This window comes from Dawidia soli (assembly GCF_018598185.1).
GTDB lineage: Bacteria > Bacteroidota > Bacteroidia > Cytophagales > Cyclobacteriaceae > Ohtaekwangia > Ohtaekwangia soli.
Genome location: NZ_JAHESC010000017.1, coordinates 57,672 through 139,258 on the forward strand (window position 1 = coordinate 57,672; position 81,587 = coordinate 139,258).

An 81,587-nucleotide genomic window follows, 5' to 3' on the forward strand; every position below is an offset into this window, starting at 1 on the left:
AGCAACAGGGTGGGTACACCGTTACCTTGCACGCCTTTGACGCCGACGGGTGCGAGGGCACCGCCAAAACAGTCATCAACGCCGGCAGTGAAGGCGGCCTGACGGTTACGCCTTCGGCCACCCGGGTGTGTATCGGCCAGGAGGTGACGTTCGATGCCCAAGTCACCACGCCGGCCCTCACCTGGGACTGGCAACTGGGCAACGGCGCCATTTCCGACAAGCAAGACCCCGGCCCGGTGGTCTATACCAAAGCGGATACCTATACCGTGCGCCTCGAAGCACAGCTGGTGGGAAAGGCCTGTAGCTCCGTGGTGACACGAACGATCGAAGTGATCGATGACCCGGTTCCGAATTTTACGACCTCCGCCGACTGTAATTATAACGTCACCTTTCAGAATACGTCTACCCATGCCACCCGTGTGGAGTGGTTCGTGAATGGCGTGCAGTACTCCACCGCTTCTTCGTTTGCATACACCTTTGCAGGACCGGGAAATTACAACGTGAAGCTGGTGGCCTACAACAGCCTCAACTGCAGCAAGGAACTGAGTCTGTTCGTGCCGGTGGCCTCCAAACCACAAGCCCTCTTCGAGCCGAACAAAACGCAGTCGTGTACCGAGCCCTCCCTGGCCGGCTGCGCACCCTTTACCGTAAACTTTGTAAACAAATCCGTCGCCTCGTCATCCTTTACCTCACAGTGGGATTTTGGAGACAATACGACCTCTGCCAGCAAGGACCCGACACACACGTATGAAAAAGGATCTTTTGCCGTAAAACTCACGATCCGTACTGCCGGGGGGTGCACCAGCTCGATGAGCGCCGCGGTGAACGTGTCGGATGTCACGCCCGAGGCATCGTTCAGTGTTAACAAGACGAACGTCTGTGCGAAAGAGGCGGTGAGCTTTACCGGCACGGCTAAGAATGCCACCTACGTATGCTGGGATTTTGGTGACGGCGGCACCGCCAACGGCGCGAGTGTGAGCCACGCCTACGAGAAACCCGGTACCTATACCGTTACGATGATCGCAAAGAATGCCGGCTGTACAGATACCGAAACCAAAGTAGACCTGATCACCGTCGGCAGCCCGCTGGTGGAATTCAAGATCAAAAAGACCTGCTCGGACCCTTACCGCATCACGATCGAGGACACGTCTGCCGACTGTGACGAGAAGACGTGGGATTTTGGCGACGGAACCATCGTAACAGGCAACCAGACAACGTACCGGTATACCGCCACCGGCCCCTATACCGTCAAGCTTACCGGCACGAACAACACATCACACTGTACGGTAGAAGTACCCGCAACGGTGGTCATCCGCGATGTCGAAGCCGATTTCAAGATCGACAATCCCAAGCCCTGCAAAGGGGCGCCCGTACAATTTGAGAGTACATCCAAAGACGCCCTGGGCCTGAACTGGAACTTTGGCAATGGCTCATACGGCGTAGGAGCAAAAGCCACGACGAAATTCGACCAGCCCGGAGATTTCAATGTAACGCTGACTGCCTCCGACGCCGACGGCTGCCTGTCGTTCAAAACGCTACCGGTAAGCGTACTCAACCTGCAAGGCAATTTTAACTTTGTTGCCAGCGGCGTGTCGTGCGACGCGCTGGCCGTGCAGTTCTACGATGCCTCGGTTGCCAATCCAAAAGTTGACTCCTGGGAATGGGACTTTGGCGACGGCAACACGTCAACGGAGACCAACCCGGCGAATACCTATAGCCAGCTCGGCCGCTACCCCGTTACCCTCACGCTGACCAACGCAGAGGGACGATGCTCGTTTATCCGCTACGATGCCATCGTCTTTACAAATCCCATCCCGGACTTTACGACATCTACCGGCACGTTTGGCTTTTGCAAAGACGACGATATTCAGCTCGTCAACCTGTCGCAGTTTTCCACGACGCAACAGTGGGATTTTTCCACCGGCACAACGTCCACCGCCGCGCACCCCGTTATTTCCTATTCCGACACAGCCCGCTACGTAGTGACACTGAAAGTCAAAGACAGCTATGGTTGTGAAAAGTCGGTCAGCAAATCGATCGAGATCACTAAACCGGTGGCCGACTTTCTGGCGACCGATATCTATGCGGATTGTCCGCAGCTCACCACAACGTTTGCCGACAAATCGAAGCGCAATATCAAAGTATGGGAATGGGACTTTGGCAACGGAGACATCCAACGCCACGAAAACCTCAAACAGTTCGACACCCTGTATTACACCTACCGGCGGCCCGGCACGTTTGATGTTACCCTGTACGCCACAGACGTGAACGGTTGTCGCGATACCGTCAGCTACAAAGAGCTGGTGCACGTGGGGGGGCCCGATGCTACGTTTACAGATGATAACTTCGGCCTGGCCTGCAAAAACGACTCCATCGGTTTTATCGCCACACCGCTGAACGACGCCGTGAAAACCTACCGCTGGGACTTCGGCGACGGCAACGTGGCCGACTACGAAACACCTGTGACCGGCCACCAGTACACCAGCACGGGGGCACGAAATGTTTCCCTGACCGTGTTCGATGAAAAGGGTTGCGCCGTGGTGTCCGAAAGCGTCGTAACGGTCACGGTAAGCGACTCTTCGCTCATCGAATTTGATTATGGTCCCCGCTGTATTTTTGAAGGCGAGAGCTTCACCCTGCAGGCAGGGTCTGAAGAGCAGGGCCTGACCTGGTCGTGGGAAGTAGGCGATACGCCCGCGGGCACAGACGCCCAGGTGACCGTGGCGACCGAAACCCACGGCAACTACCTGGTAAAGCTGCATGGGCTGAACACGGCAGGCTGTACCTCTACCGTTATGGCCGAGGTACCCGTGCGGGCCAGGCTCACGATGATCCCCAACATCTTTACTCCCAACGGCGACGGCATAAACGAAACGTTTGAGCTGCAAGGCCTGGAGCGCAGCGCCTGGGACCTGCACGTGTACAACCGCTGGGGCGGAACCGTGTACAAAAAGAAAAACTACCAGAACAATTGGACGGGTGGCGGCCTCGCCAGCGGCGTCTATTACTATACGGTGACCAACGCTTTCTGTCCTGACAGAAATTACAAAGGCATCGTTACCATATCCAAGTAGTAGTGTCTACCCTGTATAGGGTAGGTATTTTTCCAGACCGTCCCTTCCAAAAGGTGTTTATTGCCATTGCTGTCACATATAGGGTGCGTGCCTTGCTATCGATAATGAGTCTAAATTAGCTTTGCGGCTCATTCGTACGATCATCTATTCTATGCACCCTTTTTCCTCCAACCTTTTTAAGATCTGCCTGTTTGCTTTTGTACTCGGGTCCTTCGGAGCCCTGGCCCAGGGCAAAGTCACAGGCGTAGTCAGAAACCCTGCCGGCGAGGCACTGCCGGGCGCTTTCGTTGTCGCGCAAGGCGCGAACGGCGGTACCGCCACAAACGCGGACGGCCGCTACGAGCTTAGCCTCCCCGCGGGAGACCACACCATCACCTGTACCATGGTGGGCTATGCGCCGCAGGCGCAGACCGTCTCCCTGGCCGATGGCAGCATCCGCACCCTGGACTTTCAACTGGCCGAAAGCGACGCCGTCTTGCAACAAGTCGAGATCATCGGCCGTAAAGAACAGTCCTACAAGAACACACAGACCTTTATCGGTTCCAAGACCGAGCTGGCCGCCAAGGACCTGCCCCAATCCGCTGCCTTTGTTACGAAAGAGCTGATTGCCGACCAGGGCCTGATGCGGGTAGGCGAAACCGTCAAGAACATGAGCGGTGTGAACCAGTTCACGACCTATGACGACATCACCATCCGCGGCTATCGCATTAATGGCCAGAGCAACACACAGCTACTCAACGGACTGCGTACGGCATCAGGCTTCTGGAAGCAACCCCTGGCAAACTATCTCGAACGGGTAGAAGTATTGAAGGGCCCCTCCTCCGCGCTGTTTGGCAACGCCTCCCCCGGCGGCGTGCTGAACCGTGTGACCAAGAAGCCGCTCGACTATAAACGCAATGCCATCGATTTTTCCTTCGGTAGTTTCAATACTTTCCGTGCACTCGGTGACTTTACCGGCCCGATCAACGACGAAGGCAAGCTGCTGTACCGCCTCAACTTCGGCTACGAAGACGCCAGCTCTTTCCGCGACCTGCAGTTCGACAAGAACATCGTCATCGCGCCGTCGCTGTCGTTCCTCGCCTCAGAAAAGACCCGGCTCAACTTCGACGTGATCTATAACCAGTCCAACAGCCGCCTGGATCGCGGCCAGCCTACGGTGAAGGGCGACCTGTATTCCACGCCGACGTCGCTTGCGCTGAATTCCGCCAACGACTATCTCAACGAAGTAAACATGAACATTTCGGCCTCGCTGAACCACCAGTTCAACGAGCGGCTGGCCTTCACGCTGGCCTATATGAAAACGGCCTACAGCGAAGACCTGCTCGAGCACCGCAGCGCCAACGGCTATGCCGTAGACCGCGACAGCACCGAGATCACCGACAAGGTGGCCATGCAGGTATTCCAACGCAAGCGCAAGCGATACGTCGACAACGTGTCGGCGTTCCTGAATTACACGGCGCATACCGGCTCCGTGGAGCACAAGATCCTGGGTGGCTATGACTACGCCCGCGATGTACTGCCGCCCGGCGCGTCGCAGCTGACGGCCAGCGGCTACCGCAATGCCGCCAATACCGCCGCGTCGTCGTATAAACCGAAAGACTCCCTCAAGTATATGCTCGACAAGGTTACCCGCATTCCGGTGCCGAACGTAGCCAGCTTTGACCTGAACAACCCGATAGCGTCGCAGGGCATGAAGGACATGAGCAAGTATTTCTTTGCCGTCGCGGCGCAAGCGCCGACCTACTACGAGCTGCACGGCCTGTATGCGCAGGACCTGATCAAGATCGGCAAGCTGCAGGCATTGCTGGGCTTCCGGTACGAGCGCTACATCGACCGTGAAAACTATCGCACCGCCAAAGAGAAGAAAGTACGCCAGGAAGCGTTCCTGCCCCGTGTGGGCCTGGTGTACTCGGTCCTGCCGCAGGTCAACGTATACGGTACGTACGTAGAAGGCTACAACCCGCAGACCGCATCGTCTATCTCCAACCCCAATGCCGGCGGACCGTTCGACCCGCTGCAAAGCCGCATGGTGGAATTCGGGGCGAAGAGCGAGTGGTTCAATAAACAGCTCTCGGTGACGATGGCCGTGTACCGCATCGACCAGAAAGGCACACTCATCAATGCCAGCGATCCCGGCAATCCCGACCTGCTGCGCCAGGTGGGCGAAGACCGCTCCGAAGGTGTAGAGCTCGATGTACTCGGCCACATTCTGCCGCACTGGAGCGTGCTGGTGACCTACTCGCACAACGAGGCCCATATTACCGAAAGCCTCGACGAAGGAGACATCGGCCGCCAGATGCCGAACGCACCGCAGAACCAGGGCAGCTTCTGGACACGTTACTCCATTCCCCGTGGTCCGTGGACCGGCTTCGGTTTCGGCCTGGGCACCAACTATGTGGCCCGCCGCAATGTGAGCCTGAATGCTACGCAGACCCTGCCCGACTATTGGCTGACCGACGCCGCGCTGTATTATACCGTCAACAAAGTGCGCGTGCAGCTCAACGTCAACAACGTCCTGGACAAAACGTACTGGGTAGGCGGCTACGACTATGTGCGCCTCTTCCCGGGCAAACCGCGCAACTACCTGGTGACCTTAGGCTATACTTTCTGATATACCGATCATGATCAAACAAGCTCTTCTTTTCTTACATCGCTGGCTCGGCATCATCACCGGCATCGTCGTTGTCGTGGTCAGCATCACCGGCGCCATCTTTGTATTTGAAGAAGAGCTTTTCCAGGTTTTCCATCCTTCTCTCACCCACGTTGAACCCGGTAAAACCCTGGTCGATATCAACACGCTGCAGGCTTCGGCACAAGCTGCCATCGGCAAAGAAAAGCCCATCAGCCTGGTTTTTATCTACGGCGACCCTACGCGCGCCTACTGCTTCGTGGCCAGTAAGCGCCATGCCGACAGCAAGTCGTGGTGGGAAAAAGACGAGATCGCCTATTACAACCAGGTCTTTGTAGATCCCTATACCGGCCAGGTGCTCGGCGCGATCGACAAAAGCACCGAGTTCTTTTACCTCATGCGCCGCATCCACCAGAACCTGCTGCTGCGCCGTGACATCGGCAACATGGTGGTGGGCTGGTCCGTCGCCATCTTTGTTTTTATACTCATCACGGGCATTGTATTGTGGTGGCCGCAACGCGTGGCCCAGATCAAGCAGAGCATCACCGTCAAGTGGAATGCCAAGTGGAAGCGCGTCAACTACGACCTGCACAACGTGCTGGGCTTCTACAGTTTCATCTTCGCCCTGATCATCGCCCTGACCGGTCTTACCTGGTCGTTTGAGTGGTGGGAAGAGAGCGTGTTCAACGCGATGGGCTCGTCTAAAAAAAAGGACGTAGCCTATTTAAACGCGCGTGACACAACGTATACGGCCACTGCGGAAGGCATTACCCGCGCGTGGCACGATGTACGGCAACGCTACAACGCCGACAAACTGCAACGCATTACTTTCAACTTTCCCACTAAAAAGAACGCCCGCGTGGGCGGCCTGGTGCACTACCATGGCGACTCCTGGTGGAAAAATGCCGACTATGTTTTCTACAACGGCGCCACGGGTGACCTTTCGTTGCTTGTCGACCACGAGGCGAAAACGCTTGGCATGAAGTGGCGCAATTCCAACTACGACATTCACACCGGCAAGATCTATGGCTGGCCCACGCAAGTGCTGGCGGTTGTCGTATCGCTTATCTGTGCATCGCTGCCGATCACTGGTTTTATTATGTGGCTGCATCGGCGTAAGAAAGAGAAGAAGCGGGCGAAGAAAGCTGCGGCTGCGACCGGGGAGAAGAAAGAGCATACCGTTAAGCCTTATAAGCCGCGGCCGAGCGTTTCGCGGAAGGTGACGGTGGAATGAATAGGCCTCTGGCGCAAGTTTAGCGCCGAGCGATAGCGCAGGTGCGTAACTTGTGCCCACACGGTCGGCAGTTTGTAACTGCCGTACCAGCCCCAAAATTAATTTAGCAGTCCCTAGACCAGCAGGCTTGCCCGGAAGCATCGATTGACGTCATCTTGACCGCGCTTCATTTGACAAGTTCCACGGCAGTTACAAACTGCCTACTGTACCAGGCACAAGTTCCCGCACCCTGCGCTATCGCTCGGTGCTCAAACTTGCGCCAGATGGAGAGCAACAACTGGTTCGAGGTCCTAGCCTCCCCCTCCTTATTGTCGACCACCGAAGTAGTTCATACAAACTCTGGCGAGTCGAAGCGAAGATTTGTCCATCCTAAGATATGTTGGCGCCACAGGCGCCATATAAAGTATCTGATTCGAAGTCTCAAAATCCTCATCATCATACAATAGCATTTTATTAGAATAATATATACCCCATGCCCGTTGTATAACATCCCTTTTAAGGAAACATTGCCTTAACAAAAATTTCCACACGAATGAAATATTATCGATATTTGATTAAAGTAATATTAATCGTTATGATAAAAACAGATATGCGCAACTCAAAGAAACCCCACCTGGGTGAAAACGTCCGCCATCTTCGCGAAGCCTTCGGCTTGAAACAAGAGGCCTTAGCTGGCAGGCTCGGCGAGGGGTGGTCCCAGAAAAAGATTTCCGTACTCGAAAGCAGAGCCGACATTGATGACGACGATTTAAGGCAGCTCGCAGAGGGCCTTGGCGTCGGTATAGAACACATCAAGAACTATGACCATGAAAAGGTCAAGCAATACATCCAAAATAACTATTCGGGTGCAACTGCTTATGCAGGGCCAGTTGATACAATTGAAAACCAGGTAAATAATCCGGGTGTACAACCGGAAGTTATATCCCAGATAAAAAACCTGTATGATGATCTCCTCAAGTCAGAACGCGAAAAAATTGCCCTGTTGGAGAAGCTCCTTGAGGCATACAAAAAAGTGTAATTAGAATCCTCTCAGGTATAGTAAAGGCCACCGTCAGGTGGCTTTTTTATTCCCCGTTCAGACGGGGCACCCATGTGGGGCACAGCGATAAGAAAAAAGCCGCTCAATCGAGCGGCCTTCTCCTTTATACTTCCGTTATAACGGATTGAATTCCCTTAAAACTTATAATTGATCGTCAGACGATAGTTACGCAGCGGTTCCGTTTGCCAGTAGTAAAACACCTGGCCCGTCTGCCAGTAACGATAGGGTGCCCCGGCATACAGGTCGGTATCAAATAGGTTGTTGACGTTTAATGAAACCGACATTTTGGTGAATTGATACGAGATCGCGCCGTCAAACCGGGTATAATCCGGCATGGTGTTATCCAGGTCCTTCATATACTCACCATACCAGTTCGTACGTTTCGAGGCATGCTGCACACCGAAGGCAAGACCGAGACCACGCACGGGGCCGGTCGGGAACCGGTAGCTCAGCCACGCGTTGGCGATATTCTTATCGGTACCGGGTATTTGGCGATCAACCTCTGTGGCGATCGTCTCTTCGGTTATTTTACCGTCGGTATAGGCGTAGTTGGCCGTTATATCCAGGCCTTCGAAGATCTGGCCACGAATATCGAACTCAACGCCCCGCGTGCGGTTCTCTCCGAGCTGAATCGAGGAACCAGGATTTGCCGGGTCACCCACAAGCAGGTTGTTCTTCGTGATCTCGTACGCCGACAGCGTCGCCGTCCAGCGGCCACCCTGCCATTCGCGCTTCACGCCTACTTCTTTGTTGTTCGCCTCGATAGGGTCGAAAGGCTTACCGCCCACGGCGGCCCCTGCCTGCGGCAGGAACGCTTCGTCATACACAGCATACACACTGGTCAGGCTGTTAATGGAGTAGCTCACGCCGATCCGGGGTGTAACCTTATCCGCTTTAGAGGTACCCGAATACGGGTCGACATTCTCAGCCTCCGTATATCGGGCTGCCAGTGTCACACGAAGTTTTTCATCCAGAAAACGGAGCTCGTCCTGCACGTATAACGCGGAGTATTGGCTCGTAGCGCGCACCGATCGCTGACGGATGTCGAGGCTGCGGTCGTATACCGGATATGCTGAAGCCGGCACAATACCATACTGAGGGTTGTATACATCGAGTTTCCCGAAGGGCCCGCTTTGGTCGGCGCGATAGTCGTTGAAGACGTCTTTCGACCCCATGTCCACACCCGCCAGGATACGGTGCTTAACGGCGCCGGTCTGAACGTCGCCGTTCAAAAAGAACTGGCCTACCTTTACCGTTCCCAGTACGTCCCAAATGCCAACACTGCGGATCAGGCTGTCGCCGTCGAACTCGGTGGGCCAAAGGCTTTGACCTTCCTGGTTGAAACGCAGGTACGCCAGCTGGCTCGTAAACCTCCAGTTCTCATCCAGGCTGTGCGAGAACGTCAGCATAAAAGAATGATCTTTAACCACGGTAGGGCTCATGTTAGACTCCATCGTTGTGAAGTCACGCGATACACGCTTGTCGCCAACCTCAACCGGCGAGTAAGCATAGCTGGAACCCAATGGCGACATCTGCGCATATTGCAGATTATACTCGGCCGTCAGGGATGTTTTTGGATTGAACTGGAACTTAATCACCGGCGCTACCGATATGCGGTTGTTATATTCGAACTCGCGGTGCGTACCTTTCTCCTGCCCCATCAGGTTGAGGCGGTATAATACTTTACCATCTTTGCTCAGCTTCCCGTCGAAATCCAGCGTGCCGCGATAGGTACCGAAGCTGCCGATGGACATGCCCATCTCGCCTTTGGTAATGCCCGTAGGCTTTTTTGTTACGACGTTATAAAAACCGCTCGGCTCGCCCGCCGCCAGCATAAAACCTGCCGGACCCTTTACAAACTCGATGCGCTCGATCATACTCATGTCCTCGTTCATCGGGCCCCACGAGGTAGTAACGTCCATACCGTTGCGGAAAGATGCAATGCGCGACCCCCTCATCACGATACGGGCATAATTCTCCCAGTGGTCCGAACGGCCCGCCCCGCTCACGTTGCGGGTCACTCCTTCCTGCATATCAAAGATCGCCTGCTCGCGCAGCACCTGGCCCGTTACCACCTGGATGTTCTGCGGCGTTTCGATCAGCGGTGTCTTGAGGCGCAGCGAAACAGACGGATAATCCGTCACGTGCTGGCTGGGGTTTGCCGTCACGACGATCTCCTGCAGCTCCTTATTGTCTTCCGCCATGGCAATGGCCACAGAAGCCTGGCCACCGGCAACGTCCACCGACTGGCTGATCGTCTGCAGGCCCACGCTGCTGGCCACCACGGTATACGTACCGTCTTTTACACCCGTAATTTCAAAATTGCCGTCGGCATCCGTCAGCGCACCTTTGCTTGTACCTTTCAGGTAGACACTGACAAACGGCACGGGCTGTCCGTCACTCGATTTCACAGTACCGGTCACTTTCCCGGTCTGCGCATAAAGCGTACCTGCCGTAAGCAGCAGGAATAAAAAAACATAGCGTATTCGATTCATGGTGTGTAGAATTGATCTATAATTCAGCGTTTGAGTTTCACATGCCAACCACGCGCGGTTGTACGAAAGGGCGCGCAAATATGAAGAGAAGTGTTTTTTCCGACGCAAAACTATTTGGAATTATTCTAAATATACCCTGCACCGGGTAGCACACCACCCCCTACCGGGTATCAGCAGATCACCGGGGCTGATCACCACAAACGTTTTCATAAATGACAACATCGGGCAGGCCACGCCCGGGGCGAGTCTATGTATTACCCGTATCAAAGCCCAGGCATCGCTATCCTTCCCTTATTCCCGACATACAGCATCCCTGGGAGCAGTGCGTTGCCGGCATGCTTTACATACGGCTTTGGTACGGGATAAGCAGGGAGTTGATACGGGTGAAACCCCTTCGCCATAGGACATTATGGGAACTTATGGGAAAAGATGGGACATTATAGGACATTATGTACCATTATGATCCATTTGGGACACCCGGCCATATCCATTCTCAATCTTTTGCCGTATCTAGTATCGATATGGCAAAGCAAACGGGTATTCTGAAATTCACAGGGAAACTAGCCAATATGGTATACTATTACCATCGGTACTTCGGCTATTTGGTCCGGAAGATCACCTCTGTGGATGCCGAGCGCATCCGCACCGACCCGGCCTTTGCACGCGTGCATAAGTACAATATAGAATTCGGCCTTTGCGCGCATGCGGTCAAGCTGCTGCGTGCAGCCTTCCATCCACTCTTCGCAACGCTGGCGGACACCCGCATGACCAGCCGGCTTACCAGCGCCATGCTCGCCGTGCTTCACGCCGACACACACCACTTCTTAGGCCGGCGTGTGTTGACCGGTGAAAATATGTCGCAACTCAAGGGCTTTGAATTCAACAACGACACCCGACTACACAGCGTGCTTACCGGCACGCACACTGCTACGATAGATCGTAAAACAAAAACCTGCACGGTATTGCTGCAAGCAGGCCACATGGGCCGGATCGTCAAAGCACCCAAAGGCGCCACACATTTCCATATAACCATGGGTATAGCCGGCGTCAATCTTCGTACCGGGCAGTACGTCGTGCATGCGCACCAAGGCCCGACGCTGGCCGTCAGCGCCAGCACGCATGACGCCATGACATTAGTCAATGTACTCCCCGAAGTAGAAGGCGGCACCGTACTGATCACGTTGAGCGTTGAATTCTTCCAGCACGTGAACGGCGCATTGTGCCCCTTGCACGACCGCCGGCAGCAGCCGCTGGCGATCGTGCTGGTGGCACCGGGTGTATGCCGCCCGGCGAAACGTTGCTGGCACTATAGGTCCGATCGCTCGCGGCGACCGATCGCTCGCAGGTTAAGCGTTCTTGGGCACAATGCTGGGAAAGTTGTTTCGGATCAGCCACCGGCCGCCGTCGCGCACCGCTACGATATACGAGGTAAACCGCAGCACCGCGCTCTCGAGATGAACCCTGGCAACGGCCAGGTTACCCAGCACCTCCAGCGACGCGAAGTCTACGGTACGGGGTGAGCCACCAAAACGCTTTGTTTCCACCAGGTGTTTATATTCTTCTTTCGAGAATGTAAAGATGCCTGGTTCGCCAAAGAAACCGTCCTGCACATTCTGATAATCGGTGTGTATTACTTTTTCGAGGAGGGCGGCATCGTTCGTGTCGCCACCTTCCAGAAAATCACGGACAGCGTTTTTTACAGCCTCGATTATTTGTTCTTGCGTATTCATAGAGATTAATTGTTTAGCAGTTGTGAAATAGATTGTTGATAGGTGGCTTGCCAGCCGTCGGTAAAGCTTCGTGTGGCAGTACCACCGACGGTCACGATGCGCACATCGTGAATGCCCATAAAAGCGAGGGTGTCGGTAAGGTAATATTCAAAGTTCTCGGTAGTGCGCAGGCCGGTGCGGCCGTCGCCCATGGCCATGATGATGTAGACTGTCTTGTTGTGCAGCAGCCCCTCGTACTGATAACCGTCCCGCCGAAACGTTTCGTTGGCACGTACTACCTGATCGAACCACGCCTTCAGGGTAGAAGGAATACCGAAGTTATACATCGGACAGGTGATGAGTATTTCAGATGCCTGTTTGAGCTCGTCACAGAGCAGGTTGCTGAGCGCGAGCACCTGCAACTCGCGCGCGCCGGTAAAGAACGCGTTGGCGACTTCGTCGGATAAATGCGGCAACGGTTCCTGGCCGATGTCGCGCGTCAGCACTTCGCCCTGCGGATGACGGTGTTTCCACTCGCCAACAAAGGCATCTCCGAGTGTACGGCTGAATGATCCCTGCCGGCGTATACTGGCATCGATGCGCAATAATGTCTTCATGTTTGTTGCAATGTTTGTGTAGAAGACAAACGCCTTTGCAAAAACGTGACAGGAAATATTACGCGATCGTACGAAGTTTTTCCGGCGCTACGATCGAGAAGATATTGCCGATGCGGCCGTCGGCCGTGATCTCCAGTACATGGCAGTTATACAACGCTCCGTCCTTATAAAAACAAATAGCCGGCTGATGGTTGATGGTGGTGAAACTATAGTCTGTATCGCGCAGGAACAAGGTGTACACCTGTTGGAGCTTCTGCGACGCTGCTGCTTTGCCTTGTACTACTGCCGCTATGACCTTTACGCTACGGCCGCCATCGGCCATCAGGCGGATGTCCTCCACCAGCAAACTCTCGAGGGTATCCAGATCTGCGTCTACGATCGATTGGATATATTTCTCCAACACGCCTTGTGCGGGCATATCCGCCCGGACAGAAGTCTGATCCAGCGCTTTACGGGCGCGGGCAAGCAGTTGCCGCGAGTTCTCGACCGTCGTGTCGAGCGCCTCCGCTATTTCGTCGTGACTGTAGCCGAAGGCTTCTTTTAAGATAAACACCGCCCGCTCTTTGGCATTGAGCTTTTCCATGAGCACCAGCAGTGAATAGCTTGCCGTCTGCTCCTTGATCAAATTCAGGTCGGGGCTTTCCGTAGCCATCGGCTCCGGCAGCCACATGCCATAACCTTTTTGTTTCTCGGCCCGGTTCTTAAAATTGATGGAGGCGTTAATGACCGTCTTGATGAGGTAGTTCACCTCGTGCCCGATATGACGCTTATCGAGCGTGATGTATTTTTCCATCGTACTCTGTACGAGGTCCTTAGCATCCTCATACGAGCCCACGATGTTGTAGGAATAGGTCAATAATTTGCGAAACGTCGCGTCCATGGCATTGCTTTGAGGGAAGACAAACATAGGGGCGGAAACGTGACAGCCCGGGGTATTGTTTCACGGCGCTTTTACCAATCCTGTTGTGTAGTATCTACGGGCACATATCGCCATTGTTTTAAAACCTTCATGGGAACCTCTGATACGGTCGGCCACATAAAGACGTGATAAGAATCTGTGGGGTCAACATTTGGATCGTTATCATAGACCGAATCCAACGCTTTGTAACAGATCAACACGCCGTAGTGACCGGATGGTAAATCGAAGGACCGCACATACTCTTCGGGAAAATCCCAGTCGCCGTAGATGCGCAGCTTGTCGTCGATTTCAATCATGCACCTGTTGACGTGGTCCCAGTCCTCCAATTTTATTGTCGGCTCTTCGTTCGTTATGTCGATAGAAAAGGGAACGGATATGTCTCCTTCCGTCCCGATAACGACCAGGTGCGGCCGCACGCAAAACTTCGCTTCCACTTCAACGTCATTCCATAATTTTCCTACTTGATGAAAATCCATGGACCGCGCGTTTCCCTGGAGGAAAATCTGCGAGTATATCGTTGTAAAGCGCGTCGTATCGTGTTGCGGCTGCAACGAGACGCTGTGCCGCACAGGATGATTGGGCTGAAATACCGGTTTCCAGGAGTTCAGTAAGGCGCCTGCGCCGACGAGCAGGACTATGATCCCGGCGGCTGTTATATAGATGTTGTTGTTTCTCACGAGGTCAAGCTACGTCCCCAAGCTACTAAAAAAGAGGCTTTCCGTAACCAGCGGAAAGCCTCCAAACCAAACTAACTCCCTATGAAAGAGTTAACTCCTTACTCGACATCCCACCACAGCGGTGTGTTGCCGGTATCAGGACCGCCCATCGTCGTGATGATACGATCTACTGCAAATTTGTTTGTCGTGTATTCGCTTTGTGCAAACGGCAGGCGTTTAATGAAGCCGGTAATTTTACCCCCGCTGTTATTAACGATGACAGGATAAAGTTTCGGATAGCCCGTACGTCTGAATTCGCTCCAAGCCTCCTGACCTTCCGGGAACATGGCAATCCATTTTTGTGTAATGATACGCTCAAGCTTGGCCTCTGCTGATGCACCGTCTTCCCATTTAATAGTAATAGTGCTCAGGTTCGGATCGCCAACCTTAATATCGTTCTGCTCTTCCGTGATAGCATCCGGATCTTTATACTCGGACGAGGTGCTCTCATCGTCAGCGAGGTACGAAGCCAACGCCGCTGCTACGCCGTACTGCTCGAACGAACGTCGAATACCTGTCTCATAATTCGTGCTGGCGGTCCCGGCTCCTGACCAACCTTTCAAAGCGGCCTCTGCTTTCAGGAACCAGGCTTCTGCCGCCACCATCAACTGAATCTTGTTGCCAAAGGTCACCAGCTTCGAGTAGTTCTCATACCGAGATTTTGCGTCGATATTGATACCCTGACGGATACCAACATACTGGCCTGCCACATCAGCATCGGTTGCCGGCAGCGCATAATAGGGCAAACGCGGGTCGTCGTAGCCGCTCATGATCGCGCCAAGCGGTGCACCCAGGCGAACGTCCCCCCAATCGTTGTTGATAACGTTCAGCGGATGCACAGCGGTCTCCGTGTCGACAAGGAAATTGTCATCATTGGTGTCCAATACTCCGCCACTGTTTGCCAAGGCTGCTTCGCCTTCAGTTTTGGCTTTATCAGGAGCTACTCCTGAAATGCGGATCGCCAGGCGCAAACGCAGCGTATTCGCAAACTTCAACCATTTAGCGTAGTTTCCGCCATACACCAGATCGGCTGATTTAAACGCTGCTGAGGGCTCCGTTCCAGAAAGATCCGTCAGAATTTCGATCGCCGTATTCAGGTCTTCGAAGAATGCGTTATAGGCGGCTTCCTGCGTATCGTAATCCACAGAGCCATCAGGATTAGGCTTCATATACTTGGTGTAGATAATCGGCCCGTAGATATCGCTTATCCGGTGCAACGCCTCTACTTTCAGAATCTTAGCCATGGCATGAGTGTCCCGTCTATCCACTTTGCCTCGGGTACTGTCTTCAGCAACCGTCAGTGGTTTCATGGCGTTGTCATAGCCAACGTTAAAGGCTGTCTCGTTCCAGCCGGCTACCAGTCCGTATGTCAGGTTGTTATTATTGCTTTGATACGGGTTAGGCGACATCATATAGCCAGCATACATGTCCGCATTCAGGTTCTGTTGTACCTGGTACTGCCACGACGGATTAAATACATAAATATTACGCTGTCCTGTCTTCAGGTTGTTCAGAATGAGGTCGTTCACATCCACGGTAGCATTTACTTCGCGGTCAGTAATGCCATTCGGGTTCGTATTGAGCTCCTCAAATTTATCGGTACAGCTGGTCAACGCGGCAGAGACCGCCAGTGTACCAACGATTTTATATAGAGAATTTTTCGTAATCATACTTTTCTGTTTTTTGATTCGCGTGTACGAGTGTTAGAATGTACATTTCAGGCCGAAACCGATGCTACGCGTAGAAGGAATACCAAACGCATCCACACCTTGCAGGCCATTACCCGAGCTCATCGACATTTCGGGGTCGAACGGGGCATCCTTTTGGAAGAAGAACAGGTTACGTCCGACCACCGACACGCGAATATCTTTTACAAACTTTGGTGTTACCGGTAGCCGATAGCTGAGGGAAAGTTCACGCAAGCGGAAGTTCGTTGCGCTGTACACATAGTATTCTGAAATACCCGAGCGACCACCAACCGTCTGGAAGAATGTTGCTGCATCGAGCGGTCCGTCATGGTCACCCACAACCTGCCCGTTGACATAGTCTACCGCAGGAATATCCACACCACCATTATTGCGTGCATCTGCGGTGGCCTGTGACACGCCGTGCTCATCCAGGAGCGCTTGTGTGAGGCTCATCACCTTACCACCTACTCTGCCGTCGATGAGTACGTTCAGCGTAAAGTTCTTGTAACCGACTGTGTTATTCCAGCCGATGGAATATTTCGGCATCGGATTACCCAAAAACTGGAAACCACCAGAGCCAGCGGGATCTACAACGGGTTTGCCCGTAGCCGGGTCAATAGCGATCTTGCCGTCAAACCGGAGGAACTTCTTACCGTAGATGTCACCAAAGCTACCACCTTCTGTCAGGAACAATCCATACGAATTATTGCCTGGCTCCGACAACGGATACATGCCATTACCCAGCGGAATACCGCTAACACTGTTCACGTTCTTGGTGTAGTTTAACGAAGTATTCCATTTCACATCACCGCCGCGCAATACTTCGTATCCAATGGCGAGCTCAATACCCTTGTTCTCAACACTTCCTACGTTCACGCCAAGCTTCGGTACACCAGCGCCACGTGTAGCCTGGATATTGAAAAACTGGTTCTTGTTCTCGATTTTATACAATGTCAGGTCGAACGTCAGGCGATCTTCCATGAACCGCACTTCCGTTCCTACTTCCACGGTATTCTGCTCTTCCGGCTCCAACTCTCCTGCCGGGCGAAATTCCGATTGAACCAACTTACCGGCATTGTAGGTAAGTGTTTCTGATGTAGCGTACGCGGGGAGGCCATTACCAATCTTGGCGTACGATCCACGAATCTTTGCAAAGCTGATGGCTTCAGGAAGCTTCGCCAGCTCGGTTAGAATGAAGTTCACGCCGCCGGAGTAATAGAAGAAACCCGAGCTTAGGTTAGACGTAAAAGCAAAGGAAGAAGACCAATCGTTACGGGCACTGAGGTCGACGTAGATCGCCTTATTATAGTCAAGCGACACGGAACCAAACAGGCCTTGCGTTTCCAGCTCGTGACCTTTGCGGTTAAGCGCGTTCATCCCGATGCCCGGGTTCACCGCACCAGTGGTAAACACGTTGGCGAAGGCGAGGTCTGCCCCCTTCGAATCGAGATTGTCTTGCACAAATTTTTCACGCCGGATAGAAGCACCCGCAGTGAAGGTCAATCCAATCTTTTCTGCCAGCGGACGATTGCCTGTCATGATAGCATCTGCATAACGTACCGTACTGTGGCCTTCCTGCAGCACATAGCGGCCGTTGGCATCTGCCAATGTAGCCTGTGTAGATGCGTGTGCTTTCTGCTCATATTCGTCAACAATGTCGCTGACGTTGCCACGCACCTGCAACTTCAGCCAATCAGTGAAGTCGTACGTTAGGCCCAAAGACACAAATACATTTTGACGAGTCTGATCATTTTGATCGCGATTCAAAATCCAGTAAGGATTTTGCTGGTAATCCAGACCGGGTTCTCCTTCGCTGATGTTCCACCAGTTTTGCAAATAAATCTGACGTGTAGGTGAGAAGTATTCAGATTGGTCTTTGTAATAATCGAAGTCCTGACCACGCGGGAACAGGTAGAGACCTGTAAGCGGGTTGAAGTACAGGCCACCCGTAACACGATTGTGATTCTTTTGATAGCCAAGAATCGCGTTACCGTCAATACTGAACTTATCGCTTACGTGTGCAGTCTGACGCAGATTGATCGTATGCTGATCGAACGTTGAGGTCGGCATAATGCCGTTGTTAGCGGTATTGGAATACGAAAGATACGTCTGCGATTTTTCGTTACCCGCTGTAACGGACACACTGTTGATCCACGTCGTACCCGTATTAAAAAACGACTTCACGTGATCTTTGCTGGCCCCTTTCGGCCCCCAGCTGTAGGCCGCTCCTTCGCCCGTTTGCAGGTATTCATACTGAAGGTCCGGACGGAATAGCGGGCTGTCAAATGTGATATTGGACGAGAAGTCCACTTTCGCGACACCATTCTTTCCTTTTTTGGTAGTGATCAGGATTACACCATTTTGACCAAGGCTACCATAGAGGGTAGATGCCGTGGCGCCTTTCAATACCGACATGCTTTCAATGTCTTCCGGGTTGATCATACTGAGAATGTCACCACCATCGCGCGTGCTCCAGATGTCACCTGTTTGATCCGCGTTTGTAGAAGAGATCGGCACACCGTCGATAACGAGAAGCGGTTGGTTATCGCGAGTCGACTTCTGACCGCGTAACAAAATACGGGCTGAGCCGCCAGGACCGGCCGAGCTCCGGTTAATTGTCAGGCCAGGAACCTTGCCGGCCAGCGAATTGACGAAGTTCACGTCTTTCGCCGTAGTCAGCTGACTACCTCCAACCTGCTGTGCAGAATAGGTCAGTGTTTTGGAATCTTTTTCAATACCGAGGGCGGTAACAACAACTTCTGACAACTGTGTGGCATCCTCTTGCAGCACTACGTTCACTGTTGTTTGGCTTTGCACAGAAACCTCCTGGGTCAGAAAACCGATAAACGAAACTACCAGAACACTGTTCGGAGATCCGGAGACATCGAGGGTGAAATTACCGCCTGTGTCCGTAGCGGTGCCGATACTGGTGCCCTTGATAAGTACGGAGGCGCCGGGAATCGGCGCACCATCCGTTGCCGAAGTGACCTTGCCGGTCACACTCTGAGCATACACCGGGACGCTGGCCAATAGCAACAACGCGACCAGTCCGAGTAGACTTTTCTTCATTTGGATTGGGTTTGGGTTGAAATATTATTCTATCTGAATCACCGCAAGCCGAATATTCTAGCGGTAAATCCACGATCGAAAGTAGATTATGAAAGAAATAAAAGCAAGAAAATTTTTAAAATGTGTACGCACACATTTACTTTGTGTGCGAGAACATTAAAACTCAGCGTTTTGGCAACGTTTTCTTATCAGTCACGAAAATTGTTTTTTTGAAGTATGGTCGAGAAAAACATCAGGATCAAGGACATCGCCCGCCTGGCGGGTGTATCGGTAGGAACCGTTGACCGTGTACTGCACAACCGCGGTCGTGTTTCGCCGGAAGCCCTTCAAAAAGTCACTGCCGTGATGGAGCAGATTGACTACAAGCCCAACCTGCTGGCACGCACGCTGGGCTCCAACAAAAACTATCGCATCGCCGCGATCCTGCCCGATCCCAACCAGGACCCCTACTGGGCACAGTCCAGCCTGGGCATCACCCAGGCCCAGCTGGAGTGGGCGCAATACGGCATCCAGGTAGAGTTGTTCCTGTTCGACCTGCTCGACCGCGACTCGTTCCAAAAGACCGCGCACCGCGTGCACCTCGCCAGGCCCGACGGCATCCTGATCGCCCCGACCTTCTACCACGAGGCGCTCCCGATCTTCGAGCTTTTCCGCGAAACCGATATTCCTTTCGTACTCTTCAACACCAACATTCCCGAGGCAAAGCCTCTCAGCTTCATTGGCCAGAACCTGCTCCAAAGCGGACGCGTCGGCGCCGAGCTGATGAACCTCGGCCAGCACGAAAAAGGCACGCTCGCCGTGCTGCACATCGACGAAGACATTCAGGACTCCGTCCACTTGCTGGAGAAGGAGCGCGGCTTCCGCGAATACTTTAAAGAAAAGAGCAAGATCGACTTCGACATTGTCGACTTTAACATGAACCCCAAAGACCCGTCATTCGAAGACCAGTTTAAAACACTGCTGGAAGACAAAAACCTGCGCGGCGTGTTTGTGAGCACTTCCAAAGGAACGGCCGTGGCGGCGTCCATCATCGAAAAGTATGGCCGCGAAGACATCCGCCTGGTGGGCTACGATATGCTGGAAGAGAACCTGCGCTATCTCAAATCGGGTGTTATCGACTTCCTCATCAACCAGAACCCGAAACGGCAGGCATCGCTGGGTATCAGCCACCTGGTCAACCACCTCATGTTTAAAAAGGGCACCCCCTCCACGGATCTCTTCCCGCTGGAAGTGATCACGCAGCAAAACGTCGAGTCCTACCTCGGCTCGGGCATACACTAGCCGCCCGGATACCGGTATTCCGGCCGATTATTCTATTTTTGCACCGCCATTGGCGATGCCCTGTATGAAATTTGACCTTCTTGCCACGGACCCCGGTTCGTCTGCCCGTGCCGGCTTGCTGCACACCGGTCACGGTGTGATTGAAACGCCCATTTTTATGCCCGTAGGCACGGCAGGCTCGGTCAAGGCCGTGCACCAGCGCGAGCTGGAGCAGGACATTCAGGCCCAGATCATTCTCGGCAACACCTACCACCTCTACCTGCGCCCCGGGCTGGGCGTATTGGAAAAGGCCGGCGGCCTGCACCGCTTCAACGGCTGGAGCAAACCCATCCTGACCGACAGCGGCGGCTACCAGGTATATTCGCTGGCCGCCAACCGCAAGATCACGCCCGAGGGCGCGACCTTCAAGTCGCACATCGACGGCTCCAAACACCACTTCACACCCGAAAACGTCATGGATATTCAGCGCTCGATCGGCGCCGACATCGTCATGGCCTTCGACGAGTGTACTCCCTACCCGTGCGACTATGCCTACGCCAAAAAATCACTGGACATCACCCACCAGTGGCTGAAGCGCTGCGTGGACCGCATGCAGTCGACGGAGCCGAAGTATGGCTATGGCCAGGCCCTGTTCCCGATCGTGCAGGGCAGCGTCTACAAAGACCTGCGCGAGCGCTCGGCCGAGTTCATTGCCGCGCAGAACCAACCCGGCAACGCCATCGGCGGCCTGTCGGTGGGCGAGCCGCATGAAGATATGTATGCCATGACCAGCCTGGTCTGCGCCATCCTGCCCGCCAGCAAGCCGCGGTACCTCATGGGCGTGGGCACGCCGGAAAATATCCTCGAGTGCATTGCGCTGGGAGTGGATATGTTCGACTGTGTCATGCCCACACGCAATGCACGCAATGGCATGCTTTTTACGGCCGATGGCATCATCAACATCAAGAATGAACGGTGGAAGGACGACCTCTCACCGATCGACGCGACGCTGGGCGGCTATGTCAGCAGCTTTTATTCAAAGGCCTACCTGCGCCACCTGATGATCAACAAAGAAATACTCGGCGCGCAAATTGCTACGATCCATAACCTCACCTTCTACCTGTGGCTGGTAAAAGAAGCCCGCAAAAAGATCCAGGAGGGCACCTTTGCCGCCTGGAAAAACGACATGGTGAAGCGGGTGCGCGAAAGACGCTAAGACTATGAAGCTACTGGACAAGTATATTCTGAAAAACTTCCTCAGCACGTTCTTCTTCGTGGTGCTGATCCTGCTGGCCATCATTACCGTGATCGACATGACCGATAAGATGGACAAGTTTGCCAAGGCCCAGCTGCAATCGGCGCAGATCGCCCAGTATTACCTGGACTTTGTACCGTGGATCGGCAGCCTGGTAGCGCCCATCACCATCTTCATCGCCACGGTATATATCTGCGCGCGCATGGCGGGGCACACCGAGATCATCGCCATGCTCAGCTCGGGCATGAGCTTCCGCCGCATCCTGGTGCCGTTCTTTATCGGCGCGGCCATCGTGGCGGCCCTCATGTTCATCCTCAACGGCTGGGTCATCCCCAACTCCAATAAGCGCCGTGTAGCCTTCGAAGTACAGTACCTGAAAAACAAATACTACTTCGACAAGCAGAACATACACATACAGGTGGCGACCAACACGTACCTGTACATGAAGAGCTATAACAACACCAACCAGACGGGCTATCAATTCAGCCTGGAAAAGTTCCAGGACAACAAGCTCATCGAAAAGCTCACCGCCAGCCGCATCGAATGGGACACGGCCAAGCTAAAATGGACGCTGCGCGACTGGCGCCTGAAGAAGGTAGAAAAGATCTTCCACACCGTCGGCGCAAAACCGGCCGGCGACACCACGCTGGTCACGACCGGCAACGAAATGGACACCACGCTGGTGATCCACCCGAAAGAGTTTGAAAGCGACTACCGCAAGTACGACGGCATGACGATGAACGAGCTTAGCGAGCACATCCACACGCTGCGTGCGCGCGGCTCCACCGGCATCGAGACGTACGAAGTAGAATTATATACCCGCTACACGGCTCCCTTTACGATCTTTATCCTGGTCTTTATGGGCGTGATCGTATCGTCGCGCAAAAGCCGCGGAGGCACGGGCGTGCAGATCGCGCTGGGCTTTGCGCTTTCTTTCGTCTTTATTTTATTCTTTACTCTTTTCAGAACGTATGCCGAAAACGGCTCGGAGTCGCTCACACCACAGATCTCCGTCTGGATTCCCAACATCATCTTCGGCGCAGTAGCGCTGTGGATGTATAAATACGTGCCTCGCTAAAATCATCATGGCTTCCCGCAACGACTACTACAAACTTCACTTTATTGTTTTTCTGTGGGGCTTCTCCGCCATACTTGGTAAGCTCGTCACCATCCCTGCCGTGGAAATGATCGTATGGCGCGCGCTCTTCGCCTTCCTGGGCATGGGTTTCGTCATCTTCACGACACGCAGCAGCTTTGTCGTCGGCACACGCGACTTAATCAGGCTGTTGCTGATCGGAGTCATCGTGGCCGTTCACTGGATCGCCTTCTTTGGCGCCGCCCGAGTCTCCAACGTATCGGTTAGCCTGATCGGCTTTGCCACCAACTCGCTCTGGGCCGCCATACTCGAACCATGGTTCAACCGCACACGCATCAAAAAGTTTGAGATTGCATTAGGCCTGGTGGTGATCTTCGGCCTGTATATCATTTTCTCATTCGACTTCCAATACAAGCTCGGCCTGCTCATGGGCATCGCCGCAGGCTTCACATCGGCCCTGTTCTCGATCTTCAACGCACGCGCCGTAAAACACCTGCACCCGTTCACCATCACGTTCTATGAAATGATCGGCGTCTTCCTGGCAGCACTTCTTTTCTTGCCGGTATACCAGCACTTCTGGGCAACAGACCACGTACTGCACCTCCTACCCAGCGGCGTCATGGACGTCATCTACATCGCACTCCTGGCCGGCGTCTGCTCCGTATATGCCTACACTGTCGCCGTAGAACTGATGAAACGCATCTCGGTTTTCGTCATCCAGCTCAGCCTCAACCTCGAGCCCGTCTACGGCATCGTCATGGCGACCATCATCTTCGGCTCCGCCGAAAAAATGGGCTGGAACTTTTACCTCGGCACCTGCATCATCATGCTGGCCGTCGGCGCGTACCCGGTTCTGAAGAAGCGCGTAGCCGCTGCCCGCGAACGCGCGGGAAAGGCAGCTTAGAGTAATGGAACAAAAACTCCGCCCCGTAAGGGCGTAACTCAATAGCCCAGGCTGTAGGCCTGGGTTTTATAGCGCACAAAGGTCCAGCCTTGTAAGGGCGTAACAATTCGAGCACGTCTCCCTGGCCCAAGCCCTCCGCCCTAAACCTATCTACGAATTTTTTCGTAAATAGTATTGTCTTTCTCCTTCCAGTACCGTAAGATTGTACTACGAAAACATTCGTATATGAGTGACAAGCCTCTGAAACCCACGGAAAAAGAACTCGAAATCCTTCAAATCCTGTGGGAAAACGATGTCGTGTCCGTCAAAGACGTGCACGAAAGCCTTGGCGGCGAAGCGACCAACGGCTACACCACCATTCTGAAGCTCATGCAGATCATGCACGAAAAGGGCCTTGTATCGCGGGAGCGCAGTGGCAAGCTTCATATGTACAAAGCCGTTTTGTCGCAGGAAAGCACCCGCCAGCAGATGGTGGACAAAATGATCGACACCGTCTTCCAGGGCTCTGCCGCACAGCTGGTGCTGAGCGCGCTCGGCAACAACCGCTCTTCGAAAGAGGAGCTGCTCGAGATCCGTAAGTACCTCGAAAAACTGGAAGGAGGTGCGTCATGAGTAGCCTGTTATCCACAGCCCTGGGCTGGACCCTCATTCATTCCCTCTGGCAGGCACTGCTGGTATACGGCACGGTGACGATCGTGCTGCGTATCATTCCGTCACGCCATTCATCGTTGCGGTATACCGTAACGTTGGGTAGCCTCGCCGTGGTGCTGGCGGCTGGTGTGGTAACATTCTGGTGGTATAGCCAGGCCCCGGCGCATCCTCTATATGCCGTGGCCGCAGACATGACCTATGCCCACGTCGCTCCCGATATCGCTGCGCCGGCCAGCATCTGGGAGCAGGCGCTCACGCACGTGGCAGCCCACATGAACCTGATCCTGGCGATCTGGTTTGCCGGTGCGCTGCTGTTCTCGCTGCGCATCGCCGGTGGGATATGGTATGTCACCACGCTGCGCCGCACGTCATCGCCGGTGGGCCCGGGTTGGCAACAACCGCTGGAGACGTTGGTGCAACGGCTCGACATCCACCGGGTAGTGACCCTGGCTACCTCCGTGCGTCTGCAGGCGCCGGTCGTGCTGGGGTATCTCAAGCCGGTCATTCTGGTACCGGCCGGCATGCTGGCAGGGCTTTCGACCGAGCAGGTGGAGACCATCCTGCTACACGAGCTCGCCCACATACGCCGGCACGACTACCTGGTTAACCTGGCACAAATGCTGGTCGAAGCGCTATACTTCTTTAACCCATGCATCTGGGCGCTCTCCGCGCAGGTGCGCACCGAACGTGAGCACTGCTGCGACGACGCCGTGGTGCACTACGGCGGCAACGCCCGGGCCTATGCCACGGCCCTGGTACAGTTGGAAGAAGTACGCTTGCGTCAGACCGGTGTGGCGTTGTCACTCGCCGAAAACAAACATCAACTTCTAACGCGTATCAAACGAATTATGGAAAGATCTGTCCAACAAAATCCCGGCCGCGAACGGCTGGTACCCGCGCTCCTGCTGGTCGTCGGACTCATATGTGCCTTCTGGATCACCTTCGGACAAAATACCGCCGAAGCGCAGCAGCAGAAAAAGGAGCAGGATACGAAACACGAAGCGACCGCCGGGCAAGAAGAGACCGCCGGGCAGTCACAATCGTTCTCTGTCACGGCCGACACGGTTTCGGTATACGACCGCAAAGGCAAACGCACGCATCACTATGAACGCCATACGACCATCACCGTAGGCGAAGACGGCCAGCCCCACGAGGTGACCACCGAGACCTACGACGGCGATGATGTTCCGCCCGGCATGCGCTATTTTTCGTATACCCACCCCGTGCCGGTAGCGCCCGTCGACATTGCCGTCTTCGGATCTGGAGTTCCACCCACGGCGTTCGAATTCGTTGAACCTATGGAGCTCGTGCCCCCGGTGTTCGATGTCGTTATACCGGACATTCCTTCCGTGGAGGCATTCATCCAGGAGTTCCCGCCCATCCCGGATATAATAATCGACTCCATACCGCCTATCCGCGACTATCGTACAGAAGCCGATATGCAGGCCATGCAGGAAGCCATCCTCGACAAGATGAAAGGGAAGTTCGGCGACTTCTACGGCGAACACCAGGTCGAGCTGGAAAAGCTTATGGCCGAGGTACAAGCGGAAATGGCCAACGCACAGGCCTCGCTGCGCGCGGCCGATGCCGAGCTACAGCGCGACATGCTCAAACGTACGCGCGAGTATGTATACCGCGATAAAGTCCGCCGGGATGCCGAGCACGGCAAACGCATGGCCGAGCTGCAACGCGACATGCAGAGTCACAGAGACGCCGTACGTAAGCACCAGGAAGCAGTAAGAATACAACAAGACATCGTGCGCGAAGAACATGCAAAAGTACAGGTCATGCACAAAGAGCTCGAACGTTACCATGCAGCACTGAGAGATCGCCTGGTCAAAGACGGGTATCTCAAAAACAAGGACGACATGTTCGAGCTACACGAGAGCGATACCGAAATGACCGTGAACGGCAAAAAGGTAAAAGAAAAAGACTTCACCGAATACCGCAAGCTGCGCAAGAAGTACGTAGAAGATAAATAACACACCACGGCCACTATAAAAAAAGCTCCGGCAGAGTACGTTTTCTGCCGGAGCTTTTTGGTTTTTATACTTCTCTTAATGATGCGTCAGGTCGATATTATAACCCACCTGTACCTGCACGCCCACGTTGTTTTCCTGTTTCGCTCCGTTGGCTTTGATCAACATGTGGTATAACATCCCTGCCTGCACGGATAAAGGCTTGGCTACCTGGTAGCCGACGCCGCCATAGAGCCGGTTCTGGTCCGGTTCATGAAAGGTCACACCTTCCCCCCAGCTTAAGAAGGCCTCGTCATACACACTCACAAACCAGGTTTTCGGATCGAGCGCCGCGTGATTCAACGGCACAACTGCTTGAAAGCGATACCGCAGGCGCTTTTGAAACATGTTATACCCGTTGTTGACGACATGGCCGTCGCCATTGTCCGTGTGGGTCTGCAGGAAGCGTTGCTCAAACCGCAGGCGGTGGCTTAGCTTCAAACGGCTTACGCTGTGCTTGTAGGTCACTTGCTCCCACACGCGATGCTCGTTGTTTTTAAATGCCGTAGGCTGCTCACCATACTTGTAATTCCAGGTATATACATACCCCACCGGTACGATAGAAAAATGTTTGTTCAGGGTAATCTCCGCGCCGGTACGAAACTGGTATTGCATCGGCTGAAAGAACTCCGCCTGCCGGAACTGCCCTTCCACGATCAGTGAGGTACGCGGGCTTACTTTCCAATTGGTCGTCACCGAAAACCATTCGATGGATTGGTTGACGATCTCGCGATCGGCCGGTTGTGCCAGGCTTACCAGCGAACTCAGGGTCAGTAGAACAATGCCGTAGCACCGTAAACGGAACGTTATCACCTCGCTAAACTTTTGTTATTTTTCACAAAGTAAGCGAGTATAAAATTACCCTAGTTTTAACATTTTAACATTGACTTAACATTACGGTAACATTGACTATCCCCTGAAATCGGACAGGAATCGAAGCTTTTCCTGGCTTTACAGGCTACTGAACCAGCACCGCCTGTCCGTTCCGAAGCTCTTCATAGGCCTCCGCCACCACCCGCTCGCCGGGTTTCAGCGCCCCAAACACCTCTACCAGCGAGTCGACCGCATGCCCTTTCTGCACCGGCAGCCACTCCGCAATGTTCTCCTTCAGGCGGATCACAAACACGCCCTCTGTCGATTGGAGCAGGGCCGTGCGGGGCACAAACAAGGTGGACTTATTGCGCGCCACCGGCAGCTTCACTTCCGCATACATGCCGGCCTTCAGCTCACCCCGGCGGTTATCCATATCAAACTCCGCCAGCATCGTACGGTTGCTTTCCTGCAGGCTGCCGGCGCTACGCGCAAACTGTGCCGTATACTCTTTACTCGGATCGGCCTGCACGGTAAAAGAAACCATGCCGGTCTTGGGAATGGCATTCGACAGATTCTCCGGCACCGCTACCGTCAGGCGCAGACGCGCATGGTCTTCCAGTACAAACAGCGGCTTGGTGTTCCCCTCCGGCCCGACCAACTCGCCGGGGCTGACATTGCGCTCGATGACAGTGCCATCAAAAGGCGCGGTGACGGTGAGGTAGCTTACGAGTTGTGATTGTGCCGCCAGCTGCGCACGTGCTGCCGCGAGATTGCTCGTGGCCGCCGTCGCGAGCGCACTGTCCGCGAGCATGCGGGCGTACGCCATGTCGAGTTCGTTGGCCGATACCGCGCCTTTCGTGCGACTGGTCGCTACAATACGTTGATATGTCAGGCCGCTGGCTTTCCGCTTCGCGCTCGCTTCGATCAGCGCGGCTTCGGCAGACGCCTCCTGCGCGCGGGCGTGATTGAGGGAGGCCACCAGTTCCGGTGCTTCCAGTACGGCCAGCGTCTGCCCCTTGCGGACGACCGTACCGCGGTCGGCTTGTACCGAACCGATATAGCCTTTTACACGTGGGAAAATGTGCGTTTTATTCCAGGGCTTCAGCTCGCCGGGCAATACCGTCTGCAGCGACGGCTGCAGACTCTGCACAGCCGCCGCGTGCACCACGGGAGTGCTACTGGCGGTGACGGCTTTTTTTTCTTCGTGGCCGCAGGCGGCCAGTAACGCCAGGCCCGCGGCCGGCAATAGGATATGGAGACGGAACAAGTTCATAGACAGATTATGATTTCGAAGTATAGAATTTACTGTTTTGGTCTTCCGGGTCGAGCGACACCGAATCAAACGAAGTACGGCGCTGCATGCGCGCAAACACCGCCGGCAGGATCAGCAGCGACGCCAGCGTCGAAGCGATCAGCCCGCCGATCACGGCCTGGCCGAGCGGCGCCACCTGGTCACCGCCTTCACCGAGGCCCGAGGCCATCGGCACCATGCCGGCGATCATCGCGATACTCGTCATGAGAATAGGGCGTATCCGGCTGCCGGCTGCGAGCAGGCCCGCCTGGCGCGCGTCTTTTACTTCCAGCCGCAGGTTCTCGGCGTTGGTGATCATCAGGATCGCGTTCGCCACCGACACTCCCACCGACATGATCATGCCCATATACGATTGCAGGTTGAGCGTCGCGCCAAACAGCAGCAGCATGAGCAGCGAGCCCGCCAATACCGCCGGCACCGACGAAAGTATCGCCAGGGAAAGTTTGAATGACTGGAAGTTCGCCGCCAGCAGCAGGAAGATGATCACGATCGCGACCACGAGCCCACCCTGTAAGCTGGTGAGCGTCTCGGCCAGCAGCTTCACCTGCCCTTTAAACTCGATGGCCATGCCCCGCGGCGCTTCTCCCGCGCGTGCCACCGCTTCCTCCACCGCCCGGCTGGCGCTGCCGAGGTCTTTCTGATGCAGGTTAGCCGTGATCGTCACCAGACGGTTCGGACCGGAGCGATCGTATTGCCCGGGACCACTTTCTTCCGAGAACGTGGCAACGTCGGTCAGCGTGGGGTGCAGGTTGCCGCTCTGCAGCGGTATATTAGCAATATCCTCTACGGTTGTCATTTTATACTCGGGCACCTGTACCTGCACCTGGTACGCCAGGCCTTTGTCATTGTCGAGCCAGAGGTTCTTATCGGTAAAACGGCTGGACGACGTGGCCGCCACAAGCGACCGCGCCACCTGCGTAGGTGTGACACCCAGCTGCCCGGCACGCTCGCGGTCCATGTCGATGCGCAGGATGGGGTAGTCCATCGGTTGTGCGATCTGCACATCGCGCAGGAACGGGATCTCTTGCATATTCGTCATCACCTTGCGGGCGAACTTCTCTGCCTCGCGAATGTCTTTTGCCGCAATGTTCACCTCGATGGGCGTAGCGGCCCCCTGGCTCATGATCTTATCCACCAGCTCGATCGGCTCGAATGAGAGTCGCAATCCCGGCACAGCCTTCGTGATGCCCGCGCGCAGGCGCTCTTTTAAGGCGTCGATACGCACGGGGTAGTCTTCGTGCAGCGACACCTGCAGCACCGCTTCGTGCGAACCGCTGTTAAACACAAAGATCTGCGAGGTGCCATAGCTGGAGGGCACATTCCCTACATACGCCGAGGAGATGGCAACGTGCTCCGCTCCTACTTCTTTCCGAATGACGTCCAGCACTTTCAGCGTGATCTCTTCTGTACGCTCTACACGCGTACCGTCGGTTGCCCGAAGCCGCAGCTGGAACTGATGGCTGTTTGCCTTCGGTAAAATATCGGTACCGATCGCCCAGAACGCTATACCGATCACCAGCACCGCCCCCAACAGGTATACCGTGGTCCACAACGCACCGCGGTCCATGATCTTCTCCAGCCAACCGGTATAGCGGATCTTAAAGCGGTCGAATGCAGTCTCACGGTGCGGATGCCGCGCTTCTTCTACAACGTCTTCCGTCTCGCGGTGATCGAGTGCCAGCGCCGGCACCTCGGGATAGTGCTTGTGATCTTTTAACAACCAGTTCGACAGCACCGGCACAAAGGTCTGTGACAACAAGAACGAAGCCGTCATCGCAAACCCCACCGCCAACGACAAGGGCAGGAACATCGACTTCGGCACACCGCTCATCACAAACGCCGGCGCAAACACCGCGAGGATCGAAAGCAGGATGAGCAGCTCGGGGAAAGCGATCTCTTTACACGCATCCCAGATCGCCTGTGCCTTGGGCTTATTCATTTCCAAATGCTGGTGTATATTCTCGATCGTTACGGTAGCCTGGTCGACAAGGATCCCTACCGCCAGCGCCAGCCCGCTCAACGTCATGATATTAATGGTCTGCCCGAACAGGTTCAATAAAATTACCGCACTGAGTACCGACACCGGTATGGTCACCACCACGATGATTACACTGCGCCAGTCGCGCAGGAACAACAACACCATCAACCCCGTCAGCAATGCACCCAACGCACCCTCCGTCACCAGGCTTTTCAGCGCATTGGTGACATACGTCGACTGGTCGAACTCGTACGAGATCGAGACATCTTCCGGCACGGCGTTCTGCAACGTCGGCAGGGCTGCACGAATGCTATTGACCACATCCAGCGTAGAAGCATCCGACTTCTTGACCACCGGTATATATACCGCGCGGCGCCCCTGCACCAGCGCATAACCCACCGTAATGTCGGCCGCATCTTCTACCGTGCCGATGTCACGCACAAATACCGTTGGCCCGGCGCCTACCCGCAGGGGTATATCCAGGAAGTCCGCCGGCTTTGCAACCAGCGAGTTGACCGGCGTCATCAGCGTACGGTTGCCGATGCGAATGTTCCCCGCGGGGGAAGGCTGGTTGTTGACCCCAATGGCACGAATGACTTCCTCCGGCGTGAGCTTGTAGCTTCGCAGGCGTTGCGGGTCCACCTTGATGACGATCGTACGTTGATTCCCGCCGAGCGGCGGCGGACTGGACACACCCTCGATCTTCGAGAACATGGGCCGTATGCGCGACGAGGCATAATCCTGTATTTCGTTCAGCGGCCGCACCGCGCTGGAAAACACCAGCTGCCCTACCGGCACCGAGCTGGCGTCAAAGCGAATGACCTGCGGGGGCACCGTGCCCTCGGGCATATAAGCCTTTGCGCGTGAAATGTTGTTGGCCACCTCGGCTGCCGCCTGCGCCATGTCCGTGCCCGGATAGAATTGCAGCTTGATCAGCGACATCCCCTGGATAGTCTTCACTTCCACGTCGCGAATACCCGACACATACAGGAAGTGGTCCTGGTAACGCGTGGTGATGAAGCCGTCCATCTGGTCGGGCGCCATGCCACCGTAGGGCTGTACGACGTAGATCGTCGGCAGGTCGAGGTCGGGAAAGATGTCTACCGGAATGCTGCGCATAGCCAGCACGGAAAAAAACAAGATGGCCAGGATCCCCACCATCACAGAGATCGGCTGCCGCAGCGCGGCGCGAATGAGTTGATACATACTGTAAAGCCTTTTATGGATTGATAGCGTTTAGAAATACCGGCAGGTTGCCTTGAGCCGCCGCCACCATGAGCAGCGACCGCCACGCGTTGCTGTAGGCAATGGCCACGTCGGCCTCGGCCCGGTTCAGCACCACCATGCTTTGCAGCAAGGTGGGCAGGTCCGTCAGGCCGCTGGCATACCGGGCGCTGGCCTGTTGATACGCCTGGCGCGCGGCCTCGAGCTGTACAGGCGCCGTACGCGCTTGCGCGCGCGCCACCGCATATTGCATTTCGGCCTCCTTTGCCTGACGCTGTACCCGCAGCGAGTGCTCGTTATATACTTCGTGGTCGCGTTCGGCGCGATAACGCTCGCTTTTGGCGCGATGGCGTACCTGGGCGTAGTCGCTCAGCGTCCAGCGCGTCGAGATCCCCACCAGGTAATTATACACCTGGTAGCGCGTGCCGCTGGAAAAATCGGTACGGTACAGCTCGTCGGTGTTCGATACGCCCGAGCCCCGCGCCCATGCAGCGCCGACCAGCGAGATCGACGGCAGGAAAGAACGCGCAATAGCTTTGCTGCGTGCCTGTGTCGTCTCCCAACGCAGGGCCTGCAGACGCAAGGACGGATGTTGCTGCCACGTACCGGCGGCCGTGTCGGCGGGGTGTGGCAAGGCTGTATAAAACCGCATGCTGTCGATGCCGATGGAATCACCTACGATACCGGTAAGCTCCAACAGCCGCAGCTGCCGCGCCTGCTCGTTGCGACGGCTTTCCAACAACAACAAATTCGCCTTGCTGTATTCGGCCTCGGCCAGTGCGCTGTCGACACCCGGCCGCAAACCCGCTTGTACGCCGGCCGACACTACCTGGCGAAAATTATCCGCGCGATCGCGGTTGGCCCGCTGAATATCCTCCAGCTTCTCTCCGATCAACAACAGCAGGTACGCATCGGCTACCTGCACGCGGTGCTGGAACAGCTCGTTCTCATACGCAGCCTGGCTCGCGGCCAGTGCCGTACGCGCCGAGCCCACGGCGGCAGACACTTTTCCAAAGTTGACAATGTTCCACTCCAGCAGCGCCGAGGTAAAGCTGCCAAACGTACCGTCATAAATGTTTTCTGCCCGGATGCCACCCGAGGGTGAAATAACGGTACCACCATTGGGGTAAAAGGAGCCGGCCACGCTGTTGTTGGTCGAGTATGTGTATTGGTGCTGCACCGACAACCGCGGTATGTAGTCGCTCGTACTGGTCTTCACATCCTGCCCGGCACTGCGCACGTCCGCCAGGCGGGCCTTTAAGGATGGGTAATTCTGAACGGCTTGCTCCAGCACGGCCGGCAGGTTCTGCTGCCCGTGCGCCGCGTATGTACCGGCCAGGAAGACCAGCATGAGTATGAGCCTGGAAGCTCGACAATCGATCCGCTTGTGTTTCATGGCCACAATAGTACGGGGGCGATTCTGGAAACATTTGGGAATCGGAAGTTTCCAAATTCCCATATTTTTCCAGAATTGACGCCGTATATTCGATCACGTTTTCCACTATAGCCTTTGAAAATACTCATCATCGAAGACGAGCGCGACCTGGCCGAAAGCATTGCGGCCCACCTGACAAAAGATGGCTTTGTCACCGAAACCGTATTCGATTTTGAATCCGCCGAAGAAAAGATCAACCTCTACACCTACGACTGCGTGATTGTCGACATCAACCTGCCCGACGGTGTAGGCTTTGACCTGGTAGAGATCCTGAAAAAAATAAAGGCCTCGTCGGGCATTATTATCATCTCCGCGCGCAACGCCCTGGAAGATAAGATCCGCAGCCTCGAAATCGGTTCCGATGATTACCTCACCAAACCCTTCCACCTGTCGGAGCTGACCGCCCGGGTGAAATCCATCTTACGCCGGCGTCACTTCGGGGGCAGCAACGAGATACGCTTCCACGAGATCCTGGTGAACTACACCTCCCGCACGGTCCTTGTCAACCAAACGGAAGTGCCGCTCTCCAAAAAAGAATACGACCTGCTGTTATACTTCATGTCCAACATAGACGTGGCCCTCACCAAGCCTGCCATGGCCGAGCACCTGTGGGGCGACAACATCGACCTGGCCGACTCGTTCGACATGCTGTATTCGCACATCAAGAACCTGCGCAAGAAGCTTACCGACAAAGGGTGTAAGGACTATATACAATCCATTTACGGCATCGGGTATAAATTCAGCGACAATTGAAACTCTTCGACAGCACCAACCTGTATTACATACTATTTTCCACCCTCACGTATATATTCGTCGGGGTGGCGTTTTATCTTGTTGTCGAGCACGTCATTTACCAGGAGGTGGAAGAGCGCCTGACGGTCGAACGCCGGGACTTCGAAAAATTCATAGAGACCCACGGCATGTGGGACGAAAGCTGCTACTTTGTCGAAAACAAAATCGAGCTCGACACCGCGGGAAACCTTCCGGCGAACTATGCCATCTTTAAAGATACCCTGCTCTACAACCGCTACGACAATGAGTATGTGCCCTTCCGCGAGCACAGCTTCATCAGCACCATCGGCCCGACGCAATATAAAGTCAGCATCCGCAAATCGCTGATCGAATCAAACAAACTGCTGAAGTCCATTACGGGTACGATGCTCATCGTGCTCAGCATCGGCCTGCTCCTGCTCTTCCTGTTCCAGCGGCGCATCGCCCGCACCATCTGGGAACCGTTCTATGCCACGCTGGCATCGGCAAAAGCCTTCGATCTGAACGAAGGGCGAGGCATGGCGCTGCGCGAAGAAAAGATCTTCGAGTTCAACGAGCTCAACTCCGTCCTGACTAAAATGACCGACAAGATCGCCCGCGACTATACAAGCCTGAAGGAATTTACAGAAAACGCCGCGCATGAGATCCAGACACCACTGGCGTTGATCAACAGCCGCGTCGAAGAGCTTATCCAGCAAAGCAACTTCTCCGACGAGCAGATGCGGTGGATCCAGAACATACACGAATCGTCCATACGCCTGTCACGGCTTCACCAGGCGCTGCTGCTGCTCTCGAAGATCGACAACGGCCAATTCTTCGAGCACACGGCCATCGACTTCCACGCACGCATAACAACCAAGCTCCAGGAACTGGAAGAATTCATCGCCCACAAATCCCTGACCGTGACGGTCACGCCTGGCGCATCATTCGAAGTAGAGATGAACCCCACCCTTGCCGACGTGCTCATCACCAACCTGCTCACCAACGCCATCCGTCACAATGTACCCGACGGCCGCATCGACATCACCCTCACGGCCACGACCCTGACCGTTGCCAACACCGGCGCGCCCCTTACCATAGACCCCGACCGCCTCTTCGAGCGCTTTAAAAAACAACGCCAAAGCTCCGCCTCCCTGGGTCTGGGCCTGGCCATCGTCAAAAAGATCTGCGACAATTACCCGTTGGATATCCACTATCAATATCATAATTCGTCTCACACCCTGGTACTCCGAAAAACAGCGCGCGCGTGAGCGAACACAACGCACATCGTTGACAGCGCAAGTCCGATTTGTCACGAGACTTTGGGTACGCAACCCTACTTGAGGCAGCAAAAAAAACCACCCGGCCCGGGTGGTTTTATATTCATATATCCAGTTCAACAAGCCGAAGCCTAGACCTTCTCCACTCCCAACCCCGGCTTCTCCGAACAATACATATAGCCGTCCTTTAAAATAAACCCACCCTTCACCACGTCGCGCGCCAGGTCGAGGCTTCCATCGAGGTCAATATACTTTGTATTCGGGCAGGCATACGCAGCATGCAACGCTGCCGTGATGCTCACAATACTTTCATCATTACATCCCCAGAACAGGTCGACACCTTCGTGCAGGGCGATGTCCGCGATCTTCAACGCCTGGCTCACACCGCCGCACTTCATCAGCTTGATATTAAAGATCGCCGCCGCCTTTGGGGGCTTGATAAGCTCCAACGCATCGGCCGGTGTGATCAGCGACTCATCCGCCGCGATCACATTCCGTACTTCCTTCGGCAGCCCCTTCATCTCGTTGATATCGTGCGCCGGCAATGGCTGCTCGATCAGCTCGATATTCAGATCATATGCCCGTCCATAAAACTCGATCGTCTGCGCCACGGTATAGCCCTGATTCGCATCAATCCGGATCACGATGCCTGGCCCAAACTTCTCGCGCAGCTTCATTACACGCTCCACATCTTCGTCCAGGTCCTTGCCCAACTTCACCTTCAACACTTTAAAGCCACGCTGGATATAGTCTTCTGCTTCCTTGAGCGTCTCCTCCACATTCTTGATGCCGATGGTGTTCGATGTCGGCAGCTTCTTGATCTTTTGCCCCAGGAACTTCACCAGCGGAATATCGAGGTGTTTTGTAAACGTATCGTACAGCGCGATGTCGAGTGCCGCCCGCGCGGACGGGTTGTCCGGGAACTTCTTCCAAATCTCGAAGGTCAACTGGTTGATCTCACGGATGTCGCGACCGATCAAAAACTCCAGGTTCTTTTCTTCCAACGCCTCCAGGCACTGGTCGAGGGTCTCGCCCACCACGTACTCGCTGGGGTTGCCCGCGCCGATGCCCGTCGTGCCGTTGTCGAGCGTGATCTCCACAAAGGCGTTCCGTACTTCGTCAACAGTTTTAAACGCGATGGTGTAAGGCTTTGTGTTGCCCAGGTCGACGCTCCATACGCGGATGTCTTTTATTTTGGTCATGTATGTTAATATAGGATAGTTAGGCTCTGTTAAATCACGGCGCTATACCTGCGCCACGCTGTTCTTGATCATCGTTTCAAATATAGGCACCAGGCTGTCGACACCGTCCTCCAACGGCAGCGCCACCGGTATATTCAGCTTACGGGTATACTGCTCGGCATACACGCGGGCTTCGGGCTCGGTCATCTTGGCCGTGTTGATCGTCAGCGCTACGGTCGGGGCACCGTACATTTTCAGAAGCGCGACCTCGTCGGCCGGGTCGGCAATATACGCCGGATAATACTCCATGTCCTTGTACTGCTTCCGGGCCGGGTTGTGTTGTAATACCACGCCGTTCGCCGCCGCCGACACGATCCACTCCGCGCCGGCCGGACCACTCGGGTTCCGCAGCGACGACTGCCCCTCGATAAAAATAATATCCGGTCTTTCTTCGTGGTAGCAAGTCACCACGGCATGCTCCATTTCACCCGAAATAAAATCGTTCAGCGTCGAGTCGAATACAAAGCCATGCTTCGCCCCTTGCATCCAACCGGTTTGCCCGGTATAGATCATCTCGGCCTTATAGCCGGCCTTGCGCATAGCCTCTACCAGGAACCGGGTGGTGGTGCGTTTGCCCAGCGCACAGTCCGTGCCCAGCACCGCGATCTTAGGGCATTTCACCTCCACGATCTTGCCGGTCCAGAAATGCAGGTCCTTAAACTTCTTGGGTTTGCGTACGTCGATGATCTCCAGCCCCTTGTCCTGCGCCAGCGCGGCCAGTTCAGGAATGTCGGAAACATACTCATGCAGCCCGTTCACCACGCCGTAACCATTCTCCAGCGCCTCACGCAACAACGCACGCAGCGTGTCGGGAATCACCCCACCTTTGGTGGCGACGCCCACAATGCAGTAGGTGGCCGCCACCGGCGACGTTTTCTTGAAGTCGGCCAACGTGGCATATACCGGTATGTTCCGCTTGCGACCGTCGAGCACCTCGCCGGCATCCGTACCCGGATGCTTTTGATCGATGACCCCTACGATATTAAAGCGGTCGGTGCCCCGGATCAATCCGTGCGCGGTTTTGGCGCTACCGGTATCCAGGAACCCCCCGGTCAGTACAATCGCATTATTTTTAACCATAAATGTGCTTTCTGAAGGGTGGGAAGTTCGTTCAATAATGCGATTTTTCAAAAGGACGGTTGTGCTTGTCATCCTCCGGATAGGTGAACCGAAAGGCTGAAAGATCGGGCTTCGCCCCCGGGCGCTCCCGCTCCTCGTGCTCATAGCGATACAGCACTTCCCCCAACCTTTTCAGAAAGGGGAAACCTAACGTCTCGTAGTCGTACTCGCCATCGTTGTAAATACCGTCGGTGTTCGTATTGATAACGGCACTCAGCATAAACTCCACGCCCGTGTCAAAGTTAACGATGTAAGCATTGTCGACCAGATAACCGTAGGCGTCGCCTTCCTTGTTGAAGATGCGGATCCCCGGCGGTATCGGTTCGCGCCCACGGCCAAACAGCAGCAGCTTACCGTATGCGTCGTAGTACGCCGTATCCGTTGCATAGGGAGGGTACCGCGTCTCTGCCGGCAGCTGCGACATATAGCGCAGCACCAAGGCGCGCTCCCGCTCGCCCACGCTGAAACGCTGCGCGGGTGGTACCGTTTCCGGGAAAAGGATCGCCCGCAGCATGACATGTTGCTCCGTCAGGGGAAAGAAATTCTTGTACGTGAACTCGAAGGGCTTCTGAATGAGCGAGTCGTTGCGCATAAAGCCCTTCCCGCGGAACACCCGCGGGGAGACTTCGATCAAGGGCTCATTCACCAGCATAGGCTGTCGATACAGCACGCGCCCATGCTGTTCAAACCGGACTGCTTCGGTGTGAGCATTCTCGTCCCGGCTCAACGGCCGCTCCAACCGATGCAAAATGCGCACCTGCTCATAGCCCAGTTGACGCAGGCGTTCGTTGATGGCCTTTTGTCCCACGAACTCGTACAACCGGTTATAAGCGTCGTTGTCGCTTACGACCAGGATCTTTTTCATGTAATGTTCCACCGACGGTAGTCCATTACGTGCCGTACTATCGCGCATCGCCGACTGCTGCCCGGCGTAGATACTATCGTGAAACATGGGGGTAAACAGGTCGAGGCTGTCGACGTTCAGGGCGCGCAGTTTCTCCAGCACCAGCATAACTGTCGGCAGTTTGACGGTAGATGCCGGATAGAAATAATGCGTGGAGTCGACATGGTAATAAAACGTGCGGAAGGTGGGGCGGTTCGCCGTGTCGCGGTCGATCATGGTATAAATGATCTGGATCTCCAGCGAGTCGGCATGCGCGAGCACGGCCGCCAGCGCGGGGTCGCGGGTCAGGAGCTTTTCCAGCAGGCCGGCGTCTTCCCGCATACGCTGGCGGCAAGCCGAAAAAACAACCAGCAGGGCAAGCACCGTAAACAGTTTTTTCATAGAAACGGGGGACTAGCCCCCTAAAATACCGTTTGCAGGCAACTTGGCTGGCCTGAAATTTGACTAAATTTGTTAAGCCTCCTGCAGCGGTACAAACGGCCGGTATACGCTTTATCCGGCGCCGGACTATGGGAGGATTGCCCAAATTCTCACTGGACGCTAAAACCAACATTGCCTTATGAAGCTCGTGATCTCTTTCTGCCTTGCCTGCCTGTGCGGCCTGGCCGCCACCGTTCCCGTCCAGGCGCAGTCCCTGGTCGGCAAATGGCAACTGGTCAAACAAACCAGCTGTCTGGACGATGACGACGACCTGAACGTAGACGACCTGGGCATGCAGGAAGTTGTCGACGACATGAAAAGCCGCGCCGGCGCCTCCGCCCAAATCTTGCAACTGAAAGACAATAACTCCGGCGAAGAGAACACCCGCATTATCAGCCGCAAAAAGACCTATAACTCGCGCTCCTTCCTCTACAAATACGATGGTACCGCCCTGCACTTCCTGGACAAAAAATCCCGCACCATCATCGAAAGCTTCACCGTCGAAAAACTTGAAGGCGATTCCCTTATCATTTCAAATTCCTCAAGAGCCTGCGAGACCAAAGTTTTTGTACGGATAAAACCGTAAATATCTGCCAGCATTCCAACCGTCGTGGTACATCATCAAATCGGCAATAAGTTGCCGATTCCATCCCTTTAGCCTACCAAATACAGTAAAAATCATATAAATAGGCATTATAATGCCGATTCGGAACTATAGTGCCGAAAAATCCGCATATTGTCACAAACGTAGGGTCCTTTAGTGAAAACGGCAGTTAATTACCAAATGTCATGGATATAGACGATGCAAAACTGAAAATCGGAGACGTTCTTCAAGATTCGATGTAAAGGCCGACGGTTCAAAATATCAACAGGAGGATTTTGCGCAGATCGCCCGGGTAACAGAAGAAACGCAAGGCAAAAATTATAAATACGAACTATCGTCCGAGGAAATTGGCACGCTGATTAAACGCCATATTCCGACGTACGCCATAGAGCTTGAAAAATTCTTCCGGGTGATACTATTCAATTATATTTTTTCAAACGGCGACGCATACGTAAAGAATTTCTCTGCCATACAAGCCGATGTCGGTAACTATGTGCTTACCCCGCGTATCACCTCTTGTGCACAAAAATACATTCACCCGGTGAATCAGACATGGCACTGCAACTTTTTAACGATCGCTTTACCGAAGCCTATAATGCAGTTGGATTTTACACCTATGACGACTTTCTGGAGTTTGGAAAAATAATAGGGATTAAAGAGACCCGGGTTATTAAAATCATGGGAGAATTTAATGACAAAGAAGAAAGTATCGACAAATTGGTTGATACCTCTTTTTTAAGAGATGATCTGAAGGAATTTTACAAGCATAGCTATAAGGACAGGCTAACACGTTTGAAAATGGTTTATTCGACACGTGGATGTTAATCGCTTGGATTTTGCAGAAGCTTGAAAATCAAACCTTTCCGTACAAATCAAAACCGTAAACACCATTTTTATTACAAGTTTCAGATTCTAGCGAGATCTAATTATCTTTAGGTTATGAGAACAACGGACATGAAGCGGGAGATTCACAAAATGATAGAGGAACAGAATGATCCGGGCTTTATCAAAGATGTGTACGACATGTTAGAGGCTCAAACTGCATGGAAGAAGTTAATGGATGAGTCGGCTGCCCGGGCTGAGAAAGATTTTGAAGCAGGAAGAGTGTACACACCTGATCAAGTTAGAGAACGTTATAAACAATATTTAAAAGACCGTTAGTGGAAATAAAATACACGTTAGAAGCTATTACACAAATCGATCTGCTGACTAATTTTCTACAACTTCAAGGAATTTCCGAGGCCAAAATTGGCGAAATATTGAACGCCATTTTTACTTCGATTGATTCCTTAAAGAAAATGGAAAACCGGGCCGAGCTGGAGCATCTTTTAGAACATCGATCGAGGGGATATAGGAGGCTCATCTGTCGTCAATATAAGATCGTTTATTACGTCCAAACGACTGCGTAGTTATTGCGGAAATTTTTGACACCCGCCAGGATCCTAACAAGATGAAGGGGTAACGCTGCTGGCCAGGATTTTTTTAGTTCCCGTTTCGCCCGTGCATCTCTGCAAATATCCCCTTATCTTTGCAAAATGGTTGAAACAGACTCCCGGCGCGACATTCGAAAACTCAAGGCAGAAGAGCTGAAGGAATTCTTCGTGCAGCACGGCGAAAAGGCGTTCCGTGCCCAGCAGGTCTATGACTGGCTGTGGAACAAGTCCGCCAAAAACTTCGACCAGATGACCAACCTGTCCGTGGGCCTGCGCGACATGCTCAAAGCGCATTTCGTGATCAACCACATCAAGGTAGACCACATGCAACGCAGCACCGACGGCACCATCAAAAACGCCGTCACCCTGCACGACGGCATGGTGGTAGAATCCGTGCTCATTCCCGCCGAAAAGCGCATCACTGCCTGTGTGTCTTCACAGGTAGGCTGCAGCCTGGCCTGTAAGTTCTGCGCCACCGCGCGCCTCAAACGCCAGCGCAACCTCAGCCCCGACGAGATCTACGACCAGGTGGTCGCCATCAAGGAACAATCGGAGCTGTTCTTTGGCCGCCCGCTGACCAACATTGTATTCATGGGCATGGGCGAGCCGCTGCTCAACTATGCCAACGTCATCTCCGCCATTGAAAAGATCACTTCGCAAAAAGGGCTCAACATGGCGTCGAAACGCATTACGGTCTCGACCGTGGGCGTGGCAAAGATGATCGTCAAAATGGCCGACGACGGTGTGAAGTTCAACCTGGCGGTATCCCTGCACGCCGCGCTGGACAAGACGCGCTCATCCATCATGCCCATCAACGACACCAACCCCCTGAGCGAGCTGGCCGAGGCACTGAAATACTGGTACCACAAAACCAAGCGGAAAGTGACGTATGAGTACGTGGTCTGGAAGGGTATAAACGATAGTGAAGAGCACGCCCGCGCGCTGCTCAAGTTCGCACAGATCATACCGTCGAAAGTAAACCTGATCGAATACAACCCCATCGACGACGGCGAATTCCAACAAGCCTCGGAAGAGTCCATTCGCATGTACATGGACCTGCTCGAACGTCACGGCATCACCACACGCGTACGCAAAAGCCGCGGCAAAGACATCGACGCTGCTTGCGGCCAGCTGGCCAATAAAAACGAAAAGGTATAGATTATTTCTTGCTGGCGTTGAAGAGCTTCTCTTTCTCTTCCTTGGTCAGGCTTTCATAGCCGCCCGCCGAGATCTTGTCGAGGATAGCATCCAGCTCTGCTTGTGACAACGACGAGGATGAAGACTGTGACGACGCCCGCCCGCGTCCCTCCGGCCGGTTGCGCTCGCTGCGATAGCTTACCTTCACCCGCGTACGCGGTTTAAAAAGCCCTTTGATCCACTCCAGCGTGGCCGTGACCCAAGCCCCCCAGTTGGCGCCGGCCTGCAGCTGCTTCACGTATACAAAGCCTATGGCGGCACCGCCCAGGTGCGCAATATTACCGCCCGGGTTGCTGCCCGTCACGCTTAACGACGAAACCACTACGACAAAAGCCGCGATATACTTGATCCGCACAGGACCGAGCAGGAACAAAAAGAATGTATAGTCCGGCAGCAGGGTGGCCGCAGCAACAATGATCGCATCGACGGCGGCCGACGCGCCCACCATGGTCGTACCGTTTTGCGCAATAAAGTATGGCACCGTATTATACGCCAGCAGGTATAACGCTCCGCCGGCGATAGCCCCCAATACATAGACGGCAATAAGTTTATCGCTGCCCAGGTACTCGGCAAAGAGACGACCGAAATAATACAACGCCAGCATGTTGAAGAAAATGTGGCCGATGCCGCCGTGCATAAAGGCGTAGGTCAGGATGGTCCAAGGCCGGTGAATAAAGGCCTGGATCGACGCGGGGATCGTAAACTGCAGATGCACCCAACTCAAGCCACTGGAGAGCCCGGCAATGTCGCCCACGACCGTTATGATTCCCAGCACAACAAAGACGATCACGTTGATGATGATCAGCTGGATCGTCGCATTGTTATACCGGCTGAATGCATTCTTAAAATCTTCGAGCATAGGTCAATATCAAAAGTAGCTGCCGCCCTGGCTTCGCCAGATGCGCAGCAGTATAAATGCAAAGATAATTCCACCCAGGTGGGCAAAGTGCGCTACACCCGCGCCGCTGAGTAAAAAGGTCATGCCACCCAACACCCACACCAGGTACTTGGCCTTGATCGGAATAGGCGGAAACAACAGCATCATTTCCATGTTGGGGAACATCATGCCAAAGGCCATCAAGATACCGTAGATCGCGCCGGAAGCGCCCAGCATCTGCGAGCCGGGGCCATGCAATACGAACGCTTCGATCAGCAGGTGAAATACGCCCGCGCCGATACCCGTCACCATGTAAAAGATAAGGAACTTTTTCTGTCCCCAGAAATTTTCGAGGATCGGCCCCGTCGTGGCCAGCACCAGCATATTGAAGAATATATGGAAGAAATCGCCATGGGCGAACATGTAGGTAAACAGCTGGTACGGCTTGAAGTAGGTTGTCTGCACACCCCACAACGACAGCAGCTCGGTAAGCCCCTGTACAAGGTTTTGCAGCACAAAAACGATCACGTTGATCAAAACAAGATTGCGTACAACCGGTGTGAGTCTGAACATATGGTGTGTTTTAGTCCTTACAGATTAAGTCTATCGAAAGTAACTTTCTATTTTATTGAGTTCCAAAATAAAAAACGTCGGCCGGCCATCCGGCGCATAATTGGGTGTGGTACAAGCAAACAAATTCCCCGTCAGCGACCGCATTTCGGCCTGTTCCAGCACCTGCCCCGACCGGATGGCCGCCCGCCTGGCCAGCGACCGCATCAGGTTTTCTTGCAAAGGCAGTACCAGCTCGGCCTGGTTGACCTTAAACTGCTCGATCAGCCCTTCGAACAGCTCCTTTTCATTGCCCGGTTTTACCCCAGCCGGTATGCCGTTCACCACCATGGTGTTTTTCCCAAAAACCTCCACGCGAAAGCCAAACGCGATCAGCTCCTGGTGGATTTCCAGCACCAGGGCGAAATCGGCCGGCGAAAACGTTATGGCCTGGGGAAACAAGCTCTGTTGGCTTTGGGCTGTCTTGTTCTTGACCTGCGACAGGAATTTCTCGAACAGCACCCGCTCGTGAGCAGCCTGTTGATCGATAATCATCATGCCCGACTTTACCTGTTTAACGATGTAACGGCCGTGAAGTTGGAATAAGGGCTTATCTTCTGTCACCGGCGCATTGCTCGTCTGGTTCATGGCACTCTCAAACCGCAACGTATGCACCGGCGGCGTCTCTTCCTCCCGTGGCCGCGACGGCGTGGGCGTACGCTCCAGTCCCTCGAAAAGCTTTTCCCAGTTGTCGGTCGTGTTGTGATGCTTGTGCAACGCCGTGCTGAAACGCTCGTCAAAATATGCTTCGCGTGTTTCGCCCGCCGCGTTGTTGAGCTTTGCTATAAGGTTCACGTCGGCATCAAAGTCGATGGCCGGCGTCAGGTTGTGCGAGCCGATCGCCTGGCGCACCGCCGCGCGGACCACCGCATACACCGCCCGCTCGTCTACAAACTTGATCTCGGTTTTGGTAGGGTGCACGTTCACGTCTATGTGGCGCGGGTCGATCTCGATAAACAGCACATAGAACGGGAAGCTGCCCTCCGGCAGCAGTCCTTCGAAGGCGCCCATCACGGCGTGGTGCAAATAATTGCTGCGGATAAAACGGCGGTTCACAAAAAGGAACTGCTCCCCGCGTGTCTTGCGGGCAAAGTCCGGCTTGCCCACATAACCGGAAACTTTCAGCTGATCGGTTTCTTCCTGGCAGGTCGCCAGCTGCGACTGATAGGTTTTGCCAAACAGGTTGACAATACGTTGCCCGATCTTGGCCGCCGCCAGGTCGTACACCAGCTCGTCCGATTGTTGCAGCGTAAACCCGATCTCGGGATGCGCCAGCGCCAGCCGTTGAAATTCGTCTATGATATGACGCATTTCCACCGCATTTGATTTGAGGAAATTGCGGCGGGCGGGAATATTAAAGAAAAGATTTTTGACGCAGATGCTCGTACCCTTCTCGCAGGCCGCCGGCTCCTGCCGTTTCACCTCCGAGCCTTCTACGACCAGCAACGTACCCAGCTCCTGGTCGCCCATGCGCGTCTTCATTTCCATTTGGGCCACGGCTGCGATCGACGCAAGCGCCTCGCCGCGAAAGCCCATGGTATGAAGTGTAAAGAGATCTTCGGCACGGCGGATCTTGGAGGTGGCATGACGCTCCAGGCTCATGCGCGCGTCGGTCTCGGTCATGCCGTTACCGTCGTCGATCACTTGCAGCAATGTTTTGCCGGCGTCCTTTATGATCAGGCGCACGTTGCGCGCCCCTGCATCAATGGAGTTCTCCATCAGCTCTTTCACAGCCGATGCCGGCCGCTGCACTACCTCGCCGGCAGCAATCTGGTTGGCGATGGCATCAGGCAGAAGCTGGATAATATCAGGCATGAAACAAGAAGCTAATGTATGACGATGCAAATGTGCACATTTTACCGCACGATTGGAGATGTTTTTGGCCCAGGAGGCCGATTTGCCGGCCGTCCTGTTTTATCCGGTATGATTTTAACCATTAACTTAGCCGTAAAGTTGGCGGCCACCCTATTTTTTAAACGCAACAACCGGATGACAAAAAAGATCTTCTTCTGCCTGCTGGCAGCATTAACGGTATTTTCTTCCGCACAGGGCCAGGCTGTACGCGCGCGCGAGGCCTGGGTAGACAGCGTCTTCAACGAGCTCAAAGGCAAACGTGCCGGCCAGTTGTTCCTGCTGCCCGTATCCACCACCCTCGACGAAGCGCAACTGCGCGACATCGAAGCCAAAGTAAAGAGCAACCAGGTAGGCGGCCTCCTCTTTGCCGGCACCACCACCCCTGTATTACAGGCGCGTCTCATCCGTCGCATGCAGGAAGAAGCCGACATTCCCCTGCTCATCGCGCAGGAAGCCCCCGCCGGGCTCGGCTCGACACCCGACAGCCTGCTGGCCTTTCCTCCGCCCATGATGCTCGGCGCCGTTCGCCCCGACTCGCTTTTATACCAACTGGGCCGCGAGGTCGGCCGGCAGTTAAAACTGTTGGGCGTACAGCTTTACTTCACACCCCTGGCCGATACCGCCCGCAACCCTGCCCCGCTGCGTATGAGCCCGCTGTCGCTCGGCGAGGAGCCGCAACGTGTAGCGCCCAAATCGGTCGCATTTCTGCAAGGCCTGCGAAGCCAGCAGGTACTGTTGTGCGCTACGCACTTTCCACTCAAAGGTATTACCGTGACGGATGTGGAAAAAGGTCGGCCCGCGATACAGCCGTCGCTCGACTCGGCACAAGTATATCCCTATAAAAAGCTCTTCAGCGCCGGGCTGGCGGCCACCATGCCCGCCTCGGGTGCCTTTCCCCTGTTTTATGCCAACAGCAACCAGGCGCGCAAAAACGAATTTAGCTCCGCCATGCTCGCGTCCCTGTATACCGGTCCGTGGCTGAAGCAAAACAGCGCCTACCGCGGCATGTCCTTTGCCGACATCCGCAGCACCGCGGCCATGGCAAAAGACCTGCGCGCCGGCGAAGCCGAGCTCCAGGCCTTTCAGGCCGGCAACGACATGCTGGTATATCCGGCCGACGTTAACGATGCCATCCGGCGCATCCGCCGGGCCATACGCCGCGACGAAAACCTGGAAGCGCAATTCAACGCCACCGTCAAAAAGATCCTCGCCGCCAAATACGACGCCGGCCTGTACAAACGCCAGCTGCCGCCGATCGATAACCTGCCGGCCACGCTGCACCCCGCGAAAACACGCATGCTGGCCGAGCGCCTGGAGCAAGCGGCCATTACCGTGCTGCGCAACCAGGCCGGTACGCTGCCCGTCAAAATACTCGACAATAAATACTTCACCTACTTCGCCACCGACACCACAAAAGTCAACAACATCTTTTACGAGTACCTGGCCCGCTATGCGCAGGTCGCGCAGTATACGATCGACGAGAACACCGGCACCGAAGTATTTGCGAAGGCCGCCGAGCGTCCCGGCACGATCATCATCGGCATCTTTCCGCAAACCACCCCCGAGACCATCGCGCGCGTCAGCGGCATGTTGCCTCGGTTGCTGAACTCCAACGAAGTCATCCTCTGCGACTTTGGCAACGAGCACTTCCTCCGCACCGCGTCGCGTTTCCCGACGGTGATCACCACCTACAAACATTCGCCCGAGCTGCTGCGCAGCGTAGCCGAAGTTATCTTTGGCAGCCTGCCGGCCAACGGGCAACTGCCCCTGGCCGCCTCGGCACTGCTGCCCGCGGGCCTTGGCAGCGCTACCCCCGCACTCGACCGGTTGGGCTATGCGGTGCCCGAAGCCGTGGGCATGGACAGCCGCGTACTCGCCCGCATCGACGACATCGCCAACGAAGCCATCCGCAACCAGGCAACACCCGGCTGCCAGGTGCTGGTGGCCCGCCACGGCAAAGTAGTATACGACAAGACCTTTGGCTATCAAACCTACGACCGCAAGACGCCCGTGGACGAGCAAACCATTTACGACCTGGCCTCGCTCACCAAAGTGTCGGCCACGTTGCAAGCCGTCATGTTCATGCATGAAAAAGGATTGATCGACATCCACCGCAAGGTGTCGCTTTACCTGCCCGAGCTGCGGCGGTCGAACAAAAGAGACATCACCATCATCGAGCTACTCACCCACCAGGCGGGATTACAGCCCTTCATCCCCCTGTGGCCGCAGACGGTAAAAGACACGACGTTCCTGCCGCAATATTATAGCCGCACGCGCACCGCAGCCTTTCCGTTGCAGGTATCGCCGCACCTGTATACCAACAAGGTCATGCGCGACTCCATCTGGTCGTGGGTCATCCAGTCGAAGCTGACCGAGAAGCCGCCACGTACACCCTATCCTTATAAATACAGCGACCTGAGCTTTATGATCCTGCAGCACCTCGCCGAGAAAGTGCTCAACCAACCGCTGGAAGATTTCCTCGCCCAAAACTTTTATGAGCCGCTCGGTGCATACACCACGGGCTTCAACCCGCTCGACCGCTTTCCCGTGCAACACATCGCCCCGACCGAGTACGACAAGATCTACCGCCGCGAGCCGGTAGCCGGTACGGTACACGACGAGCGCGCCGCCATGATGGGGGGCGTAAGCGGCCACGCCGGCCTCTTCAGCACCGCCGGCGACCTGGCCAAGCTCGGCCAGATGCTCTTACAGGAAGGAAACTACGGCGACTATCGTTACTATAAACCGGAAACCGTGCGCCTCTTTGCCGACCGCGTATACAAGGGGCGCCGCGGGCTGGGCTGGGACAAACCCGTACAGAGCGAATGGAACAGCCCCACGTCGATGCTGGCATCCGCCCGCACCTATGGACACACCGGTTTTACCGGAACATGCCTCTGGGTAGACCCGGAATTCGACGTAGTCTATATATTCCTGTCCAACCGGGTCTATCCCGACCGCAGCGGCCGTTTGCTCACCGCTAATATCCGCCCGCGGATTCAGGACGTCATTTATCAGGCAATCTTTCAATATTGCGCGAATTCGCAATAAATTAACAATTGCACGGAAACTTACGTGCGCTTAAAAGGGTTACGCTTCCATAAATCCTACCACCACGTGCAACAGATAAAGATCGGCATCGTCTGCTACCCTACCTTTGGCGGTAGCGGCGTTGTGGCCACCGAACTGGGCAAAGCCCTGGCCCAGGAGGGCCACAAAGTACATTTCATTACCTACTCGCAACCGCCGCGACTGGACCTTTTCAACGAGAATCTGTTCTATCACGAGGTAGACTTCCGCAATTACCCGCTGTTTGAGTTCGCGCCCTACGAGCTGGCCCTGGCCAGTAAAATGGTCAGCGTCGTGAAGAACGAACGCCTCGACCTGCTGCATGTGCACTATGCCATACCGCACGCCTCGGCAGCCTACATGGCCAAACAGATCTTGCAATCGCAGGGCATTACGATCCCCATCGTCACAACCCTGCACGGTACCGACATTACGCTGGTGGGCAAAGACCCTTCCTACGAACCGGTCGTGACCTTCAGCATCAACCAGTCCGACGGCGTGACCGCGGTATCGGCCGACCTGAAAAAGGAGACCTACGAATACTTCCCGATCGTGAACGACATCGAAGTCATTCCCAACTTCATCGACCTGGAAAAATTCAAGAAGCAAAAGAAAGATCATTTCAAGAAAGCGATCTGCCCCAACGGCGAGATGCTGATCGTGCACACCTCTAACTTCCGCAAGGTGAAGCGCATACCCGATGTGATCCACGTCTTTGCCAACATCCGCAAGGAGATCCCGGCCAAGCTGCTGATGATCGGCGACGGACCGGAACGGGGAAATGCCGAGAAGATGTGCCGCGAGCTGGGCATCTATGAAGACGTTCGGTTCCTCGGAAAGCTCGACGCCGTAGAAGAGGTACTGTCTGTAGCCGACCTGTTCCTGATGCCGTCGGAAAAAGAAAGCTTTGGTCTGGCGGCGCTCGAGGCCATGGCCTGCGAGGTGCCGGTGATCTCCTCCGACACGGGCGGGCTGCCCGAGCTGAATATCGACGGTCAGACCGGCTTTATGAGCCCGGTGGGAGATGTGGAAGATATGACCCAAAAAGCATTGCTCATTCTCGATAAAAATAACCTCCCACGCTTCAAGGAAAATGCGCTCAAGCGGGCACAAGAATTTGACATAACACGCATATTACCCTTATACGAAAATTATTATCAGCGAATTCTGGAAAAAACTGCAGCCAAAACCATCGTTTAAACGTTAATTTTGGGCAGAGCCAGAACCTAAAATGTGATTTTCACAAAGTTTAGTATGTGTATGGAGGCATCAAGAACATTACCCAAAAACAAAGGAACCAAACAGCTTTTTCAAAATCCGATCCTGGAAAAACTATCCAGAACCCATATTTCAGTTCCGTTAATCGTATTTTTTCTGTACGCAGGAGGATTGCTCTACTGGAGCATCATGCATACTACCCTGGACGCCTGGAAAACCGTCGGCCTGTTTGCCGCCGGCTTGATCTCATTTACGTGGGTGGAATACAACGTACACCGCTACGTGTTCCACATGCCCACATACACCCGTTTCCGGGAGAAGCTGCAATACACCATGCATGGTATACACCATGAGTTCCCCAAAGACAAAGACCGGTTGGCCATGCCGCCGCTGCTGAGCATCACCATCTCTACCGTGCTGCTCCTGCTGCTGCGCCTTGTCATGGGCGACCTGGTATTCGCCTTCCTGCCGGGCTTCCTGGTGGGCTATGCCGCCTACCTGGCCGTTCACTACATGGTACACGCCTACCAACCCCCGAAAAATGCTTTCAAGAAGCTTTGGGTGAACCACAGCGTACACCATTATAAGGACGGCGAAGTGATCTTCGGCGTATCGTCACCGCTATGGGACTACATCTACGGAACCATGCGCGAAAAAAAGGCGGCAGCCTAGCACAGCATTAAAAATAACATCAAAAGCCATCGGGTCAGGTGCCGGGTGGCTTTGTTGTTTGTCGCCATTTCCGGCTCCCCACGGAATTCTCAAAGTTTTAAGAAATTAAACTTTGACGCTGAACCAGAATAGTGTAATTATTGGTTAGAGTTTGAAAGAACAGGCATGCTCGGACACCGCTTTACGAAATACACGCCGCCGGAAGAAAAAGGAAAAAGCGATTTTGAAAAGTTGCTGAACATCTTCATGCAGTTGGTGCTGATGACTTCCGGCAATGTAGCGGAGGCACTCCAATGGCTCACCGAAGTAGACCGCCAGCACGGCCTGACGAACGGCACCTACGGCATCGGCGATTTTATCGAAGATCTCAAGAAGAATGGCTATATCACCGACGAAGGCCCGAAGGGTGAGTTCAAGCTCAAACCCAAGAGCGAGCAAAGCCTGCGGCAGTCCGCGCTCGAAGAAATCTTCGGAAAGCTCAAGCGCACCCGGTCGGGCGAGCACAACACGTCTCACAGCGGCCGCGGCGATGAGCAAACCACCGAACGGCGCGACTATGAGTTCGGCGACACGCTGGAACAGATCTCGGTGACCGACTCGCTGCGCAACGCGCAGATCAACCACGGCCTGGAAAGCTTCTTCATGACCGAAGAAGACCTGGAAGTGATGGAAAGCGAATATAAAACGCAGACCTCTACCGTGCTGATGATCGACATTTCGCACTCCATGATCCTCTACGGCGAAGACCGCATCACGCCCGCCAAGAAAGTGGCCATGGCACTGGCCGAGCTCATTACCAAGAAGTATCCAAAAGACACGCTCGATATACTCGTCTTCGGCGACGACGCCTGGCAGATCGCCATCAAAGACCTGCCCTACCTGCACGTAGGCCCGTACCATACCAACACCGTGGCGGGACTCGAGCTGGCCATGGACATTCTGCGCCGGCGCAAGAACGCCAACAAGCAGATCTTCATGATCACCGACGGCAAGCCTACCTGCATCAAGCAAGGCATAAAATATTATAAGAACGCCTTTGGGCTCGACCAGAAAATACTCGGGGCTACGCTCAACCTGGCTACGCAGCTGCGCAAGCTCAAGGTGCCGGTCACGACCTTTATGATCGCCACCGACCCGTACCTGAAAGCCTTCGTACGCGAGTTTACCAAAGCCAACAACGGCAACGCGTACTACAGCAGCCTGGAGGGACTCGGCAACCTGGTCTTTGAAGATTTTAAACGGAACCGCACCAAAAACCTGTAAGAAGAACACAGATCGTTCCGGCCGTTCCTTCCGTATAGATACTTACCTGATTTCCACACACCGTATGCAGCATACATCCATCAAAAACGTAGGAGAGTTAAAAAGATCGGGCTACACGCCGCGGTCCATCCGCGAAGAGCTTCGCCAGAACCTGATCCAAAAGCTTCAAAAGAAAGAATCAGTGTTTGCCGGCATCTGGGGATATGAAGAGACCGTCATTCCCGACCTGGAGCGTGCCATCCTGGCCGGCCACGACATCAACCTGCTCGGCCTGCGCGGACAGGCCAAGACGCGGCTGGCCCGCCTCATGGTCAACCTGCTGGACGAATATATACCCGTTATCGAAGGCGCCGAGCTGAACGACGACCCGCTCGCCCCCATCTCACGCTTCGGCAAAGACATCGTGGCCGAGCGTGGTGACAACACACCCGTCGTCTGGCTGCACCGTAGCGAGCGCTATACTGAAAAGCTGGCCACCCCCGACGTGTCCATCGCCGACCTCATCGGCGACGTAGACCCCATCAAGGCCGCCAGCCTCAAGCTGCCCTATTCCGACGAGCGTGTGATCCACTTCGGCCTCATTCCGCGTTCGCACCGCTGCATTTTTGTCATCAACGAGCTGCCCGACCTGCAAGCGCGGATCCAGGTGGCGCTCTTCAACATCTTACAAGAGGGCGATATCCAGATCCGGGGCTTTAAGATCCGCATGCCGCTGGAGATCCAGTTTGTCTTCACGGCAAACCCCGAAGACTATACCAACCGGGGCAGCATCGTTACGCCGCTCAAAGACCGCATCGACAGCCAGATCATTACACACTACCCGCGTACGCTCGACATCGGCCGCCGCATCACCCAACAGGAAGCACGTCTCAAAGACGAGCAGCGCACCCGCGTGTCGGCCCACGACATCACCAAAGACCTGGTGGAGCAGATCGCGTTCGAAGCCCGCAAGAGCGAATATGTAGACGCCAAGAGCGGCGTATCCGCGCGTCTGACCATCTCGGCCTACGAAAACCTCGTCGCCGCCGCCGAACGCCGTGCGATCATCAACCAGGAGAAAACAACCCAGGTACGCATTGCCGACTTCATCGGCGTCGTACCGGCTATTACCGGCAAGGTAGAGCTGGTATACGAAGGCGAGCAGGAAGGTCCCGGCATTGTGGCGCAGAACCTGATCGGCAAAGCCCTGCGTACACAGTTCGCCAACTACTTTCCCGATCCCGATAAATTCCGCAAGCAAAAGGAGAAGAGCCCCTATAAGAAGATCGCCGATTGGTTTAACGACGGCAACGCCGTAGACGTGCTGCACAACATGCCCCAGGCCGACTTCGAGAAAGCGCTGAAGGCCGTGCCCGGTCTGGCCGAGCTGGTACAAGAGCTGCACCCCGGACAAGACGCCCCGGCACGCCTGCTGCTGATGGAGTTTGCGTTGCACGGCCTGGCCGAGCATAGCCTCATCAGCAAACACAACCTCACGGCCGGCCTGCAATTTAAGGATCTGCTCAGCGGTATGCTCTCCATGCCTTCCGGCCGCCGGGAGGAAGACGACGAAGAAAACGACGACGAGTTCCCGAACGGACGATTCCGGTAAACACCGGCACAACGCCCTGGCTCCATGAAGCTACACGAATCGTATACCTTCCATGCGCAGCAATTTCAACAGCTCAAGAACCTCGTGGCCCAGGGCGAAGGCCTGACGCTGGAGTTCAAACGCAAGGCTGCATTTCCCGACAAGATCGTACGGGAGATGATCGCCTTTGCCAATACCAAAGGCGGTATATTGCTCGTGGGCGTCGGTGACGACCTGAGCATACCCGGGCTGAAGTATCCCGACGACGAGTCCTACGTCATCCGGCAGGCACTGCAAAAGTGTACGCCACCCTTGCCGTACATCGAAACCTATATACCCATTGGCAACGCGCGCACGGTGCTGCAATACGAAATACCCGAAAGCACCGTAAAGCCCCACGCCCTGCAGGTGGAAGAACGTCGCCAGGAATCCTATGTACGCGTAGAAGATAAGAGCATCAAGGCAAGCCGCGAAGTGCGCCAGATCGTGCGGCGCCTGGGCCAGAAGCGCGATGTATACTTTCACTACGGCAGCTACGAGCAGTTGCTGATGCGGTACCTCGACGAGCATCCATCCATTACGTTGCAAACCTTTATGACCATCAGCGGGTTGAAAAAATCGCTGGCGTCACACAAGCTGGTCTTACTGGCTATAGCGGGGGTTCTGAAGGTAACGCCACACGAGCGGGGCGATCTGTATTCATTGGTCTTACGGCCGGGCAGCCGTTCAACGGGGACGTAAAGGTATAAAAAAACTTCGTTTTATTCCCTCTATCGAAATCTTAACCATTTTTTTACATTTCGTCCATCGCGTTACAATCAAACGCTAATCGTGAAGCATGGCTAAAGCAAAGAAGGAGAAGAAAGTCTTCGTACTCGACACCTCGGTTATCATCTATGAACACAACTCCATCCTGAATTTTGACGAACACGACGTCGGTATCCCGATCACCGTGCTGGAGGAGCTGGACAACTTCAAAAAAGGAAACGACACCAAGAACTTCGAAGCCCGCGAGTTTATCCGGCTCATCGACAAGCTGGCCAAGGACCGCAGCCTGCAAGACTGGAACCCCATCAACGGCAAGGGCAAGGGTAACTTCAAGGTACTGATGGATACCCACAGCGCCGTAGACGCCAACAAGATCTTCAACGAAGCCAAAGCCGACCACCGCATCCTCAACGCGGCGCTCCAGCTGCAGAAAGAAGAGAAGAATAAGCGGGTCATACTCGTCTCCAAAGACGTGAACCTGCGGCTGAAAGCCAAGTCGCTGGGGCTGCAGGCAGAAGACTACACCACGGGCAAGGTACAGAACATCTCGTCGCTCTACAGCGGCCGCACGATCATCGATAACATCGATGCCAACCTCATCAACCTGCTCTACGAAAAAGGCTATTGCCCGCCCGAGGAGATCCTGGGTAAGCTGGCACCCGTAAAAAATCACTACTATATATTGAAGAGCGGCAAGAAGTCGGCGCTGGCCTACTTCAACCCCTTCAACGGCATGATGGAGCACGTAGAGAAACGCGCCGTGTACGGTGTCAAGCCGCGCAATGCCGAGCAAACCTTTGCCATACACGCCGCCCTCAAGCCCGAGATCAGGCTGGTGTCCATCCAGGGCGTGGCCGGTACCGGCAAGACGCTGCTGGCCCTGGCCGCCGCCCTTGAGCAGAAACGCGAATACAAACAGATATACCTGGCGCGCCCCATCGTGCCCCTCAGCAACAAAGACATCGGCTACCTGCCCGGCGACATCAAGTCGAAGGTGAACCCCTATATGGAGCCGCTGTGGGACAACCTCAAGTTCATCCAGAACCAGTACAACGAAACGGACAAGGAATACTCCAAGATCACCGAGATGATCAACCAGGAGAAGCTGGTCATCACGCCACTGGCCTATATTCGCGGACGCAGCCTCTCCAACATCTGCTTCATCGTAGACGAAGCCCAGAACCTTACGCCGCACGAGGTAAAGACCATCATCACACGCGCCGGCGAAAACACCAAGATCATCTTCACCGGCGACATCTACCAGATCGACACGCCCTACCTCGACTCACAGTCAAACGGACTGTCCACCCTCATCGACCGCTTACAAGACCACGAGCTCTACGCCCACGTGACCCTCGAGAAAGGCGAACGCTCCGAACTGGCCAACCTCGCCAACGAACTACTTTGAATCAGTGTGAGTGTGAACCCGATAGCCATCGGGTGTGAGAGCGACGGAAATATTGCCTGTCGCTTTCACACTTAACGCTGATGCTGATTCGTGTTGCTACAGTTATTCCTTTTTTCGGACGATATATTACATCTAATTCCCACAACAGGATTGAGGAAAAGGGAAACATATTAAAATCGAAGCAAAAAACATGTTTTCTCCGTCTGGCGCGGTATTGGTTGCTACCTGGGCACCCGACCAACCCAAACGGATAGAACGCTATGATACTAGGCTTTCTTTTCAAGAAAATGCCGTTGCGCAAGCAAGTGAGCTACCTCCAGAAAAAAGGAATTATGCTAGGCACCCGACTCAAGGGTGGGCGCACGATATATATCTATATGCTCCGCAATCTCTTTGTGGAAGTATACTTCAAAGACGATAATACAAACGAAACCCCGGAGAAGCTTAACATCCTCCGGGGTCTCCATACGTTGAACGAATACTTGGAGAAGGAATTTAAGACGACCTTCTAGTATTTACGCTTTCCTATTTCTTCAGGACTTTCAGCATGGTCTCGCCGATCTCGGCAGGCGACTCCACTACGTGAAGGCCACACTCGCGCATGATCTTCATTTTCGCCTCGGCGGTATCGTCCGCGCCACCGATGATCGCACCGGCGTGGCCCATTCTGCGGCCTGCAGGGGCCGTCTGGCCGGCGATGAAACCTACGACAGGCTTCTTGTTACCATTTTCTTTGATCCAGCGGGCAGCCACCGGCTCGTAGTTACCACCGATCTCGCCGATCATGACGATCGCGTCTGTCTCGGGGTCGTTCATCAGCAGCTCTACCGCATCTTTGGTCGGTGTACCGATGATGGGGTCACCACCGATACCGATCGCCGTAGAGATCCCCAGGCCGGCCTTCACGATCTGGTCGGCCGCCTCATACGTCAGCGTACCGGATTTCGACACGATGCCTACACGGCCTTTCTTAAATACGAAGCCCGGCATGATGCCTACCTTTGCTTCACCCGGCGTGATAACGCCCGGGCAGTTGGGGCCGATCAGGACTACGTCTTTTTTCTCTTTTACATATTTCTTCGCGCCCATCATGTCCTTCACCGGAATACCTTCGGTGATGGTGATGATCACTTTAATGCCGGCGTCAGTCGCTTCCAGGATGGCGTCGGCGGCAAAAGCCGGGGGTACGAAAATGATCGATACATCGGCGCCGGTTTTGTCGACCGCATCCTTTACGGTGTTGAATACTGGTCTTCCAAGGTGCTCTGTCCCTCCTTTTCCAGGCGTAACACCGCCTACTACATTTGTTCCATATTCAATCATTTGCCCGGCATGGAAGGTGCCTTCCGAACCGGTAAAACCCTGAACGATTACCCTTGAATTTTTATTGACCAGTACACTCATGGATGTTTAATTTTTAGGAAGCACAAAAATAGGATAATAAAACTTCCAACCAAACGTCCTACATTACACCTCGAAACGTGTTTTTTGCGCCAAATTTCGATTTTTTGGCGGGTCCGCGTCACTTTCCTGCTGTGTGCAGCCGCCACACGTGCGCTGCCTTCCGTCCATCCTCGCAAGGCGCCCCTCCAGTAGTATTTCCCTGTTTTTTCAACCCCTTTCATGCCTGCCTTTTCACCCGTATCTGGATTCCAAAAGCCTGTCAAAAGCCGGAATATCCAATAGATAACCAAGCTTTAACCAAAGGATAACCAATAGATATCCAATACCTATATAGGTATTGGATATCTATTGGTTATTCCTTTCTAAACATTCTAGTATTTCTTGCTATGACAGGCAGTTAGCATGCCTTTGACGGTCCTGGTATCCCCTGTACATGCAAAGAGGCCGCCCCGGAACTCCGGAGCGGCCTCTTTTATGGGATCGCTTGTAGCGGCTTATTTTTTCTTCTGGTCGGCCGGTTTCTTCAGGCCGTTGCCGATCAGGAATTCCTCGTAGCTCTGTTTAAAGTCGGCCACATTGGGTTCCAGCTTGATGGCATCCTGGTAGGCGGTGCCGGCGTCTATCAGCAGGCCGTTCTTTTCATAGAACGCCGCCAGCATCAGCTTGGCAATGGCCGTCTGCTCCTGTGTCTGGCCCGCCAGCTCGTTCTTAATACGCTCCTTGTCGGCTTTCGACAGGCGCTTCAGGGTATACGGGTCGGACTTCTTCGGCTCGGACTTGGACGACACTACGACGATGATGTTGTCTTCGTTGGCAAATTTCGCGTCGCTCAGGTCGATCGTCAGGTTGTTTTCAGCTGTTTCGATGGTTGCCAGCTCGTCGTCGAACATGCTATTGAACTTCACAACATAGGGGCCGGCCACTTTGTTATCCCAGCTGATCGTGATCACGTCGTTGTAGACCACCGGGTTCTTGGTCGGAATGGGGATGAACACCAGGAACTCGCTGCCGCGCGTTACGGCTCCCGTAGCCGCCAGGTTGTTTTTGCGTTCTTTGTTGGCGCTCAATACAAAATCGGTGTATTTGTTCAGCACGCTTGTGTTCCCGCTGACGCGGGCGGCCAGGTCGGCCACTTTGTATTTGCCCGGTTGCTTCAGCTCGAGCGTTTTACCGCTGACGTGCGCCAGGCCGATGTAGGCGTTCTCCGAGACCTTTACTTCGTCGGCTGACTTCAGGTTTGAGCCGACCTTGATCAACTGCCAGTTCTCACCGGCTTTTACTTCATTCTTGCCTTTGTTGACCAGTACCCGAAACGTATAGTCCTGGGCACTACCTTCCAATGACACGACCGCCAACAGGCCGATCAAAACCAACTTCAAAATTTTCATAGGGTGTTTGTTATGGGTTCTTTTTTGACAAAAGTAGAACAATAGGGTTATTGCTCCTAAACGCAAAAGCCACCCCCAGGGTGGCCTTCGACGTAAAATTTTTAATTATTTAATGTTTGATACCTGCGCGGATCAAATAATCTTCATACATGTCTTTATATTCCTGCACGTCCGGCGCCAGTTTAATAGCCGCTTCGTATGCAGCGATCGCATCGATCGGCAAACGTTTCTCCTCGTACAGTTGCGCCAGGATGATCTTGTTGATCGCCGTCTCTTCGGTAATGTCCTTGGCAACCTCGTCGATAGACGTCTTCAGCGCGGCGCGCTCCGCCGGTGTCAGCTTCTTGATCATCTTCTCAGCCGACTTCTTCGTAGGATCTGCTTTGGAGTATACTTCCAGCACGATGGCATTGTGGCCTGCGTATTTCTTGTCATCCAGGTCGATCTGTATCACCGGCTCGTTGGTCTCCAGCTTGGCTAGCTGCTCGCCGAACATGTCGTTGATGACCACGATATAGGGACCTTCTACTTTATTGGCCTCCCAGGTAATGACAGTCTTGGCACTGTTGTATACTGCGGGGCTTTCGGGCAGTTTGATGGTGATGGCCGTCGCTTCGCCGCGATGTACCGCCCCCGTGGCACTGAGGCGGTTCTTTTTTGCCTCCGCCGAGTTGTTGCTCATAATAAAGTCGGTGTACTTGCCGATCACGGTAGAGCTTCCGCCTACTTTGGCGGCCAGATCGGCTACTTTGTAGCTGCCGGGTTGTTTCAGCTCAACCGGTTTGCCGTTGGCGTGAACCAGGCCGATATACGAATTGTCCGAAAGTTTTAATTCGTCATCGCTTTTCAGCGTGGTGCCGGTGCGGATAGGCTGCCAGGCTTCATTGCCTGATTTTACCTCGTTTGCGCCCTTGTTGGCCAGCACTTTAAACGCATAGTTCTGGGCGCCTGCCAGGGTGGCAGACAGTAAAAAAATCGAAAAAAAGCTCAACTTGACAGTTTTCATGGGTTCTTGGTGTCCTGATGTAATGTTTATACTCCTTCCTTCTTAATGGTAAACCACCCGCGGCTTTTTATCGCAGAAAGTCCTACGCGCAGCACGCTGTGGTATAGTTCAAAGCACGTGCCCACCAACGCCAGCGCCGCCAGCGTGTATGTCAGATTAAGCTTGAAATTGAACCAGAGAAGGGCATAGATCATCAAAAACGTACATACCAAAAACTGCACCAATTGCACGACAATACTCAGCGCATCAAACCAAACCGGAATTTTCCTGTTTATATAGGTGAACAGCGCGACGTTCAGGAAACACACCAGAATCGCAATGGCGTACTCCTGCCAGGCCTCCAATTCTTCGATGTAGTCTTCGTCCAGGATCATGGAAATTACGTTGGCATGCACGACTACACCATACATGTCCGGGCGGGTCTTGCCGGCAAACTGTTTATTCAGGGGGGTAACAAATTTATCGTCCCATGAAGTATCCCTCATGTCGGCTCCCATAAAGCCGAACAGCACGATGCGGTCGGTGATAATGGTAGGTAAAAATGACGTAGTGTCGAACGGCTGATACCAGTCCAGGTACGTATACCGGCCGGAGAACTCGGGCGCGGACGCCTGGTACGGGTCGGGCACATTGCCGCGATAGTTTATTACCTCCGAGTGTTTTTGACGGGCCAGGAAGCGCCTGGTCTTAACCGAGTCATATACCATGGCGACGCGGGTGGAAAACGCCAACTCCGTCGTACCATCCTCCATAACCATGGAGGGGTTGAGGCGGCGGCATGCCTTCAGATCTTCCTGGTGATCGGCACCCGTTTCGAGATTCGCGAAGCCTTCGTACGAATTGCCGCGAATAAGATCGTCGGTGTGTTGTAGCGAGTCATAGCGGGCGACATCGTTGCCATATTTTGCCAGAAGCGCCTCGGATTGCTGCAGCTTGGTTACCAGCACAACGTTGCCCGCATCGGCGATCGCGCCGGCGAGCATCATGTTGCTGAGTGTGTCATACGCCAGTGGACAGCATACAGAGTCTATCGTACCGTCCTGGCAGCCGCCGCAGTTGAAGAACGCATCGATGGCAATGACCTTGGGTTTAAACTGGCTGATGGCGCGAATCTGCTCCGCGATCTCCGCGCGACTCAAGTTGCCAATGTTTATAATCGTGATATTCTCGTCTACCGGCGGCACCTCTACACGCAGGTTGGAGAAGGTGATGTCGGTCAGCTCCATGTCGCCGAGCGCTTTTCCGAGGGGGTCGAATACGTTAAAGATGTTGAACTGCGACACTTCCCGAATGGCGAGCAAGACCAGGAAAACGAAAAAGGTCGCAATGAGCGAGTCTGTCCAGAATTTACGCATGGCGGTAGGCGATGTATCAGGTAAATTTAGAAATTTACCGGTGCTTTACGAAAGCATGCCGTATGACACTCCGCAAGGCCCGCCCTACACCCGCTCAATTTGTTACCGGTATCCGGCAGGGTAACCGCGTTTTGCTGGGGCAGGCCATTACGTTGGTGGAGAGCACTTTGCCGGCCGACCAGGACCTTGCACATACATTACTGGAGCTGCTGCTGCCCTATACGGGCAACGCGATCCGTATGGGTATCACGGGGGTGCCGGGGGTCGGTAAAAGTACCTTTATCGAGACACTGGGAAAACACATCACCACGCTGGGTAAAACGCTGGCGGTACTGACCATCGACCCCAGCAGCCGGCTGACCGGTGGCAGTATTCTCGGCGACAAGACCCGCATGGAAGAGCTTTCGCGCAACCCGCGGGCTTTTATACGTCCTACCGCGGCCGGCGATGCGCTGGGCGGTGTCGCCCACCGCACCCGCGAAGCGATGCTGCTGTGCGAAGCGGCGGGGTACGAGGTGATCATTATCGAAACGGTAGGCGTAGGACAATCGGAGATCGCCGTGCGCAACATGGTCGATTTCTTTCTGTTGCTGATGCTGGCCGGCGCGGGTGACGAGCTGCAGGGTATCAAAAAAGGCATCATGGAAATGGCGGATGCCCTGGTGATCACCAAAGCGGATGGCGAGAATAAAAAGGCAGCGCGCGAAGCCCGTGGTGCCTATACGCAGGCTTTGCACCTGGTCTCGTCGCCGTCGGCCAACGAATGGACGGTGCCGGTGCTGACAGCGTCGGCGATAACCGGCGAAGGCTTTGCCGATACGTGGGCCACGATCGAACGCTACTGCGCCCATACAAAAGCATCGGGTTTCTTTCAGGCTACCCGCGGCCGGCAGAATATAAACTGGTTTGACGACTATTTTCAGCAACTGCTGCAGGCCGATCTGCAGGCCTCCGTACAGGCTATCCGCAGCGAGCTCGAGCAGGCGGTGGCCCGGCAGGAGTTATCTTCGCACGAAGCGGCACATCGTTTACTGCGGGCGTACCGCGATCAGGCTCGCGCGCTATAGCGGCACCAGGTCGCGGAACCAGAAATCGAGCGATGAGGGTTCGGGTTCGCCCGAGGCGGTTACTTTCTGAAACGTATAGGATCGCTTTACCACCTCTCCCGCCCAGAAGGACAACGGCGTTTTGAACAGCGGGCCATCGTATACCAGTGTGTGGAACTCGCCGTTCTCACCACAACAGTCTACGCCGGCGGGCAACGACGCGGCAAAGGAATGATCTACTGTTACCCCTAAGCGACCGGGCATGAACCACGACGCATTGGCGGAACAGAGTACGGTCTTATAGCCGGCGGTTAGAAAGTCGTTCAGTAATTTTTCGGAAGATATAGCCCATAACGGGTAGATCCCTTTCAGGCCTGCGGCTCCGAGCATGGCTTCGCGGTAGGCACGCAGGTCTTCGAGGAAGATGTCGCCAAAGACAACGGCTTCTATGCCCGTGGCGGTGCACTCGCGGTAGAAGTCTTGCATGAGTGTTTCGTAGGCGCCGTGATCGGGTGCTTCGGGCAGGTATAGTTTGTGGAGGGGTATATCGAGGCAGGCTGCTTGCTGGTCGATCAATTCTTCGCGTACGCCGTGCAGGCCCACGCGGCGGGTGGTGGCGCCGACGACGGTGTGCAGGTGTACGACGTTGTATTCGCCGGTCGCTAAAAGCTTGTGCAGGGCAAAGGTGGCATCTTTACCACCGCTCCAGCTGATCGTTACATTTTTCTTTGTCTGCTGCATACGCCCTTCACGACTGTACCCGATTGCTGTCTATTCTTTTTCCGGCTGTTGATTTACCGGCACCGTAGCGCCCTTCTTATGTCCATACGGACAGTGACGGCATCCGCGCCCGCAGCAAAAGCCCCGCTTGAGGAAAAAGGCCTCGGTAAAAACCATGAGGCCATTCTCCATGTAGTAATAGGGGCTGTTTTCTTCGGGCGCGGATTTATCCGTCACGTCGTCTTTCATTTCTTAAAGATAAATTGCGTGGGGCCAACGCCCGTCGCGAACGATGTTTTTGCGGTTCCATCGCTGCTATACACGTATGCTTCACCACTGGCTGCAAAGGACCGGGCATCGCCTACGTAAAAGTCGCCATTCTCCGGGTTTACGCCAAACGAATACAAGTCCGTTACATCTTCCGCCGTAAACAAGGGTGCAGTGGGGGCTGCTTTGGAATCGATCGACATGCTGTAGATATTGTTGCCACCTGTGAAATACAAGGTCTTGCCGTCGGGAGAAACCGCCAGATCGGCTCCAGCCTGGAAGTCGAGATGTATTTGCACGCCTGGTTCAAAATTCTTCACGCCAAAGCTCTCAAGATAGCTTTCCTCGGCACCATAGCCGCCCCGACAAATAACCCACAGTTTGTTATTCGCGTCCACGACCATGCCAGAAGGGCCAGGCGATACGGCTGCATCTCTGATCACTTCATTTCTGGTGGGGTCAATGACAGATACTATATGATTCGTCCCAAAGTTACTGATCGAGGCGAAGAGATAGCCACCGGCATACAGCAGCTCACCCACGCCCGGTCTAGTAGGTATGGTGTCCGTGATCGTCATCGTCTTGGCATCGGCTACTACAATAGAAGAATTCGTAAGATTGTAGTCTGTGTCGTAGGGCCCCCACACGCTGATGTATGCCTTACCGTTGATGATTGACATGTACTGAGGTTTATCAATGATGGCTGCCGCAACCGTCTTTTCACGCGCGAAGGTCGTGCTATTCGCTACTTCGATTGTATTACTGCCATTCACTACGAGGTACGCTTTTTCGCCATCCAATGTGATGGATTGTAGCACGTCGCCCGCAAAATCGCCAGCCGCGTTGCGAAATATATTCTGTGCCGTAGAGTCCTTCTCCGGATTGTAGTAGGTGACGCTGGCGTTTGCGGCCAAAAAGTTACCTTCGTTGGCGATCAGCACACCGGAGACAACCGACGCGCCCTTTTTGTCGCCGTCATCATCCGAACAGCCTTGAAACACCAGCATGATGCTGAAGGCAGACAGCCACAAGTACGATTTCATTTTCATTTCGATATGGAATTTAGTTGGTAATTAAGTTGCAGGGTGTAATACCGCCCGGGCATGGCGTAGGCGGCATATTGTCTGTATTCTTCGTCCAGCAGATTCTGCACGGAAGCTTGCAGCGTTAGCCCATGACGCCCCAGGGTTAATGTTCGTCCTACCGACAGGTCGATGCGCGAATAAGGATCTAAAGAATAGTCCGCTTCGTTCGCAAACAGGTAGTATCGTCGTCCACTATACTGGGCCTGCACGGTTGCGTTGTAATCACGCCACTGGCCGCGCAAATAACCCGATGCGGTCTGCTCGGGGGTATAAATCAACTGTCGATCCAGGGACGGATCATTCGGCGGTGCCTCGGTGGTGATGGAGCGTGTGTACTGATAATTGACACCGGCTATTACTCTTACTACACCCTGACATATCGGTCCATATACACGCACTTCGGCACCACGAACACGCACGTGGCGGACATTTCGCGGAATGTAGGCACCATCCACCGGCACCCATTGAAGCCATTGATCTACTTCCTGCGCGTACCAGGTATTGTCGACGGTCAGCCGGTGCCACGTCCACCGCCAGCCGGCCTCCGCGGCATAGCTCAGTTCCGGTTTCAGGTTCCTGTCCCCCGCATTCTTCCAGTATCGATCGTTGAATGTCGGCACGCGGTAATTGCGTGAGGCATTGCCGCGAAACGTAAACGTTGCAGCCGGTCGTTTTACAATGGTATATTCTACGCCGAGGTATGGTAGAAAAGGGGGCGAGAAACCCGTAACAACCGGTTGACGCAGGTTTAATGCCAGCGACAGGCGTGTGCCCACAGTTTTCTGCATGGACACCATAAAATCGAATCTATCTTCTTCTACCGGGTATTGTTTATACTCATCGATGTCCGCGCGAATGTGATTCCACTCGGCGCTGACCTCGGTGTGTATCCGCGCCGGCAATAAGAAGGCCTCTTTGACATTGCCCGTCCACCGGGTTATCAGGGCTTCCTTTTGGTAGACGATCACGTCCCGCACATAGCCCCCCGTAGCCGTAAACTGACGGTGTGGACCATCACTTTTATACTGCAGACTAAGCCGGTGATTTTTATCTTGTTGCGTATCGCTACTAAAATATTGACCGATGGGCGGCTGCACGTCGCGGTCGGCATCGTGATACCAGTAGTGCAAGGCCAGCGACTTTGAATCGGCTAGAGTATATACGATGTCTTGCAGCACGCCCATCTGCCGGAAGGCCGCATGCGGCTGACGCTCGTCCAGGGCATGTATTTTAAAGTCATTTTCGCTTTGCACATGGTAGACCTGCGTATGCAGGTTCCAGCGTCCGGCGGTGATTCCGCCGCCTGCTTCGGTGGTATATTGACCGAAGCTCCCGACGACCTGTGCGATGTGAAATATTTCCTGCGACGGTGCCTCCGGCGAGGCCAACAGTACGGTGCCGCCCAGCGCACCGCTGCCATAGCGAGCGCTCCCGCCACCGGCGTGTACCTTGACAGAACCAAACGCGGAAGCCGGCAAAATGGAGAAGTCAGCCTGGCCGAGCGAGAAGCTATTGATGTTTATCCCGTTCCACAACACGGCGGTATGTTGTGGGGCGGTTCCGCGCAGGCTAATGCCGGAGATCATACCTTGACCATAGCTTCGAAAGTATACCGGCAACTGTGTGGCCAGTACGTCGCCGAGATGGCTTCCTCGCTGCTGGCGCAGCAATGCCGAGTCGACAGTAGTAAAGGAGGCTCCCGCCAGGAAGCGCTCATCGGGTATACCGTACACTTCTACCGAGTCCAGCACGGTTGCCGCCTGTTGCGCAAAACAGGACACGCTGGTGAGCACGCTCACGACTATAAGAATACCTACTCGCATGATAGTTCTTCGACCACTATACTTCTGACCTTTCACCCGAAAGTCGGAAGCCTGAAAACAGATTTTAGTATCACGGCAGGTCTCCTGGCTCACCCGGCTTTTGCTTACCTTCTCATCCGCCAGGGGGCGGACAATGGCATTGCAGAACAAAAGTTTAAACTCCGCCAGGAGCAGCATACAGCCTGGCAGACCGGGATTACAGTTGCGGGGACAGCTCCGGATTTGATCGTAGATCGCACCGGTATTCCCTTTTGATCTTCTGCGGTTGCAAACAGCGGAAGAACCGTGAATCGGGTGCGAACTTAATTATTTTCTTAACATTGCAGCCATGTATCGCGTAATCATTTTCGTGCTGGTGCTTTCCCTGACGGGCTGCCGCCGCCCGGCCGCCGACCAACCCGCCGCTGTTTCGCAACCTTCACAAACGTTATTGAAGTATGCCCGGGGCTTTACGGTGGCCTACGACGGGAACATCAAGACGGTGACGGTACTGACGCCTTTTCAGGGGGCATCCAAGGGCTTTACCTATTTGCTGGTGCCCCGGGATGAAGCGGTGCCGGCACATGCTGCCGGGGTAAAGGTGATCCGCACGCCGCTCTCTTCCATCGTGTGCACGTCTACGTCACATATACCGTTGCTGGACTATCTCGGCGAAACCGACAAGCTGGTGGGCTTTCCGTCCACCGACTATATCAGTTCCGAGAAGATGCGCCGCCGTGTAGACGCCGGCCTGGTAAAAGACCTGGGTGTCGACAGCGGTATAAACTTAGAGCAGCTGGTCGTGCTGAAGCCGGGTATGTTGATGGGCTATGCACTAAGCAGCGACTACGGGCAATTCAAGAAGATGGAAGACCTGGGCGTGCCGGTTGTCATCAATGCAGAGTACCTGGAAAAACATCCGCTGGGCCGTGCCGAGTGGATCAAATTCATGGCGCTATTCTTCGGCCAGGAGAAACGTGCCGATTCGGTTTTTCAGGTTATTGAAAAAAGTTACCTCGAGGCAAAGGCTGTTGTCGATACGGTCAAGACCCGGCCCACCGTGCTCAGCGGCATTGTGTATGGCGATGCGTGGTTCCTGCCGGGCGGTCAGAACTATGCAGCCCGCATTCTTAATGACGCAGGCTGTCAATATCTGTGGGCGGCAGATTCATCGGCTGGTTCGTTGAAACTGAGCTTTGAGCATGTCTATGAAAAAGCGCACAACGCCGACTTATGGATTGGGGTGGGCTCTTACCAAACACTGGAGGCACTGCGCACCGGTGATCATCGCTACGCGCAGTTCAAGCCGGTGACCACCCGGCAGGTGTACACCTATAATGCGCGCATCGGCGCACGCGGCGGCAGCGAGTTCTTAGAGCTGGGGTATCTGCGCCCCGATCTGATTCTGCGCGACCTCGTGAAGATCGGGCATCCCACATTGCTACCCGAACACACGTTGTACTTCCATGCGCCGCTGCAATAGTGTACGCGCCTGGCGGCGACCATCGCCTTAACAATTCGCTGCAGAATAGCGCCAGTATGCGCACGACCTTTTAACTTTGTTGGTGATGAGGATCGTGAGCCGCTTATTGTATTGCTGTCTGCTGATATTTTTTCTTTCGGAGGCTGCCTACGCCGGCATGGCCGAAGAGCTGTCGGTTTTTGAAGAGAATGGAAAGGTGGGTCTGAAAGACGACCACGGCAAGGTGCTGATCCCGGCGAAGTACGACGCGCGGGGATGGAGCGACGGCCGTTTTTCGGTCATTGACCAGGCCATCGGTTATAAGCTGAACGGTCGCTGGGGTCTGATTAGCATCAGCAACCACATCCTTACTAAAAACGAGTACGAAGAGATCCTTCCCGGCGATGGCTCCGTGCTCATTGCCCGCAAGCAGGTGCAACCCAACGCGCTGCGCGTGGCCACAGGCTGTCTGAATACCTCGGGCAAGGAGATCATCTCGTTTCAATACGACGGTGTAAAGCTCGCTTCGCTGCGGGCCATTGTCTTTGGTAAGAGCGGCAACACCTATAAATACGGTCTGTTGTCGCTGGACAACCGTACGATCATTCCGCAACAGTATCAAAGCATCTATCCCATCGGCAGTCTGCGTTTTGCCGTCGAGAACTTTGATGACAAGATCGCGATCTTCACCGAGACCGGCCGCCAGCTCACCGGCTTTACGATCGACCGCATTGCGCCGTTCACCAAACGCTACGCCACCCTCTACCAAAACGGCATGCAGGGTGTGATCGACCGCGACGGACAAATTAAAGTACAGCCACGGTACCGCGGCATCGCCATTCTGGAAGACGGCACCATCAAAGCGCGCGAAGCCGACGAGTGGCAATTCCTGAACGGCCAGAACAAGCTCACGCAAAAGGTACAGGCCGATGCGTTGTATCCCGTGGCAACAAACCGGTTGAAGGTGATGCAGGGTGGCGTGCTGCAACTGACGGACCTTTCGCTCAAGCCCCTGTCGCCGCAACCATACACCACGATCGGTGAATTCGAAAACGGTAAGGCCCTGGTATCGGTACAGGGAAAATACGGCGTGATCGATCTGTCAGGCCGTACACTTATTCAACCGGCACACGACAGCCTGGTGCTGTTGTTTACGCACCATCGTGCGTTGGCAGGCCAGCGACAGGGCGGCAAGTACAGCTGGACCCTGATCGACACCACCGGCACGCGCCGGTCGTCGAAGTCGTACGACAACATCGACCGCTTCGACGGCACCTATTTTGTGGTACGCGCCCGTGGGTATGCCGGCACCATGGACCTGGCCGGGCGCGAGGTCGTTCCCTGCACGTATGACTCGGTGCTGCAAACCAAAGACAACCTGCTGGTGGTAAAATTTCGCGGGCAGTATGGCATCATCAACCAGCGCGAAGAGTGGATCGTGACGCCGCGGTTGTCGAAATTGTTTTTACTCGGGCACGACCGCTACATCGAGCAGACCACGCGCACACGCTTCCTGAAGTCGCTCGATGGCAACGTCATTTATTTTACAGAGAACCCGCTGACCTATTACCCCGACTATATCCTGGAACTGTTGCCGTCGGGCACGTTGTGGAAGATCGATATGAACGGCCGCATTGCCGACCGCCGGGTGTTTCCCTCCGAATCCCTGGAAAAGATCTATGAAGAAAGCGAGGGGCTGCGGGCGATCCGCAAGAACGGCAAGTACGGGTTCATCGACAACCTGGGGCGGTTGCGCATTGCCAATCGCTACGAGGGTGTGAAACAATTCAGCGAAGGGCTGGCCCCGGCCATGATCCGCGGGCATTGGGGTTTTATCAACCACGACGACCAGATCGCCATCCAGCCGGTGTACGACGAGGTGTCGGGATTCCAGAACGGCTTTGCGCTGGTCAAACAAAAAGGTCTTACCGGCATTGTCGATAAAACGGGCCGGCTGTTGTTGCCGGCCCGCTATGAAGATATTACCGTATTGCCTACGCGCAACCTGCTGATCCGCAGCAACGGCCTGGTGGGCCTGGCGGGCAACACGGGCAAGATCCTGATCCAGCCCAAGTACCAGCACCTGGAAGACACCGGCAAGGGCTTTGCCATTGTCGAGCGCGACGGTATTTATGGCGTCATCACGCTGCAAGGCATCAGCACGGTGCCGATGGTGTACGACACGATCGTGTACGATCCTTTCAACAACGTCTTCCTGGCGTTGAAGAAGTCGCCCTGGCAAAACCTGACGGTCAACTGATCATGCGATGTTGGCCGAGAGGCGGGCAATGACCACCGGTCGTTGTTCGCGGTGGCCGCAATAGCCGCAGCGATAGTGCTTTATCAGCATCCCTTCGTCTGACAGGGTGGGTTCCTGCGCAATGTCTTCGCTATGGATCTTGAGGGTGAAGTAGCCGCACTCCGCGCACTCTTCGGCGTGCTGGTAGGCGGTATATTTTTCAATCTTTTTGTAGCCTGTTTTATCATCCAGCCAGATGTCGTAGTCAATGGAGTGCACCTTGCCGTCTTCCATTTGTTCTTTCTCCAGGTGATGCTCTTCTTCGGACTCGGCCAGCTTGCGCATGATGTTACCGTCAGGCGACGTACGCGGCGTATTGCGCAGTTTGTACAGGCGGCGTTCAAGCTTGCCGGGGTAGTAGACCCGCACCAGGCTGAAGAAGACAAAGTACGCAATGATCACAAAGCTTACCGATATGAACAGACGCACATAGAACCAGCGGTGGCCTTCTTCCTGTATGGCCTGTGAGCCGACGGTATTGCCAAAGAAAGCCGCCGCCAATACCACCATCATAACCGAGTACCAGAAATACCGGACCTCGTGCAGGTTTACATAGTCATACTTCGCTTTGTAGTCTTTTAGCATAAAGATGCGAAGCTCATGATACGCCAGGAGCAAAATGGCCAGGCCCATGCAGACCGCCGCACCAGCATACATGTACCCGTGCCATGAATCCAGAAAAGAAGACGTGATTTCCATAGACGCTGAATGTTTATGTTTCTAAAGAAATATAGGAAAAAAACGCGTTATTTTCTCGTTTCAAACGGTGTAGAAGGTACACCCGTACCGTTCAGCGCCGCAATTTTAATTCTTGTTTTTTGCGGATGTATTGTAATATTGCGGCTTAACTAACACCACATCGGTTTAATTTATAAGCTATGGCTAACAACTTACTGAAAGGCAAACGCGGCATCATTTTCGGTGCACTGGATGAGAACTCCATCGCCTGGAAAACAGCGCTGAAAGTAAAGGAAGAGGGGGGTGTGTTCACCCTGACCAACGCCCCCATTGCGATGCGCCTTGGCAAGATCAACGAGCTGGCAAAGGAATGCAATGCGGAAGTTATTCCGGCAGATGCCACATCTGAAGCAGACCTGGCCAACCTCTTTACCAAATCCATGGAGGTATTGGGTGGCAAGATCGACTTCGTGCTGCACTCCATCGGCATGAGCCCCAACATCCGGAAGGAGAAGCCCTACGGCGACCTGAACTACGAGTGGTTCCAGAAGACCCTCGACATCTCGGCGCTGTCGTTTCACAAGGTGCTGCAGACCGCCGAGAAGCTGGACGCCCTCAACGAGTGGGCATCGGTGCTGGCCCTGAGCTACATCGCTGCGCAACGTTCCTACCCCGACTATACCGACATGGCCCAGGCAAAAGCCATGCTGGAGTCGATCGCCCGCAGCTATGGCGCACGCTATGCCAAGCTGAAGAAAGTGCGTGTCAACACCATTTCACAGTCGCCTACGCGCACCACGGCCGGCTCGGGCATTTCGGGCTTCGACGTGTTCTTTGACTTTGCCGACATGATGTCGCCGCTGGGCAACGCTTCCGCGGAAGATTGCGCCGCCTACATCACGGTCATGTTCTCTGACTTTACCCGCATGGTGACCATGCAGAACCTGATGCACGACGGTGGGTTCTCTTCTTCGGGTATCACCGAGGATATCGTCGAGCGTCTCAGCAAATAATATCGTTACGGGCCTGGCGGGATACCCGCCAGGCTTTTTTTTAAACCTCCGCCGGTCATGGTCGCCTTCCCGCCTTGTAAGATCAATCTGGGTCTCCACATTCTCTACAAACGAACCGACGGATACCATGCGCTGGAGACCTGCTTCTATCCGGTGCCCTGGACGGACATCCTGGAGGTGATCCCGTCCGACACGCTGGCTTTCTCACAGTCGGGTGATGCCATTCCCGGCGATCCCCACGACAACCTCTGCCTGCGGGCCTACCACCTGCTCCAAAAGGATTTCCACCTTTCGCCGGTACGCATCCACCTGCATAAGATCATCCCGACCGGGGCCGGCCTGGGAGGTGGTTCTTCTGACGGGGCGTATACGCTGCGCCTCCTGAACGACTTGTTCAACCTCCACCTTACGCCCACGGCGCTGGCCGCCTACGCCGCACAATTAGGCAGCGACTGCGCATTCTTTACCCAGGACGCCCCGCAGCTGGGCACGGGCCGGGGAGAGATCCTGACCCCCATAGACCTCTCGTTAAAGGGCAAGTTCCTGGTGCTGGCCAAACCACCTATCCATGTTTCTACCGCGGAGGCCTATGCCGGCATAACACCCGCGGCACCGGCGACCGGTCTGACGCAAACCCTGACACAGGTACCCCTGGCAGCCTGGAAAGGACAGCTGCACAACGACTTTGAGCCCTCCGTTTTTGCACGGCACCCTTCCATCGAAGCCCTGAAGGAAAGATTGTATCGCGCCGGCGCCGTCTATGCCAGCATGAGCGGGTCGGGCGCGGCCGTGTTTGGCATTTTCGACAAAGGTGTGGACCTGGCCTTTGATGCGGGCGTCGTGCACTGGTCGGGGGTGCTGACCCGATAGTATATATCCCCTACGGTACTGCTTTTTTGCCGCCGGGCACCGTCTGTGTGTCGGTCATTTTTATCTTTGCCGCTTTCTTGTAATTTTAGTATTAACTGTAACCGAAAGCATGAACTACTGGCTGGTAAAAAGTGAACCGAGCGTATACTCGTTTGATGACCTGGTGCGCGACAAAAAGACGGGATGGGACGGTGTGCGCAATTATGCGGCACGTTTGAACCTGCGGGCCATGAAGAAAGGCGACCTGGCCTTTGTGTACCACAGCATGGAAGACAAGGCCATCGTCGGCATTGCCCGCATCACCAAGGAAGCGTACCCCGATCCGAAAGATGAAAACTGGGTGGCGGTGGAGCTGGCGCCGGATAAAAAACTGAAAAAACCGGTGACCCTTGCACAAATCAAAGCCGACAAGCGTTTAAAGGATATGGCGCTGGTGAAACTGTCGCGCCTTTCGGTGCAGCCCGTTAAGAGAGAAGAGTTTGACATGGTCATAGCCTTAAGCGAAGAAAAATGAAAAGAAATGTATCCTGTTCGTGGTGGATGTTGGTCTTGCTGACCGTCCTGATCGCCCCCGCCGGTACTGGCTGGGCGCAGGTGCAGCAGCCCCACCGCTTTGAGCGGGAGCAAAAGAATTCCGACGATTATTACAATGTCATCTCCCTCAAGCAAGAGGGACTGGCCCTTTACCGCGAGCGCGATAAATACAAAAACAACAACCGGATCTGGGAGCTGTTGCTGCTCGACACCGCCCTGCAGGAAAAGCGCGTGGTGGAGCTCGAGATCAAAGAGCGGTATAAGATGATCGGCTATGAAGTCGTGCCGGGGAACCTGTACTTTTTGTATCGTACCGGAGAGACTACCCGCAACGACTTCGAGCTGGTGCACATTACGCTGGCGTCGGGCGAATCCACGCGGTATTCCATCAAGCCCGACCTCGACTTTAAGCTAACGCACTTTTGCAAGGCGGACGGCAGTTTTGCTTTTGGGGGGTATGTCAACAACGAACCGGCTATCTTTTTATACAAATTGTCGACCGGCAACATCAAGGTGGTGCCGGGGTTCTTCCAAAAAGATACCGAGCTGGTAGACCTGCGCACCAACCAAAACGGCACGTTCAACACCGTGACGATCGACCGGGGCACGAAAGGAGAACGCAACATGATGTTCCGCACGTTCGACGGCGGCGGCGAGCTGCTGCTGGAAGATCGCGTGCCGATCGACGAGAACCGCACGCTGCAGACGGGCATCACCAGCACGCTGGAGCGGGAAGACCTGGTGCTGATGGGCACCTGGGGCGAGCGCAACTCCAAGCAATCCAACGGTTTTTACTCAGTCGTGGTGGACCCTTTCAACGAGCAGAAGAAGATCCGCTACGTAAGCTTTGGCGAGCTGACGCATTACCTGGAATACCTCTCGCCCAAGCGCATGAAGAAGATCCAGGAAGATACCCGGGCGGACCTGGCCGACAACAAGATCCCGAACTACATCAACTACGTGATGCCGTTCAAGCTGAACGAATACCGGGATGGCTACTTGCTGCTGGCAGAAGTGTATACACCTTCCAGCAACCTGAATCCATATTACAGCAACCCGTATTATTATAACCCATATTCCTACAGTCCCTATGGTACATATGGCATGTATGGGCCGGGATATTATTATCCGGGCATGGGGCGTATGTACCGTCCGTATGCCTATGGCAACAACGTCAAAAACAACGACGACATTAAAAGCAGCGAAACGGTACTGCTGGCGTTCGACGCCACCGGCAAGGTGAAGTGGGACCACAGCCTGAAGCTGGAAGACATCAAGCTGCCCTCGGTGGAGCAGGTGGCGGACTTCAGCCTGAACAACGGCCACGTGCACATGCTCTATAAAAACGAATCGGACCTGATGGTAAAGTCCATTCCGTTAAAAGAAGACACTACGCAGCTTTTACAAGAAAAGATCAAGCTCCTCGACCCGGTGGACGAAATACGTTCGGAGAAAAGCGGCGAGGGAAGTGTGCGACACTGGTACGACAACACCTTTTATGTATGGGGCTATCAAACCATCCGCAACGTTGCCCGGAGCACCGATCGCGTGCGTGACGTGTTCTACATCAACAAAGTGGTGGTACATTAACCTGTTCTTTTGGCTGGCGGCCACGGTTTGCCAGGCACAGGTAGAGCAATCTGCCCGGTACGAAATTCCTATGCTCGGCTTTGGTCAGCAATTCGAGATCGTGCCCGCGCACCAGAACGGCCTTTTTTTATACCGCCGTCTCACGGGCATTCCCAACGAGCCCAACGACCAGTTTGAGATCCAGAAGCTGGACACGGCCTTCAACGCCACGTGGCACGGCTACCTGGCCGTACAGAAGAAATACCTGCTGGTGGGACGCAAAGCCGACGCCGACTATCTATACCTGCTGTTCCACTACGTAGACTTCAGCCGCAACGACCTGGAGATGTTCGCGCTGGAGCAGGGCACGGGCCGGTATATACGCCACGTCATAAAGAACTTTATTCCTTTCAGCCCGTCGGAATTTCAAGTGACGAAAGAAGGTGTTTTGCTCGGGGGGTATTTCAACAAGATCCCCGTGGTGATCTTTTATTCTTTTCACACGCAGAAGTCGCGGTTGCTGCCGGGGCTCCAGAACGACATGGGCGAGCTTACGCACATCAAGGTACACGCCGACGGCACCTTTGACGTGCTGGTGAGCGCGCGGAACCTGCAGGGCACACGCACGATCTGGGTGAAAAGCTACACCGCGCAGGCAGACCTGATGCGCAACCTGCCGCTGGAGCCGGAAGACAACAAGAACCTGATCTTTGCCCGCTCGCTCAAGACCGCCAACAACATGCAGGTGATCGCGGGCGTGTATGGGTCGCGTAACACGGAGTATTCCAAGGGCATCTTCATTGCCAGCATCGACCCGTCGGGGCTGCAGCAGATCCGATACTACAACTTTGGCGACCTGCAAAACTTCTTCAAATACATGAAGGCGGGGCGCGAGAAGCGTGTGCGCGAGCGCATAGCGCGGCGGCGCATCCGCGGCAAGAAGATCCGTTTCAACTACCGGTTCCTGGTGCACGAGCTGGTGCCTTACAAAAATCAGTATGTGCTCCTGGGTGAGGCGTTTTACCCGCACTATACCTCGGCGGGCGCGGGCTATTCCGGCTTTTTTATGCCCAACACCCTGGGCCGCGGCAACTACATTCGCGACGGCCGCGTCTTTGACGGCTACAATTACACCCACGCCGTGGTAATGGGCTTTGACAACGACGGCAACCTGCGGTGGGACAACAGTTTTGAGATCAACGACGTCAGAACCTATACGCTGGAGCAGTTTGTCAAGCTGGAGCCCCACGCCGACAAGATCAACCTGCTGTACATGTTCCGCAACGAGCTGCGCACCAAGATCATCCAGGGCAACGAGGTGCTGGAAGGCAAGACGTCGGAGATCATCCGCACGGGCCGCGAGAATGAGATCACGCGGGCGGACGAGAGCAACGCCTCCCGGCTGGATTACTGGTACGGCAACTACTTCTACGCCTACGGCGTCCAGGAGGTGTTTAGTCCCGAGTCGGGCAAGCGCAAGGTCTTTTTCATCAACAAAATCAGCAGCCGGTAGCCGGGGCAGGCGGTGTAAATTGCTATATTTGCCCCGCCGTATGCAGAAAAAACTTATCCTCGACACCGACCTCCTCGATATCACGATAAGTCGTCTTTGTCAGCAATTGATTGAAAATCACGGTTCTTTTTCTGAAACGGTCGTCATCGGCATGCAGCCGCGGGGCATTTACGTAGCCGAGATCATCCACCAGAAGCTGGAAAAGCTGGTGAAGAAAAACATTCCGCTGGGCTACCTGGACGCCACTTTTCACCGCGACGACTTCCGCCGCCGGGAGATTCCGGTGAAGGCCAACGAAACACGCATCGAGTTCACCATCGAGGGTAAACAAGTTGTGCTCGTGGACGACGTGCTCTTTACGGGCCGCACGATCCGCGCCGCCATGGATGCCATGATCACCTTTGGGCGTCCCAAGAAAGTAGAACTACTCGTTCTGATAGACCGGAAATATACACGCGAGCTGCCGGTAGCGGCAGACTATGTCGGCAAGGCCGTGAACACGCTTTCGTCGCAGCGCGTGCTGGTGGAGCTGGAAGCACAGGGGCATAAACAAAATAAAATCTGGTTGATCAATAAGGACTAAAGGGCTATGTCGAAACTCAGTCAAAAACACCTGCTTGGCATTAAGAACATTACCCGCGAAGACCTTGAGCTTATTTTTGAAACCGCTGAGAATTTTAAAGGCGTCCTGAACCGCCCCGTCAAGAAGGTGCCCTCGTTGCGCGACATCACCATCGCCAACGTTTTTTTTGAGAACTCCACCCGTACCCGTCTTTCCTTTGAGCTTGCCCAGAAAAGGCTTTCGGCCGACGTCATCAATTTTTCGGCCTCCAACAGCTCGGTAAAGAAAGGCGAGACCCTGCTCGATACCGTCAACAACATCCTGGCCATGAAGGTGGACATGATCGTGATGCGGCATGCCAGCCCGGGAGCGCCGCACTTCCTGGCCAAACACATCAATGCGAACATTGTCAACGCCGGCGACGGCACGCACGAGCACCCTACCCAGGCGCTGCTCGATGCCTTCTCCATCCGCGAGAAGCTCGGCTCGCTGGCCGGCAAGAAAGTGGCGATCATCGGCGATATTTTGCATTCACGCGTGGCCCTGTCCAACATCTTTGCATTGCAGAAGCTGGGCGCCAAGGTAATGGTATGCGGGCCGCCCACCCTGCTGCCGAAGTTCATCAGCCAGCTGGGCGTTGAGGTAGAGCTGGACGTACGCAAGGCGCTGCTGTGGTGCGACGTGGCCAACGTGCTGCGCATCCAGCTGGAGCGCCAGCAGATCAAATATTTCCCTTCGCTGCGCGAGTACTCCCTGTACTACGGCATCAACAAAAAGCTGCTCGACAGCCTCAAGAAGCCGATCCTGATCATGCACCCCGGGCCCATCAACCGCGGCGTGGAGCTGAGCAGCGACGCCGCCGACTCGGCACATTCCATCATTCTCGACCAGGTCGAGAACGGCGTGGCGATCCGCATGGCTGTGCTGTACCTGCTGGCCGGTGCAAATGCCTGAAACACCGTTGGCGTAAGCCAAAACCATTCGATTCCTTTTTCGTATTTTTACCTACTCTGAAGACGCTATTCGTATGATCTATAATTCCATTATCGAAACGATCGGCAATACCCCGATCGTCCGGCTTAACAACGTGGTAAAGGGAATACCCGGCACCATCCTGGCCAAGGTAGAATACTTCAACCCCGGCAACTCGACCAAGGACCGCATGGCCATTAAAATGGTGGAAGACGCCGAGAAGGCCGGCCTGCTCAAACCCGGTGGTACGATCATCGAAGGCACGTCGGGCAACACAGGCATGGGCCTCGCCCTGGCGGCCGTGGCGAAAGGCTATCGTTGCATCTTTACCATGGCCGACAAACAATCGCAGGAAAAGATCAACATCCTGAAAGCCGTAGGTGCCGAAGTGATCGTGTGCCCTACGAACGTCGCCCCCGACGATCCGCGCTCGTATTATTCCGTAGCGCGCAAGCTCAACAAAGAGATCCCCAACTCGATCTATCCGAACCAATACGACAACCCGTCGAACGCCGCGGCGCACTATGCCACCACGGGGCCCGAGATCTGGAATCAAACCGGCGGCAAGATCACACACTATGTCGCAACGGTAGGTACAGGCGGCTCTATGTGCGGCACAGCCCGCTACCTGAAAGAGCAGAATCCCAACCTGGTGACCGTGGGCATCGATACCTATGGGTCGGTGTTTAAGAAGTATAAAGAGACCGGCATCTTCGACGAGAATGAAATTTACCCGTACCTCACCGAAGGCTTTGGCGAAGACATTCTGCCCAAGAACGTAGACTTTGACGTGATCGATACCTTCATCAAGGTAACAGACAAAGACGGCGCCATCGCGGCCCGCCGGCTGTCGCGCGAAGAAGGTTTGTTTGTGGGTTGGTCCAGCGGCTCGGCCCTGCACGGTGCATTGGAATACGCGCGCGAAAACCTGAAGAAAGACGATGTCATGGTCATTCTGCTGCCTGACCACGGTACGCGTTACCTGGCCAAAGTATACAACGATCAATGGATGAAAGACCACGGCTTCCTCGAAACCCGTGCGTTTGGCTCGGCGCGCGACATCATCAACCGCCGCGCGAGCAAGGACAGCCTCATTACCGTGGGCAAAGACGCCAAGGTGAGCGAAGCCATCCTGTTGATCAACCGCCAGGGTATTGACCAGATACCGGTTACCGAGAACAGCCACTTTGTGGGCAGCGTAAGTGCTTCCAGCCTGCTGGAAAAGATCATCCAGGACCCGCAGCTGCAAGCCAAGCCGGTGGGCGAGGTCATGGATAAGCCGATGCAGTTTGTGGCCCCCGACAGCACGCTGGACGTTCTGTCGTCATTGCTGAACAAAGACAACAAGGCGGTACTGGTACGCGACGACTCCGAGAAAGTACATATCATTACGCAGCACGACGTGCTGCAGGCCATGACGAGCTAAGATTTTGGAGGACTATTTGTCCTCCAGAATCTCTATTTCCACCCGCACATTTTCCTGTGCCCGGTTGCTCATCTTGTCGTAGAGCGGGCGCTTGCCACCCCACGCTTTTATTTCCATACGGTCAGGTTCGATGCCATCGTGGATCAGGAAGTTCTTGATCGCCTGGGCACGTTCTTCCGATAACGCTTTTGCCGTGCCAAAGCCTTCTTTGGTGCCTTTCAGCGCAAAGAATTCCGTACTTCCCTCGGGCATGGAGATGATCTTACCGGTAGCATTGCCGTTGGTGTGGCCATGGATACGGATCTTATACTTCGGATTTTCCTTCATCATGTCGCGCAGGCTCTGTACTTCGTAACGCGACTCGGGACGCATGACGGCGGCATCGCGGTAAAAGAGCACATTGAACATGACGGAGATATCGCCCTTGCGCAGTCGTACCAACCCGAACGGTATCTCTACAGCGCCGTCGGCGTTGGTCTCGATGCCTTCGCCTTCCGGCTTGTTATAGTATAGATTGATCTGCTGCTTGCGATAGCCAAAAACCTCGGCTACCAGCCCGACGCTGTCGGTCTTGCTGGCGGGGTCTCCCACCTTCACGACTTCGTTGCCTTTGTACTCTCCTATTTTCCGCGCGCGGTCCAGGTCGATGGCTTTCACGGCACCTTCCACCTTCGCATTGTCGGTGGCACGGTAGAGGTGAAAGATAAAGGGCTTGCCCGGCTTACCGTCGTCGATAACCTCGGATTTCTTTTCAGGCTCCGGCTCGGGCAGTGGCGGTCCGGCGACGTTAGCTATTACCGGCTCCGTTGTGACGGGGGTGGGCTCCTTCTCCTTCGGCACCTGCTCCATTTTCTGTTGGGTGTCGGGGTTGATGTCTACCCCCATGCTTTTCTCGGGAGACGACGCTGTCGTTCCTTGCTCGAGCGAGCCACTGAATACCCAGGTGTCGGTAAGCTCAGACTCGGCCCGCAACCGGCGTGCTTCCGAGATGGCCGCCGCACGGTCTGTGGTCCGCAGCACGTATACATAATACAGCTTCCGCACCGGGTTGAGCTGGATCGTGGCGTGCAGGCTTAGATCGTGATTGGCATGTTGGGAAAAGCGGATCGCATTGCGTTGATACTTAAATGCTCCGATGACGACATAATTCTGCGCATCGTCCAGGCTTTGCTCCCGGTAGATGGCATAGGCAGGCTGTACCGTAAGTACAGAAAAAACTCCTGCCAGTGCGGAAAAAAAGAGGGTCTTCATGACTCACTGGCTTTGTAAAGAATATTAAACCAATACAAATTTAGTAATGATTCAACAAAAGTCAATTAATTAACTACTTATCAGTTATTTACATTTTTGACAACACTTCAAAGCGTTGCTCCAGCATATCGCCGCTTTCATCTATGATAGTAAGTGTATGGCGGCCCTGGGAGGGCCGGACCGTAAGGTGATGATGGCGTTGGGTGCTGCCCAGGTACTCGCCGTCCAGGTGCCAGAACACAGTGGCCTGGGGGTTGCGGTGCGCCAGCTCAAAGACGGCATCCCCCAGCTGGCCGTTAAGATCGCGGGGAATATAGAGGCGGGCGCCGGGCTTGGGATAGATCATATCCATGGCCGCTACTGCAGCCGACGGCTGGCAATCCTTGCGAAAGGGCGGCAGGGAGCGGTACGACACATTGTGCGGACGGAAGTAATATTCCTGGGCCGGCGGCAATACAAACCAGTTCACTTCCACCATGCGGTCTACCGGCTCGCAGTTGCTGTGTACACGATACTTTCGGTCGGCCGACAAGTGTACTTTGCGGTGCATGGGACAGACCCCCGTTTGCAAGCCGCGGGAATGTACCCAGCGGGTTATTACCTCGTCGCATAACGGGCTGTTGCGATAGCCGCTTTTGGCGCAGACGGTGATCTTCGTCATTTCTGCTTCCGGCCGCCGGAACCAACGGTTGCCGGGGAGCTGCGAAAATATATCAAACATCACCGGCGCCGCGGCGTCTGTACCCGTGAGTCCGGGGCGCCCTTCGCCGTCGGCATTGCCTACCCATACCCCTACGACATAGTCGGGCGTTACGCCCACGGCCCAGCCGTCGCGAAAGCCGAAGCTTGTGCCGGTCTTCCAGGCGATCTTTTTAGCGCTGGTAAAATAACGCCACCCGGACTCCTCGCCGGGCCGGTATACTTCTTTCAGCGCGTCAAAGGTTTGATAGATCGATGCGGCATCCAGCGCCGAGGTCGCTTCTGCCGCCACGACGGTGGTGTCGGGCACGGCCAGCCGGTAGGTCAGCGGGTGTATATCGCGCGGTATATATTTATTCGCGCCCGCTACTGTGAAATAACGATTGAGCGTACGGGCCATGGAGGCATACATGCCGGCGACGTCCCACAGGGTGCCTTCGGCGCCCCCCAGAATGAGTGATAACCCATAATGGTCGGGTGGGTGCTGCAAGGTAGTCATGCCGAGGTCTTTTAACAGCGAATGGAATTTTTCATACCGGTAATTGCGCAGCATGTTCACCGCCGGCACGTTGAGCGAGCGGATCAGGGCCCGGTCGGCGGCCACCGCACCGTCGTAGTCCTTCGAGAAGTTCTTGGGTGTAAAGCCGTTGATGAAGATGGGAATATCGGGCAGCAACGTACCGGGCAAGATCTTTCCTTCTTCCAGCGATGCGGCAAAGAGAAAGGGCTTGAGGATGCTGCCGGTGCTGCGCGGCGCGCGGGCCACGTCGACATCGTCGCCGCGGTAGTTGCGTGTATTGCTGACGTTGCCAACGTAGGCCAGTACCCGGCCCGTGGCAACCTCGGCGACAAGGGCGGCGCCGTGGTGGATCTGGTTGCCCAGCAACCGCTGGTGGTGGTCTTGCAGGATCTGCTCGACGCGTTGCTGCAGGTGATGATCCAGCGTCGACCGCAGCCGCTGGCCGGCGAGCCCTTCCTGCTGCATCCGCGCCAGCAGGTGCCGTGCCTGGCGCGGCAGGGGGAGCGGCTCTTCGGGTATGGGTTCTTCCTGCGCCAGCTGGCAGGTAAAGGCGTCTATATGGCCCAGGTCGCGCAGCTTCTCCAACAACCGGTCGCGTTTGGCGTTGCGCTGGTCGCGGGTGGGCCCGGGGGGGCTCAGCGCGGGCGCGGTGGGCCCCCCCCCCCGCCGGGCGCGGGGGCGGGTCCCCCCGCCCCCCGCCGCCCCCCCCCGCCACCGGTGCCCCGTATGGCGGCAGTCTCCCGACTGCCTTGAGA

At 54.8% G+C, this 81,587-nt stretch carries 64 protein-coding genes and 1 riboswitch (1 of these 65 only partly in view); of the genes, 36 read left to right on the forward strand and 28 right to left on the reverse strand.

All coding sequences use genetic code 11. The annotated features are described in order from the left end of the window. From KK078_RS13135 to KK078_RS13150, 4 genes are all read left to right on the forward strand, one after another. Positions 1–3,074 carry the 3' portion of a PKD domain-containing protein gene (locus KK078_RS13135; RefSeq protein ID WP_254090739.1) on the forward strand. 742 nt of this gene lie to the left of the window's left edge, so the window shows 3,074 of its 3,816 coding nt (coding positions 743–3,816); its start codon lies beyond the left edge, outside the window; it ends in the stop codon at positions 3,072–3,074. A gap of 151 nt (positions 3,075–3,225) precedes the next feature. Beyond that, entirely contained in the window at positions 3,226–5,685 is a 2,460-nt protein-coding gene (locus tag KK078_RS13140) for a TonB-dependent receptor (protein WP_254090740.1), read from the forward strand. A 10-nt stretch (positions 5,686–5,695) separates the two neighbouring features. Then, on the forward strand, positions 5,696–6,937 hold the full coding sequence (locus KK078_RS13145) for a PepSY-associated TM helix domain-containing protein (protein WP_254090741.1): 1,242 nt from the start codon (positions 5,696–5,698) through the stop codon (positions 6,935–6,937). 574 nt (positions 6,938–7,511) lie between these two features. Then, on the forward strand, positions 7,512–7,955 hold the full coding sequence (locus tag KK078_RS13150; RefSeq protein ID WP_254090742.1) for a helix-turn-helix domain-containing protein: 444 nt from the start codon (positions 7,512–7,514) through the stop codon (positions 7,953–7,955). Positions 7,956–8,110: 155 nt separating this feature from the next. Here KK078_RS13150 and KK078_RS13155 read toward each other — a convergent pair whose 3' ends face one another. The 7 genes from KK078_RS13155 to KK078_RS13185 form a co-directional block, all read right to left on the reverse strand. Continuing rightward, the gene (locus KK078_RS13155) at positions 8,111–10,471 is read right to left on the reverse strand and encodes a TonB-dependent receptor (protein ID WP_254090743.1); all 2,361 of its coding nucleotides are present in this window, start codon (positions 10,469–10,471) and stop codon (positions 8,111–8,113) included. Positions 10,472–11,817: 1,346 nt separating this feature from the next. Continuing rightward, a complete protein-coding gene (locus KK078_RS30815; protein ID WP_394370563.1) occupies positions 11,818–12,201 on the reverse strand; it encodes a nuclear transport factor 2 family protein in 384 nt (127 codons plus the stop codon). A gap of 5 nt (positions 12,202–12,206) precedes the next feature. Continuing rightward, positions 12,207–12,797: an FMN-dependent NADH-azoreductase gene (locus tag KK078_RS13165; RefSeq protein ID WP_254090745.1), complete on the reverse strand. Its 591-nt coding sequence runs from the start codon at positions 12,795–12,797 to the stop codon at positions 12,207–12,209. Positions 12,798–12,855: 58 nt separating this feature from the next. Next, on the reverse strand, positions 12,856–13,677 hold the full coding sequence (locus tag KK078_RS13170) for a sigma-70 family RNA polymerase sigma factor (RefSeq protein ID WP_254090746.1): 822 nt from the start codon (positions 13,675–13,677) through the stop codon (positions 12,856–12,858). Between the two features lie 71 nt (positions 13,678–13,748). After that, the gene (locus KK078_RS13175; protein ID WP_254090747.1) at positions 13,749–14,393 is read right to left on the reverse strand and encodes a hypothetical protein; all 645 of its coding nucleotides are present in this window, start codon (positions 14,391–14,393) and stop codon (positions 13,749–13,751) included. A gap of 98 nt (positions 14,394–14,491) precedes the next feature. Beyond that, positions 14,492–16,102 (reverse strand): SusD/RagB family nutrient-binding outer membrane lipoprotein, encoded by a 1,611-nt coding sequence (locus tag KK078_RS13180; protein ID WP_254090748.1) that lies wholly within the window; start codon positions 16,100–16,102, stop codon positions 14,492–14,494. A 33-nt stretch (positions 16,103–16,135) separates the two neighbouring features. Continuing rightward, positions 16,136–19,189: a SusC/RagA family TonB-linked outer membrane protein gene (locus tag KK078_RS13185; protein ID WP_254090749.1), complete on the reverse strand. Its 3,054-nt coding sequence runs from the start codon at positions 19,187–19,189 to the stop codon at positions 16,136–16,138. Positions 19,190–19,405: 216 nt separating this feature from the next. Here KK078_RS13185 and KK078_RS13190 point away from each other — a divergent pair, with 216 nt between their 5' ends. From KK078_RS13190 to KK078_RS13215, 6 genes are all read left to right on the forward strand, one after another. Next, complete coding sequence (locus tag KK078_RS13190) at positions 19,406–20,470, forward strand: LacI family DNA-binding transcriptional regulator (protein WP_254090750.1); 1,065 nt, start codon at positions 19,406–19,408, stop codon at positions 20,468–20,470. Positions 20,471–20,534: 64 nt separating this feature from the next. Next, positions 20,535–21,665, forward strand: a complete 1,131-nt coding sequence (gene tgt / locus KK078_RS13195; RefSeq protein WP_254090751.1) for a tRNA guanosine(34) transglycosylase Tgt — start codon at positions 20,535–20,537, stop codon at positions 21,663–21,665. Positions 21,666–21,669: 4 nt separating this feature from the next. Beyond that, positions 21,670–22,782 carry an LptF/LptG family permease gene (locus KK078_RS13200; RefSeq protein WP_254090752.1) on the forward strand — a complete coding sequence of 371 codons (1,113 nt, stop codon included), beginning with the start codon at positions 21,670–21,672 and terminating at the stop codon, positions 22,780–22,782. A 7-nt stretch (positions 22,783–22,789) separates the two neighbouring features. Then, entirely contained in the window at positions 22,790–23,704 is a 915-nt protein-coding gene (locus KK078_RS13205; RefSeq protein ID WP_254090753.1) for a DMT family transporter, read from the forward strand. A gap of 225 nt (positions 23,705–23,929) precedes the next feature. Next, the gene (locus KK078_RS13210) at positions 23,930–24,316 is read left to right on the forward strand and encodes a BlaI/MecI/CopY family transcriptional regulator (protein WP_254090754.1); all 387 of its coding nucleotides are present in this window, start codon (positions 23,930–23,932) and stop codon (positions 24,314–24,316) included. Beyond that, positions 24,313–26,337, forward strand: coding sequence for a M56 family metallopeptidase (locus KK078_RS13215; protein ID WP_254090755.1), 2,025 nt, complete (start codon positions 24,313–24,315; stop codon positions 26,335–26,337). The genes KK078_RS13210 and KK078_RS13215 overlap by 4 nt, the downstream gene beginning before the upstream one ends. 75 nt (positions 26,338–26,412) lie before the next feature. On the opposite strand, the gene KK078_RS13220 is transcribed toward KK078_RS13215, so the two are convergent. The 4 genes from KK078_RS13220 to KK078_RS13235 form a co-directional block, all read right to left on the reverse strand. Next, complete coding sequence (locus tag KK078_RS13220; RefSeq protein WP_254090756.1) at positions 26,413–27,186, reverse strand: DUF2490 domain-containing protein; 774 nt, start codon at positions 27,184–27,186, stop codon at positions 26,413–26,415. 145 nt (positions 27,187–27,331) lie between these two features. Next, a complete protein-coding gene (locus KK078_RS13225; protein ID WP_254090757.1) occupies positions 27,332–28,459 on the reverse strand; it encodes an efflux RND transporter periplasmic adaptor subunit in 1,128 nt (375 codons plus the stop codon). A 7-nt stretch (positions 28,460–28,466) separates the two neighbouring features. Beyond that, on the reverse strand, positions 28,467–31,682 hold the full coding sequence (locus tag KK078_RS13230) for an efflux RND transporter permease subunit (protein WP_254090758.1): 3,216 nt from the start codon (positions 31,680–31,682) through the stop codon (positions 28,467–28,469). Positions 31,683–31,695: 13 nt separating this feature from the next. After that, the gene (locus KK078_RS13235; RefSeq protein WP_254090759.1) at positions 31,696–33,096 is read right to left on the reverse strand and encodes a TolC family protein; all 1,401 of its coding nucleotides are present in this window, start codon (positions 33,094–33,096) and stop codon (positions 31,696–31,698) included. Positions 33,097–33,210: 114 nt separating this feature from the next. Between KK078_RS13235 and KK078_RS13240 the strand changes: the two genes are divergently transcribed. Further along, positions 33,211–33,888, forward strand: a complete 678-nt coding sequence (locus KK078_RS13240) for a response regulator transcription factor (protein ID WP_254090760.1) — start codon at positions 33,211–33,213, stop codon at positions 33,886–33,888. Continuing rightward, entirely contained in the window at positions 33,885–35,156 is a 1,272-nt protein-coding gene (locus KK078_RS13245; RefSeq protein WP_254090761.1) for a sensor histidine kinase, read from the forward strand. Before KK078_RS13240 ends, KK078_RS13245 begins: the two co-directional genes overlap by 4 nt. 140 nt (positions 35,157–35,296) lie before the next feature. On the opposite strand, the gene KK078_RS13250 is transcribed toward KK078_RS13245, so the two are convergent. Genes KK078_RS13250 through KK078_RS13260 form a run of 3 tightly spaced genes read right to left on the reverse strand, consistent with a single transcriptional unit; the run spans position 35,297 to position 38,810 of the window. Further along, positions 35,297–36,367 carry a mandelate racemase/muconate lactonizing enzyme family protein gene (locus tag KK078_RS13250; protein WP_254090762.1) on the reverse strand — a complete coding sequence of 357 codons (1,071 nt, stop codon included), beginning with the start codon at positions 36,365–36,367 and terminating at the stop codon, positions 35,297–35,299. Positions 36,368–36,409: 42 nt separating this feature from the next. After that, positions 36,410–37,486 carry a DUF1611 domain-containing protein gene (locus tag KK078_RS13255; protein WP_254090763.1) on the reverse strand — a complete coding sequence of 359 codons (1,077 nt, stop codon included), beginning with the start codon at positions 37,484–37,486 and terminating at the stop codon, positions 36,410–36,412. 31 nt (positions 37,487–37,517) lie between these two features. After that, on the reverse strand, positions 37,518–38,810 hold the full coding sequence (locus tag KK078_RS13260; protein WP_254090764.1) for a serine hydrolase: 1,293 nt from the start codon (positions 38,808–38,810) through the stop codon (positions 37,518–37,520). Between the two features lie 178 nt (positions 38,811–38,988). Here KK078_RS13260 and KK078_RS13265 point away from each other — a divergent pair, with 178 nt between their 5' ends. From KK078_RS13265 to rlmN, 5 genes are all read left to right on the forward strand, one after another. Next, on the forward strand, positions 38,989–39,435 hold the full coding sequence (locus KK078_RS13265; protein ID WP_254090765.1) for a hypothetical protein: 447 nt from the start codon (positions 38,989–38,991) through the stop codon (positions 39,433–39,435). A gap of 301 nt (positions 39,436–39,736) precedes the next feature. Further along, positions 39,737–40,099 carry a HipA domain-containing protein gene (locus KK078_RS30820; protein WP_394370564.1) on the forward strand — a complete coding sequence of 121 codons (363 nt, stop codon included), beginning with the start codon at positions 39,737–39,739 and terminating at the stop codon, positions 40,097–40,099. Beyond that, positions 40,006–40,278: a hypothetical protein gene (locus KK078_RS13270; protein WP_254090766.1), complete on the forward strand. Its 273-nt coding sequence runs from the start codon at positions 40,006–40,008 to the stop codon at positions 40,276–40,278. Before KK078_RS30820 ends, KK078_RS13270 begins: the two co-directional genes overlap by 94 nt. A 114-nt stretch (positions 40,279–40,392) precedes the next feature. Then, a complete protein-coding gene (locus tag KK078_RS13275; protein ID WP_254090767.1) occupies positions 40,393–40,614 on the forward strand; it encodes a hypothetical protein in 222 nt (73 codons plus the stop codon). Positions 40,615–40,988: 374 nt separating this feature from the next. Next, the gene (gene rlmN / locus KK078_RS13280) at positions 40,989–42,044 is read left to right on the forward strand and encodes a 23S rRNA (adenine(2503)-C(2))-methyltransferase RlmN (protein ID WP_254090768.1); all 1,056 of its coding nucleotides are present in this window, start codon (positions 40,989–40,991) and stop codon (positions 42,042–42,044) included. Between the two features lies 1 nt (position 42,045). Here rlmN and KK078_RS13285 read toward each other — a convergent pair whose 3' ends face one another. From KK078_RS13285 to mutL, 3 genes are read right to left on the reverse strand one after another with little or no spacing between them, the layout of a single operon-like run. Continuing rightward, positions 42,046–42,942: a rhomboid family intramembrane serine protease gene (locus KK078_RS13285; protein ID WP_254090769.1), complete on the reverse strand. Its 897-nt coding sequence runs from the start codon at positions 42,940–42,942 to the stop codon at positions 42,046–42,048. Positions 42,943–42,951: 9 nt separating this feature from the next. Then, on the reverse strand, positions 42,952–43,533 hold the full coding sequence (locus KK078_RS13290) for a rhomboid family intramembrane serine protease (RefSeq protein WP_254090770.1): 582 nt from the start codon (positions 43,531–43,533) through the stop codon (positions 42,952–42,954). A 30-nt stretch (positions 43,534–43,563) separates the two neighbouring features. Then, on the reverse strand, positions 43,564–45,384 hold the full coding sequence (gene mutL, locus KK078_RS13295) for a DNA mismatch repair endonuclease MutL (protein WP_254090771.1): 1,821 nt from the start codon (positions 45,382–45,384) through the stop codon (positions 43,564–43,566). A 174-nt stretch (positions 45,385–45,558) separates the two neighbouring features. Here mutL and KK078_RS13300 point away from each other — a divergent pair, with 174 nt between their 5' ends. The 8 genes from KK078_RS13300 (at position 45,559) to KK078_RS13335 (ending at position 55,903) form a co-directional block, all read left to right on the forward strand. Further along, positions 45,559–48,474, forward strand: a complete 2,916-nt coding sequence (locus tag KK078_RS13300; protein WP_254090772.1) for a serine hydrolase — start codon at positions 45,559–45,561, stop codon at positions 48,472–48,474. A gap of 75 nt (positions 48,475–48,549) precedes the next feature. Then, a complete protein-coding gene (bshA, locus tag KK078_RS13305) occupies positions 48,550–49,692 on the forward strand; it encodes an N-acetyl-alpha-D-glucosaminyl L-malate synthase BshA (RefSeq protein ID WP_254090799.1) in 1,143 nt (380 codons plus the stop codon). A gap of 207 nt (positions 49,693–49,899) precedes the next feature. Next, entirely contained in the window at positions 49,900–50,382 is a 483-nt protein-coding gene (locus tag KK078_RS13310) for a sterol desaturase family protein (protein WP_317195906.1), read from the forward strand. Between the two features lie 165 nt (positions 50,383–50,547). Continuing rightward, positions 50,548–51,645: a vWA domain-containing protein gene (locus KK078_RS13315; protein ID WP_254090774.1), complete on the forward strand. Its 1,098-nt coding sequence runs from the start codon at positions 50,548–50,550 to the stop codon at positions 51,643–51,645. A gap of 64 nt (positions 51,646–51,709) precedes the next feature. Then, the gene (locus tag KK078_RS13320) at positions 51,710–53,236 is read left to right on the forward strand and encodes a P-loop NTPase family protein (RefSeq protein ID WP_254090775.1); all 1,527 of its coding nucleotides are present in this window, start codon (positions 51,710–51,712) and stop codon (positions 53,234–53,236) included. A gap of 24 nt (positions 53,237–53,260) precedes the next feature. Next, positions 53,261–53,956, forward strand: coding sequence for an AlbA family DNA-binding domain-containing protein (locus KK078_RS13325; RefSeq protein ID WP_254090776.1), 696 nt, complete (start codon positions 53,261–53,263; stop codon positions 53,954–53,956). Between the two features lie 97 nt (positions 53,957–54,053). Continuing rightward, on the forward strand, positions 54,054–55,391 hold the full coding sequence (locus KK078_RS13330; RefSeq protein WP_254090777.1) for a PhoH family protein: 1,338 nt from the start codon (positions 54,054–54,056) through the stop codon (positions 55,389–55,391). Between the two features lie 260 nt (positions 55,392–55,651). Continuing rightward, positions 55,652–55,903, forward strand: coding sequence for a hypothetical protein (locus KK078_RS13335; RefSeq protein ID WP_254090778.1), 252 nt, complete (start codon positions 55,652–55,654; stop codon positions 55,901–55,903). Between the two features lie 13 nt (positions 55,904–55,916). Here the strand turns inward: KK078_RS13335 and sucD are convergent, their stop codons facing one another. The 4 genes from sucD to KK078_RS13355 form a co-directional block, all read right to left on the reverse strand. Then, complete coding sequence (sucD, locus tag KK078_RS13340; protein ID WP_254090779.1) at positions 55,917–56,795, reverse strand: succinate--CoA ligase subunit alpha; 879 nt, start codon at positions 56,793–56,795, stop codon at positions 55,917–55,919. Between the two features lie 494 nt (positions 56,796–57,289). Next, positions 57,290–58,183, reverse strand: coding sequence for a hypothetical protein (locus KK078_RS13345; protein WP_254090780.1), 894 nt, complete (start codon positions 58,181–58,183; stop codon positions 57,290–57,292). 109 nt (positions 58,184–58,292) lie between these two features. After that, a complete protein-coding gene (locus tag KK078_RS13350) occupies positions 58,293–59,189 on the reverse strand; it encodes a hypothetical protein (RefSeq protein WP_254090781.1) in 897 nt (298 codons plus the stop codon). A gap of 26 nt (positions 59,190–59,215) precedes the next feature. After that, on the reverse strand, positions 59,216–60,544 hold the full coding sequence (locus KK078_RS13355; protein ID WP_254090782.1) for a CHASE2 domain-containing protein: 1,329 nt from the start codon (positions 60,542–60,544) through the stop codon (positions 59,216–59,218). A 62-nt stretch (positions 60,545–60,606) separates the two neighbouring features. Between KK078_RS13355 and meaB the strand changes: the two genes are divergently transcribed. Beyond that, positions 60,607–61,611 carry a methylmalonyl Co-A mutase-associated GTPase MeaB gene (gene meaB, locus KK078_RS13360; RefSeq protein WP_254090783.1) on the forward strand — a complete coding sequence of 335 codons (1,005 nt, stop codon included), beginning with the start codon at positions 60,607–60,609 and terminating at the stop codon, positions 61,609–61,611. Here the strand turns inward: meaB and KK078_RS13365 are convergent. From KK078_RS13365 to KK078_RS13380, 4 genes are read right to left on the reverse strand one after another with little or no spacing between them, the layout of a single operon-like run. Continuing rightward, positions 61,606–62,331 carry an adenine nucleotide alpha hydrolase gene (locus KK078_RS13365; protein WP_254090784.1) on the reverse strand — a complete coding sequence of 242 codons (726 nt, stop codon included), beginning with the start codon at positions 62,329–62,331 and terminating at the stop codon, positions 61,606–61,608. The genes meaB and KK078_RS13365 overlap by 6 nt on opposite strands. A 30-nt stretch (positions 62,332–62,361) precedes the next feature. After that, complete coding sequence (locus KK078_RS13370) at positions 62,362–62,559, reverse strand: DUF5522 domain-containing protein (protein ID WP_262898676.1); 198 nt, start codon at positions 62,557–62,559, stop codon at positions 62,362–62,364. After that, entirely contained in the window at positions 62,556–63,626 is a 1,071-nt protein-coding gene (locus KK078_RS13375; RefSeq protein ID WP_254090801.1) for a DUF5074 domain-containing protein, read from the reverse strand. The genes KK078_RS13370 and KK078_RS13375 overlap by 4 nt, the downstream gene beginning before the upstream one ends. Continuing rightward, positions 63,623–65,485, reverse strand: coding sequence for a TonB-dependent receptor (locus KK078_RS13380; RefSeq protein WP_254090785.1), 1,863 nt, complete (start codon positions 65,483–65,485; stop codon positions 63,623–63,625). Before KK078_RS13380 ends, KK078_RS13375 begins: the two co-directional genes overlap by 4 nt. Before the next feature lie 57 nt (positions 65,486–65,542). Next, positions 65,543–65,788: riboswitch (cobalamin riboswitch) on the reverse strand. Between the two features lie 25 nt (positions 65,789–65,813). Between KK078_RS13380 and KK078_RS13385 the strand changes: the two genes are divergently transcribed. Then, positions 65,814–66,947 (forward strand): ABC transporter substrate-binding protein, encoded by a 1,134-nt coding sequence (locus KK078_RS13385; RefSeq protein WP_254090786.1) that lies wholly within the window; start codon positions 65,814–65,816, stop codon positions 66,945–66,947. Between the two features lie 85 nt (positions 66,948–67,032). Next, positions 67,033–69,186, forward strand: coding sequence for a WG repeat-containing protein (locus KK078_RS13390; protein ID WP_254090787.1), 2,154 nt, complete (start codon positions 67,033–67,035; stop codon positions 69,184–69,186). Here KK078_RS13390 and KK078_RS13395 read toward each other — a convergent pair whose 3' ends face one another. After that, entirely contained in the window at positions 69,187–69,924 is a 738-nt protein-coding gene (locus tag KK078_RS13395; RefSeq protein WP_254090788.1) for a hypothetical protein, read from the reverse strand. It lies immediately after the preceding gene. Positions 69,925–70,103: 179 nt separating this feature from the next. Here KK078_RS13395 and KK078_RS13400 point away from each other — a divergent pair, with 179 nt between their 5' ends. The 8 genes from KK078_RS13400 (at position 70,104) to KK078_RS13435 (ending at position 78,362) form a co-directional block, all read left to right on the forward strand. After that, positions 70,104–70,916 carry an enoyl-ACP reductase FabI gene (locus KK078_RS13400; protein WP_254090789.1) on the forward strand — a complete coding sequence of 271 codons (813 nt, stop codon included), beginning with the start codon at positions 70,104–70,106 and terminating at the stop codon, positions 70,914–70,916. Positions 70,917–70,973: 57 nt separating this feature from the next. Beyond that, a complete protein-coding gene (gene ispE, locus KK078_RS13405; RefSeq protein ID WP_254090790.1) occupies positions 70,974–71,786 on the forward strand; it encodes a 4-(cytidine 5'-diphospho)-2-C-methyl-D-erythritol kinase in 813 nt (270 codons plus the stop codon). Between the two features lie 109 nt (positions 71,787–71,895). Beyond that, complete coding sequence (locus tag KK078_RS13410) at positions 71,896–72,300, forward strand: EVE domain-containing protein (RefSeq protein WP_254090791.1); 405 nt, start codon at positions 71,896–71,898, stop codon at positions 72,298–72,300. Beyond that, positions 72,297–73,910, forward strand: coding sequence for a hypothetical protein (locus tag KK078_RS13415; protein ID WP_254090792.1), 1,614 nt, complete (start codon positions 72,297–72,299; stop codon positions 73,908–73,910). The genes KK078_RS13410 and KK078_RS13415 overlap by 4 nt, the downstream gene beginning before the upstream one ends. After that, complete coding sequence (locus KK078_RS13420; RefSeq protein ID WP_254090793.1) at positions 73,873–75,402, forward strand: hypothetical protein; 1,530 nt, start codon at positions 73,873–73,875, stop codon at positions 75,400–75,402. Before KK078_RS13415 ends, KK078_RS13420 begins: the two co-directional genes overlap by 38 nt. A gap of 40 nt (positions 75,403–75,442) precedes the next feature. Next, positions 75,443–75,985 carry a bifunctional pyr operon transcriptional regulator/uracil phosphoribosyltransferase PyrR gene (pyrR, locus tag KK078_RS13425; RefSeq protein WP_254090794.1) on the forward strand — a complete coding sequence of 181 codons (543 nt, stop codon included), beginning with the start codon at positions 75,443–75,445 and terminating at the stop codon, positions 75,983–75,985. 6 nt (positions 75,986–75,991) lie between these two features. Then, a complete protein-coding gene (locus KK078_RS13430) occupies positions 75,992–76,918 on the forward strand; it encodes an aspartate carbamoyltransferase catalytic subunit (protein WP_254090795.1) in 927 nt (308 codons plus the stop codon). Between the two features lie 73 nt (positions 76,919–76,991). Continuing rightward, positions 76,992–78,362: a pyridoxal-phosphate dependent enzyme gene (locus KK078_RS13435; RefSeq protein WP_254090796.1), complete on the forward strand. Its 1,371-nt coding sequence runs from the start codon at positions 76,992–76,994 to the stop codon at positions 78,360–78,362. A gap of 12 nt (positions 78,363–78,374) precedes the next feature. Here KK078_RS13435 and KK078_RS13440 read toward each other — a convergent pair whose 3' ends face one another. Together KK078_RS13440 and KK078_RS13445 are read right to left on the reverse strand one after the other, a co-directional pair. Then, positions 78,375–79,613 carry an OmpA family protein gene (locus KK078_RS13440; protein WP_254090797.1) on the reverse strand — a complete coding sequence of 413 codons (1,239 nt, stop codon included), beginning with the start codon at positions 79,611–79,613 and terminating at the stop codon, positions 78,375–78,377. A gap of 88 nt (positions 79,614–79,701) precedes the next feature. Next, a partial coding sequence (locus tag KK078_RS13445) for a penicillin-binding protein 1C (protein ID WP_254090798.1) occupies positions 79,702–81,587 on the reverse strand: 1,886 nt, incomplete at its 5' end.

Excerpts from the sequence above, each read along its gene's own strand:
- KK078_RS13440 (WP_254090797.1), bottom strand. The coding sequence starts at position 79,613 with ATGAAGACCCTCTTTTTTTCCGCACTGGCAGGAGTTTTTTCTGTACTT.
- KK078_RS13345 (WP_254090780.1), bottom strand. The coding sequence starts at position 58,183 with ATGAAAATTTTGAAGTTGGTTTTGATCGGCCTGTTGGCGGTCGTGTCA.
- KK078_RS13380 (WP_254090785.1), bottom strand. The coding sequence starts at position 65,485 with ATGCGAGTAGGTATTCTTATAGTCGTGAGCGTGCTCACCAGCGTGTCC.
- KK078_RS13165 (WP_254090745.1), bottom strand. The coding sequence starts at position 12,797 with ATGAAGACATTATTGCGCATCGATGCCAGTATACGCCGGCAGGGATCA.
- ispE (WP_254090790.1), top strand. The coding sequence starts at position 70,974 with ATGGTCGCCTTCCCGCCTTGTAAGATCAATCTGGGTCTCCACATTCTC.
- KK078_RS13390 (WP_254090787.1), top strand. The coding sequence starts at position 67,033 with ATGAGGATCGTGAGCCGCTTATTGTATTGCTGTCTGCTGATATTTTTT.
- KK078_RS13430 (WP_254090795.1), top strand. The coding sequence starts at position 75,992 with ATGTCGAAACTCAGTCAAAAACACCTGCTTGGCATTAAGAACATTACC.
- KK078_RS13315 (WP_254090774.1), top strand. The coding sequence starts at position 50,548 with ATGCTCGGACACCGCTTTACGAAATACACGCCGCCGGAAGAAAAAGGA.
- KK078_RS13385 (WP_254090786.1), top strand. The coding sequence starts at position 65,814 with ATGTATCGCGTAATCATTTTCGTGCTGGTGCTTTCCCTGACGGGCTGC.
- KK078_RS13230 (WP_254090758.1), bottom strand. The coding sequence starts at position 31,682 with ATGTATCAACTCATTCGCGCCGCGCTGCGGCAGCCGATCTCTGTGATG.
- KK078_RS13235 (WP_254090759.1), bottom strand. The coding sequence starts at position 33,096 with ATGAAACACAAGCGGATCGATTGTCGAGCTTCCAGGCTCATACTCATG.
- KK078_RS13400 (WP_254090789.1), top strand. The coding sequence starts at position 70,104 with ATGGCTAACAACTTACTGAAAGGCAAACGCGGCATCATTTTCGGTGCA.
- KK078_RS13310 (WP_317195906.1), top strand. The coding sequence starts at position 49,900 with ATGCATACTACCCTGGACGCCTGGAAAACCGTCGGCCTGTTTGCCGCC.
- KK078_RS13330 (WP_254090777.1), top strand. The coding sequence starts at position 54,054 with ATGGCTAAAGCAAAGAAGGAGAAGAAAGTCTTCGTACTCGACACCTCG.
- KK078_RS13150 (WP_254090742.1), top strand. The coding sequence starts at position 7,512 with ATGATAAAAACAGATATGCGCAACTCAAAGAAACCCCACCTGGGTGAA.
- tgt (WP_254090751.1), top strand. The coding sequence starts at position 20,535 with ATGAAATTTGACCTTCTTGCCACGGACCCCGGTTCGTCTGCCCGTGCC.
- KK078_RS13325 (WP_254090776.1), top strand. The coding sequence starts at position 53,261 with ATGAAGCTACACGAATCGTATACCTTCCATGCGCAGCAATTTCAACAG.
- KK078_RS13225 (WP_254090757.1), bottom strand. The coding sequence starts at position 28,459 with ATGAACTTGTTCCGTCTCCATATCCTATTGCCGGCCGCGGGCCTGGCG.
- KK078_RS13210 (WP_254090754.1), top strand. The coding sequence starts at position 23,930 with ATGAGTGACAAGCCTCTGAAACCCACGGAAAAAGAACTCGAAATCCTT.
- KK078_RS13395 (WP_254090788.1), bottom strand. The coding sequence starts at position 69,924 with ATGGAAATCACGTCTTCTTTTCTGGATTCATGGCACGGGTACATGTAT.
- KK078_RS13170 (WP_254090746.1), bottom strand. The coding sequence starts at position 13,677 with ATGGACGCGACGTTTCGCAAATTATTGACCTATTCCTACAACATCGTG.
- KK078_RS13365 (WP_254090784.1), bottom strand. The coding sequence starts at position 62,331 with ATGCAGCAGACAAAGAAAAATGTAACGATCAGCTGGAGCGGTGGTAAA.
- KK078_RS13275 (WP_254090767.1), top strand. The coding sequence starts at position 40,393 with ATGAGAACAACGGACATGAAGCGGGAGATTCACAAAATGATAGAGGAA.
- KK078_RS13290 (WP_254090770.1), bottom strand. The coding sequence starts at position 43,533 with ATGTTCAGACTCACACCGGTTGTACGCAATCTTGTTTTGATCAACGTG.
- KK078_RS13200 (WP_254090752.1), top strand. The coding sequence starts at position 21,670 with ATGAAGCTACTGGACAAGTATATTCTGAAAAACTTCCTCAGCACGTTC.
- KK078_RS13185 (WP_254090749.1), bottom strand. The coding sequence starts at position 19,189 with ATGAAGAAAAGTCTACTCGGACTGGTCGCGTTGTTGCTATTGGCCAGC.
- KK078_RS13205 (WP_254090753.1), top strand. The coding sequence starts at position 22,790 with ATGGCTTCCCGCAACGACTACTACAAACTTCACTTTATTGTTTTTCTG.
- mutL (WP_254090771.1), bottom strand. The coding sequence starts at position 45,384 with ATGCCTGATATTATCCAGCTTCTGCCTGATGCCATCGCCAACCAGATT.
- KK078_RS13410 (WP_254090791.1), top strand. The coding sequence starts at position 71,896 with ATGAACTACTGGCTGGTAAAAAGTGAACCGAGCGTATACTCGTTTGAT.
- KK078_RS13140 (WP_254090740.1), top strand. The coding sequence starts at position 3,226 with ATGCACCCTTTTTCCTCCAACCTTTTTAAGATCTGCCTGTTTGCTTTT.
- KK078_RS13300 (WP_254090772.1), top strand. The coding sequence starts at position 45,559 with ATGACAAAAAAGATCTTCTTCTGCCTGCTGGCAGCATTAACGGTATTT.
- KK078_RS13145 (WP_254090741.1), top strand. The coding sequence starts at position 5,696 with ATGATCAAACAAGCTCTTCTTTTCTTACATCGCTGGCTCGGCATCATC.
- KK078_RS13355 (WP_254090782.1), bottom strand. The coding sequence starts at position 60,544 with ATGCGTAAATTCTGGACAGACTCGCTCATTGCGACCTTTTTCGTTTTC.
- KK078_RS13350 (WP_254090781.1), bottom strand. The coding sequence starts at position 59,189 with ATGAAAACTGTCAAGTTGAGCTTTTTTTCGATTTTTTTACTGTCTGCC.
- KK078_RS13335 (WP_254090778.1), top strand. The coding sequence starts at position 55,652 with ATGATACTAGGCTTTCTTTTCAAGAAAATGCCGTTGCGCAAGCAAGTG.
- KK078_RS13435 (WP_254090796.1), top strand. The coding sequence starts at position 76,992 with ATGATCTATAATTCCATTATCGAAACGATCGGCAATACCCCGATCGTC.
- KK078_RS13415 (WP_254090792.1), top strand. The coding sequence starts at position 72,297 with ATGAAAAGAAATGTATCCTGTTCGTGGTGGATGTTGGTCTTGCTGACC.
- sucD (WP_254090779.1), bottom strand. The coding sequence starts at position 56,795 with ATGAGTGTACTGGTCAATAAAAATTCAAGGGTAATCGTTCAGGGTTTT.
- KK078_RS13270 (WP_254090766.1), top strand. The coding sequence starts at position 40,006 with ATGGCACTGCAACTTTTTAACGATCGCTTTACCGAAGCCTATAATGCA.
- KK078_RS13265 (WP_254090765.1), top strand. The coding sequence starts at position 38,989 with ATGAAGCTCGTGATCTCTTTCTGCCTTGCCTGCCTGTGCGGCCTGGCC.
- pyrR (WP_254090794.1), top strand. The coding sequence starts at position 75,443 with ATGCAGAAAAAACTTATCCTCGACACCGACCTCCTCGATATCACGATA.
- KK078_RS13155 (WP_254090743.1), bottom strand. The coding sequence starts at position 10,471 with ATGAATCGAATACGCTATGTTTTTTTATTCCTGCTGCTTACGGCAGGT.
- KK078_RS13215 (WP_254090755.1), top strand. The coding sequence starts at position 24,313 with ATGAGTAGCCTGTTATCCACAGCCCTGGGCTGGACCCTCATTCATTCC.
- KK078_RS13250 (WP_254090762.1), bottom strand. The coding sequence starts at position 36,367 with ATGACCAAAATAAAAGACATCCGCGTATGGAGCGTCGACCTGGGCAAC.
- KK078_RS13260 (WP_254090764.1), bottom strand. The coding sequence starts at position 38,810 with ATGAAAAAACTGTTTACGGTGCTTGCCCTGCTGGTTGTTTTTTCGGCT.
- KK078_RS13180 (WP_254090748.1), bottom strand. The coding sequence starts at position 16,102 with ATGATTACGAAAAATTCTCTATATAAAATCGTTGGTACACTGGCGGTC.
- KK078_RS13190 (WP_254090750.1), top strand. The coding sequence starts at position 19,406 with ATGGTCGAGAAAAACATCAGGATCAAGGACATCGCCCGCCTGGCGGGT.
- KK078_RS13375 (WP_254090801.1), bottom strand. The coding sequence starts at position 63,626 with ATGAAAATGAAATCGTACTTGTGGCTGTCTGCCTTCAGCATCATGCTG.
- meaB (WP_254090783.1), top strand. The coding sequence starts at position 60,607 with ATGACACTCCGCAAGGCCCGCCCTACACCCGCTCAATTTGTTACCGGT.
- KK078_RS30815 (WP_394370563.1), bottom strand. The coding sequence starts at position 12,201 with ATGAATACGCAAGAACAAATAATCGAGGCTGTAAAAAACGCTGTCCGT.
- KK078_RS13320 (WP_254090775.1), top strand. The coding sequence starts at position 51,710 with ATGCAGCATACATCCATCAAAAACGTAGGAGAGTTAAAAAGATCGGGC.
- rlmN (WP_254090768.1), top strand. The coding sequence starts at position 40,989 with ATGGTTGAAACAGACTCCCGGCGCGACATTCGAAAACTCAAGGCAGAA.
- KK078_RS13370 (WP_262898676.1), bottom strand. The coding sequence starts at position 62,559 with ATGAAAGACGACGTGACGGATAAATCCGCGCCCGAAGAAAACAGCCCC.
- KK078_RS13255 (WP_254090763.1), bottom strand. The coding sequence starts at position 37,486 with ATGGTTAAAAATAATGCGATTGTACTGACCGGGGGGTTCCTGGATACC.
- KK078_RS13285 (WP_254090769.1), bottom strand. The coding sequence starts at position 42,942 with ATGCTCGAAGATTTTAAGAATGCATTCAGCCGGTATAACAATGCGACG.